We start from the raw sequence: 112,126 nt of genomic DNA on the forward strand, positions 1-112,126 counted from the left end.
GGCATGGCGGCCTGTCGTTCCCGATATTGCTCGACCCAACGACGCAGCGCCGTCGGGCCAATACCCATCATCCGGGCCGCTTCAGGCGGGGAATGCCCCGCCTCGACCACCAGTCGGACCGCTTCGGCCTTCAGAGCCGACGAAATCTTCTTGTATCCCATGGATCACCTCGCAGGAGATTTTGCTCCTACTCGGTGGTCCAGAAATACCCGGACACTACAGCCCTGCGCGCGACAGCTTTTCGCGAAGAGCATCAGGTCCTGACGCTCACGGCCTCAAAAGATGTCGCGCGCAGAGCGCGCTCCTACCGCGAGGGTTCAGCGTTTCTTCCGATCCCGCGCGTAGGCCACGCGCGCCGGCACCTTCGCCGTGACCGCCACACCGCGCTGCGGCAGCGATACCACCTCGAGTCGGCCGTTCAGTCGCGCGGCGCGTTCGCGCATGCCGACGATGCCGTAATGTCCGTCGCCGGGCATCATGCTCGGCGAACCGTCGAAGCCGTCGCCATCGTCGCGCACGGTCACCGTGAGCCATCGCCGCGCGTATTCGATGGTGATCCAGATCGACTTCGCGTGGCTGTGCTGGGTGGCGTTGAGCAACGCCTCGCGCACGATGCTGTGCAACTCGTCGGTCGCCACTTCGCTGACCGGACGGCGCATCCGCGGTGCGATCACCTCGAAATGCACCGGAATGCCGATGTCTTCCGACTGTGCCGCGATGCGCTCCTCCAGCGACCCGTGCACGGACGCCTGCGTGCGCAGGCCCTTGACGCGGTCACGGCCTTCCACGAGCAACGCCTCGGCGCGATCGATGGTGCGCTCCAGCGTCTTGCGCGAGCGGTCCTCGGGCGATAGTCCATCGACGAAGGCCTGGAAGCGCAGGATCAGCCCCTGCACGCCCTGCAGCAGCGTGTCGTGCAGATCGCGGGCGATGCGTTCGCGCTCGCGATGGCGTTCGTCGAGCCGCATGCGCAGGCGGCGCGTGAGCAGGCGGACGCGCCACCGGTGCGCCAGCCAGACGAGCAGTCCGACGAGGCCGAGGCAGGCGAGCTGGAACCAGCGCATTTCGAACAGCCGCGCGGGCACGCGTACGGCAAGCGGTTCGGAGCGACTCCAGTGCCGACCGTCGTACGACGCCTCGGCGACGAAGCGGTAGTCGCCCGGCGCGAGGTCCATGTAATGCGCATCGCGATGCACGGTGCCGTCCTGGTACGTGGCGTCGACGCCTTCCAGCCGGTAGCGGAACAGCACGCCTCGCGGTCGTCCGGGCGCTAGCGCGGTGTACGACACGTGCAGATCGCGGCTGCGCTTCAGCACGACGTCTTCGTTGCGGTGAATGGTCGTCGTGCCGGATTCGATCGCGCGGATGATGACCGGCGGCGGTGGCGGACGGGCGAGCGGCTTGGAGGTGTCGAGCCACGCGAGCCCTTGCGATCCGGAAAACCACAGGTAGCCGTTGCGCGCCGCGAACACGGTGGGCAGGGGCCGTACGAGCTGCGCCGGCCCCGGCACGCCGTCTTCCATCGTCAGCACCATGGCCTCGACCGGCGTCTCCGGCTTCGCCAGCGCGGCCCTCCACGCGTCATGCGTGAAGTGGATCAGGCCGTTCACACCGTACGCCCAGACCGCGCCGTCGCGCGTGCCGACGATGCCGGTGACCATATCGAGGCGGTCCCGGGGCAGGGAAGTGAGCATGCGGAAGCGGTCGCCGTCGAGGAACGACATGCCGTGTTCGGAACCGACCACCAGCGTGTCGCCGACCGATGCCACCGCCGACACCGGTCCCAGTCGCAGCCCCTCGGCCTCGGCGTAACGGCGCATCCTCGCGCCGTCGAAGACCGATACCGAGCCGTCCTGGTAGCCGAACCAGGGGCGGCCGCGCGGGTCGATGTGGATGACCCACGGGGCGACCTCCGACGGCGCGCCGAGCGGCGTCGCCGACTGCCACGCTCCGTCGCCATCCTGGTAGAACACGCCGCGCAGGCGCAGCGACAGCCACAACCGCCCCGTGCCGTCGCGCGCGATGGCCTGAACGATGGAACGTCGCTTCGCCGCGCCCTCCGGCAAGGGCACGGACACGGGCAGCGCGCCGGTGTTCTTGCGCCACATCTCGCCATAGCCGCCCATCAGGGTGCTTCCGTCGGGCTCGGTCCAGACGCTCGTGAGCGGGCCGGCGAATCCCGGAAGCGGAACGGGATCGGGCGTGAGGGTCCACAACCGGTCATCGTACGCGGCAAGCGTCGCCGTACCCGTCCACACCGTGCCGGCGGCGTCTTCGAACACGGAGAAGTACAGCGACATCTGCGGGAAGCGCACGGTCGCCAGCCAGCTGTCGCGGAAGCGGTCGAGGCCCGCCTTCGTCGCCACCCAGATGTCGCCGTCGCGGTCCTCCAGCATGGTCATCGTGCCTTGCGACGTCATGCCGAGCCGTTCGCTCATGGCCTGGACCTTCGGGTTTTCGCCGAGGTCGCCCGCTCGTTCCACCGAGCCCGCCGGAACGCGGCAGAGGTTCCGGTCGCAGGCGACCGTCCACAGCGTGCCATCGCGATCCAGCAGCGTCGTGCTGCCGTTGGCGCGGCGTGGCCGCGCGAAGGGATGCGGTTTGCCCCAGTCGCCGGGAAGCGGTGCCACGCCGGATTCGTGGCGGCGCCAGATGCTGCCGTCGTTGTCGAGCAGAAGCACCTGCGGCGATGGCGTCGGGAGTCCGGTGTCCTCGAAACGGCGGGCGCCCTTCGGCAGCACGAAGGTTCCCTGATCGGTCACCACCCAGAGCACGCCGTCCGGCGCTTCGAGGAACTGGTCGAATTCGCCTTTCAGTCCCCAGTCCGACACGTCGTTCCAGCGCGAACCGTCGAAACGGAAGATGCCCGCCTCGGACGCGACCCAGAGCGCGCCGTCGCCCGCGGTGGCGAACTCGTCGACCGCGACGTGATCCGGCAGGCCCTCGTTGGCGCCGTACGACGTGACGGTGTCGTGGCGCAGCCGCAGCAGACCGCCGCCGGCGCGGGCCACCCAGAGGTCGCCGCCGGGAGCCGCGTAAAGCGCCCACATCGCCTCGCTCTCGTTGCTCGCGGGCGGAAGCAGCGGGTATTTCTCGAACTCGAAACCGTCGTAACGGAACAGGCCGATCCGCGTGGCGAACCACAGCCAGCCGTCTTCGGTCTGCGCGATCGACGTCGCCCCGACCGGCGCGCCGTCCTGCGCACGCAAGGCGGTGTGATGCAGCTGTTCGAGCGTGCGTGTCGGATCCGTGGCGCGCGCGGCCGGCACGCCGGTGCACAGCGCGACCAGGCACAACAGGAAGCGGATCGCGCGACGCGCAGTGAAGATCATCGGCACAGGACGGGAGGGACGAACGCCCAGCGTACCGTATCGAGGCGGTGGCGCGGCCGGGCGGCCGATCCGCAACGTCCCGCTTTCATGCCAGACTCTCCCGAAGACAACGGACGTGGTCGGTGGGGGAGCAAGGGCATGTATGTGGTGTGGGCCATCGTGGGTGCGATCATCGGCGCCTTTGTGGGTGAGGGCGTTGCCGGCGCCGTTGCCGGATTCGCCATCGGATTTCTCTGGGCGCGCACCGCCCAGCTGCGTCGCGATCTCGACGACGCGCGTCGGCTGATCGACGGCCTGGCCGGCGGCAAGCGAGCGGAAGCCGCGGATACGACACCGCCCCCGATACCGTCGCCCCGGCGCGCGCCGGAGCCCGTATCCCCGGTCCCCCCGGTCGCGACACCCGCGACCCCCACGACGGCGGCCAGGCCGGCGGCTTCCGTGCACGCCGCCGCCGAGCCACCCAGCGGCCCGACCCTCGCCGACCGCCTCACCACCGCCATCAAACGCTGGTTCACAGAAGGCAACGTGCCGGTGAAGGTCGGCATGCTCGTGCTCTTCGCCGGCGTCGCCGCGTTCCTCAAGTACGCCGCCGACACCGGCCTGCTGCGCGTGCCCGTGTCGGTGCGCCTGTGCATCGTCGCGCTCGCCGCCATCGCGGGTGTCGTGTTCGGCTGGCTGCAACGCGACCGGCGCCGCGCGTTCGCCCTGTCGCTGCAGGGCGGCGCCATCGGCGTGCTGGTGATGACCGTCTTCGCCGCATACCGCATGTACGGGCTGCTTCCCGCCGGATGGACGTTCGCGCTGCTGATCGTCTTCGTCGGTGCCCTCGGCGTGCTCGCGGTGCTGCAGGATGCCCTCGCGCTCGCGGTGCTCGGCCTCGTCGCCGGTTTCGCCGCGCCGATCATCGCGTCCACCGGGCAGGGCAACCACGTCGCGCTGTTCTCGTACTACGCCGTGCTCAACCTGGGCATCCTCGGCATCGCCTGGGAACGCGCATGGCGCGTGCTCAACGTGCTGGGTTTCGTCGGCACGTTCGGCGTGGGCACGCTGTGGGGCGTGCTCAGCTATCGGCCCGGGCTGTTCGCCAGCACGGAGCCGTTCCTCGTGCTGCATTTCCTGCTCTACCTCGCCGTGCCCTGGCTGCACGTGCTGCGTTCGCCGCGGCGCGGGCGGGCGATCCTCGACGGCTGCCTGATGTTCGGCAATCCCATCGCCAGCCTGCTGCTGCAGGGCGCGCTGCTCGACTGGCGGCCCATGCCCCTGGCGATCTCCGCGCTGGTGGCCGCGGCGATCTACGTCGCGATCGCCTTCGCCATCCGCCGTCGCGACGACATGACGCTGCTGCGCGAGACGTGGGCCGTGCTCGCGGTCGCGTTCGCGACGATCGCCGTGCCGCTCGCGCTCAGCGCCAGCGTGACGGCGAGCGTGTTCGCGCTGGAGGGTGCTGGCCTGATCTGGCTCGGCTTCCGCCAGGGCCGCCGCCTGCCGCGCTGGGCCGGCGTGTTCCTGCAGTTCGCGGCGGGCGCGGCCTGGGTGGTCGCCGCGCTGTTCCGCCACGGCGTGGACGACGTGCCGTTCCTCAATGCCGCCTTCATCGGAAGCCTGCTGCTCGTGATCGGGGCCGTCGTGGGCATGTGGCAATTCGATCGCCATGGCGCGTCGCGCGGCGTCTCCGCGCTCGCGCGCATCGGCCTGCTGGTCTGGGCCACGCTGTGGTGGCTCGTCGGTTTCGCCGACCAGATCGATCGCTTCGTCGTCGACGGCGCACAGCAGGCCGCGAGCTGGCTCGCGCTGTCGTCCGTCACCGCCGCGTTGCTGGCGATCGCGTGCCCGCGTGCGCGCAAGCTCGACCTGGGCACCACGCTCGCCTTCGGCGTGCCGCTGTTCGTGCTCGTCGGCCTGGGCGTGATCCTCGATGCCGCCAACGCCGGGACGCAGTGGCTCAGCGGCTGGCCGCTCGTCGCGGTGGCGGTGATGGGTGTATCCGGCTGGTTCGCGCTGGCCGGCGAAGCGAAACACCCGATCGCCGCGGTCGCCACGTCCACGATCTGGTGGGTGCGCTGGCTCGCCGTGTTCACCGTCGCGATCGCCATCGCGCTCGACGGTGCGTCGGTGGGGCAGGGCTGGCGGCTGCTCGCGGTCTCGATGCCGACGCTGCTGCTCGCCGCGCTCGTGCTGTGGGGCGCGCGCTGGCTGGCGATGCCGCTGCACGCGCATGCCCGCGAGATCCGTCTCGCCGTGGGGGCGTGCACGACGCTGGGCATGATCGCGATCGGCATCGGCGCGCTCGGCGCCGCGGGCGATCCACGACCGCTGCCGTTCGTGCCGGTGCTCAACCCGGTCGACCTGCTGCTGGTCGCCGTGCTGCTCTTCGTGGCGCGTGCCATCTCCGACGACGCCATCCCCTCCGACGTGCGGCGACTGCGACCCGCGGTGCTCGCGGCCCTGTTCTTCGTGATCGCCACCAGCATGACGCTGCGTGCCGTGCACCACCTGGGCGGCGTGCCGTGGGACGGCGACATGCATCGCAGCAGCCTCGCCGAGCTGTCGCTCACGGTGGTGTGGAGCGTCATCGGCGTGGTGGCCTGGGTGCTGGGCTCGAAGCGAGGGCAGCGCATGCTCTGGCTGGCAGGCGCGGTGACCATGGCGCTGGTGCTGCTGAAGCTCCTGATCGTCGATCGCGGGCACCTCGGCAACCTGTTCGGCATCGCGTCGTTCATCGCGTACGGTCTGCTCTGCACCGTGATCGGTTATCTCGCGCCCGCGCCGCCACGGCAGGGTTCGGTTCCTCCTCCGGAGTCGTCGCATGCAGCGTGACTGGCGTCGTGTCCTTCCCCTCGCTGGCCTGCTCGCCACCCTGGCGCAGGCCGACGCACCGCCGCGCTTCGCGGTGAGCTATCCGCTGGCCGCTGCGCCCGGCGCGAAGGCGTACGTCGTGTCCATGCCCGAAGACGTCTACGCCTGGGCCGTGCGCGATGCGGGCCTCACCGACGTCGTCGTGGTGGATGCGAAAGGGCGCCAGGTGGCGGCGGGCATCTACCACGCCGCCGACCCGACGTCGCACCCGCTGAGGGTGGACGCGCCGATGCTCACCGTGCCGCCGAGCGCGAACGGTGCCGTGGGCCCGCGCATCCAGCGCAGCACCACGGGCGACATCCTGATCGAGCCCGGCGCCGCCGCCACGAGCGGCAAGCCCACCGAATGGCTCGTCGACGCGCGCCAGCCGCTGCGACCCGAGCGCATCGAGTTCGCGCCGCTGGGGCGCGACGCGAACCTGCGGATCGACGTCGACGCCAGCACCAACCTGCAGGACTGGACACCGCTCGTGCGTGGCGCGTCGGTCGTCTCGCTCGGCAGCGGCGATGGCGCGGTCGACGCGCGCGTCGTGAAGCTCGCCGGCGACACGGCACGCTATTACCGCGTGCGCGTGACGTCGGGCGACGCGCCCTGGGCCGACGGCCACCCCGGCAGCGTGACGCTGTCCGGCACGGTGACCGATGCCTCGGCGAAGGACGAATCCGCGCGCCGATGGCTCGACCTCGGCCCGACCGACACCGCGACCAAGGACCAGGGCGTCGACTACGACTACCGGCTACCTGCCGCGGTGCCCGTCGGCGCGCTCCGCGTGAAGCTGGGGCGGGGCGACAACGTCGCGCGCCTCGACGCCATCGCGGTGCAGGACACGATGCGCGGCGAGCAGCTCGGCACGCTGGTGGTGACCCCGGGTGCGCCGAACGGCGACGTCCATCCACTGGAGCTGACCCCGATCCGCCGCGATCTCATCCGCCTGCATTCGGTGACGCCGCTGCGCGAGCCGCCGCGCCTGCTGGTGGGCTGGCGACCCGATCGCATCGTCTTCCTGCCCGAGGGCGATGGCCCGTACCGCCTGTTCGTCGGCAGCCGTTCGGAGCGTCGCCCGGCCTGGCCGATCGACGAGGCCGTCGCGGCATTGCGCAAGGAGGGCGGCCCCGCGTGGCGTCCGGCGGAAGCCACGACGGGCAGGGCGCAGGAGCTGGCGGGCAAGAAGGCCGTCGACCCCGCCGACGCGCCGTTCGACTGGACGCGCCCGCTGCTGTGGGTGGTGCTGCTGCTTGGTGCGGCGGTGGTCGCCGCCATGGCCGCCAGCCTCCTGCGGAAGCCGAAGAACGGCGGCGAATGAGCCGTTGAGGCGCCATGCACGGGGAACGCGCGATAATGCGCGTTCACCGCACGTCATGAGCCCCATGTCCTTCCAGTCCCCCGGCCTGTTCGCCGAACCCGAAGCCCTGAAGCCGCTCGCCGAGCGCATGCGGCCGCGCGCCCTCGACGAGATCGTGGGCCAGCAGCGCGTGGTGGGCGAGGGCAAGCCGCTGCGCCGTGCGCTGGAGGCGGGCAGGGTGCATTCGATGATCCTCTGGGGCCCGCCGGGCTGCGGCAAGACCACGCTGGCCCTGCTGGTGGCGCGTTACGCCGACGCCGACTTCCGCGCGATTTCCGCGGTGATGAGCGGACTGCCCGACGTGCGCAAGGCGCTGGCCGAAGCGGAAGGCAACTTCGCGCGGGGCCGCCGCACCGTGCTGTTCGTGGACGAGGTGCACCGCTTCAACAAGGCGCAGCAGGACGCCTTCCTGCCGCACATCGAACGCGGCGTGATCATCTTCGTCGGCGCCACCACCGAGAACCCGTCGTTCGAGCTCAACTCCGCGTTGCTCTCGCGCTGCCGCGTGCACGTGCTCGACGCCGTCGGCGTCGACGACATTGTCGCCGCGCTGCACCGCGCGCTCGCCGATACCGAGCGCGGCCTCGGCGATCTCGGGCTGCATGTCGACGAAGGCTCGCTCCGGCTCATCGCCAGCGCGGCCGACGGCGACGTGCGCCGCGCGCTCACGCTGCTGGAAATCGCCGCGGAACTCGCGGAAGACGGCCGCATCGACGACACCACGCTGGAACAGGTGCTCGCCGACCGCACGCGCCGCTTCGACAAGAGCGGCGAGCAGTTCTACGACCAGATCTCGGCGCTGCACAAATCCGTGCGCTCGTCCGATCCCGACGCCGCCGTGTACTGGCTGACGCGCATGCTCGACGGCGGCTGCGATCCGCTCTACCTAGCGCGCCGCATGACGCGCATGGCGGTGGAAGACGTGGGCCTCGCCGAGCCGCGCGCATGGCGCATGGCGCTGGACGCGTGGGACACCTACGAGCGCCTCGGCAGCCCCGAAGGCGAACTCGGCCTCGCGCAGCTCGCCATCTGGCTCGCCATCGCACCGAAGAGCAACGCGGCGTACATGGCGTACAACAAGGCGAAGGCCACGGTGAAGCAGATGGGCACGCTCGACGTGCCCATGCACCTGCGCAACGCACCGACGAAGCTGATGAAAGGCCTCGGCTACGGCAAGGACTACCAGTACGACCACGACGCCGAAGGCGGCATCGCCCTCGATCAGCAATGCCTGCCCGACGAGCTCGAAGGCATGACGTTCTACGAGCCCGTCGACCGCGGCCTCGAACTCAAGCTCGGCGAGAAACTCAACGCCCTCCGCGCCGCACGAGCCGAAGCCCGTAAGAAGCGCTGAACGCGCGCCAACCTACCGAAGGGTGGGAGCCGATCGCATCGGCGATCCCGCGCCAGCGGGCAATCTCGCCAACGCCCGCACCCCTGCCAAAAGTCCGATACCCCCGACGCCACGCCGGACGTACCCTCGGCCCATCCAACCCGCGGGAGCACGGCCATGCGCATCGCCATCGCAACGCTGCTGGGCGGCATCGTGATGTTCCTCTGGGGCGCGTTCGCGCACATGGTGCTGCCGCTGGGCGAGATGTCCATGCGCGCACCGCTCGACGAAGACAAGGTGCTGGCCGCTCTGCACGACGGCCTCCCGGGCGAGCACGGCATCTACGTGCTCCCGCACTACGACCCCGCCACGCAGGGCGACGAAAAGTCCATCGCCATGTTCTCCGCCAAGGCCAAGGCCAACCCGTACGCCTTCATCGTCTACACGCCCTACGGCAAGGACCCCATGGCGTCGATGCCGTACAACCTGTTTCACCAGTGGCTCTCCGAGACCCTCGCCGCGTTGGTTGTCGCGCTGATCATGATCCGCGCAGGCACCGGCGCCGCCAGGGGCCTGCTCATCGGCCTGGGCTTCGGCATCTTCAGCTGGCTCTCGCTCAGCGTGCCGTACTGGAACTGGTACCGCTTCCCCGGCGCGTTCACCCTCGGCAGCCTCGTCGAACAGGCCTTCGGCTGGCTCGTCGCCGGCGCCGTCATGGGCTGGTGGCTAGGCCGCCACCGCACCCCCTGAGGCCCCTCACCGTCGTACCGGCGCACGCCGGTACCCACGGCGACCACGCCCGGTCAACACGACACGCTCTCCCCCCAAGCCTCGGCACGTTGCCACCACACCACAAACCCCCTCACCGTCGTACCGGCGCACGCCGGTACCCACGGCGACCACGCCAGGCAACACGACACGCTCTCCCCCGAGCCCCCGCACGTTGCCCACAACACCATCACCGTCGTACCGGCGCACGCCGGTACCCACGGCGACCACGCCCGAAAGAACGCCCACGCCCCGACGCCCCACCGTCCAGCCCCCAAACTTTGCGATAATCCCGAATCCACCCGCCCTCGGAACGCAAACATGCTGGATCCCGCCCTCCTGCGCGGCCGCCTCGCCGAAACGGCAGAACGCCTCCGCGCCGCCCGGAACTTCGACCTCGACGTAGCCACGGTCGAGCGCCTCGAATCCGAGCGCAAGTCGCTCTCCACGGAGACGCAGGAGCTGCAGAACCTCCGCAACACGCGTTCCAAGGCCATCGGCCAGGCCAAGGCCAAGGGCGAAGACGTCGCCCCCCTGATGGCGGAAGTCGCCGGCCTGGGCGAAAAGCTCAAAGCCAACGAAGACGCGCTCGCCGCCGTCCAGGCGAAGATCAACGAGATCGCCCTCGGCATCCCGAACCTGCCCGACGCCTCCGTGCCCATCGGCAAGGACGAGAACGACAACCGCGAGATCCTCCGCTGGGGCCACGCACGTCCTTTCGACTTCGAAGTGAAGGACCACGTCGACCTGGGCGCCCGTCACGGCTGGCTCGACGCCGACGCCGGCGCGAAGCTCAGCGGCGCGCGCTTCACCGTGCTCCGCGGCCAGCTCGCGCACCTGCACCGCGCGCTCGCGCAGTTCATGCTCGACCTGCACACGACCAAGCACGGCTACCTCGAACACAACGTCCCGCTCATCGTGAACAGCGCGGCGATGGAAGGCACCAGCCAGCTGCCGAAGTTCGAGGAAGACCTCTTCGCCACCGAAGTCGGCGAAGCGAAGCGCTACCTGATCCCCACGGCCGAAGTCACGCTGACCAACCTCGTGCGCGAAAGCATCACCGAAGCCGACGCGCTGCCCATGCGTCTCGCCGCGCACACCATGTGCTTCCGCGCCGAAGCCGGCAGCTACGGCCGCGACACGCGCGGCATGATCCGCCAGCACCAGTTCGAAAAGGTCGAAATGGTGCAGATCGTCGCGCCGGAAACGAGCATGCAGCAGCTCGAGGAGCTGGTCGGCCACGCCGAAGCCGTCCTCCAGGCCCTGAAGCTCCCGTACCGCAAGGTGCAGCTCTGCACCGGCGACATGGGCTTCGCCGCCGCCAAGACCTACGACCTCGAAGTCTGGCTTCCCAGCCAGAACACCTACCGCGAGATCAGCAGCTGCTCCAACTGCACCGACTTCCAGGCGCGCCGCATGCAGGCAAGGTGGCGCAACCCGGCCACGAACAAGCCGGAACTGGTGCACACCCTCAACGGCTCCGGCCTGGCCGTCGGCCGCACGCTGGTCGCCGTGATGGAGAACTACCAGCAGAAGGACGGCTCGATCAAGGTCCCCGACGTGCTCCGCCCCTACATGGCCGGCATCGAAGCCATCGCCTGAGGGTAAGGGCAGGGTACAATCGGCGCGCCGGCCGCCCAGCGCCCGGCGTGTCGACGCAAGGAGCCGCCACGTGCAACGCGTGGCGGTGAGGAACAAAACGGAGAGATGGCCGAGTGGTTTAAGGCAGCAGTCTTGAAAACTGCCGTAGGTGTAAGCCTACCGTGGGTTCGAATCCCACTCTCTCCGCCAGACTGATTTTATGTAATCAGTAACTTGCAAGAGTCGTGCGGAACCGCCATCGGGACACAAGAGTCCCTTATGCGCATCCCACACTATCTGGTCAGGTCCCCGAGCGGCGCTTACCGCTTCCGGCGGAGAATTCCCGCCGTGGTGGCCAGACTCTTCGAAAAGCAGGCCATCAAGAAACCCCTGCTGACCCGCGACGTCAACCTCGTGTATGACCTCGCCCTCGCACTTTGGCGGCAGATAGGGGCATTGTTGAATGCCTTGCGCAGGCTTCCGCGCTCCTCCGTGCCTGACGAGGTCACCTTTTACTGCCAGTGGTGAGATTGAGCTTTGCCCTGATTTCCCGTGATATCAGGCTACGCCCCGAGCCCGACGCATTGAACCTGTCCTCATTGAAATCGATGTCGCCAGCGGGACGAAGGCGATCTCTGAACCAGCTGGTTGCTATGGTCCCCTCTGCCAGGGCTTCCGGAATCAGCAGTCGGAGCACATCAAAGAGGGCCTGCACGCCGACCGTGCGCGTGATGAAGGAATCCGGCTGCTTCTTCCAGAACTCCTCCTTGCACGCCGACAGGAAGTTGAATGCGATGGTGTAGATGAGAAGGTCGTTTCCCTCGATGAACGCCGGTCGCAGGGGTGAGTTGTCCTTGCGGAAACGCTCAAGCGACGAACGCGGTTTGCGCTTGCCTGCGAGCATCTGAGTCGCGTCCCGGCCTGGATTGGACGAGTACAGGCGGGAGATGCCCTGGACCACGGTTGCGGTCGACACCCTCCACAGTTTCTCGTTCGTCAGGGCTTCAAGTGCCTTGTCTTTCTTCGGGGCAATGATGATGCGCTTAAACAGCGGGGAATCCTTCTCGACGGCCAGACGCCTGCTCAGGAACACTGCGAGCTTGTCAGGCGTCCACATCTCCGGTTCCTCGTCGAGGACGTTATAGCCGAACTGCTCATAGGTGAGGCTCTTGTCGACCGGCTTTTGCGTAGAATTGATGATGGCAAAGAGCTGCGCCTGAAACGGTTGTGGCAGGTCGAGGAAGATGGCGCAAACGAGCCCCATGTGGTCGACCGCATCGACAGGCGCACGTGCGAGGCCAAAGAGCCGATGCTGGCCGTCGATGATGTTGGCCATCTTCCTGTCGCTCGGAATCGTTAGCTGGAATTGCCCAGCAGGGCCTTCCACGATGGACCATTCATCGCCGTCATCGAGGTCCTCAGCGTCGTCGCTGGCATTGGCAACAGTATCGGCTCCTTCAGGAAGCTGTGGCGCGTTGCCGGCCAGGATGATGGCGTTGGGAAAGGCGGCATCGACCCGGCTCACGTATTTCGCAATGGCTTCCAGGCGGGGCATCTGTGCCGCTCGCTGGGTGCCCGTGATGGTGTACTCGTTTTTCTTGGACGAGTACCTGGCAGAGAGACGGTCACTGTAGGCCACATCAAGGACCACGGCCGCGGGAAGCGAGACGATGTAGAAGATGCCCAGGGGCTGGTCGACGCGCAGTGCGGTGGTGACGAAGGGGTAAGTCGGCCTTTTCATGGTCATTTCGTCTTCAAGCCGCTGAGGGTGCCCGGCAACTCGGCTGCAGCCGCGTCGGCCGGCCCGGTGGCCGGCGGGATTGGCTCGTCAAATATCTCAGTGTTCTCGGCGTTGGCAATCCACCAGACCCAGAGCGCCGCGTTCGACAGGACTATTTGCGCAACGATTGCACTGGTTGACGTGGCATTGCCAAACGCCACGCAACAGGCGGCAAAGATAATCGTCATCAAAAGGCCGAAACCCCGCAGAAATTTCGGGACGGTCTCGTTGAAGATGAGCTGGGCCGCAGCGGCACAACCCAGCGAGGGATAAAAGACGTTGACGGCCAAACGCAGGCTTTCTGTCTTCCATTCGGTCGCGTCCATGGCACGGTAGAGTTCGACCCAAATGCCAAGGCCGGCTGTTATGACGACGATGGCGGCGAACAGCAGAAAGCTCGGACTCTTGAGTGGCAGGAGGGTGCGGTCCCTGAACGTCCGCCGCAGGCGCTTCCAATGCCCGTCGTGGGGCCGCTCTTCACTCATCTGCACGACCTCATCACGGCGTCCCTCTCCAGAGTCGCGATGAAATCAGCAAATTCTCAGCCGGTCAATCGGCGCCCTCGGCCCACCTTGCCGCCTTGGCCGACCAGCGGGTTTGTGAGTGGTACAGCCGCTTGTAGTCCCGCTCGATGAGCAGGTCGAGGAGCCTTGGATAGACGGTCGAGTAGTTGGCAACCCAGGACGCGTCGGCGTTGCACTGGGCCCGCTCGAAGATCTCCTTCAGGACCCGCTGGTGGGCGAGGTAGACAGCGATGTGGGCGCCGAGCCAGGTGCTCCTCGGGTCAAGCAGTCCGCCGTTTTTGTGCAGGTGGTCCGCCAGGAGGTCGCCCGTCGACACCATCTCCCCGACGGTCGACATGAGGTCGGGATAGGTGTTCTTGACGAAGGCCATCTCGTCAATGAGCCGGAACCCACGCGCCGGCACGTCCCTTCGCTTGATGACCAGTCGTCGTTCGCGCCCGCCTCCTTCAAATTTCAGGGTCGCGCCGCCGTCCGCCTTCCAGCTTGCCAACAGCCGGTGGTCGAACTCATCGCGGAGCACACGGATTTGCGAGAGCAGTACGCGGAAGGGACCATAGAACTCGTTGAGCTGCCGGGTGCGGAACGCCTGAAGGTTGGCCATGGCCTCGAGCCCGAAGTCCCGCTCCGCCTTTCGCATCTCGCGCACAGCACGGCGCTTGTCGGCGTCCTTCTCGGCCTTGAGGCGCCAGCTCTGCAGGATGATGCCGAACAGTCCGGTGACACCGGCACCGGCGAGAACACCGAGGAACCCCATTTTTGCAGCGAGCCATTTGTCGTCGCCGGCCCCGGCCAGATGGTCGAGGCTTTTACTGATGCCCTCAAGCTCCTTGTGGAGGTCATGGGCGACGGCATTGAGCATGGCATCGCTTACCGGGCGGTCGCCGGGGAGTGCGGGTGTCGCCAGCAATGACGCCTTCGTCTGGGTCACCGGCATGGGCACCGGGGTTGGCGCAACCGGGGCGGCGGCCGCACTCGAGGCTTGGGCGGGAGCCGTGGTGTTGCCTCGGGATTGGCCGTCGGGGGCCTGCGCACAGGCCATCGTCGACCCGGCAAGACCGAGGATGAGGGCGGCCGTGCGTGCAGTGGGTAGGGTGCTCACAGGCTTCTCAGCGTCCCAATGCCGTCAATGAGGGCGGTGGCCGCCAAGTCGATGTCGGCTTGTGTGGTCAGTCGTCCTGGTGAGAGGCGGAAGGCCTGCCGGCTTCGCGGGGAGTCGCCCCACATGGCAAGCAGCACATGGGAGGTGACAAATGACTCTGTAGAACACGCGCTCGAGGCCGAGAAGGCGACCGTCTCCCGCAGGAGCCGCATGAGGGCCAAAGGTTCGACGCCGTCGATGGACAAAGAGAGGTTGCTGGCAAGGCGCCCGGTCGCGTGCCCGTTGACGGCCACGCCGGCAACGTCGGCGACAAGGCGATCCCGGAGACGGTCCCGGAAGGCGGTCACGCGCGCCTGGTCGGCCTTCCAATCTCTGGCGGCAATGGCCATTGCTTCGCCAAAGGCGACTACGAGGGGGGTATTGACCGTTCCGCTCCGCAGCCCCCTTTCCTGACCGCCGCCCCAGCTCAGGGCGGCGAGTGTCGGCGTCGCGCGGGCGGCGTTCTATCCCACCATCAGCCTGGGTGTTGCGTTGGGTTGGCAGGACGTGGGGCACGGCAATCTCCTGGCCGCCAGCAACGAGTTCTGGAGCCTTGGGCCCTTGGCCTCGCTCAATCTGTTGGATGGTGGCGTGCGTCGCGGGCGCGAGGCGGAAGCCAAGGCGGAATTTTCGGCAGCCTCAGCCCAGTACCGCGGATTGGTGCTGCATGCGTTTCAGCAAGTCGAAGACAACCTGTCCTTGATTCAGGAGTTGGGCCGGGAAGGCCAGCAGGAGATGGCAGCGGCCGACGCGGCCAAGCAGTCCGAGACCTTGGCGACCAACCGATACAACGAGGGCGTCGTCAGTTACCTCGAGGTGGTGACGGCGCAGACCGCGGCGCTAAAGGCGCAGCGTACGGCTGAGTTGGTGCGCACCCGGCAGCTCCAGGCAAGCGTCGATCTGATTCGTGCACTGGGCGGAGGATGGCGCGCCGCTGCGCAAGACCAACCGCAGGTCAGCGCACGCTGACCCGAGGCGCTTCCCACTGTTTAGCCTGGCGTTCTGACGGGCCAGCGCGTTTGCCGGCACGCTCGAAGCGGCCACCGCGTTGGGCAGCATTACGGGGCGAGATTCGCGGACGTTGGGCGATGGTGACGCGACAGCGACGCGCATGGGTCTTTCCCCTGCTCAGACGGTCGCGGCCGAAACGCCCGCGTGGCAGGTGCTCGACGCCACCGCCCCGAATTGACACAGGAATCATAGGCGGCATCTGATCCAAGGCTTTACCATCCGGGCTTTCACCGCCCGAGTGAATCTCGGGCGAGACGCCTCGGGTCCCGATCCATGGGCCGCAACACCGGTAACGCGATCGCTGAACTCGTTGCAGTTGAGCCCGCGAGCCGTGCCGCGAACCCAGAATACTGGGGATCATCGCATCTGTGATTGATACGTCCTGCGTATCGTAGAGGCGGACACTCGATATTGGACGAGTTCCGTCATGAGGGAGAAAATGCCTGGACATAACCGCAAGGCCTAAATCGATGCTCGACCATATCGATCACATTGTTCTGACCTGCACGGATGTCGCAAGAACCACGGCGTTTTTTACGGAGGTCCTCAAAATGCGGCACGAAACATTCAAGGGTGGACGTGTCGCATTTTCGTTCGGCTCGCAGAAGATCAACCTGCACGAGCGCGGAAATGAATTCGAACCGAAAGCTCACCTCCCCGTGCCCGGGGCGTTGGACCTCTGCTTTATCGCCGCGGTGCCCTTGTCGGAGGTTGTAGAGCACCTCAATCGGTGCGGATGGCCCATCGTTGAGGGGCCTGTGGAACGAACGGGCGCGACGGGTCCGATCCGCTCGGTGTATGTACGCGATCCCGACCTGAACCTGATTGAGATTTCTGAGCGGCTATCCCGCTAATTCCTTAGCCTGTGTAGGGATGCCGCGGCCCGAATCGACAGAGCAGCGCCAATGCCATGCCAACCGCAACGAAGGCGAACACGCTGCCCTCGGGACCTACCTGGCCGCCGGTAATGGACACAGCCCCCGTTGGCTGAAGATCCAGAAGGTGCCCGGCGTCGAGATAGCCACTACCCGCGGCGCCGAACAAGGGCGCGCTGGCCCAGTTCCATCCCGTGTGATAGCCGACCGACCACCAGAGCGATCCGGTCCGGTACACCGCGTATGCCAGAACCGCCCCTTGCAGCGCGAGCCGCGCAAGCCAGACGGGCGACGCCCCCGGGTTCTCGATGTGTACCACCGAGAACATAATCGCTGAAACGGCAATCGCGCCGCCGCGGGCCAAGAAGCGCTCACTGACCAGAAGAAGAGCCGCACGGCCGAAGAGTTCTTCACCTAGGGAGCCGATCCCGTCGAATAGGAGCCAACCGGTTCCATGAACCGCTGCCGAGGTGACGCTTTGATGATGAATACTGAGCTCGGCATCACCGCATGCAAGGATCGCAATGATCGCGAGGGACATCACCGAAATGCCGATCCCCAATCCGAGGACGGCATGCCGAAGCAGCCGGGGGTCTTTTATTGGGAAACCGTTTGTCTGATCGTTCAGGACGGACGATAACGCGGCAACGAGCGCCGCATTCCACACAAGGCGAACCACCATCAGAGCGCCGTACGCGCCTAGCGACATCTCGCCGTTCTCGAACATGTGGAGATTGGCCGCGTCCCTTAACGGGTCAAATATCCACGCTTCGACCGGCGCTTGCACCGCGTACATTCCCACGAGGACGCCCAGGGCAGCCCACGAGCGAACGCTGCGCAGGTTCTTCGTTACAGACGGCGGCACGAAAGAGCGCTCTCAGAGAAATGCCACAAGTGTCTGGATGATGACTTTCGCGAGGCTTTCCCGGCCTTCCCAAAGCGACCGGCCGATTGCCCTGGTTCCACCGGCAAACCAAAAAAAACCGGAAGAAAACGTCGATTTCACGATGCGCGGCGGTGTTTACCCTAACGTGACCCACGAGACCGCGCGGAGATGGCGCGCCCGCGACCCACGTCCGGGGAAGGCCAGCGATGAAGACGGGAAGGAGCGTGGGTGTGAACGTGTTCGAACGCCAGGACCGGATGGAGCAGCTGCGCTGGTTGCTGGACCGCGGATGGCTCGCCGCCCAGATGTTTCGGGGCGACGAATTGTTGCCCGTCGTCGCCTCCATCCAGGCTCAGCTCGTCCGTCCTCACGCCGCCTTCGAACGCGGATTGCGCGATGAAATGGTGGCTCTGGTCGTGGTCGGCGCCGTCTGGCGGGACGATATCGCCGAAGCGCGACGCTGGGCCCGCGAGACTCATGGCGCCCACAAGTTGTCCCGGTTCCGTTCCACGCTGCGGACGGCCATGCGCTACGTCGCCTGGCGCCTGCGCGACCCTTGCGCGTTCTATGCGCTGTCGACGCCACGACTTGGTCGGCTCTCGGAACCCGCGATCGCGGCGCGGATCGCCAATCTCGCCATGGAAGGCGCCGCGGAAGCCGAGCAACTTCGCTTCAAGGCCGCCGAGCGGCTGTCGAAAGACGCTCTCAAGCTGTTCGCGGAGCGGGGCGGTGTCCATGGAAACACCCTGCTGCTGCCCACGTGCGTCCTCGCGACGCTGGCGTTCGAGTCGGGCTCCGTCGATGAGGCCGATGTATTGATCCGCGGCAAGATCGCCGACTTGGAACGGTACGGCTCCATGGAGAGCACGCTCTGGGGCTTTGCCGTGGCCGGCCGGGTCGCCGTGGCGCGCGGCAAGATCAACGTCGTTTTGCTACTGCTGGAGCGAGGCGAGGGGCTGGGGGTTCGCCGGCGATGGCCGCGCCTGGCCACGCGTTGCGCGCTCGACCGCATCGCGCTCCAGTTGGGGCTGGGTGCGGGTGCGTCCGCTCATCGCACCCTCGAGCGCGCCGAGCAATGGCTCGGGACCCTTGGCCCCGACGTGCCGCATTTTCCATTCGACCGCTGGCCGCTCGAGCTCGCCCGCTGCCGCGTGCTCCTGTTCGATGGGTATCCCGATGCGGCCGCTCGACTGGCGCGCACGTGGCGCGATCAGGCCGTCCAATGCAACCATCCCTATGTCGTGGTTCGCTTCGCGTTGATCGTGGTGGGCGCGCTGTTCGCGATGGATGACATCGAGGCGGCGAAGAGGGAGCTGCTCGCCGCATTGCGCCAAGGCGCGGGCACCGGGCTTTTCCGGACCTTCTGCGATGACGCGTGGATGATCGAGCCGTGCCTGCGCCTCGTGCGCCGCGAGGATCGTGCGGCGCTGGGGCGCCTGACGGTCTTCATCGATAGCGTGCTGGATGCGGGGAGGAGCGGTGGCCTCTCGGTGCGGCGGCGGGTTCCCGCCAGAGGCATTGCCGAGCCGCTGACCGAGGGTGAAACCGTGGTGCTGCGGTTGATGAGCCTGGGGCTATCGCCGCCAAGGCGTTCGATCTCCTGCGCTACTTCGCCGAGCATCCCGGCCGGCTGTTGACGCATCGCGAATTGCTCGAGGCACTCTGGGCCGAGGTCGACGTGCAGCCAGGCAGTCGCTCGAGTAGTGCCAGGGTGGATTCCTGTTGAGCGTCGAGTCGCCCTGGGGCGTGAGCGGAACCGTGAAGCCTTTCAACATGGCGCGTTCTCCGATGCGAAGTGGGGAGGAGCGGCCAAAAGTCTGCGCGGGTGGCCACTTACGGCCATCCCCCGTTTGGGGCGCGGACTTGAACGGTTCATCCGCGTCGCACGCGCGAGGCGCGCGTAATGTTCCGACGCACGGTGCGGGCGGCGCCCGAGCTCACGAACCCGCGTGCAGTCGCCTGTACTGCGCGGGGCTCAATCCGAAGCTGCGTGAGAACGCGCGACTGAAGCTGTCCGGATCGGCGAAGCCGCATGCGGCGGCCACCTGCTTTGGCGTCCGGTTGGCATCGAGCATCAGCCGCGCGGCGGCGAGTCGCACGTCGGCCAACCACGCGCCCGGGGCCTTGCCCACCTCGTCCGTGAACATGCGCGCGAAGTGCCGTGGGCTCAGGTGCAATCGATCGGCGAGGCTTGCGACCGTGTGCGGCAGCTCGGGATGCGCAAGGACATAGCGCTGCAGCTCCTGCAGCGCGGCGCGGCCCGCGACGCGCGCCGTACCCGCTTTCGAAAAGGGCGCCTGGCCACCCGGACGGCGGAAGTACATCACCAGTTGCGAGGCGACCTCGTGGGCGGTGTCGGGCCCCAGGTCTTCCTCGACGAGCGAGAGGGCCAGGTCGAGCCCCGCCGTCACGCCGGCGGCGGTCCGCAGCTTCCCGTCCGCCACATGTATGGCATCCACGTCGACGACCACATCCGGAAAGCGCGAGGCGAACGCATCGGCATGCGCCCAATGCGTGGTGATGCGCCGACGCGCAAGAAGTCCCGTCTGAGCGAGAAGAAAAGCACCGGTACACACCGAGCCGAAGCGTCTCGCCGCTTTCGCATGCGCGGCAAGCGCGTCGATGGATCTCGCCGGGAGGAGGGTATCCGGGGCGTCCGGCGCGCCGGCGACCAGGAAGGTGTCGGCCGGGGCGGCGTCGCCAAGGACACCGTCCGGCATGAGTCGCACGCCGGCCGACGAAACGAGGGGGCCCTTCGTCAGCGCGTGGACGCGGGTCTGGTACTGCGTCCGGCCCGAGCCGCGGTTGGCTTCGGCGAAAACGTCGAGTGGTCCCGCCACATCGAGCAGCTGAAACCCCGGCATGGCGAGGACGACGACGGTACGGGATGGCTTCGGCATCGGATTTGGCAGGTTCTGCGGGACGGATGTCCGGATCGGACGGTTTCCGGTGATTGAGGACAGCATGCGCCGATCCTACGCTGGAAACCAACCCCTTCATCGAGGCATACCATGCATTCCTCCATCCACGGCATCGCCATCCCCGACAGCGCGATGGCCCGCCAGATAACCGAGCTCGTCCGGGACACGGCAGGCGAATTGCTCTTCAACCACTCGTCGCGCGTGTATTGCTGGGGAGCGCTCCAGGGCGGGAAGCGCGGTCTGAGTTTCGATCCCGAACTCCTCTATGCCAGCGCCATGTTCCACGACATGGGTCTCGTCGCCCCCTATAGCTCGGCGACCGAGCGCTTCGAGGTCGACGGCGCGAACGCGGCCCGGGCGTTCCTGCGCACCCACGGCATCAGCGAATCCGACATCGACCTCGTGTGGACCGGCATCGCGCTGCACACGACGCCCGGCATTCCGGTCCACATGCACCCGGTGGTGTCGCTGGTGACGGCCGGTGTCGAGATGGATGTGCTGGGGCTGACCTACCGTGAGTTCAGCGACACCGAGCGAGACGCCGTGACGCGGCTCTTCCCACGGTCGCAGACGTTCAAGGAAGACATAATCGACGCGTTCTACAACGGTATCAGGCACAAGCCGGAGACGACGTTCGGCAACGTGAAGGCCGACGTCATCGCCGACAAGGACCCGCATTTCCATCGAGGCAACTTCTGCGACGTCATTCGTCGTTCCGCCTGGCCGGCTTAGGAAAGCCTGCGTCGGAGGCGGGAAAAGGCAGCGCGGGCCAGCGCTGCCTTTGGGCCGGATGGGCGGGAGACCGGAGCCCATCCCACCGGCTCTATCGCCTGTCCGAAGTACGAAGACTCACGATGCATTGATCGGCTCGATTGTTGCGCATGACATCGCGTGTCGACACGACAATGGCTACATCGCCCTTCACGAACGATGCAGACGGTAACGGCTAGTCCGATGGCGTCGCGGTGCGTTTCGCGTTCCGGCATCGATCCGAGCAATAGCGCACCTGCTCCCAGTCACGCGCCCACTTGCGCCGCCAGGTGAAGGGGCGCCCACAGCTGGCGCAGGGCTTCTGCGGGAGCTCCGTCTTTTTCTTCATGCGGGGCATGTCGGAACCTTACCGCTTTTTTGCGCGATAACGTGGATTCGTTGTCGGCGCGACAACCGACCGTCCCGTCTCACCGATGGGCGTCGACGGTCCGGTCCCATGGGGTCGGGGCGACGAGCGTCTGTTCGAGGAAATCGACGAACGCCCGCACGGCCGGATTCTCGCGCCGGCTTTCCGGCCAGAGCGCGACGATCGGCGCGCGGTCCACGGTCAGTTCGGGGAGGACGGGGCGCAGGAGGCCGATCGATACGTACTGCGCGGCGACGTAAGTGGGCGATATGCCGATGCCACCGCCGGCGACGAGCGCGGCGGCGACGGCCTCGCTGGTATCGATGACCAGCGGCGCGAGCACGTCGAAGGGACGCTTGCCCCGGTCGCCCGGCCAGCGCAGGAGCTGGCCGGTGCTCTGGAAACGGAAATTGACGAGGTCGTGCTCTGCGAGATCGTCGATGCTCGACGGAATGCCGCGCTCGGCGAGGTAGCCCGGTGAAGCGAAGGCGCCGATACGGTGCATCGCGATCGGGCGCGAGATCAGTCGCGAGTCGGACTGATCGCCGACGCGCAGGGCGATGTCGATGCCCTCGCGCACCAGGTCGACGAAGCCATCACTGAGGCGAAGATCGATCGTCACCTTCGGGTAGCGGCGGCGGAAGGCGGGAAGGTAAGGCGCGAGCACATGCACGCCCACGGGCAGGGGCGCCGTGATCTTCAGCATGCCCGACGGCTCGGCTTTCGCGGCGAACGCGGTCTGTTCCAGCGCGTCGACTTCCTGCAGGAGGCGAACCGCTCGCTCGTACAGATCGCGGCCACCCGCGGTGAGCGTCAACGAGCGGGTGGTGCGCGCGAACAATGCGAGGCCGAGCTCGCGCTCGAGCCGGTTGATGCTCTTGCTCACGGCTGATGGTGACACGCCAAGTGCGCGCGCCGCCGAGGTATAGCTGCCGAGCGCCGCGACGCGCGCGAAGGCGATGAGCCCGGTGAGCCGGTGCAAGCCGATTTGTTCCGTCATGGAAAGAGTGAAACGACCTTCGGGTGAGTGGTGAGGGCGAATCGCGATGCATACAGTGTTTGCTCGTCACCACGAGATAGCAAGCAACACGTCCGCTGTTTCCCTGTTCCAGGAGAGCCACGCTTGAACGTTTCCTCGCTTCATTCGACGCCGACGAGCGGACGCCTCGACGGCAAGACCGTGCTCATCGTCGGTGGCACCTCCGGCATCGGTCTTTCGGCCGCGATCCAGGCCAGCGCGATCGGCGCGCGTGTGATCGTCACGGGCTTCAACAGCGAGCAGGCCAGGGACGTTGCCGCGACGCAAGGGTTCGCCGGCTGGCGAGCCTTCGACATCACCGACGAGGGTTCCGTCGCGGCATCGCTGGCCGACCTGGAGCGTGTCGATCATCTCGTGGTGCTCGCCGGCAGCTTCGTGGTCGGCAAGGTCCTGGAGGCCGAGCTTTCCTACCTTCGCCGCGCGTTCGACGAGCGCGTGTGGGGGGCGCTTCATGTGCTTCGTGCGCTCGGCGGCCGGCTCGCTCGCGATGGCTCAGTGACCTTCATCTCCGGTGTGCTGGCCGACAGGCCGAACGCCATGGGAACGGCCGTCATCGCCTCGGCGTCCGCCGCGATGGAAGCCCTCGCGCGAGGCCTCGCGGTGGAACTCGCGCCGCTGCGGGTCAATGCACTGTCGCCCGGAACGATCGACACGCCGCTGCTGGCGAAGGCGCTCGGCGAGCATCGCGCAGCCTATGTCGCCGGCGTCGCGGAGAAGCTGCCCGTCGGGCGCGTCGGCGCGGCGGAAGACGCCGGCGCCGCGATCCTCTTCCTCATCACCAACGGCTTCGTATCGGGCGAGACGCTGCACGTCGATGGTGGCGCGCGTCTCGTCTGACAACACCGTATCACTCAATCGCAGGCATACCATGAGCAAGCTCAAAGACAAGGTCGTACTCGTCACGGGTGCGTCGAAAGGCATCGGCGCCGGCATCGCGCGCGCGATGGCGGAGGAGGGCGCGGCCGTGGCCGTTCATTACGGATCGAGCGCGTCCGACGCGAAACGCGTGGTCGACGACATCGTCGCGGCGGGCGGACGCGCCCAGGCCTTCCAGGCCGACATGTCGCAGCCCGACGAGGTGCGCAAGCTGTTCGCCGAGGCCCGCGCGGCGCTCGGTACGATCGACGTGCTGGTGAACAACGCCGGCATCTACGAGTTCGCCGCGCTCGACGACATCACGGAGCAACACTTCCGCCGGCATTTCGATCTCAACACGCTCGGTCCCCTCATCGCGATGCAGGAGGCGGCGCGTCAGTTCCCCGCGTCGGGCGGGTCGATCATCAACGTCAGCACCATCGGCACGGTGTCGCCGACGCCGACCGCGTCGGTCTACTCGGCGTCCAAGGGCGCGCTGGACACCCTCACGCGCGTGCTCGCCAAGGAGCTCGGGCCGCGCCAGATCCGCGTCAACGCCATCAATCCCGGCCCGACGGAGACCGAAGGCCTGACGGCGGCCGGCATCAGGGGTAGCGACTTCGAGAAGGTCATGATCGACAGCACGGCGCTGGGACGGATCGGCACGCCGCGGGACATCGCTAAGGTCGCGGTATTCCTCGCCTCGGACGATGCGGGGTGGCTCACCGGCAACATCGTCATCGCGGCGGGAGGCATGACGTAATGGCGGTCGACGACAGGCGCGACGCGGTCGTCTCGCCCTACCTCAGAAAGCCCCTCTCGATCGCGATCGCCACCGCATGCGTGCGATTGTTGGCGTGCAGTTTGCTCATCGCGTGGGAGAGGTGTTCCTTGATGGTCTCCGGCGAAAGGCCGAGGCGCTCCGCGATCTGCTTGTTCTCCAGGCCCGCGGCGGCTCCGCGAAGGATCGATACCTCCCGTTCGCTGAGGACCTTCGTCGCCGGGTGGTCGGCGAGATCCCTGGCGACGGAGGCGGAGATGTGGTGCCGCCCCGCGTGCACGCCTCGGATCGCCGCGGCCAGATCGTTGCCGGCGGTCGTCTTCAGGAGGTAGGCCTGCGCGCCGGCGGCTAGCGCCCGGCGCGCCTGCGTATCGCCACCGTAGGTGGTCAGCACCACCACGCGGGCCGCGGGGTCGATCAGGCGGATGGCCTTGATGACGCCGACGCCGTCCGTGCCGGGCATGACGAGGTCGACCAGCGTCACGTCGGGGCGCGTCCGCTCGAAAGCGGCGATGCCCATGAGAGCGTCTTCGGCCTCCGCCACCACGGTCATGTCCGGCGTGCTGTCGATGAGCGCGACGATGCCGGCGCGGTAAACCGGATGATCGTCGACGACGAGGATGCGGATGGCGTGGGTCATCGGCGGAGCAGCTGCCATCCGTCGCTCGTGAGCAGGTCCTGCGTCTCGGGATGTTTCCGCATGTAGTCGACGACGAAGGCGCACGCGGGCTCCACGAGCAGGTTCTGCTCGCGCGCCTGCGCCAGCGCCACGCGCATGAGTTGGGTCCCCACGCCATCGGCTTCGAGGCTTCGGGAGATGTCGACGCGATGGAAGCGCAGCACGCGGCCGGTGCGCTCGTACCACGCGCTCGCTGTCTGCGAGCGCAGTTCGGCCACGAAGCGCCCCTCGTCGGGCGCGTCCCTGATGACGATATCCGCTGCCATGCTCGCGCCAGTGAAAGAGCCGGAAGCCCGGCGACCGCGAAATCCTAGCGCGTGCGTTCCGAACGAGCTTGCACGATCGGTGTCATGCGATCACACATGTTCAACGGATCCGGGGTGAGGGTCGGCAGGGTACGTCATGTAAGTCCTGACGACTGACATTCGTTCAATCCGTCGCGCGCCCGCTGTAGCAGCATGCCGGGTACATGGGGCGTGCGCCCGAAGAACCGGGACCGGAACGATGCGCTGGAGACGAACAGGATACGTGGCGGGTGCGGTACTTCTCGCAGGCGTCATCGTCTTCGCGGCGATCGCATGGCAGCCCGCGATCCCGCCGGTGAAGTCGCCCGACATCGCGATCACGCCGGAACTCGTTTCGAAAGGACGAACGGTGGTCGCGCTCGGCGACTGCGCCGTGTGCCATTCGCCGGAGGGCCACCCGGCGTTCTCGGGCGGCCTTGGCCTCCGGACACCGTTCGGCGTCATCTACACCACGAACATCACGCCCGACGTCGAGACGGGCATCGGGGCATGGTCGCTCGATGCCTTCATGCGTGCGATGCGCCATGGCGTGTCGCGCGACGGGCATCTTCTCTACCCCGCGTTTCCCTACATCCATTACACGAAGGTCACCGACGACGATCTTCGGGCCGCTTACGCGTACCTCATGACACAGCCGGCCGTGCACGCGCCCGCGCCGCGCAACGATCTGCCGCTTCCGTTGCGGTTTCGTCCCGCGCTCGCCGTGTGGAACCTGCTCTACCTGCGACCCGGCGCGGCACCGGCCCTGGATGCCTCGCCGCGCGAGCGCGGTCGATATCTCGTCGAGGGGCTGGGCCATTGCTCGTCGTGCCACACGGCCCTCGGGATCATCGGCGGCGAATCCGGCAGGTACCTGGGCGGCGGCGATGTCGACGGATGGCATGCGCCCGCGCTCGACGTGCTCGCGCACGCGCCGCGCCCGTGGACGGTGGAACAACTGTCGGCCTACCTGACCACCGGTCTGGCGAGCGAACACGGGGCGTCGGCGGGCCCGATGCGGCCGGTCACTGACAACCTCGGGGACGTGCCGCCGGAGGATGTGCACGCGATCGCTACCTACCTGATGACGATTCAGACCTCGCAGCCGCCGACGGCACCCAAGGCGGGCGCGGTGGCCGATGCCTCGCAGCTCGCACGGGGGCATGCCCTGTTCGATGGGGTCTGCGCGACGTGCCACGGCGATGGCGGTCCCATGGAAACCCAGCTGGGACGCCCCCCGCTGGCGGCCAGTTCCGCGCTCCAGGGCCCGACGCCACGCAACGCCATCATGATGGTGCTGCAGGGCATCCCGTGGCCATCGCACCCGAAGCCGACCGCGTACATGCCCGCTTTCGCGGACAACCTGACGGACGACCAGATCGCCGATCTCGTCGTCTATCTGCGGTCGACCACCAGCCAGCCGCCCTGGCCCGATGTGCGGGACGAGGTGCGTCGCGCACGCAAGGATCTGTCCCATGATTGAACTGACCGTCAACGGTGCGACGCATCGCGTGGACGTCGACCCCGCCACGCCGCTGCTTTATGTCTTGCGTAACGAACTGGCGCTCAACGGCGCCAAGTTCGGCTGCGGGATGGGGCAGTGCGGTGCGTGCACCGTGCTCGTCGACGATCGGCCGGTCTTTTCCTGCCTCTATCCCGTGTCGTCCACGGCCGGTCGTCGGGTCCGCACCGTCGAAGGCTTTGGAACACCCGAGAAGCCAGGACCCCTGCAGCAGGCCTTCATCGACCGGCAGGCCGTGCAGTGCGGCTACTGCATCGCGGGCATGATCGTGCGGGCCCAGGCGTTGCTGGAGCGCGTGGCGCATCCGACGGAACAGCAGATCCGCGAGCACATGAATCCCAATCTGTGCCGCTGTGGCACGCACATGCGCATCCTGGACGCGATACGGGCCGTCGCCGCCACGGGCGAACTGCACCGCGCCGGGGAGAAGGGGCCGGCATCATGACCACCGATAGGGACGAACCCGTCAGCAGGAGCCGTCGCGCTTTCCTGGCCGGTGGTGGTCTGATGGTCAGCTTCGCGCTGTTCGGCTCCCTGCGTGTGAGCGCGGGGCAGGAGAACACGCTGGGGGCCACCATCCTGAATCCGAAGCTGCCGGGCGACCTCAAGATCGAGCCGATGCTGGATGCGTGGATACGGATCGATGCTTCGGGCGTCACGGTATGCAGCGGGAAGGTCGAACTGGGCACAGGGGTGAGAACCGCCCTGTGGCAGGTGGCGGCGGACCAGCTGGCCTTGCCGCTGGAGCGTTTCCGCTTCGTCACGGCCGATACCGCGCTGACGCCCGACGAAGGCTACACCGCGGGGTCGCACACGATGGCCGACGGCGGTACCGCCATCTTCCACGCGGCGGCGCAGGTGCGGGCGATGCTCGTCGACGCGGCCGCGCGCAAGCTCGCCGTGCCGCCGGAACGGCTCGTGCTCGAGAATGGCGTCATCAAGGCCCCGGACGGGAGGCAACTCACCTACGAGGACGCCGCGGCCGGTCTCGACCTGCATCGCATGGCCACGGAGACGTCGCCTCCGTCCGATCCTTCGGCCTATCGCTACATCGGCAAGAGCGTTCCGCGCGTCGACATCCTCGCCAAGGTCACGGGCGGCGCGGCGTACGTGCAGGACATGCGACCCGACGGCATGCTCCATGCGCGCGTCGTGCGGCCGCCGAACCACGGAGCGACGCTTGTCTCGGCGGACGTCGATGCCGTGTCGCGAATGCCGGGCGTGGTGCGCGTCGTCCATGACGGCGACTACCTCGCCGTCGTCGCGCGTGGCGAATGGCAGGCGGTGCTCGCGATGCGCGCGCTGCAGGCGTCGGCGCGCTGGCGCCAGACGGAGACGTTTCCGGATAACGCCACCATCCATGACGTGCTGAAGACGCTTCCCCGGCTCGACTATGTCACGACGCGCCAGGGCGTTGACGGCGAGGTGCATCAGGCGGCGCCCGTGGCGAACGCCGCGCCGGCGGCGGCGTCGACCGGTGCGCGCGTCGAGCGTGTCGAAGCCACGAAGCAGTACGTGCTCCACGGGTCCATCGGTCCATCGTGCGCGCTGGCGGTCTGGCGGGACGGCATTCTCACCGTGTGGACGCACAGCCAGGGCGTGTTCCCGTTGCGGGCGGGCATCGCGGGCCTGCTCGGCCTGCCGAAGGAGCAGGTCCGCTGCGTGCACGTCGAGGGATCCGGCTGCTACGGTCACAACGGCGCCGACGACGTGGCCGCCGACGCGGCGTTGCTGGCGCATCGCATGCCGGGCGCGCCGATCCGGGTGCAGTGGATGCGCGACCAGGAGGCCGGCTGGGAACCGCTCGGGCCGGCCATGGAGACGAGCCTCGAGGTCGCGACAGACGCGGACGGCGCGCTCACGGCGTGGCGTCACGCGCTCTGGAGCACGCCGCACAACGAACGCATCACCAACCCCGGCCGCTTGCTTCCCGCCTGGCTCGTCAGCCAGTCGATCGCGCCGTCGCCTCCGTCGCCCATTCCGCAACCGGAGGGCGACGCGGACCGGAACGCCGTCCCGCTCTACCGCGTGCCGGATGTGCGGGTCGACATGCACTTCGTCACGCAGATGCCGTTCCGCACGTCGGCCATGCGTTCGCTGGGCGCGCATATCAACGTGGTCACCATCGAAGCGATGATGGACCGGCTCGCCGCCGCGCACGGGAAGGACCCCGTGGCCTACCGGCTCGCGCAGCTCGACGACCCGCGTGCGAAGGCGGTCATCCAGCGGGCGGCCGAGGCGTTCGGGTGGACGGCCAATCCGGCGCTGCCGCCGAACCGCGGCGTGGGTTTCGCCTTCGCCCGCTACAAGAACCTGATGGGCTATTGCGCGATCGCGCTGGAAGTCGAGGTCGATCCCGACCGGCGGGCCGTCCGCGTCGATCGCGTGGTGACGGCGGTCGACTGCGGCCAGATCGTCAATCCCGACGGCCTGACGAACCAGATCGAAGGCGGCATCGTGCAATCGTCGAGCTGGACGCTGTACGAACAGGTGCGCATCGGCGCCGTCGGCGTGGAGAGCGTCGACTGGCAGAGTTATCCCATCCTGCGTTTTCCGCAGGTGCCGGCGCGCATCGACGTGCACATGATCGACCAGCCAGGCATGCCGTTTCTCGGCGCGGCCGAGATCGCGCAGGGACCCACCGCGGCGGCCCTCGTGTCGGCCGTCGCACAGGCCACCGGCCGTCGTCTGCTCCGGTTGCCGCTCGTTCCCCACCTATGGCCATGATGTCGCGGTGTCACGCGTGGCCCGTCCAGCGCGTAGCATGCGTCCCCTGATTCGTTCCCTGGAAGTGCACCATGTCGTCATCCACCCAATCCGTCGGCGGCCCCGGTCGGGGCACGCTGTTCGCCATGGCGCTCGCCGCGGGTCTCGCGGTCGCGTCGATCTATTACAACCAGCCCATGCTCGGTGTGATGTCGGGCGCGTTCCACGACGCCCGCGTGGGCGGCTGGATCCCCACGCTCACCCAGCTCGGGTACGCCGCGGGTCTCCTGTTCCTGCTGCCACTGGGCGACATGCTCGAGCGGCGCAGGCTGATCGTCGTGCAGTTCGGCGTGCTCGCGCTCGCCCTGGTGATCATGGCGCTGGCGCCGGGACTCGCCGTGCTGGCCATCGCGTCGGTGCTGGTCGGCGCGGCCGCCACCGTCGCGCAGCAGATCGTGCCGTTCGCGGCCATCCTGTCCGCGCCCGAGAAACGGGGCGCCGCCATCGGCACGGTGATGAGCGGCCTGCTCACGGGCATCCTGCTCAGCCGCACGCTCGCCGGTCTCGTCTCGAGCCTCGCGGGCTGGCGCGCGATGTTCTGGCTGGCGGTGCCGCTGGCCGTCCTCGGTGCGGTGCTCATGGCGCGGACGCTTCCGGCACACCATCCGGTGAGGAAGGTTCGCTATCGCGAGCTGTTCGGTTCGCTGGTTCACCTCTGGCGTCACGAGCCCGTGCTGCGGCGCGCGGCGTTTACCCAGGCGCTGCTCTTCGCGTCGTTCTCGGCGTTCTGGACGACGCTCGCGCTTCGCCTCGCCCAGCCACCTCTCCATCTCGGTGCTGCGTCGGCGGGCTTGTTCGGCATCGTCGGCGCGGTCGGCGTGGCCATGGCGCCCGTGGCAGGGCGCATGGCGGACCGTCGCGGGCCGGCACCGGTGATCGCGCTGGGCGCGGCGTCCACGATCGTCGCCTGGCTCGTGTTCGGGTTCTGGCAGGGCATCGCCGGCCTCGTCGTCGGTGTGATCGTGCTCGACTTCGGCGTGCAGATTTCCCTCGTCTCCAACCAGCATCTCATCTACGGCCTGCACCCCGAGTACAAGAGCCGTCTCAACACGCTCTTCATGACCACGATGTTCGTGGGCGGCGCGCTCGGTTCGCTCGCGGCGTCCACGGCATGGGGTCATGGCGGCTGGGCCGCGGTGTGCGTTCTCGGCGGTGTGCTTCCCGTGGGCGCGCTGCTGCTCAACGTCGCACGGCGTCCCTCACCTCACTCGCTCAACCGAATCGACGGAAACTCACCATGACTCCCAGCTCGCTGATCCGATCCTGTTCCCTGCGTGCCGCGACCACCTTCTGCTTAGCAATGGCAACCGCGTCCGTGGCGCACGCGGGCGATGCCGCCTCCGCCGGCTTCCTGAAAATGCCGTTCGGAGAGATCACCGTCGTCGCGCTTTCCGACGGGAGCTTCACGCTCCCGGCGTCGAAGCTCATGATCGACGCCCACAAGGGCGAGGTCCGGGACGCCCTCGCGAAGGAGCACCTCGGCGACGACGTGCCGACCTCCGTCAACGCGTTCCTCATCGACACCGGCGACAAACGCATCCTCATCGATACGGGATCCGGCGTGCTGCTCGGGCCCACGCTCGGCCAGGTGAACCAGCATCTTCAGGCGGCGGGTTATCGCCCCGATCAGATCGACGAGATACTCATCACGCACCTGCATGCGGATCACGTCGGCGGACTCGTCGACCGTGGGCGGATGGTGTATCCGAACGCTACCGTGCGCGTGGACGCCCGTGAAAAGGCGTTCTGGGAGAACCGCGGCAACCTCGACAAGGTCGATGGCTCCGTGAAGAACACGTTCGAGGCGGTACCGATGGCGCTTGGGCCCTACGAAGCGGCGGGTCACGTCAGGACGTTCACCGCGGGCGAGCATGTCGGTCCGGGTATCACCGCGGTGAGCGAGCCCGGACATACCGAAGGCCACAGTGGCTTCCGTGTCGAGAACGGCGGCGAGGTGCTGCTCGTCTGGGGCGACGTCATCCATCTCGCGGTCGCGCAGTTTCCCGATCCGAAGGTCACGATCCACTTCGACAGCAAGCCCGCGGACGCGGTGAAAACGCGCGAGAAGGCGCTTTCGGCAGCTAGCGCCTCGCGGTACCGGGTCGCCGGAGCGCATATCGCGTTCCCCGGGATCGGCACGGTGGGCAAGGCGGCAAGCGGCTACACGTGGACGCCCATCGCACCGTAAGAGCAGCAGGAACAAGGGCGCCGTGGGCGCCCTTGTTCTTCCGTGCTTTCGCTCAGCCTCGCGTGGCCGCCTCGGCGGCGGCCACGATGGCATCGACGACCGCGTCGGCGTGGGACAGGAGCGACATGTGGCTCGACGGGACTTCCGTGATGGTCGAATTCATCAGCTTCGCCGCGTCGCGCTGGAGGTCCGGCGACACCGCGCGGTCGCTCGTCGAGAGGATGAACCACGACGGGCGGGTGCGCCATGCGGTTTTCGTCAACGCATCGGCGAACGTGCTCTTGGCGAGAGGCCCTTGCGTGGCGGCGAGAAGCCGCGCCGTGTCCGCCGGAAGGTCCTGTGCGACGTCGTCGACGAACGCCTGTTCGGAGAGATAGACGAAGCCGTTGCCGTCATCGCGGATCCCGCCGAGTGCCGGCGGCGACGGATACTTGCCGACCAGCTCTCCGGTCGTGTTACCGACATCGCCGGAAAAGGCCGAGACGTACACGAGCGATTTCACCTTCGCATCCTCACCGGCCTCGGTGACGACGAATCCCGCCCAGCTGTGACCGACGAGGACGACCGGCCCGTCGACGAAATCGATCACCCGCTTCGTCGCGGCGACGTCGTCCGCGAGTGAGGTGAGGGGATTCTGCACGGCGACGGCCTTCAGGCCCTTCGCGAGCAGCCGGGGAATCACGGCGCTCCAGCTGGAGCCGTCGGCCCAGGCGCCGTGGATGAGGACGATAGTGGGTGCGGGTTGTGACGTGGCGTTCATGATGGTTCCTTCGATGGAGCAGGCGACGGTGGGTCGGGAAGCGATCGCCACACGCTAGGCCAACCAGGGGCATCGGGCTTGCAGGAAGACGAGGCGGACGATCGTGCTACGCGCGTGCTCACGCCGGGCCAACGGGCGTTCCATTCGTGCTATTGCGGCTTCTCTCGTGTCGTTACGCTGAAACTCGTCCTGGTTTCCGTCGAAGCGCAATGAAACACCATACCGTCAAGGCCAACGGCATCCGCCAGCATTTCATCGAAGCGGGGGAGGGCGCGCCGGTCGTCCTCCTCCACGGCTTCCCCGAGACGAACTACGCCTGGCGTCACCAAATCCCGGTGCTGGCGAAGACGTACCGCGTCATCGCGCCGGACCTGCGCGGCTACGGCAAGACCGACAAGCCGGCGTCCGGCTACGACAAACGCACGATGGCGAACGACCTGATCGCGTTGCTCGACCATCTGGGCATCGATCGCATCGCGCTGGTGGGACACGACCGGGGCGCGCGTGTGGCGACGCGTTTCGCCAAGGATCATCCCGATCGTCTGGATCGTCTCGTGGTGATGGACAACGTGCCGACGCGGATCGTCGCGACATCGATGAACGCGAAGGTCGCGAAGGCCTACTGGTTCTTCACCTTCCACCAGGTGCCCGACCTGCCCGAGGCGCTCATCGCGGGGCGCGAGGACGTCTGGCTACGCCACTTCTTCAGCGACTGGTGCTACGACCCGCACACCATCGCGGGCGCGGACTTCGACGCCTACGTCGCGGCGTATCGCGAACCGGGCGCGGTGCGCGGCGCCATGGCCGACTATCGGGCGGCGCCCGAGGACGTGCTGCAGGACCAGGAAGACGCCGACCGCCTCATCGCGTGCCCGACGATGTCGATCTGGGGGGCCGACTTCGAAGCCGTCGGCGGCACGTTCGACATGGCGGCCGTCTGGCGCGGCATGGCGACGCACCTTCGCGCGGAGCCGATCGCCCAGTGCGGTCATCTGCCACAGGAGGAACAGCCGGAGATCGTCAATCGCCTGTTGCTCGATTTTCTCGGCGGATGGAAAGGGGGTGCGGCATGAAACGCGTCGCGCTCCTGGTCGCGCTCCTGCTCACGACGGCGGTCGCCGCCGCCGGCGACGTGCGCATCGGCCCGCAGGGGCCGGGTTTCTATCGTATGCGCGTCGGCGCGGACGAGGTCACCGCGCTGCTCGACGGCACGCATCCGTTCCCCGCCGACGAGCTCCTGACGCATGTGGATCGGGCGAAGGTCGACGGTCTGCTGAAGGCCGAGTACCTTGCCTCGCCTGTGCAGGGTTCGATCAATGCCTTCCTCGTGAAGACCGCGGATCGCCTGGTGCTCATCGACACCGGCGCCGGCCCCCTGTACGCGGGCGACGGCGGGTTCCTGCCCACGGCGCTGCTCGCCTCGGGCTATCGTCCGGAAGACGTCACCGACATCCTGCTGACGCATCTGCATCGCGACCATGTCGGCGGACTGATCCGCAACGGCACGATGCTGTTCCCCAACGCCACGGTCCACGTCAGCAAGGCCGATGCCGATTTCTGGCTCGACACGGCCAACGAGCGCAAGGTCAAGGACATCCTCCTGCCGATGTTTCCCGGCGCCATGGACTCCCTCGGGCCTTACCTGAAGGCCGGGCGCGTCGCGACGTTCCAGGGAGAAACCGACGTGCTGCCGGGATTCCATGCCATTCCGGCGCCCGGACATACGCCGGGGCATACCTGGTACCTCGTCACGAGCGGGTCGGAACACCTGCTCGCGTGGGGCGATACGGTGCACGTCGCCGCCGTGCAGCTCGCGGAGCCCGGCGCCTCGATCCGCTACGACGTGGACGAGGAAGCGGCGGCCACGTCGCGCAAGCGCGCGCTGGACGAGGCGGTGGCGAAGGGTTACTGGGTGGCCGCGGCGCACGTCTCGTTCCCCGGCCTCGGGCACATCCGGCGCACGGCATCCGGTTACGCGTGGGTGCCGGTCAACTACACGCGGACGCCGTGAATCAGGCGAGATAGCCTCGTTCCAGCGCGATGGAGAGCGCGTGGGCACGGTTGGTCGCGCGAAGCTTCGCCATGGCGTGGGAGAGGTGTTCTTTCACCGTGTCCGCCGCTATCCCGAGGTGCCGCGCGATCTGTTTGTTCTCCATCCCGGCGGCGACGCCGCGCAGCACGGACAGTTCGCGTTCGGTGAGGTCTTCGTCGCCGCGGTACTCGGAAAGACGCCTGGCGACTTCCGCGGAGACGCGATGCTGCCCGGCATGCACGTCGCGGACGACACCGATCAGATCGTTGGCGAGCGCCGTCTTCAGCAGGTAGGCCTGGGCTCCCGCCGCAAGCGTCCGCCGCGCCGCGGCATCGCCGCCATACGTGGTCAGGACGATCACGCGGGCCAGCGGCTCGATCCTGCGCATGGCGCCGACGACCTCGTCGCCGTCCATGTCGGGCAGCTTGAGGTCGACGACGGCGACGTCCGGCCGCATGGCGCGGAACAGCTCGATACCTTCCGCCGCCGTTCCGGCCTGCCCGACGATGAGGATGCCGGGCTCGCCGGCGAGCATGGCCACGACGCCGGCGCGGAACAGGGGATGGTCGTCGACGACGAGGATGCGGATCGCGGTGGACGTCATGACCGTGCCAGGGAACCAACTGGCCACGAGGATATCCGGGGGCGGGCCGTCTGGCTTGACGGCTTGCATGGCCGGATTCACCGATGCGCCCGGCCCTCAGAACGCATACGAGATCATCACGCGGTTGTACGAGAAGGGGCGGTTGCGGGGGTTGAGGTTGTTCGTTCCGCCCGTCGAGCGTTCCCAGCGGTTGCGTAGCTGCAGCCCCTTCAGGGCGCCGGTGAAACGGTAGATCACGTCGAGGTACACGTCGTGGCTGTCGCCACGGTAGAGCGTGCGGTACCGGGTGTACGCCGCCACCACCTGCAGCCGTTCACCGAAGACCTGCTGGGCGACCTTCGCCTTCCATGCGTACCCCGGGCCTTGTTCGACTAGTCCCCTGAGCATCGAGGTCGTGTAGAGCGGGTCGGTGGCGTACGTCGCCGTGAAGGGCGACACGAGCGCACCGCCGCCGATCGTTCCTCCGGCCTGACGGAGGATACGGTTCCAGGCCACATCGACACGCGTATGCCCGACGCGCACACCGGCATCGACGCCGAGCACTTCGCTTCGCACCCGTCGCCCGGGCACGCCCAGAAGCTTCGTTCCGGTGTCCACGAGGGTGTTGTCGCCCGTCGTCCATTCCTCGACGAGCTGCGCGGAGACGAAGGGCGTGGCACGGCCCACGGCCGGCAACGTCAACGTGCCGTCGGTGTAGGCCATGCGGGCGAAGCGCAGGAAATCGTAGAGCCAGGTCTGTCCGCTGAACCGGCCGTGCCGGTAGGTCGCGCCGACCAGCCAGGTGCCGTCGTACGCCCGCGCATCGGCAGGCAACGACGCGTTTCCGCCGTAGATCGGATCGCCATCGAAGCGGGTGGGGTAGTAGAGGTTGTCCGCGAAGAAGCGCTCCGACGTGCGGCTCTTCCAGCGGAACGTGCGCGCGAACTGGAACGAGAGGCCGGGGCTGGCGTCGAAGCGCGCGCTCAGGGCGCGGTAGGCCGCGGGAATCAGGCGTGAATCGCTCACGCCCTGCCAGGGGGTGTCGAGGTACTGATCTCCTCCGCGTAACGTCCAGCCTGCCGCGCGGTACTGCACGTAGGCCTGGCTGACCGTACCGATCGCGTTCTTCCTTCCCATGAGTGTCACGTCGACGCGATTGGCCGGCGTGTTACGTGTCCCGAGGGCGTTGGCATAAGCCAACGACATCGCACCGGAGAAGCCATCGGCCTCCCCGGTGCGCAGGTTGACGAGCAACGCGGTGGCGAAGGCGGCGGCGTCGGGCATGGCAGGCGCCGCGTATATGCGGTGGTAGTCGTAGAGGCGTAGCGACCCGTCGGCATGGCCGCCGGCAAGAAAATCATCCGCGACGCATACGCCTGGCAGCAGGGAAAGCGCGATCCGCACCCATCGGGCGGCACGTCGCGTGCACGTGTGAACGCGGGAGCGGGAAGCGAGTGACTTTACGACGGACATGGTGCGGCATTCGGCGGCGGCCGGTGCAGTATGCGAGCGTGCGCGCGCCGTCGATTGGCCGCGCCTGTGGCTGCGCAAGTGACATTCCGACTAAAACGTCGTTGCACCGGACGCCCTGCACGCATTCGGTTTCCGACGCTGCGAAAAGAGACCCCCCATACAGGGGGTCAGTGCATCGACGTGCGCGGTTAGCATCCGATCCGCAACCGTCCGGAGCCACCTTTCCATTTCATTCAGGCGTCATCGAACCCGATGTACCGCACACCTTCCTGCAGCGCCCGCCCGTTCCACCCATGACCGCTCCACCGTTCGACCCCGCACTGGACCCCGCATCCCCGGTTTCACCCACGCCGCCCATCCGCATCCTCGTCGTCGACGATCACCCGGTGTTCCGCGCGGGCCTCGTCGCCATTCTTTCCGGCGCCCCGGATCTGCACGTGCTGGGTGAAGCGGCGACCGGGCAGGAGGCGATCTCGCTGTTTCGCATGCATCGGCCGGACGTGACGCTCGTCGACATGATGCTGCCGGATTTTCCCGGCGACCGCGTGATTCTCGGGATCCGCCAACTGGATCCCGGTGCGCGCAGTGTCGTCGTCACCGCATTCGCCGGTGACTGCGTGGCGCGACGCGCGCTGAACGCCGGCGCGCAGGCGTATCTGCTGAAGAGCGCGACCGGCGCCGACCTCATCGACACCATCCGTGCGGTCCATCGCGGCGAGCAGCGCATCGACGCGGAGGTGGCGCAGCAGCTGGCGAACTTCCAGGGACAGGAGGTGCTCTCCGAACGCGAACTCGACGTTCTCAGAGGAGTGGCGATGGGTTTCGAGAACAAACAGATCGCGTCGCGCCTCGGTCTCTCGCCCGAGACCGTCAAGGAATACCTGTCCAATGCCATGGCCAAGCTGCGCGCGAACAATCGGGCGCACGCGGTATCGGTCGCGCAGCAGCGGGGTTTTTTTCGCCAGGCGTGATTTTTGCGAAACGTGCGGCGCGACGGATTCCAAAGCTTCTATTCGCACGTGGGTCCGCCTGCCTATCGTGCATGCACTCGCGGGAGTGTCCCGCGATACATCCACGAGGTCTCCTTCCATGCCATTCAACGAACTCATCACGCCGGACAGCTGCGCGCTCGCGCTCATCGACTTCCAGCCGGCGATGTTCCAGGGCGTCCAGAGTCACGACCGCAAGTCCATCATGGACAACGTGCAGATCCTCGCGCGCGCGGCGAAGCTCTTCAGGGTTCCGGTGATCCTGACGACGGTGGCCAAGGACAGCTTCTCCGGTCCGTTCATGCCCGAAGTCACCGAAGACGTCTTCCCGGGACAGGACGTGATCGACCGTACCTCCATCAATTCATGGCTGAATGAGGACTTTCGCAAGGCGGTCGCGGCGACGGGAAGGAAGCGCTTCGTGCTCGCCGGTCTGTGGACGGGGGCGTGTGTGAACTTCCCCACGCTGGACATGCTGCGCGAAGGGTACGAAGTCATCGTGGTAACCGACGCATGCGGCGACACCAGCGTCGAGGCGCACGAGCGCGCCGTGCAGCGGATGGTTCAGGCCGGCGCGGTACCGATGACCACGTTGCAATTCATGTTCGAGCTGCAGCAGGACTGGGCGCGCACGGGAACCTACGAAGGCGTCATGGACATCCTGCGTGCGCTCACGCCGTATGGCATCCAGGTCCGCTTCTCGAAATGGGCGCTGGGCGAGCACGCCTCGGAAGCAGGTTGAGGCCATGACGCCCTACCTCGTCTCTCTCGGCTTCGGTCTTGCGGTCGGCATCGCGTACGGCTGCTTCGGCGTCCGCTCCCCGGCGCCGCCGATGATCGCGTTGATCGGCCTCCTCGGCATGCTCGCAGGGGAGGCGGCCGTGTCGTGGGCGAAGGGCCACCCGGACGTCTGGGCCAACCTCTGGCACAGCAAGACCTTCGCCATCACCAAGCGTGAGCCAACCCGTTCCGACGACGACGCCGTCTGACCCCGCCGGAGTGTCACCATGTCGCATGTTCCCGTTCCGGACCTCATCCTGCATCGAGGCCTTTTCACCACGCTCGATCGCCGCCAGCCCACGGTGCCAGCCGTCGCCATCCATGGTGGGCGGTTCCTGAAAGTGGGTAGCGATCACGACGTGCTTGCGCTGGCCGGAGAGGGGACGCGCGTGGTGGATGTCGGCGGCCGCCGCGTGCTTCCCGGCCTCATCGACAATCATCTGCACCTCATCCGCGGCGGGCTGAACTACAACATGGAGCTCCGCTGGGACGGTGTGCCGAGCCTCGCCGACGCCATGAGGATGCTTCGCCGTCAGGTCGAGATCACGCCGCCGCCCCAGTGGGTCCGCGTGGTCGGCGGCTTCACCGAACACCAGTTCGTCGAGAAGCGGCTGCCGACCATCGACGAACTCAACGCGGTGGCACCGGACACGCCGGTGTTCATTCTTCATCTCTACGACCGGGCGCTTCTCAACGCCGCGGCGCTGCGTGTCTGCGGTTTCACGAAGGACACGCCGAACCCGCCAGGCGGTGAAATCCTGCGCGACGCCAGCGGCACCCCGACGGGACTGCTGCTCGCGAAGCCGAATGCGTCGATTCTCTATGCCACGCTGGCCAAGGGACCGAAGCTGCCGTTCGAATACCAGGTCAACTCCACCCGGCATTTCATGCGCGAGCTCAATCGCCTCGGCGTCACCGGGGCGATCGACGCCGGCGGTGGCTCGCAGAACTGGCCGGACGATTACGCGGTGGTGCGACAGCTGTCCGAGGCGGGGCAACTCACCATCCGTATCGCCTACAACCTGTTCACGCAGAAGCCGAAGCAGGAGAAGGAGGACTTCCTCGCCTGGACGAAGTCGGTGACCTATCAACAAGGCGACGACTATTTCCGGCATAACGGCGCGGGCGAGATGCTGGTGTTCTCGGCAGCCGACTTCGAGGATTTCCGACAGCCTCGGCCCGACATGGTGCCCGAGATGGAGGGCGAGCTCGAGGAGGTCGTCCGGATCCTTGCGCAGAACCGCTGGCCATGGCGGCTGCACGCGACGTACGACGAGACCATCAGTCGCGCGCTCGACGTCTTCGAAAAGGTCGCGCAGGACATTCCCCTCGATCGCATCCATTGGTTCTTCGATCACGCCGAAACGATTTCCGATGCGTCGATCGACCGTATCGCGGCCCTCGGGGGTGGCGTGGCCGTGCAGCACCGCATGGCCTACCAGGGCGAGTACTTCGTGGAGCGATACGGCATCGGTGCCGCGCAGTCGACGCCGCCGATCAGGAAAATGCTCGAGGCCGGCGTCAAGGTATCGGCCGGGACCGACGCGACGCGCGTCGCGTCGTATAACCCGTGGGTATCGCTTGCGTGGCTGACGACCGGCCGTACCGTGGGTGGCATGCGTCTGTATCCTCAGCGCAACTGCCTCGATCGCGAGGAGGCCCTGCGCATGTGGACGGAGAACGTCACCTGGTTTTCGAACGAGGAAGGCCGGAAGGGGCGCATCGCCGAAGGTCAGCTCGCCGATCTGATCATTCCCGACCGCGACTTCTTCGCGTGCGCCGAAGACGACATCGTCGGCACGACGTCGCTGCTCACCATGGTGGGCGGCAAGGTGGTCTATGCGGCTGGCCCGTTCGGTTCGCTGGACGAAGGCGACGTGCCTGCCGCGATGCCGGACTGGTCGCCCGTCAACGCCTACGGCGGCTATGCGGCATGGGCCGCACGGGCGTCACGGATGGAAGGGGCCGAACGCGGGCAGGCCGTGGCCTGCGGCTGCGCGAGCGGTTGCTCGGTGCATGGGCACGACCATGCCCGCGCACATGCGGCGCCACTGCCTGTGGACGATTTCAAGAGCTTCTGGGGCGCGCTCGGTTGCGCGTGCTGGGCCGTATGAGCCGGCCTGTCCCCGTGCGCATGGACCTCGTGCTGTGGATCGCGCTGCTGGCGCTGTGCTCGGCGTACCTGCAGGGCGCCTTCTGCAAGCTCGTCGACTTCGATGCGGCCGTCGCAGAGGTGCGGCACTTCGGTCTGTCGCCACCGCGCTTCGTCGCCGCAGGCCTCATCGTGTTCGAGGTGGCGTGCTCCGTCGCCATTCTCACCGGCCGGCTGCGCTGGCTCGGCGCCTTCGCGCTCGCGGCCTTCACCGTCGCGGCGAGCTTTCTCGCCAACGCCTGGTGGCACGAACCCCCGGGACCGGCACGGGATATGTCGATGAACGGTTTCTTCGAGCACGTCGGCCTTGCCGGCGCCTTCATCCATGTGGGTTGGCTCGATCTGCGGGGACGTCTCCATGGCCGTTGAGAAGGGTGGGCTTTCCGACAGTCTGGCGCCGCTCAGGCACGCCACGTTCGCGATCCTGTGGGTGGCGACGGTGCTGGGCAACACCGGCACGTTCATGCGCGACATCGCCAGTTCCTGGATGGTGACCGAACTGGGAGGCGGCCCCGCCGCCGTGTCGCTCATCCAGGCAGCCGGTTCCTTGCCGATCTTCCTGCTCGCCATTCCGGCCGGAGTGCTTTCCGACATCCTCGATCGTCGCCGCTTCCTGATCGCCGTGCAGGTCCTTCTCGCCTGTGTCAGCGCGACGCTCATGATGCTCGCGGCCACCGGCAACCTCAGCATCGCGGCGCTCATCGCCTTGACGTTCGTCGGCGGGATCGGGGCGGCACTGATCGGACCTACCTGGCAATCGATCGTGCCCGAGCTCGTCGAGCGCAAGGAACTGAAGGACGCCGTCGCGCTCAACTCGCTCGGCATCAACATCGCGCGCGCCATCGGGCCGGCAGCGGGTGGCCTGATCCTCGCCGGCATGGGCGCGGCCGTGACGTACGGCACGGATGTCTGCAGTTACTTCCTCGTGATCGCAGCGCTCGTCTGGTGGCGCCGGAAGACGGCGGCCGAGACCGCCCTGCCGGAGAACTTCCTGGGTGCTTTCCGTGCGGGGCTGCGCTATACCAAGGCGAGCCGTGAACTGCACGTCGTCCTCATTCGCGCGGCCGTGTTCTTCGCTTTCGCCTCCGCCGTCTGGGCACTGTTGCCGTTGGTCGCGCGCGGGACGCTTCATGGCGGCGCGGGCTTCTATGGTGTGCTGATGGGCGCCGTCGGCGCCGGTGCCATCGGCGGCGCGTTGCTGCTGCCGAAGATGCGCGCGAAGTGCAGCGCGGACGCCCTGTTGCTCGGTGCGTCGCTGCTCTCGGCGCTGGTCATGGCCGTTCTCGCACTCGTACCCGACAAGCTCGTGGCGCTGCTCGCGTTGCTCGTGCTGGGCGGCGCATGGATCATGTCGCTGACGACGTTCAATGGCGTGGCCCAAGGCATCCTGCCCAATTGGGTGCGGGGCAGGGCGCTCGCGGTGTACCTCACCGTCTTCAACGGGGCGATGGCCGCGGGAAGCATCGGCTGGGGTGCGCTCGCCGAAGCGATCGGCGTCGGTCCCGCGCTGCTGGCCAGCGCGCTGGGCCTCGTCGTCGCCGCGTGCATCATGCGCGCCATGCCCTTGCCCTCCGCGGAGCTCGACCTGACCTCGGCGCACCAATGGGCCGAACCGCTGGTCGCCGAGCCGGTAGCCAACGATCGCGGCCCGGTCCTCATCCTCGTGGAGTACGACATCGCGCGCGATCGTCTGCCCGCCTTCCTCGCCGTCCTCGAGCGCTTCTCCATGGAGCGCCTGCGTGACGGCGCCTATGCCTGGGGGGTGACCCAGGACTCGGGCAATCCCGAGCGGATCGTCGAGTGGTTCATGGTGGAATCGTGGGCGGAACACCTCCGACAGCACGAGCGCTTCAGCCATGCGGGCGCGGACCTCCAGACGGAGGCCCTGGCGTTCCACCGGGGCAGCAGCCCACCCTCGGTCACCCACCTCATCGGTGTCCACGCGCGAGCGATGGCCCACGGTCTGTCTTCTTCCTAATCACACGGACTCTTCCCATGCGCCTTCACTCCCTGTTCGCCTCCCTGGCGCTGCTGGCCTCTTCGGCAAGCCTGGCTTCGACGCCCGACTATGCCGTCGGTGCGCAGTACGATACGACCCACGTCTATGTGGCGCCGTCCGATGTCGACGCGTTCGTCCGGAGCTTCACGGCCACGTTCGGCGGCCAGTCCACCCGGCAAGTGGTGGTCACCGTCACGCCGACACCGTCGAGTACGTCCTCCCAGCTGGTGCAGACGCCGGTCGGCACGGTATCGGTATTCGGGTTCCGTACGCCGGTTCCGTATCCGTTCGGCCTCGAGCGCACGGGTTATCTCGTTACCGATCTCGACGCCGCGGTGAGGGCCGCGAACGCGGCCGGCGCGGCGACGCTCGTGGCACCGTTCGACGATCCGATCGGACGCGACGCCATCGTGACCTGGCCCGGCGGCGTCAACATGCAGCTCTACTGGCATACGAAGAAACCGGCCTACGCGGCGTTCGAGCACGTGCCCGAAAATCGCATCTACCTCCCCGCCGGATCGGCCGATGCGTTCGTCAATGCCTTCGTTCGATTCGCCCACGGCAAGGTCGTGTCGGATGTTCGTGACGCGCCGGCTGCCGAACTCGGCCGCAAGGACGGAACGTATCGGCGAATCCGCATCGCATCCGGTTACGGTAAGGCGACCGTGCTGGTCACCGACGGCCATCTGGATTGGCCCTATGGAACGGAACTGACGGGCTACGAGGTGTCCGATCTCGATGCCACGCTCGCGCGTGCGCGAGAGAGCGGTGCGAAGGTGGTGGTCGACGCGCATGCGGAAGGCGATCGTCGCGCCGCGATGGTGCAGTTCCCCGGCGGCCATGTCGCCGAGATTCACAGCGGGCAATGAAACGAGCCGGTGCATCGATCGTCGCGGCGTTGCTGTTCGCCGCGGCGGCCCCGGCGCAGGACGTGCCCGAGGAAAAGGCCACGACCAACGACGGCCTCGTGAGCACGCCGGACCGACCGGTCGTCCTGCCCAATCGCTGGCAGGAGGACTGGTCCGTGCTCGCCGACCCGGCGGTGCCCCGGAACCCGGGCGATGCGCTGAAATACGTGCCGGTCGGGCCCGGAGGCGATCATTACCTCACCTTCGGCGCGCTGCTGCGCGAACGGGTGGAGAGCAACGACGCGCCTGCGTTCGGCATCGGCCGGGACGACGATACGTATCTGCTACAGCGGCTCCAGGTACATGCAGGCTTGCACTGGGGCGCGCCGTGGCTCGCCTTCGTGCAGCTGGAGGATGCGCGTCCGTTCGCGAAGTCGAGCTGGGGTCCGACGGACCGGAACCACGCGGACGTCCGTCTGGCCTTCGTCGCCTGGCGCGGCGAGTGGCTCGATGGCACCGTTCGCGTGCGCGCGGGGCGCCAGGACTTCGCCCTCGACCTGCAGCGCTTCGTATCGCTGCGAGACGGACCGAACGTGCGTCAGTCGTTCGATGCGCTCTGGGCCAACTTCGAGCGCGGCCCGTGGCGTGTCATCGCGTTCGTGAGCCATCCGGTGCAGTACCGCGACGACCGCGGGTTCGACGACACGTCCGGTTCGGATCACCGGTTCCACATGATCCGCGTCGAACGGCACGTGCTCGGCACCAACGAACTGTCGTACTACCACGCCTGGTACGACGCCGATGGCGCGAGCTTCCTCGATGCGCGCGGAAACGAGCGCCGCCAGGTCGACGACGTGCGATTCGCCGGCAAGCACGGCTCGCTCGACTGGGATCTCGAGGGCATGCGGCAGCATGGCAGGGTGGGCGATGCCAGGGTTCGGGCATGGGCGCTTGGAACCCGCGCGGGGTGGACTCTGACGGAGACGGCTTGGACGCCACGGCTGGGCCTCCAGCTCGACACCGCGTCCGGAGACCGGCACGCGGGCGACGGTCGTCTGGGAACCTTCAACCCGCTCTTCCCGAATGGTTATTACTTTTCGCTCGCGGGTTATACCGGCTACGTCAACCTCGTCCATGTCAAACCGAGCCTCACCGTGAAACCCACGTCGACCCTCACCCTGCTCGGCGCGGTCGGACTTCAGTGGCGGCGCACCACTTCCGACGCCATCTACGTTCAGCCGAACCTCGCGCTGCCGGGAACCGCGGGCAGGGGATCGAAGTGGACGGGCATGTATGGACAGGTCCGTCTCGACTGGAAGTGGCGCCCGGGCGTCACGTTCTCGATCGAAGGCGATCACTTCCGCGCCGGTCGGACGATCCGCGAGGCCGGAGGGTCCCACGGCAACTACGGCAGCGTGCAGGTGCTTCTGGGCTGGTAGTCGGGAAGGGTGCGAGGCGCCGTTCGCACGGTCTATTGACGGGTCGAGGGAAGCACCCCGATAGTCGACCGCACGATTCGCGTCTGCGTGCTTGCGACGTTCAGGGGTGCGATGTGAGACATGGGATCGATCGGCGGATGAATGTTTTCCTGGCTGCGCTCGCGATCGTCGCGGTGGGCCTTTCGGCCTGGACCGAGGCGGCCGCCGAGGAAGTGAAGGTTCCGGGATACGTCGTCACCGTGTGGGGCGCGTCCGAGGGTGCGCCGCAGGATGTCGGCAACATCGCGCAGACGACCGACGGCACGCTCTGGCTGGGAACGAACAACGGTCTGTTCCGCTTCGACGGTCATCGCTTCACCGAATACGACGTGGCCCCCCGGCCGCTGCCGGCGTCGCGCCAGGTCCGCGACGTCGTTCCCGACCCGAAGGGCGGCCTATGGGTGCTCTACGGCGATGCGGTCGAGATCCATCTCGCGGCGGACGGGCGCACGGTCAGCGTGCCGACCGGGTTGCCGTCGAGCGGTATCGATGGCGCGTTCGTGCACGCCGACGGGCGCACCTTCGTCACCGCGAACGACCAGCTGTACGTCCTCGAGGGCGATCGCTGGAAGCGTTGCGAAGCGCCCGAATGGACGTTGCCCTCGGGCGAGATGGACACCCCGTCCAGCGACGCCGAGGGCGGCATGCTCACCGCCGCCGGGGACGCGATCTATCGCCTGCCGCGAGGCTCGCAGCATTTCGTCGAAGTCGCGAAGCTCGCCGAACCCGGCTTCGGCGGCCAGCTCGTGGGCGACCCGACCGGGAGGCTCTGGGTGACGTACCGGAAGTACACGGAGGTCCCCGGCATCCGCATGCCCACGCGGCCCGCGCCGGTGAATACCAACCACATCACGCTCTTCGATCCGCACGGCACGTTCTGGACGGTGCAGCAGGGATGCGACGGCCTTTGCATGGCGCCTTTCGACACCGCCGTCGCCGACATGCGCGAAGGACGCCGCCCGACGCGGATGTCCGTCATTCCGGCAGGGAACCTGACCGCCCTCACGCTGATGCGCGACGCGACCGGTGACATCTGGGTGGGCGCACGGCAGGGACTGATCCGCCTGCACAAGTCGGTCGCGCAACCCATCACGGCCTTCGAGAGGGGACTGGGCTGGTTCGGCGTGTCGCCGGGCGCGGACGGTACGACGCTGGTGACCACGTACACGCGCGGCGGATACAACAAGATCGGACGCATCGATGGTCAGGACGTCGAGCTGATCGGAGGGGAGAAGGCCATCTCGGCACTGACGCGTCTTCCGGACGGCAGCGCGGTCCTGGTGGGCGACGACGCGATGTACCGGGTGACGGGCAGCGCGATCGAGACGATGTCGCAACGGCCCGGCGTCGGCCCTGCCGCTCCCGTGCATCCCGCGCAGATCGTGTTGCCGCAGGCACCGGGTCGCTTCTGGGTGAGCATCCGGGACGAGGGACTCTATCTCGTGGACGGCACGAACTGGCGTCACGTCGGTGCGAAGGAGGGATTCCCGACCGTCTATCCGATGAGCGGTGCGCGAGGGCCCGATGGGACGACGTGGTTCGGTTACGCGGATGGCGCGCTGGCGGCGCTGTCGCCGGGTCCCACGTCGGCACCGCTGATGAGCCGCGTGCCGTCCATCGGCGCGATCAACGCGATCAGTCCGGGCGATCCGTTCCTCGTCGGTGGCGAAACGGGTGCCGGGATCGTGGAGAACGGAACATTCAGCCCGCTGCGGCTTCGTCGCGGTGGACTGCTCCGTGGCGTCACAGGCATCGTCCGCACGCCCGATGGAGACGCGTGGTTCAACACGGCCAGGGGCCTGATACGCGTGGCGGCGGGCGACCTGGCCACGTTGCGTGACGACCCGACGCGAGTCCTTCCGTACGCCATCCTCACCACCGCCGATGGCCTGCCGGGTGGCGCCCAGCAGGTCCGCCCACTGCCTACGTTGAACCTGGCGTCGGATGGTTTGCTCTGGGTCGCCGGCGTTTCGGGCCTCGCCACCGTGGATCCCCGACACGTTCCGACGGCGAGCGCGGCGGCCCCTGTTCTTCTGGACATGCGCGATGGAAAGGGCGCGTCGATCCTCGCCGGTGGCGTGTTGCAGCCGGGGTCGCGCGCGATCGACGCCGAGCTCGCGGGGGTGTCGCTCAGCGATCCGGGGTTCGTGGACCTTCGCTATCGGCTCGTCGGCGTCGACCCGGACTGGCGCCACGCCACGGACGAGGCGCGCATCAGCTACGCGGATCTCCCACCCGGTCGCTTCCGCCTCGAAGTGCAGGCGAGGGGGCCGACGGGGGATTGGTCGCCCAGTGTGTTGTCGGCGCCGGTCGATTCCATGCCCGCCTTCTTCGAGACGCGCTGGTTCGCGGCGCTGATGGTCGTGCTCGTGGTCGCCGCCGCGTTCGCGGGGCATCTCTTCCGGATGGCCGTCGTGCGTCGACGGCAGGAGGCGACCGCCAACGCGAAGCTTCGCGAGCGCGACCGCATCGCGCGCGAACTGCACGATTCCATGCTCCAGGGCATGGCGGGCGTCATGCTGAGGGTGATCGCCTGGGAACGCGACAAGCGGGCGCCCGATGAGTTGCGATCGGGTTTCCGCACCGTCGCCGACCAGCTGTCGTCGCTGATCATGGAGGCGCGGGCGCGCGTGATCGCGTTGCGGAGCGTCGCGTCGTACCGCATGCCGCTGTCCGAAGCCCTCGCGATGGTGGGCGAGGATTACGGCTCGGCGAGCGCGGCGAGCTTCCACCTGCGGGTCGAGGGGCAGGAGACGCCGCTCGACGACGTCGCGCACCTGGCCGTCATGGACATCGTGCGCGAGGCGCTCAACAACGCGTTCTCGCACGCGCAGGCCACGGCCATCGAAGTGACGCTCCGCTACGGCGACGCCGATCTCGTCGTCGCGGTGAAGGACAACGGCGTTGGCCTCCCGGAGCTCGTGACCGCCGAAGGACGGCGTCCGGGGCATTGGGGTATGGTGACGATGCGCGAGCGGGCGACCGAGATGGGCGGCGGCGTGTCGATCGACACGGACGGGAGCGGCACCACGGTGACGCTGGTGGTGCCGAAACCCCGCACGTGACGGCCACCGCGCGCGGTCAGCCCAGGTGCTTCCTCAGGAACGCCCACGTCCGGTCGTTCGCGGTCCGGGCGGCCTCCGCGTTGTAATGCGCGCCACCGTGACGCGAGAACGCGTGATTGCAACCCGCGTAGCTGTGAATGGTGACGTTGGGCTTGCCGTCCAGCGCCTTCTTGATCGCGTTCTGCGCGTCCTGGGAGATGAACTCGTCCTCGTCGGCCAGGTGCATGAGGAAGGGGGCGCGGATCGCGTCCGCCTCGTCGAGGTATCTGTCGGTGTCGCCACCGTGGAAGGCCACGGCGGCATCCACGGGATGCCGTGCGGCGGTAAGGAAGGTCATCAGGCCGCCAAGGCAATAACCCATGACGCCGACCTTGCCGCTCGCGCGCGGCAGGGACGCCGCCGCGGCCATGGTCGCGACGACGTCCCGGACGCCCGCGTCGCGGTCGTACGCCATGTAGAGCGCAAGGCCCTTCTTCCAGTCGGCCTCGGAGGTCACGCTCAGGTCGACGCCTCGCTCCTGCCGCCAGAACAACTCCGGCGCCACGGCGATGAAGCCTTGCCCGGCCAGCGCGTCGCACGTCTGACGGATGTCGTCGTTGACGCCGAACACTTCGTGGAGCACCACGACGGCGGGTGCGCGTTCGGCCTGGGGATACGACACGAAGGCGTCGAACTGCCCGTCGCCGGTCGTCACGGTGATGTTCTCGTGCATGGTGATGCTCCTTTCGTCGGGCGGAACGCCCCGCCCGGAAGATTACGATATCCGCGCTACCGTGACGCCTGTGGGCCGACGATCCGTGCCGAGCCTCAGGGCTGTACGAACGAGCCGACGACGGTGAAGTTCGCGCTCTGCGTTTCGCCCACGACACGCACGTACCAGCGACCCGACGCGGGCGAGCTCGACGCCACGACTTCCGCGTTGCCCGCATGCCGCGAGACGAGCGTCGCATCCGAACCGTCCGCGGCGGGTAGCTGGCCCAGGCGCGCGTAGAGGGTGACGTCTCCCGATCCGCCGGTCGTCCTCAGGGTGAGGGCGCGCGCGCCGGTCGGAACGTCGAGGGCGTACGCGCTCGAACCACCCGTCGGAAGCGCCGCGCCGGTCACGGGCACGTTGCGCGTGAGGATCGTCAGAGGCGGCGGCAGTGGCGTCCCGGCGGCCGCATGGATGGCGGCGTTGGCGTCGATGATCCCGGCGCCTAGCGAGGGATTCTGCGCGCTCGGGAACGGTCGCGACGTACTGACCAGGAGCGATTTGAGTTGGCCGGGCGTCAGCGCCGGTAGTTGGGCCGATCGCGCAGCGGCGATCATCAGGGCGAGGGTTCCGGCCACGTGCGGCGTGGCCTGCGAGGTGCCGGCCATGCCGCCATAGGCATAGCCGTCGGTGGACTCGTCCGGTTCGTGCGCACCCGTGTTGACCGCCGACCAGACGAAGCCCGCGTCGACGAGTTCGCCCGACGCCGCGTCGCCGGCATACGCACCGCCGCCGGGTGCCGCCACCGTGACGGTGCTGCCCCAGTTCGAGTAGAACGCGCGCCTGCCGCCGACACCCACCGCGCCCACCGTGATGACGCCGGGGCAGCTCGCCGGCGAGTAGCCGGCGGCGTTGTCGGCGCTGTTGCCGGCGGCGACGACCACCGTGATTCCGCGCGATACGGCGTTCTGGATCGCGATCGCTTCGGGCGAGTCCGGATAGCACTGGCCGGGGCCACCGAGGCTCATGCTGATGACGTCGGCCGGATGGGTGTTGTCCGGAACGCCGTCCACATGGCCGCCCGAGGCCCATTCGATCGCATCGGAGATGTCCGACTCGTATCCGCCACAGTGGCCCAGCGCGCGGATCGGGAGTACGCGTGCGCCGGGCGCCACACCCGCCATGCCGATGCCATTGTTCGTGAGTTCGGCGATGGTTCCGGACACGTGCGTGCCGTGCCACGAACTGTCCTCGGCGGCCTCCGGCGTCGTGCATCCGCCCGGCGCGTCGTACGGCGCGCCGCTGGTCCAGTCGCCGGTGTCCCATCCGCCCGGCGCACGGTCGTCGGTGTCGCGCCCGGAGATGAAGCCGCTGGAAATGAAATCGTAGCCGGCGTCGCCCAGTGTCAGGTCGATGTCGGGATGATGCGTCAGGCCGGTGTCGATGACCGCGACGGTCGTGCCGCTGCCGATGCCGACCTGCCATGCGTCGACGGCGTTGACGCCGCCGAGGTTGGCGACGGCGGACGCATCCCGCCCGATCGTTTCCATGCTGCCGTTGCCGGGACGGAGGTGCCATTGATACCGCGTGAAATACGGATCGTCCGGGGTCGCCGCGTTCGCGTACGCGTGGCGGAGGTGGTCGGGTCGCACGCTGGCGACCGCGGGGTCGGCCGCGATCGCGTTCACGAGATCGGCGAGCGCGGCGTCGGAAAGCTTCGCGTCGATCGCCACGACGTCGAAGCCGCTGGCGAGGGTGCGGACGGGTCGGACGGTCGCCCGCGCGGTGCCGCCACGGAGGCGCGACTGCGCCGCGCGGGAGACCACGGCGGCGGCGTTGGCGGCGGTCGACGCGACGCCGGGTTGCATCCGGACGATCAGACGGGTCTGGAAGGCGGGTGCGGCGAGCGTCGCCTGGCAGGCCGCGAGCGCGGCAACGAAGGTCAGTGAGCGAAGGATGGTCATGGAAGTCCTCAAAGATCGAAACCGAAGCCGACGCCGGCGGAGTTCTGCGATCCGCTGAACGCCCCGCCGACACTGACGTGCGCGCGTTCGCCGATGGAGCGCGCGTAACCCACGGCCATGGCCTGCTGTCCTCCCTGCGTGCCGATGCCGACGGCGATGCGACCTCCTTGCGTGGACGCACCGCCCGCGTTGATCGCCATCTGCGTCGACGCCTGCCCCATCGCACCCGTACGGTTGAGATCGCGATCGAGCGACCGGAAGCGGCGGTTCGTCTCGTCGCGGAACGCGTCGAATTCGTTCCGCCCGACGCCGAAGCTGCCGATGCGCGCATCGGTATATGCATTGGCTTTGGCCAGCGTCGTGGCGTCGCCCTGGTCCGCGTACGAGCGCGCCGTGGTCAACGCCTCGTCGACCTGCCCGACGTTCGCCGCGTCGGTGGCGTGCACGCCGGCGGCCACGTTGCTGACCCGACGCTCGCGACCCTGCGTGCCGACCGACACGGTGTCGGCCTCCGTCGCGACCGAACCGGCGCCGAGCGCGACGCTGTTGGCGGCTGGTGCGGAGGCTCCGGATCCGACGGCGACCGACGACGCCTCGCTCGCCGCGCTGCCCGTCCCGACGGCGAGGCCGGGACCGGTGCCGGCCGGCACGCCCGACGACGGTCCCTGCGACACGTCCGCCAGCGATGTCAGCGTCCGGTCGACCGCACCGAAGGCGTCCTGCAGGCTCGTGTAGACGGTGCCCTGGATGAGGTAACTCGCACCGGGGCCACCGATGGCGGACAGCGAACGGTTGAGCTGGCCGAGGTTGACCGCGTCGAAATCGTCCGTGCCGTCGGCGACGCCGGTGAGCTGCCGGCGGAGCACCGGCGATCCGTCGCTGCCGTCGCTGCCGAACGAGACCGTCCCGGCGCGGAAGTTGCGTGCGCCGGAGCCGAGCGCGACGCCGTCCTCGACGTCGACCTGCGAATACGCGCCGATGGCGATGGCGCCTTTCTGCTCGAGATTGGCCACGGCGAAGTTGCCGATCGCGATGCTGTCCTCGCCGGTCGCCTGCGCGGCGGAACCGAGCGCCGTCGCGGAAACGCCGGTCGCGACGGCGCCGCTGCCGAACGCCGACGCCCGGAATCCTATGGCGGAGGTGATCTGGTACGAGCCGAACCCGTAGTCGTGCGCACCGCCCACGGCGGTCGCCTCGTTGTCCACGGCGCGCGCGAACATGCCGATCGCGACACCCCGGTCGCCGGTCGCCGCCGAAAGGCGTCCCATGGAAATGCTGTCGGGCGACGCGGCGTATGCGGTATAGCCCGATGCGAACGCGTACATGCCCTCCGCGAACGACCCGGCGCCGATCGCGGTCGCGTAGTCGCCGCCTGCCTCGCTGCCCGACCCGATCGATGTCGACGCGAGTCCCGCGGCGTTCGGCGCGAGCAGTGGCGTTCCGGGGGAAAATTCGAGCAGCGCACCCGTGGCATCGCGGCCCGCGCTGCCGATGGCGATCGCGCTGGCGCCCGTCGCCTGGGCACCGGTGCCGATGGCGGTGCCGTTGGTGCTGGAGGCGCTCGCGCCGAATCCGGCGGCGATGGCGTAGTCGCCGCTGGCGTTCGCGCCGCCGCCGAGCGCCGTCGCCGCCTGCCCCGAGGCGGAGGTGAGGCGCGACACCGGCGAGCCATAGTCGTCGAAACCTTCCGCGTACCCGCCGATGGCCAGTGCCGACGTACCGGTCACCGAGCTTCCCGCGCCGAACGCCGACGCATAGTCAGCCGTGACCGTCGCGCCGTCGCCGATCGCGGTCGAGTGCGCGCCGGCGGCGAGGGAGTAACTGCCCAGCGAGAGCGCGCCGATGCCGTAGGCCTGCGCAAAGTAGCCGAGCGCCGTGCTCGCATCGCCCGCCGCGACGGACGAGGCGCCGCCCGCGACCGATCCCGCGCCCAGCGCCAGTGCATCGTCGCTGCCGTCCGCGGCACCGTCGCCCTGGAAATAGTTGCTTCCCGCCGCCTGCGTTGCGCGCGCGGTGGGCGCTTGCTGTTCGGGCGCGTTACCATCGACGTTTGCGGCGTTCGACGTGCCGGGCAGGGCAAGCGCGACGCAAAGCGCAAGGAACAGTGGTGCGTATCCGGCACGGGGGTGCCGGGAGGATGGCAGGCAGGACATGTGGTTTCCCCGGATGGTTCTGGTTTCGCCTGCGAAGCAGGGCCGTCTCGGTGACGGCGGCGTCTTTTATAGGCGTCATCTGCCTGCAATACACGCACGTACGCGCACGGAAACCTCACGGACGCTCACTTTTTCCGGAGCCCTGCCATGCCCGTCGTTCGTCCCGCCATCGCCTGGTTGAAGGCGGCGCCCGTCACCGATCCCATCGATGCACGGCACGCCCCCGCGATCCAGTTCCTGCTGCTCTTCATGATGGTGACGCTGCCGCTCAACTGGGCTTATCACCTGTTCCTCGTCAGGACGCCGGTGCGGCCGGACATGGTCGTCGACCTTGGCGTCGACGTGATGGTGTGGACGACGGCGTTACTCTGCGTGTGGCTCATTCGCCAGGGACGCCTGCGGCGTGCGGTGCAGTGGTTCGTCACGGCCATGCTCGTGGCGCTGGCCATCATGTACCTGTCGATCGGCCTGACGCGGCAGATGCTGGACCAGACCTATCCGGTGCTGACCATCGTGCTCGGCGGACTCATCCTCGGCCGGCGTTCGTTGTGGACGATCTACGCGCTCATCGTCCTCATGATGTGGGGCGGAGGCATCGTCGACGTGGTGCACCTGACCGCGCGGAACTATCCCCGTCCGTGGCTCGGCGCGGCCAATGCGCCGTCGATGTCGATGAGCTACTTCGTGATCACCCTCGTGCTCGATCGCTGCGTGTGGGCGATGCGCGGGGCGCTCGAGGAAGCGAGGAAATCCGGTGCCGAACTGCTGTCGGCGAACGCGGCGCTGCGCGCGGAGATGCAGGCCCGCGAACGCGCGCAGGAAATGACGCTCTATGCGCATCGCATGGAGACGGTGGGGCGTCTTTCGGGCGGGATCGCGCACGACGTCAACCACCTCGTCGCCATCGTCGAGGGCGCGGCGGAGCGAAGCCATGCCGTGAACGAGCCGCGCGAGCTGCGCGCGCTGATCCGCGACATCGGTTCGGCGGCGACGCGCGCCCGCGAGCTGGTCCGCCGCCTCACGGCGTTCGCACGGCGCGGCGGCGCCATGCCGGAAAGCTTCGACGCCACCCAGGCGATCGACGATATCCGGCCGGTGCTCCGGCAGATCTTCCCGTCCGCCGTGACGCTCGACGTCGATGCCTCGGCCGCCTCGATGGTCTGGATGGACCGCAGCCACTTCGACCTCGCGCTGATCAACGTCGCGACGAACGCACGCGACGCCATGGGTGCGTCGGGACGATTCGTCGTCCACGTCGGCCGACGCAGGCGCGACGACATCATGGGCGTCAGCGTCGCCCTGACGGATAGCGGACCCGGCATGACCGAGGCCATCCTGCGACGCGCGTGCGAGCCGTTCTTCACGACGAAAGCGCCGGGCAAGGGGACCGGGCTCGGGCTGGCGATGGTCAAGGACATGCTCGTGCGGAACGGCGGAGATCTCGCGATCAGGAGCGAGCCGGGATTGGGTACCACGGTCGAACTCTGGCTGCCCGAGCGCGTCGAGGACCGGCCGCTCGCGACGGTCCGCGTCATGGTGATCGAATCCGACGATGCGCGCCGCGACGCCATGTCGACGGCGCTCGAGGACATGGGTTGCATCGTCGTGGCCGTCGCCGGCGCCGGCGAAGCCTCGACGATCCTCGAACATATCGCCGACGATCTCGACGTGATCCTGGCGTCCGATATCCCCGAGGGAGCGGGTCACCTCGTCGTGATCGCACCTCGGCGCGACGTCGCCGCGGACGCGGCCGCACGCATGGCCATCAACGCCTTCCGGTCGCCGGGGCGTCCGGCGGCAGCATGACGTAACCGCGTGCGCGTACGGCACGGACGGGTAGCGTGCCGGCGTTTGCGCGCGACACCTTCGTGCGCAGCCGATGGATCGTCATCTCCAGCCGGTGCGGATCGAAATCGCCCGACCCGTCGGACAGCGCCGCGATCAGAGCGTCGCGCTCGACGGCGAAACCCCGCCGTTCATGCAGGAGTTGGAGCACGCAGCGCTCATGCGCCGTCAGCGCCACCGAGGTTCCGTCGGGCGAGCGGAGGACCCACCCGCCGTCGTGGAACGTCCAGTCCGCGCCGACACTCGCCGTGCTCGTCGACGGGCCGGATGCTAGACGACGCGCCACGCTGCGGATGGTCGCGGCGAGTACCGGTATGGCGACGGGTTTCGCCAGATACGCATCGGCGCCGTCTTCCAGGCCGCGCACGCGATCGGTGTTCTCGTCGCGTGCCGTCAGGAGGACGAGGCCCAGCGACGGCGTGCTACGCAGCCGCCGCACGATGCTGAACCCATCTTCATCGGGCAGGCCGACATCGAGAACGACCACGTCGACCGCCGCGGACGCGAGGATGGCGTCGAGTTCCGCGGGACGGCCGGCGGTGCGCACGTCGAAACCGTAGGTCTTCAGCTCCGGCGCGAGGACGCGTTCACGCAGTGCCTCGTCGTCCTCGAGCAAGGCGACGGACAACGCTGGAGGGGGCTGGGTCATGATCGGTCGGAGCGGCAGGACAGGCGTGCATCGTAGCCTCGCTTCCCCGATGGGTCACGGGCCATCGCTCGTCCGCCGCCCGACGCGTTCAGGGCCCGACGTTCTCGATCTTCAGCACGGCGGCGGTGGCCGCCCGGGTGGCATCGCACGCCGCCGCGTCCTTCGTGAGGTCGATGCCGTAGGTGGGGAAGATCGCCCGGAGCTTCGGCAGCCACGCGGAATCCGTGAGCCGGTCCGCGAAACAGGTCTGCAGCACTTCCACCGCGATCGCCGCGGCGGTGGACGCGCCAGGCGAGGCACCGAGCAAAGCCACGAGCGACTTGTCCGCCGCGGCCACGAGTTCGGTACCGAAGATCAGCCGGCCGCCAAGGTCGCCGTCGTCCGGCTTGATGATCTGCACCCGCTGGCCCGCCACGGCTTCCTTCCACTGAGGCCGCCGCGCGTTCGGGAAGAACGCCTGGAGCATCTCGAACTGGTGGTGCGCGCTCTGGAAGACCTGGCCGATCAGGTACTCCTCGAGCGAGGCGTTCTGTTTCGCCACGGACAGCAGCGGAAGGATGTTGTGCGCCGTGACGGATTCGAGAAGGTCGGCCGGCGAACCGTGCTTGAGGAACTTGGTCGAGAAGCCGGCATAGGGACCGAACAGCAACGACGTCTTGCCGTCGATCACGCGCGTGTCGAGATGCGGCACGGACATCGGCGGCGAGCCGGTGGACGCCTTGCCGTACACCTTCGCGTGATGCCGCGCCGAAACCTCGTCGACGTCGCAACGCAGCCAGATGCCGCTCACCGGGAAGCCACCGTAGCCCTTCGCCTCCGGAATGCCGGACTTCTGCAGCAGACGGATCGCGGCACCGCCGGCACCGATGAACACGAAGCGCGCGGACAGGCTCCGTGGCGTGCCGTCCGAGGTATTCCCGAAGGTCACGTTCCAGCGTCCATCACTTGCACGTTCGAGCGCGGTGACTTCGCTGTCGTAGTGCACGTCGACGCCATCGCCCTGCAGATGGTGGATCAGCAGATGGGTCAGGGCGCCGTAATCCACGTCGGTGCCCGTGACGATCCGGGTCGCCGCGACTTTCTGGTCCGGGTCGCGTCCTTCCATGATCAGCGGGGCCCACTCGGCGATCCGCGCATGGTCCTCCGTGTACTCCATACCGCGGTAGCAGTGGTGCGCGCTCATGGCGGCATGCCGAGCCTTGAGGAACGCGACGTTCTCCTCGCCCCAGACGAAGCTCATGTGCGGGCAGGGGTGCAGGAAAGCGCGCGGATCGGGAATGGCGCCGTTCTCGACGAGGTGTGCCCAGAGTTGCCGCGACACGTCGAACTGGGTGTTGACCTTCAGTGCGTCCGCGATGTCGACGCTCCCGTCGGCACGTTGCGGCGTGTAGTTGAGCTCGCAGTTCGCCGCATGCCCCGTGCCGGCGTTGTTCCAGGCCATGGAGCTCTCCAGCCCGCAGTCCTCGAGCCGCTCGACCACGGCGATCTTCAGTGTGGGATCCAGCGCGTGGAGCAGCGTGCCGGTGGTGGCGCTCATGATGCCCGCGCCGATGAGGAGCACGTCGACGCGCGCCGCGTTGTCCTGGCTCATGCCTCGTTCCTCTTCGCCGTGAAATGGAGTGGGGTGTTCGCGTCATAGACGGCGTACGCGCGCCGCCACGGTTCGCTTCCGATGAGGCGCCAGCGATGGCCGCTGCCCGAATCGTCCTGCGCGATCAGCACGTCGCCCGGATGGATCGTGAACGTCGCCCCGGACTTCACCTCGAATTCCACGGTGCCGGCGAGCGTGATGACGAACTGGGGTTGCGGGTCCTGGTGCCATTCGAAGGAACCGCCCGTCGCCGTCTCCTGGAACGAGAGCTCGCGGACCGCGATGGGCAGGCCGGACGCGCGGCCGTGCAGTCCCGCACCGATATCGAGCTCGCCTTCCTCGAAAAGGGAGTTCCCGTCGGGCCCCGTCCACATTCTTACGCATCGAATCATCGTCGTACTCCTTCAGGCGCCGGCCAGGCCATGGCCGACCATGTCCAGCGGGCGTATCGTCTTCTCGAACAGCGCTTCGTCGACCAGTCCGGAGGCAAGCGCGGCCTCTTTCAGGCTCGTTCCGTCGGCGATGGCCTTCTCGGCGATGTGCGCGGCGTTCTGGTAGCCGATGACGGGCGAGAGCGCCGTCACGAGCATCACGCTGCCCGCGACGTACTGCGCGATCTTCTCCGGGACGATCGCGGTGCCCTCCACGGAGAACTCGCGGAAGCGATCGCAGCCGTCGGCGAGGATGCGTATGGAATGCAGCACGTTGTTGATGATCACCGGCCGCATGGCGTTGAGTTCGAAATTGCCCTGGCTGCCCGCGATGGCGACGGCAGAGTCGTTCCCGAGCACCTGGATCGCGATCATGACGATCGCCTCGCACTGCGTGGGATTGACCTTGCCGGGCATGATCGACGAACCCGGCTCGTTGTCCGGCAACTTCAGTTCGCCCAGCCCGCAGCGCGGGCCGGATGCGAGCCAGCGCATGTCGTTGGCGATCTTCATCAACGCGACGGCAAGGCCCCTGAGGCCCGCGGACGCACGCACCATGGCGTCGAGCGATCCCTGCGCCGCGAACTTGTTGGGCGCGGTGACGAAGGGCTTGCCCGTCAATGTCGCCACGCTCGCGGCGACATCGCGCGAGAACCCGGGCGGCGCGTTCAGTCCCGTGCCGACGGCGGTGCCGCCCACGGCCAGTTCATAGAGTCCGCCTCGCGTCGCTTCGATCGCCTCCAGGCAGGCGCGCAGCTGACCGGCCCAGCCATGCCACTCCTGGCCGACGGTCAGCGGCACGGCGTCCTCGAGATGCGTCCTGCCGATCTTCACCACCGTCATCCATTCGTCGGCTTTGCGCTCGATGACCTCGACGAGGCGTGTCACCGCCGGGATGAGCTGCTCGTCGATGGCGAGCACCGTCGCGACGTGCATGGCGGTCGGGAACGTATCGTTGGACGACTGGCCCATGTTGACGTCGTCGTTCGGGCCGACGGGATGCTGCGTTCCGAGCGTGCCGCCGAGCAACTGGATCGCGCGGTTCGACAGCACCTCGTTGACGTTCATGTTCGACTGCGTGCCCGACCCCGTCTGCCACACGTACAGGGGAAAATGCGCGTCGAGTTTTCCGGCGATGGCTTCGTCGGCGGCCTGCACGATGGCGTCTCGCTTCCACGCCGGCAGCCGTCCCGCCGTCGCGTTCACCAGTGCGCAGGCCTTCTTCACGTACCCGTACGCGCGGTAGACCGCGACGGGCATGTGGTCGCCGCCGATGTCGAAATGATGCAACGAGCGTTCGGTCTGCGCACCCCAGTAGCGGTCGGCCGGCACGGAAACCTTTCCCATGCTGTCGAATTCTTCGCGGCGACCCGTGGCATCGATTCCGATCGGCACGGGACGCAGGCTCGGTGTGTCGTTCAAGGCGGTCTCCTCGGTCAGGCGGTGAGCGGGATTCCTCCCGGAGGCTAGGTCATGCCGCTCCGAAGCGGCTTGAAGGAAGCGGAAGCGGACGATTTTTCTATGCGACGCAAGGTTCGCCGATCGACGACGCGACCCCCCATACAGGGGGTCAAACGCGCGAGGCGCTTCGATAGCATCGGGTCCGTCTTCGACCACTGAAGATGGTGACCCTCATGCGAATCGACAGCTCACTTCCATCGGCGCCCGCGGGCGTTGGAAGTTCCCCGATACACGATGTGCAGCGGCTGCTCCAGCTCGCGCTGCGGCAGATCGCGGACACGGAGCGCGCCGACCGCCGCGCTTGCGCCTACTACATCGAACAGGCGCTCCGGCTCCACCGGCACGCCGCTTCGGTGCGGGCCCGGCCCGGCACCCACAACGGACTGGCGCCGTGGCAGGTCGCTACCGTGGAGAAGGTCGCGCTCGCTCGCCTGGACAACAACCTGTCGATCTCGGACCTCGCCTCCGCGTGCCGTCTCTCCCGGGGCTATTTCAGCCGCGCGTTCAAGGCGACGTTCGGTGAAAGCCCGCATCGCTGGCGCCACAAGAAGCGCATCGAGCATGCATGCCGGCAGATCGTCGGCACCACGGACACGCTGGCGCAGATCGCCGTGGCATGCGGCTTCAACGACCAGGCACACTTCACCCGGTCGTTCAAAGCCGCGGTCGGCACGACGCCGCACCTTTATCGGAAGGGTGCGGGCGAGCAGGGCGCCTCCTGCTGACATCCGGGACGACTCGCGGTGACCGCGCCGTGTGACCACCTGGGCGCTACCCGCTTTTCACGGTGTCCTGCCGTTTCGCATCGCAGTCTCCTCGTACCAAGGAGACCCTCATGACGATAAAGACGCTCGAAGACCTCTCGAAGAAAATGGCCGGCATCGATTTCGCGATGCTGCAGACCCATGCGGCGAACGGCGAGATCGCCGGACGCCCGATGAGCAACAACGGCGACGTCGAATACGACGGCGACAGCTGGTTCTTCTCGCTGGAAGAGACGCACGTCGTCGGCGAGATCGAGGCCAATCCCGCCGTGGCGCTGTCGTTCACCGGTTCCAAATCGCTGCTCGGCAAGCCGCCGCTGTTCGTGGCGGTCGAGGGGCGCGGGCAGATCGTTCGCGAGAAGGCCGAACTCGAGCGCCACTGGCAGAGCGATCTGGAACGCTGGTTCAAGGACGGCGTGGACACACCCGGGCTGGTGCTGATCAAGGTGAAGGCCGTCCGTATCACGTGGTGGGACGGCATGGACGAGGGAGAGATCATCCCCTGATCGTTCGCCTGTAGGAGCGCACCTGGGCACGATTGGGGCCTCTCGCGAGCGCCCTATCGCGCCCAGGTACGCTCCAACCTTCCCCTCGCAGCGTTCGTCGCCGTCCGGATCCGATCTTCACGCGGTTCCTCATCCGGGGGCTTTCGCCGCGCCGAAAATCTGCGGTAGGCTCTGACACGTTCCGAGGGGTGTCCTGCGTTGGCAGGGCTGAGATGGCGGCAGCCGGACCCTTTGAACCTGATCCGGGTCATGCCGGCGAAGGGACGGGAATGCAGCGCGCCGAGGGCGTGCGCCCTGACGATCGTCACCCGGATCTCCCATCCTCCAGGAGAAGAGATCCATGATTTCCAGCACGCCATCCAGCCACGCCGCACCGGCCGATGTCACCACCGGCCCGATCCGCGGCTCGCGCAAGATCCATCTTTCGCCGCCGGGCTACCCGGACATGCGCGTCCCGTTCCGCCAGGTGGTCCTGAGCGATCCGAAGGAAGCGCCGCTGAACCTGTACGACGCGTCGGGGCCGTACACCGATCCCGAGGTGGTCATCGATCTGGCGAAGGGCCTCCCGCACGTGCGACGAGCGTGGATCGAGCGCCGCGACTTCGAATGCATCGAGGGGCGGGCCGTGAGGCCCGAAGACAACGGCAACCAGAGCGCCGGCGCCGTCGTGGCGGCGTGTCCCGCCCGCGTGCCGTTGCATCGCGGACGCACCGGGCAGCCGGTCACCCAGTTCGAGTTCGCGGTGGCGGGCATCGTGACGGAGGAGATGGTCTACGCGGCGTTTCGCGAGAATCTCGGCCGGTCGATGGCGCTCGAGGACGCCGGTGCGCGCCGCGCGGACGGCGAGGACTTCGGAGCGGAGATTCCCGCGTTCGTCACACCGGAATTCGTGCGCAGCGAGATCGCCCGCGGACGCGCGATCCTGCCGGCGAACATCAACCATCCCGAGCTCGAGCCGATGGTGATCGGCCGGAACTTCCTCGTGAAGGTGAACGCCAACATCGGCAACTCCGCGGTCAGTTCGGGCGTGGCCGAGGAGGTCGAGAAACTCGTGTGGTCGACGCGCTGGGGCGCGGACACCGTGATGGATCTTTCCACGGGGCGGAACATCCACAACATCCGTTCGTGGATCATGCGCAATGCTTCGGTACCCATCGGAACCGTCCCCATCTACCAGGCCCTCGAGAAAGTCGGCGGCGACCCGCTGAAGCTGACCTGGGAGGTCTTCCGCGACACCCTGATCGAACAGGCGGAGCAGGGGGTGGACTATTTCACGATCCACGCGGGCGTCCGGCTCGCGCACGTGCCGCTGACGGCGCGCCGCGTCACCGGCATCGTCAGCCGCGGCGGCTCGATCATGGCCCGCTGGTGCCTCGCGGGTCATCGCGAGAGCTTTCTGTACGAACGTTTTCGCGAGATCTGCGAGATCTGCCGCCAGTACGACGTGTCGCTCTCGCTCGGCGACGGACTGCGGCCCGGCTCGATCGCCGACGCGAACGACGCGGCGCAGTTCGCGGAGCTCGAAACGCTGGGCGAACTCACGCGCATCGCCTGGGAGCACGGGTGTCAGGTGATGATCGAAGGACCGGGTCATGTGCCCATGCACAAGATCAAGGTGAACATGGAGAAACAGCTCGCGCTGTGCGGCGAGGCGCCGTTCTACACCCTCGGTCCCCTGACGACGGACGTGGCGCCGGGGTACGACCACATCACCTCCGGTATCGGCGCGGCCATGATCGGCTGGTTCGGCACGGCGATGCTGTGTTACGTCACGCCGAAGGAGCACCTCGGGCTGCCCGACCGCGACGACGTGAAGGTCGGGGTGATCACCTATCGCATCGCGGCGCATGCGGCCGACCTCGCCAAGGGTCATCCGGCCGCGAAGCTGCGTGACGACGCGCTTTCGCGCGCCCGCTTCGAGTTCCGCTGGGAAGATCAGTTCAATCTCGCGCTCGACCCCGACACGGCGCGCGCGTACCACGACGCCACGTTGCCGAAGGACGCGCACAAGGTCGCCCACTTCTGTTCGATGTGCGGTCCGAAGTTCTGTTCGATGAAGATCTCGCAGGATCTTCGCCAGGATGCCGAGGCGCTCGCCGGCATGGCGTCCAAGTCCGAGGAATTCCTCGCGGGCGGCGGAGCGTTGTATGTCCCGGCCGCTTGAAGGCATGCCCGTGGCGATCATCGGCGCGGGCGTCGCGGGTCTGTCCGCGGCGCTAGCGCTCTCGGCGCGCGGCGCACGGGTGAGCATCCACGAGCGATCCCGCTCGATCGGACGGAACGCCTGTTCGTGGATGGCCGGCGGGATGCTCGCACCGTTCTGCGAGAGGGACGGCGCCGAGCACGCCGTCTGTGAGCGCGGCCAGCTCGCGCTGACCTGGTGGCCCGCGAGGGTTCCTGGCGTCACGCAGGCGGGCACCCTGGTGCTCGCGCTTCCTCGCGATGGCGCGGAGCTCGAGCGCATGGCGATGCGGACCCACGATCACGCATGGGTCGACGGCGAGGGCATCGCCGCGCTCGAGCCGGATCTCGCGGGCCGCTTCCGTCGAGGGCTGTGGTTCGCCAACGAGGCGCACCTCGATCCGCGCAAGGCGCTTCTCGCGGCGGCCGCCGCGATCGAGCGTGACGGTGGGCACATCGAATACGACTGCGACGTTCGGCCGGGCGACTTCGACGGAGTGCCTGTCGTCGACTGCCGCGGCCTCGCGGCATGCGACGATCTGCCTGACCTGCGAGGCGTGCGTGGCGAGATGGTGATCCTGCGAAGCCGCGACGTACGCCTGTCGCGTCCCGTGCGGCTGTTGCATCCACGGACGCCCGTATACATCGTCCCACGCGACGATGGTCTGCTCATGGTCGGCGCCACCACGGTCGAGAGTCCGGACGGGCATCCGGTCACCGTGCGCTCCGCGGTGGAGCTGCTCAACGCCGCCTACGCGCTGCATCCCGCGTTGGCCGACGCTGAAATCGTCGAGCTCGGCTCGGGCGTTCGCCCCGCGTTTCCCGACAACCTTCCGCGACTGGTCGAGAGGGGCAGGGTGATCGCGTTCAACGGACTCTACCGGCACGGTTTCCTGCTTTCGCCGTGGTATGCGGAAAGGCTGGGCGACCGGTTGTCGGCACGCTACGCGGAGGCCGCATGACCATCTTCGTCAATGGCGAGGCGCAGGCGCATGCGGCGAACCTCGCCGCGTTGCTGGAGCGGATGGCGCTGTCGGGCGCCGCCGTGGCCACCGCCGTCAACGGTTGCTTCGTTCCTCGTAGCCAGCGCGAGCGGACGCGCCTCGACGACGGCGACCACGTCGAAGTGCTCGCCCCGATGCAGGGAGGATGACGATGGACGACCTCGACCTTTACGGGCGCAGGTTGTCCTCGCGACTCCTGCTCGGCACGGCCCAGTACCCGTCGCCGGCTTGTCTGGAGCATGCGGTCCGTGCCGCGCGAAGCGAGATCGTCACGGTGTCGCTGCGACGCGAGTCCGGTGGGCCCAGCGGCGGCCAGCCGTTCTGGAAGCTGGTCCAGGGGCTCGGCTGTCGCATCCTGCCGAACACGGCGGGTTGCCACACGGTGAAGGACGCGGTGACGACCGCCCACATGGCGCGCGAACTGTTCGATACGCCATGGATCAAGCTGGAGGTGATCGGCGACGACGACACGTTGCGTCCCGATGTGTTCGGGTTGGTGGAGGCGGCGCGGATCCTCTGCGTGGAGGGTTTCGAAGTCTTTCCGTACACGACCGACGATCTGGGCGTCGCGGGCCGCCTGCTGGATGCCGGCTGTCGCGTGCTGATGCCCTGGGCGGCGCCGATCGGTAGCGGCCGGGGCCTAACGGATCCGTATGCGCTGCGTACGCTGCGCGCGCATTTTCCTGACGTGCCGCTCATCGTGGACGCCGGGATCGGTCTTCCATCCCAGGCCGCGGCGGCCATGGAGATGGGCTACGACGCCGTGTTGCTCAATACCGCCGTCGCACGTGCCGGCGACCCGGTGCGAATGGCCGCCGCGTTCGCCGCGGCCGTCGGCGCGGGGCGCTCGGCGTGGCTTGCCGGTCCCATGGGCGAACGCGACATGGCCTCGCCATCGACGCCGGTCATGGGACTCGCGCAGTGGACGTGAGCGTGTCGGGAAGGCGATGGTGACCCAGGCGGCATTTCCGGCGACGGGTGTTCCCCCTTAGACCCACCGCACCGGCTGTCCTCCCGATGGCCACGCTCGTGCGGTTGTCGCATCTTGCGCACGAGGGACGCGTTGTCCAAATGCGCACCCCATGCGGGGGATAGGCCCAAGATATTCGTGCCGGGCAGACTTCAATCTGTGTCGTCGACGACGAGTGTCCATGCCGCTCCGGCGCGCTGCATGACGTGCCCGTGGCATGCCTGTCGGTTGGCGCAACCCACCCATCACAAGGTAAGACCATGACGAGAAAGGCTGCGGACTATATGGCGGAAGCGCTGGCGTCGGCCGGCGTCGAGAGAATCTACGGCGTGGTCGGCGATTCCCTGAACGGATTCACCGATTCCCTGCGGCGCATGGGTTCCATCGAATGGATCCACATGCGCCACGAGGAAAGCGCGGCCTTCGCGGCCGGCGCCGAGGCGCACCTGACTGGGAAACTCGCCGTCTGCGCCGGCAGCTGTGGACCCGGCAATCTCCACCTCATCAACGGCCTGTTCGACGCCCACCGGAACCGCGTCCCCGTCCTGGCGATCGCCGCGCACATCCCGAGCACCGAAATCGGCATCGATTACTTCCAGGCGACGCACCCGGAGCAGCTGTTCAAGGAATGCAGCCACTACGTCGAGCTGGTCAACCAGGCCGACCAGCTGCCGCAGGTCCTCCTGCGCGCCATGCGCACCGCCGTCGCGAAGAAGGGTGTCGCGGTCGTGGTGCTCTCGGGCGACATCGCGCTTCGCCCCTTGTCGGCACCCGTGCCCCGCTGGCTGGTGCCGTCGTCGCCCGTGCTCGTTCCCGCCGAGAGCGACCTGCGCCGGGTCGCCGACATCCTCAACGAGGGGACGAACGTCACGCTGTTCTGCGGCGCGGGGACGGCAGGCGCCCACGCCGAGATGGTCGAGCTCGCCGGCAAACTCAAGGCACCGGTCGTCCATTCACTGCGTGGCAAGGAGCATGTCGAATTCGACAACCCGCACGACGTGGGCATGACCGGCCTGCTCGGATTCGCGTCGGGCTACAAGGCGATCAAGGCATGCGACACGCTGCTGCTGCTCGGCACCGACTTCCCGTATCGGCAGTTCTATCCGGAACACGCGCGCATCGTGCAGATCGACGTGCGCCCCGAAGCGCTCGGCAATCGCTGCGGCCTCGAACTCGGCGTTCTGGGATCGGTAGGCGAGACCCTGAAGGCGTTGCTGCCGCTCATCCATGACAAGTCCGACAGCCGCCATCTCGACGCGGCCACCAAGGACTATAAGCAGGCGCGGGCGGACCTTGACGCGCTCGCCGAGAGCCGGCCGGGTGGCAGCATCATGCATCCGCAGTACGTGACGCGCGTCGTCAGCGAGCTGGCAAAGGAGGATGCGATCTTCTCCTGCGATGTCGGAACGCCGGTCGCCTGGGCGGCTCGCTACCTCAAGATGAACGGCAAACGGCGACTGCTCGGTTCGTTCAATCACGGCTCGATGGCGAACGCGATGCTCCAGGCCATCGGCGCGCAGGCGACCTATCCCGACCGCCAGGTCATCTCGCTGTCGGGCGATGGTGGCTTCACCATGATGATGGGCGAGTTCGTGACCCTCATCCAGCACGGCTTCCCCGTCAAGGTCATCGTGCTCAACAACGGCACGCTCGGTTTCGTCGAGATGGAAATGAAGGCGGGCGGGTTCGTCGACGTCGGCGTGGACCTGAAGAACCCGAACTTCGCGGCGATGGCGTCCGCGATGGGTATCAAGGGCGTCCGCGTGGAGAAGCCCGACGACCTCCAGGCGGCGTTGACCGAGGTGCTTCAGCACGACGGACCGGCGCTGCTGGACGTGGTCTCGGCGCGGCAGGAACTGGTGCTGCCTCCGGCGAAGACGTTCGAGGAGTCCTACAACTTCGGCATGTTCCTGCTCCGGGCTGTCATGGACGGCCGCGGCAAGGAACTCATCGATCTCGCCCGGGTGAACCTGGTGCGTTGACGGAACCTGCCGTCACGGCCGGGGGACTGCGTCGCGCGAAAGGGGGGACTGATGGTCGCTCGCGTCAGGAAAGACATCACGATTCCCTGTCGATGTCGATCCGGCGAGCGAGTCGGTCAGGCCCGAGGGGCTGGTAGCGATTGAGGCGATCCGAAGGTCATGAATAGAGGATATGTCCGAAACCGGCGATCTCGTGCTCCGATTCACGCAGCAGTTTTCGCATGGCGGAGGCGAGCTCGTCTTCCTTCACGCCGTCGCTGGCGATTTCCTCGATATGCCGGGCATGCCGGGCGACGCGCACGAAGCGTGTCGGTTCGGCGGTCCGCTGGATGCGTCGCGCCAGACGTCGCACGTCGGAGACGTTTCCCTCGGCGACGGCGTCGGACATGAGGAGGAGGTCGATGACGATGGAGGAAGCGGGACTCAGCGACACGGCAACACTCCGATATGCAATATCGGCAGCGTGACGTGCGTCACGTTTTCAGGAGCCGGTCAGTCCATGAAAGGGGTCTTCATTTCTGTGAAACGTTCAGCTTCGTCCGCGTCGAGTCAGGGGGGCTGTAGCGGGAGGTGCGGCCGCGACGCGGTGGCTGGCGGGAATGTCAGGACGTAGTCGAATCCCACCGCCGTCCCGTCGTTCAGTGTGAAAGGAGACGATGCACCGGTGAAGCCGGTCACTGGCCGGGCCTCACATGTCCCTACGCACATCCACGCCTGGCCGAGTCCCGATGAGTCGAGCAGGATGCTCTTGATGCCGGGTCCGGTATACGCACCCGCGGGCTTGAAGGTGAACGACGGAATGATCGCCTGTCTCCGCTGCGCATGCATCGATCCGCCGATCGCGATGATGCGACCCTTCGCGGAAAGCGCCTTGAGATGTTCGCCGACGAGTCGGTTGCTTGTCTCGTCGTCGTCACCGATCGCGACGAGCTGGTAGTCGATGACCAACTTGCCTTGCTTCTCGAGAACCTGAAGTTCGTCGACGAGCTTCGCATAGGCTTCCGAGGTCCGGCCGTCCATTCCCGACCAGACGCGGCCATGCGTGTCGGCGGCGACAGGCGGCAGCTCGAACGACACGTAGAGCGGCGATATATGTCTTCCGACCGCCGACCGGACGAGGCAGCCAACGAACGCCGGACTCTCGTTCGTACCGTGCGTCTCGCCGAAGTAGACGTTCCCGAGATCGAGGACCTCGTTCATGACCGCTTTGGTTGGACATATGCCCGAGACCGCCCGGCCAGTCGTCGCGTCGCTCCCGGAAACGCTCGTTCCGCATAGCCCCGCCGATACCGCGATGAGAAACGCCAGCCCGCCGATCCGCTTGCCGCGAGTCACGCCAGTCACGAAACCTCCTGTTCGGTGAAACATCCGGCGTAGCGCCCAAACGACGACGCAGGCGGCCGTCTTCATCCATGATGACGCAGGGCGGCACCGCTTGAACAGGTGGCAGTCACCAGGCCGCGAAGAGCTTTACACCTTCAACAGGTTGCACAGTCGCAGCAGGGCCCGGCCTATACCGCGGCTGGGAAGCCGGGCCTCGGGTGGCAGGAGGACGATGACGAGCAGGGCGGCGTGGGCCACGTCGTCGAGGCAGAGGTCCTGGGCTTGCTTGCGCACCAGGTGCGCGCGGAACCGGGCTTCGTCCATGTCGCCGTCGAGGATGGCGTTGCCCACGGCGGATGCCTCCAGGGCGAGGTGGGCGCGGGTCAGGACGATTTCGGTGTCGACGGTAGCCATGGGTCGAGATTAGGCCCATGGCTTGGCCGAGGACATCCGACGGGCGGCGTATGCCGGCCGGGTGGATCAATCCCAGACGGGCGCCAGGCCGGCCGGGCTGACTTCGCGGCCGTTCCGCTCGAGGCGCGCGATACGAGCCATGTCGTCGTCGTCGAGGCGCAGGTCGCGGGCCAGCAGGTTGCTGGCGAGGTTCTCGCGCTTCGTGGACGAGGGGATGACCGCGTAGCCGAGCCGCAGCGCCCAGGCGAGCGCGACCTGCGCCACCGTGGCGCGATGTTTCTCCGCGATCTGAGCGAGCACCGGATCCGCGAGGACCTTTCCGTAGGCGAGGGTCATGTACGACGTGACGCGAATGCCTTGCTCCGCGAGGAACGCGGTCAGTGGCGCGTTCTGCAGGTACGGGCTGAGTTCGATCTGGTTGGTGGCGATCGCGTCGGCGCCCACCGCGGCGATGGCCTGGCGCGTGAGGTCGATGTTGAAGTTCGAGATGCCGATCTGGCGCGTCAGGCCGAGCGATTTCGCCTCCGCCAGCGCCTCCATGTACTCCGGCAACTCGACGCCGTTGCCCGGCGCGGGCCAGTGGATCAGCGTGAGATCCGCATGGCCTATGCGCAGTTTCTCGAGACTTTCGCGCAGGCTCGGAACGAGCTTCCGGCGGCTGTAGTTGTCGGTCCAGATCTTGGTCGTGACGAAGAGGTCGTCACGGCGGACGCCGCTTTCGGCGATCGCCTTGCCGACATCGGCCTCGTTGCCGTAGATCTGCGCGGTATCCACGGCGCGATAGCCGAGTTCGAGCGCGGTGGAGACGGAATCGACGGCGGCCTGGCCGGTGAGGCGGAAGGTGCCGACGCCAAAGGCGGGAAGGGTCATGGGTATTCCTCGTTGCGAACCGGGGAACACTTTGCGCGCATCATCCTTGCGGAATAAGCAGGCAATGAAGGAAATACTTTTCCTCCGCGGTGGAAAATGCCGGCATGAGCTCACATAGTCTCGGCAGCGGCGAGCAGGCGAACGGCGGCGGTGACGCGCTTTCTCAGTTGCGCCTGGTGCCTTGCGGCCTCGGTACCGGTGGACATGCTGAACGCGTTCGCGGCCGTCCATGCCGTGGCGACGGTCATGATGACCGTGAGCAGGAACTCGGGAGGGAACGCGCCGCCGATGGCGCCGGCTTTTCGCGCGTCCGATAGCGCGCGGATCTTCGCCGCATGCGACGCGCCACGTTCAGATGGCGCCTCGGTGCTTTGCTCCAGGCTGTGCCAGGCCAGCAGGCGCATCAGTTTCGGGTTAGCCATCGAGAAATCGAAGACTCGGCCGGCATAGCCCGCCACGTCGTCCGGCGTGAAGGCCAGGTGCTCGTACGCAGGTACGAGGTAATGGCCGAGCACCGCGGTGAAGAGCGATTCCTTGTTTCCGAAGTAGATGTAGATCAGGTTCTTGTTACATCCGGCCTCGGCGGCGACGCGGTCGACACGCGCACCGGCGATGCCGTACGCCGAGAACTCGGTCATGGCGGCATCGAGGATCCGCTCTTTCGTCGCTTCGGCATTTCGCACAGGTTCGCTCCCGTTGCTGGCGTTCCGGATGCTAGCACTTGACTAACCGGTTAGATATGACCACATTACATCTAACCAGTTAGTTAGCAAATGCTCGACATCCAGGAAATTCCAATGACGCAACGTACGTGGTTCATCACCGGCATCAGCAGCGGCTTCGGGCGCGAGATGGCCATTCAGCTTCTCTCGCGCGGCGATCGCGTGTTCGGCACGGTCCGGCAATCCGGAGCCGCGGACGATCTGAGCGAAGCCCATGGCGACGTGCTCCGTATCGCCACGCTCGATGTCACCGATGTCGCGGCCATCCACCGTGTCGTGGCGGAGGCGTTCGCGTCGTTCGGCCGCATCGATGTGATCGTCAACAACGCCGGGTACGGTCTCTTCGGCGCGGTCGAGGGTCTCGATGGCGAACAGATCCGTCACCAGATCGATACCAATCTCGTCGGTCCCATCGAGGTGACACGCGCGGCGCTGCCATTCCTTCGCCGCCAGGGCGGTGGCCGGATCCTGGCGCTCTCCACCTACGGCGGCCAGGCGACCCATCCGGGCGCGTCGCTCTACCACGCGAGCAAATGGGGTCTCGAAGGGTTTTTCGACGCGCTCCACGCCGAGGTGGCATCGTTCGGGATCGGCGTGACGATCGTGGAGCCGGGTGGCGCGCGCACCGCGTTTCGTACGACGGCGGGTGCACGCATGGGCGGAGAACCCGAGGCGTACAAGGACACGCCCGTCGGCATGATCCGCAGCATCCTCCAGGACCCGACGCGCATGCCGAACGGCGATCCGTCGAAGATGGTGGCGCGGATGATCGATAGCTTGGACCGGACACCTGCGCCGAAGCGGCTGGTCCTCGGCAGCGACGCGTATGCGATGATCGCGAAGGCGTTGCGCGAGCGGCTCGCCGACGTGGAGGCGCAGGAAAAAGAAGCGAGCGCTACGGACTTCCCGGCCGCCCGCTGATCGAGGCCGGAGGGCCGCGTCGTCGCGGCCCTCCGGACCTGTGGACTACTTCAGCAATACCGGCCCCGCGCCGATCTTCACGCGGAGCAATTCGTAGGGCTGCTTGCGCTCGTCATTCCCCTCGTGGAACCCGGCCTGGCGATACAGCTGGTTGGCGGTGAAATACAGGTAGCCGTCCGTGCCGACCGAGAGCGTGTCCGGCCAGAGAATGCGCGGATCGGTGACCAGCGTGTCCCACTTGCCGCCAGCGTAGCGGCGGATGGCGTTGTGCTCGTAGTCGCCGCCATAGATGCGGCCCGCGTCGTCTTCGGCCAGACCGTCGGAAGCCCCCTTCATGCCGAGGTCCACGATCGATCTGGCGAGTTCGGCATCCGGGATCGTCTCGTCGCGCAGCAACGCCGTCGGCACGCTGAAGAGATGGCGGCTGGATAGGGCGCAGTAGTAGAGCGTGCTGCCGTCGGCGGAGATGGCGATACCGTCGCTGGCGACGAGCCACGGAGTCGGCTTGCCGCCCGCGGGACGGCTCATGAGCGGCTTGCCTTCGATGACCGGCACGAAGCCCTTGTCAGGGCTCGTACTCGGGTGACCACTCAGACGGCGGATGGCGTGGCCGGAATCGAGGTCCACGACGATGAGGCCACCGGGTCCCTTGATCGAGCTATCGGTGATGTAGGCGACGCCAGCCTTGCCGACGCGCAGATCGAAACGCACGTCGTTGACGTACGTGGTGGGCAGCACGACGTCCTGGTCGAGGACGATCGTCTTGACGACTTTGTCGGTCGCGAGGTCGACCGCGACCAGCTTCGCGCCACCCGGGATCGGCGCGGTGAACCCAGGGGCACCGGTGTCGAGGATCCACAGCCGGTTGGCGGCATCCGCGACCACGCTCTGCACGCTGATAAGCGTGGCGGTGGCATGGGCCGGATCGGCATCGTTGAGCGCCTGCGACGGGTAGGCGGCGACTTTCCCGTCCTTGAGTTCGCCGACGGTGAACGCCGGCTTGTCCCCCCACTGCGGAAAGTTGACGAAGATGCGGCCGCCCGGCGAGACGGTGACACCGGTCGGCATCGGGCCACGGAAGGTGGCGACGCGCTCGACGACCGGGGCCGGCGCATCGGCCGCCATCGCGCCGAACGGGGCGACCATCAGGGTGGCGAGCAGGAGGGTTTTCATCGCATGTGTCTCATCAGGCGGCAGGTGCACGTAGCGTGCGACCTGGCCGCGCTGGGAGAAACGCGGAGCGGGGCGAAACACTTTCGCGATTTCGGGGAAGATGGCCTCCGCTGGGCTGGATCAGCCCAGCGGTCCGAACTCGCCCCATATCTGGATGGGCGTGTCCCAGGTCACCTCTACGCGATCGATCAGCGGCCGGCTCGCCTCGAGGTACGCCTTGCGATACGGCCGCGTGCCCTGCGTCATGGCGAACTCCTCGCGCGTACCGCGCCAGAGTTCGTATAGCGTGAGTTCGAGCGGCCGTTCGGGCGAACGATGCAGGATCGCCGTGATGAAGTCGTCCTCGCGGGCACACAGGTTGAGGATGTCGCGTATGTGTCCGAGTAGCTCGTCGGTCCTGCCTTCCTTGATCACGTAGTGAAGATGCAGCGACGTGCTGGGAGCGTGGATCATGGGGTGCTCCTCGCCTTACCCTGCGGACCGGGGCCGAGGAAGACGATGGTGGACGCGATCTTCCCGTCCACCAGTGTCAGGATGTCTTCGCCGCTGATCTTCGCTGGCTGCGCGGCCGGCCCGAAGGTCCATTTCACGCGCACGCTGCCGTTCTGGATCGTGGCGGGGCCGACGACACGAAAACGGAAGCCCCGATTGGCGGCCTGCAGTTTGCCTACGAGGTCGTTCAGCCCGCGCTTGCCTTCGATCAGGCCTTCGGGGTCGTTGAACACGGTGTCGTCGGCGTAATAGCGGTCGATCGTCTTCGCCCGGCTGTCGGCATTCGTGTCGTTGAGCATCGCGACGTAGTGCGTCACGACCTCATCGACGACGGTGCGATCGAGCGACACCGGACCCGCCTTGACCGGGGCCCTCCACAGCTGCACGCCTGCGGTGGCTTCGCCCGCCTGGCCCTGCGGATAGCTCACAAGCTCCATCTTCGAACCCCACGGCGTGAGGAAGTACACCCAGGTATTGCCGGCCGCCGGCCCCTGCGTCATGCGGATGGGATCGGTCAGCACCTTGATGCCCTTCGCGCGCAAGGAGGCGACGGCCTTGTCGATGTCGTCGGTATACAGGGCGATGTGCGACGCGCCGATATCGTCGTAGAACGGCTGCTCACGCGAGGCGTGCGGCGAGTCGTACTGGAAGAGTTCGATGTTCGCGCCGTCGCCGGCGCGCAGCATGCGGATGCTCTTGACCTTCGCATCGTCGTGCATGTGGAAGGTGCGACGGAATCCCGCATCGACCGGAATGTCGCGCATCTCGGTCACGGGGACGAAGCCGAACGTGTCCGCGAAGAAGCGGCTCGCCGCTTCCACGTCGGGCACGTTGATGCCCACGTGATCGACGCCGCGCACGTCGACGGCGGGCGCGGGCGATGCGGTAGCGAAGCCGGACACGGGAGCGAGCGAAAGGAACGCGGTCGCGATTGCGACCGACAGGAGACGGTGGGTCATTGCAGGGCTCTTGAGGATGGGGCCCGGCGAGATGGCCGGTCGTGCCCCGATGGATCCATTGTTGCCAGATCCGTTCGCTGCTCAATGAACGTTCCTGCGGTTTGGGTCTGATCCTGCGGCGGCGAGGGTCTTACCCTGTTAGCGGGCCGGGAATGCCCGGCCACGGCGCAGGCGGATGGGGCCACGGCCTAAATCGTCCGGCTCGAGCTGCCGCTCGCCCCGGGTGATGACGATGCGCCCGTCACGCGCCAGGTCCGAAGCCTCGTCGCGGACCCGGGGCATGAGCGCGCGCCACGCCGTTTCGTCGTCGGCGAGGGCGCGTGCCACGTCCGACGGGCAGATGGAGGCCTCGGGAGTGCGTGCGTCGAGAAGGCGCACGATGGTCGCGGCGATGTCCATGCGCGGGAGGCTAGATGGCCTACCGTGAGGAACGCGTCGAACCGCGACCATCGGGTGCGTGCGCGGTCAGCCCACCGGGATCGGGTTGTCGACGAGCATCTGGTTGAACTCGGCGATCAGCTTGTATTCGCCCGTGCCAGGGTTGTCGCGAAGCGCCCGGATGCCGTCGACGATGATCTCCTGCTCGCCGGCGCCCAGCTGGCGGATGGTGTCCTCGATGTATGCGTCGAGGGGCATCGCGCGCGGGTCGCCGCTCTTGTGGATGAGGTCGGTGTCGACCCACGGCGGGGCGATCTCGATGACTTCGACCGAGGTGTCGCGCAGCGCGAAGCGTTGGGTCTGGGTGTACGAGTGCAGCGCCGCCTTGCCGGCCGAATAGACCGCGTTACCGGCGAGCGGCATGAACGACACCACCGACGTGTTGTGGATGATCGTCGCCGACGGCTGGGCCTTCAGGTGTTCGATCAAGGCGGACGTCATGCGGATCGGGCCGAGGAGATTCGTCGTCAGGATGTTGAGCGTGACGGCATCGTCGATGACCGAAGCCGGATCGTCGAACGGCATGAGGCCCGCGTTGTTGATCAGCACGTTGAGCGTGGGATGGTTCGTCTTCAGCCACGACGCGACGGAGGCGATGCTGTCCGGCGAGGTGATGTCGAGCTCGATGCCCTGCATGCCGGGGTTGGCCGCGGTGACTTCGTCGAGGAGGTGCTTGCGGCGGCCGCTGATGATGACCTGGTTACCGAGGCGATGAAGCGCTTCGGCGAGGCCGCGGCCGATGCCGGACGTCGCGCCGGTGATGAAAACGGTGTTTCCTGACAGCTTCATGGTGTGCTCCGGATGCGGGTAGAAGTGCGCGACGAATGCCGTCGCCGCCTCGCCCCGTTGTAAGGGCGGCGCGTCCGCGGCCAAGGACGAAAAAGCCTCGTTTCCGGACATGCGGCTGGTCGGCGCATGGCGGTGCAAGCGCCGCCGTGTTCCACCGACTAACGTGGCCGCGGTTCCCCTCACCGAGATACGCGATGAAGACGCTCGTCCAGGACATCCTCGCCGCCCATGGCGGACTCGATACGTGGCGCCGGTTTCGCCAGGCGAGCGCGACGCTCGATCAGGGCGGGGCGCTCTGGGGGCTGAAGGGCAAGGCGGGCGTGCTCGATCGCACGACGGTGACCGTGGCCACCGACGCGCAGTGGGCGGCCCATGCGCCGTTCGGCGAGGTCGCGGCGCGTAGCGACTTCACGACGCGGCGTATCGCCTTGCTCGACGCCGACGAGCGCGTGCTCGACTCGCTCGACGACCCGCGCCGGTCGTTCGCGGGACATACGCTCGAAACGCCGTGGAGCGACCTGCAACTGGCGTTCTTCGCGGGCTGCGCCATGTGGACGTACCTCAACACGCCGTTCCTGCTGGCGTGGGAGGGGGTCGAGTGGGAAGACGCCGGCGCGTGGGACGAGAACGGCGAGACGTGGCGGAAGCTCATCGTCCGCTACCCGGCGTCGCTGGAGGTCTTCAGCGAGGTCCAGGCGATCTATGTCGGCCCGGACCTGCTGGTGCGCCGACTCGATTACGACGTCGAGATCGCGGGCCATACGCCCGGTGCGCATTACGTTTCCGATTACACCACGGTGTCGGGCATCCGCATCCCGACGAAGCGCCGCATCTATCCGCGTCAGCCGGACGGCCAGCGCGTCGCCGACCTGCTCGTGGTGTCGATCGACCTTTCGGACATCAGGCTGAGCTGAGAGCCCGGCTGCGTCCCGCGATCAGGCGGCGAAGCCGCCATCGATCATCAGGCTCGCGCCGGTGATGTTGCCCGCTTCCGGGCCCGCGAGGTAGGCGACGAAGCTGGCGACCTCATCGGCATGGCCATAGCGGCCGGTGGCGAGCATCGGGATCAGCCCTGCGGCCATCGGGCCCTTGGCGGGATTCATGTCGGTGTCGATCGGACCGGGCTGCACCACGTTGACCGTGATGCCCCTCGGGCCGAGGTCGCGCGCGGTGCCCTGCGCCAGGCCCTGCAACGCCGACTTGCTCATGGCGTACACCGCGCCACCGGCGAACGGCATGCGCTCGGCGTTGGTGCTGCCGATGTGGATGATGCGACCGCCGTTGGCCATCACACGTGCCGCGGCACGGCTGGCGATGACGGCGGCGCGCACGTTCACGGCGATCGTGCGATCGATGTCCTCCGTCGTGAATTCGTCGATCGGGGCGATCGCGAGGACGCCCGCGTTGTTGACCAGGATGTCGAACGAACCGAAGGTTTCCTTCGTCGTCGCCACCGCGCGTTCGATGGCGTCGTCGTTCGCGCTGTCCGCCTGGATGGCGATGGCGCGCCCGCCGGCACGGGTGATGTCGTCGACGACGGCATTGGCCGCGTCGGCGCCCTGCACGTAGGTCAGTGCGACCGAGGCACCGCCGGCGGCGAGGCGACGGGCGATGGCGGCGCCGATGCCGCGCGAACCGCCGAGGACGAGGGCGCTCTTGCCCTGGATCGAATTGAGGTCGTTCATGGCTTTGCTCCTGTGGGTGAGTGGATGGCGGTGCAAAGTTAGTCCTCGGTCGCGCCAACCGGTAGTCGCGTTTCGGTCGTTTCATTCGATCCGATCGGTTTACTATCGGTGCCATGGACACCCTCAACGGCATCGCCAGTTTCGTCCGCAGCGCCGAATCGGGCAGCTTCGCCGCGGCGGCCCGCGCGCTCGGACTGACGCCCGCCGCCGTGGGCAAGAACGTGGCGCGGCTGGAAGCCGAACTGGGCGTCCGCCTGTTCCAGCGCACCACCCGCCGCCTGGCGCTGACCGAAGCCGGCGAGGCGTTCCTCGGGGAAGTGCAGGGCAGTCTCGACCAGCTGCGCGGCGCCATGGCGAACGCGCGGGGCATGACGACGGGACCGGCCGGCGTGCTCCGCGTGGCGCTGCCGAACGCCTTCGGGCGCGAATACATCGTCCCGATGCTCGACGGGTTCCTTCGCGCCCATCCGGCGGTGACGGCCGACTGGCGCTTCGACAACCGCCCGGTCGACCTGATCGCCGAGGGCTTCGACGTCGCGATCGGCGGCGGCTTCGATCTTCGGCCGGGCGTGGTCGCCAGGGCGATCGTGCCGGCGCATCGCATCCTCGTCGCCTCGGCTGGTTTCATTCGAGAGGGAAAGGCCATCGCGGTCCCCGACGATCTGACCGGCCGCGAGGGCATCCTCATCCGCTCGCCGCAGACGGGCCGCATCCGCGACTGGGTGCTTTCGAACCGTTACGGGGCGGAGGCCCCGGTATCGCTCGATCGCCGCATCGTCTTCGACGATCCGGATGCCGCCTGCCACGCGGCGGCGCTTGGCATGGGCATCGCGCTCGTGCCGGTTCAGTCGGCGCGCTCATGGATCGAGCGCGGCGCGCTTTCGCGCGTGCTTCCCGACTGGCGGGTGGATGGTGGTCACGTCTCGATTTACTACCCTGCGCAGAAGCTGCTCCCGGCGAAGACGCGACTCTTCATCGACCACGTCGTCGAATGCGTGCGCGAGAAGGACCTCGCCGCGCGGTTCTCCGCGTGGCATCCGGACGTCGTCTGATGGTGCGAGACAAGTACTTTCAATCCCGCGACGCACCATCGCTGCCATAAAGGATCGCCGGATCGATGGGTTCCCGATGGCGAGTGTCGCCTCGACGTCGATCCCATAGAGGATCGTCGTCATGGGGAACACGCGTATTCCAGGAATCAACCGCTACGACGCGCCGGCCGGCGGCTGGGGCGCGTTGCGCGCGACCGCGAAGGCGGTGGTGGAGCAGATGCGCGTGGCCGAGGCGCCGGGCCTGCTTCTGCGCCTGAACAAGCCGGATGGCTTCGACTGCCCGGGCTGCGCCTGGCCCGACAAGGACCACACCTCCACGTTCCAGTTCTGCGAGAACGGCGCGAAGGCGGTGACCTGGGAAGCGACGAAGAAGCGCGTGACGCCGGAGTTCTTCGCCGCGCACACGGTGACGGAACTCCTCACGCAGAGCGATTATGAGCTGGAGAACCACGGACGCCTCACCCACCCCATGGCATACGACGCGGCCAGCGATACGTACGTGCCCATCGCGTGGGACGACGCCTTCGCGCGCATCGGCGCGACGTTGCGCGGACTGGCCTCGCCGGACATGGCCGAGTTCTATACCTCGGGGCGCGCGTCGAACGAGGCGGCCTTCCTGTTCAACATCTTCGCCCGCGAGTACGGCACGAACAATTTTCCCGATTGCTCGAACATGTGCCACGAAGCCACGAGCGTCGGCCTCCCGCAGGCGATCGGCGTCGGTAAGGGCACCGTGTCGCTCGACGATTTCGACCACTGCGAGCTCATCATCGCGATCGGCCACAATCCGGGCACCAACCACCCGCGCATGATGGGCACCCTACACGAATGCGCGCGCCGTGGCGCGACGATCATCGTGCTCAATCCCCTGAAGGAACGCGCGCTCGAACGCTTCGCCGATCCGCAGAATCCCATCGAGATGATGAGCTTCAGCGCCACGCCGATCGCGTCGACGTACCACCAGCCCAAGGTGGGTGGCGACAGCGCGGCGCTGCGCGGGATCATGAAGGCGGTGCTCGAGCGCGCGGACGCCGGGGAGGACGTGCTCGACCGCGCGTTCATCGCCGAGCATACGCATGGCTTCGAGCCGTTCGCCGAGGAGCTGCGCCAGGCGTCATGGGACGAGATCGTCTTCGCGAGCGGGCTGACGCGCGAGGCCATGACGCAGATCGCCGATGCCTACGTCCGCTCCAGCGCGACGATCATCACCTACGGCATGGGCCTTACCCAGCACGACCGGGGCACGCACAACGTGCAGCAGGCGGCCGCCTTGCTGATGCTGCGAGGCAACTATGGCAAGCCCGGCGCCGGTATCTGCCCGTTGCGCGGGCATTCGAACGTGCAGGGCAATCGCACGGTGGGCATCACCGAGAAGATCGATCCGGTGATGTTCGACAACGTCGAGAAGGTGTTCGGATTCCGGCCACCCAACGTGCACGGGCACGACGCGGTCGCCACGATGAAGGCGATGGCGGAGGGCCGGGCCAAGGTGCTGATCTGCCTCGGGGGCAATTTCTCCGTGGCGCTCTCGGATAGCGACGTGAGCTTCAGGGGCATGCGCAACCTCGATCTCGCCGTGCACCTCGCCACGAAGCTCAACCGGTCGCACCTCCTGATCGGCAAGGACGCGCTGATCCTGCCCGTGCTCGGGAGGACCGAGTTCGACGTGCAGGCGGGCGGCGTGCAGTCCATCACGGTCGAGGATTCGATGTCGATGGTGCATGCCTCACGCGGCAAGCTGAAGCCCGCCTCGGAGCACCTGCGCTCGGAGCCGGCGATCGTCGCGGGCATGGCGATGGCGACGTTGCCGGAGAGCAAGGTCGACTGGGCGGGGTTGATCGCCGACTACGACGCGATCCGCGACAAGATCGAGGCCGTGTATCCGGCCTTCCACGATTACAACGCGCGCATCCGCAAGCCCGGCGGGTTCCGGTTGCCGTTGGGCCCGACCGAGCGGGTATGGCATACGCCCTCGGGGAAGGCCGAATTCATCACGGCGGCCGTGCCCGAGGATTCCGCGCTTCCCGCGCCGGACGCGCTGATGCTGACGACCCTGCGCAGCCACGACCAGTACAACACCACGATCTACGGCCTCGACGATCGCTATCGTGGCGTGTTCGGGCGGCGCGACGTGCTGTTCGTCAACGAGGACGACCTCGAGGCCCTGGGCGTGGCGCACGGCGACGTGGTGGAGGTGTCCACCGCCCTGCGCGGCGAGGAACACCGCTGCCTTCGCCTGACCGCCGTCGCGCACGACATCGCGCGTGGTTCGGTCGCGGCGTACTACCCGGAAGCGAACAATCTCTGCCCGCTGGATCACCACGACCGGCAAAGCGGCACGCCGTCGTACAAGTCCATTCCGGTGCGTATCGTCCGGGCGGGCTGACGCGCGGCGCGGTCAGGGCGCCGGTTCGCCCTGGCCGCCGGATGCCCATGCCGCGCCCAGCGTCGCGGCCTTCTCGCGAATGGCGGCGATCTGCGGATCGGAGAGCCGATCCAGCGAACGCCATTGCAGCGCCGCGCGCGGGTGGTGCCGGAAGCGTTCGCGATGGCGGTGGAGGAAATCCCAGTAGAGCGTCGTGAACGGACACGCCTCGTCGCCGGTGGCCTTCGAAGGATCGTAGCGACAGCCATCGCAGTAATTGCTCATGCGCTGGATGTAGCGACCCGAGGCGGCATACGGCTTGGAGACCATCCGGCCGCCGTCGGCGAACTGACTCATGCCCAGCGTGTTGGGTGCCTCCACCCATTCCACGGCGTCCACGTAGATGGCGAGGTACCACTCGTGCACGAGGCGCGGCTCGACGCCGAGAAGCATCGCGAAGTTGCCGGTGACCATCAGGCGCTGGATGTGGTGCGCGTAGCCCGTGCGCAGCGTCTGCCCGATCGCTTCCTTCAGGCAGGCCATGTCGGTATCGCCGGTCCAGTAGAAGTCGGGCAGGGGGGCGTCGGCCTTCAGCGCATTGGATGCGAGCAACTTTTTCGGGGCGAGCCAGTAGACGCCGCGTACGAATTCGCGCCAGCCGATGACCTGGCGCACGAATCCTTCCACCGAGGCGAGGCTCGCCTCGCCGCGCGCGAAGCGCTCCAGCGCGGCGTCGACCACTTCCCGGGGCGAGAGGAGGCGGAGATTCATCGACGATGAAAGACGTGCGTGGTAAAGCCAGGGCTCGCCGGTCCACATGGCATCCTGCCATTGGCCGAACGCGGCCAGGCGACGATCGAGGAAGTCGGCGAGCGCGAGCCGCGCGTCGTCCCGGGTGACCGGCCAGTCGAACGCGTCCAGGCTTCCGGGGTGGTCCGGAAAGCATCCCGCGACGTCGTCCAGCGCCTCCCGCGTCGTCGCATCGGGCGCGAAGGCCTGCGGAGGCGGCAACCATCCCGGGCCCTGCTTGCCGAAGCTCTTGCGGTTCTCGGCGTCGAAGTTCCAGCGGCCGCCGACCGGCTTGCCCGCGTCCATCAGAACGCCGAGGCGCTGGCGCATCCAGCGGTAGAAGTGTTCCATGCGCAGCTGCGACTTGCCCTTCGCCCAGGTCGCGAAGTCGTCCGTCGACACCAGGAAGTGCCGGTCGGGGCGCTCGACGTAGTCGACGCCGCAGTCGCCCGCGGCCGCGCGGATGCCTTCGCGAAGGCGTTCCTCGCCCGGTTTGACGAGGACGACGCGGCGCGGACGGAGCGTCCTCAGCGATTCGGCAAGATGCGCGACGAGGTCATCGGGGCCGGCGTCGGTGATACGGGTATAGGACAGCGGGATGCCGTCGTCGCGAAGCGACGCCGCGAAGTGCCGCATGGCGGAGAGAAACAACGCCGTGCGCGCCTTGTGCGACCACACGTGCTCCGACTCGCCGCGCCGTTCCGCCATCCAGACGCGGTCGGTCGTGGCGTCGAAATCGTCGAACGCCTGCGAATCCCGGTTGAGCTGGTCGCCCAGGATGACGACGAGGTGCCGGAGGCCCGAGGGCATGCGGAACCTAGAGCCGCACGAAAGGCTGCAGCGCGCGTGCCATCCAGCCCGAGAAGCGCAACGGCGCATCCGTCGCGGCGACGCAGATGCACGGCACGCCCGGCGCGGTCACCGGCTGGTGTTCGGTGTCCTCGTCGAGGTCGGCCACGTCGCCCGGCGCGAAGTGGCCGAGCGTATCGTCGTACGCCCCACGCAGGATCATCGTCAGTTCGCTGCCGCCATGCGTGTGCATGGGCAGGCTGCGCCCCGGTTTGACGCGCAGCAGCATCAGGTGCCCGTCGTCGGCGCCGTGGCTGCGGATGTGATGGATGCCCGGGCCGATCCACTTCCAGCGGAGGGCCTTGTAGGACGAGCCGAAATAAGGCCAGAGCGGTTCCGGCAGTTCGTCCGGATCGTGGCGCCACAACTCCGGCGGAGGCGTCGGCGTATCGGGTTCGGTGTGTTCGAGCTTCGCCAGCAGGCGCTCCGCGGCGCCCTCGGACAGTGCGAGCCCCTCCTGTTGCCCGAGCAGACCGCCGCCGATCGTGTCGGTGGCGCGCAGGCGATCGCGGCACAGATGGCAGACGCTCAGGTGCGCCGAGACCACGGCCGCGAAGGCGACCGATAGGCCGCCGGACGAATAGCCCATCAGCGTGACGATGTCGGGATGGTGGTGCGGGTTCATGGTCGGTTTCTCATGGCCGCCTGCAGCCGGGCGAAGGCGCGGCGCAGGTTCGATTTCACGGAGCCCAGGGGCTGGTGGAGCTCGCGTGCGATTTCGCTGTGGCTCTTGGCCTCGAAATAGGACATGCGGATCATGCGGGCCTGCTGGGGGGGCAGCCCGTCGATGGCGCGGTCCAGTCCGACACCGTCGGCATAGGCCTCCGTGCTGGTCGTGCCGTCCTCGCCAGGCAACTCGTCCAGCCGATCGAGGCCGTCCTGTATCGGCAGCCAGTGCGGTTCGCCGCGCACGCTGTCGATGTAAAGGTTGCGCGCGATCCGGAACATCCACGTCGACAGGTTGGCGCGCGAGGCGTCGAACATGGCGGCCCGCCGCCAGATCCGCAGCATCGTCTCCTGCACCAGCTCCTCGGCCTGCGGCGCCGGCACCGCGAGACCCACCAGGTAGCGCTGAAGCCGCGGGCCGTAATACGCGAAGATGCGCATGAACGCGTCCACGTCGCGGCGCGACGCGACCGCGGTGACCTGGGCCGACCAGTAGACCGGATCGTCGGTATGCGGGGAAGCCGTCTGGGTCATGCGCCGGGCAGCCTGGATCGGGGTGACGGGAACTAATGGATGCATGCGCATGATAGCGGTTCGGCGACGATCATCGCGCCTTCGGTTCCGGCCACTGCTGCGGCACCTTGCGCAGCTTGCCCACGTCGTAACCCATGGCCGCCACCTTCGCCACCAGCTGGGCGTACTCGGCATCGCCCATGGTGGGTGTCCGCGCCATGATCCACACGTAATCGCGCTTGTCCCGCGCGACCACGACGGAGCGGTAGTCCGGGTCCACCCAAGCTATGACGTACTGGGCGCGTATGGGCCAGATGAACTGCATGCCCCAGACGGCGTTCTTCGTCGACGCATCGGCATAACCGGTCGCATGGATCGTCTTCAGGTCGTTCTGGACGTTTTCCTTGCGGTAGCGGAACGTCGTCTCGATCTTCCCGCCGGGGCCCAGACGATAGGATTCCACCGCGTTGACGGCATCTTTCTCGGGACGCGAGGGGATCGAGGCGATGACGTACCAGTCGCCCATGTAGCGCGAGACGTCGACCTCGGCCGCCCGCGGCACGGGTGGCGCGCCCGAGGCGCAGGCGGTGAGGGGCCAGGCGACGAACAGCAGCTTGCCCAGGCGGGATGTGATCGATGCCATGGTGCTTCTCCTCAGGACTGACGGATGAACCGGTAGTGGGCCACGAGCCATTCCTGGCCACCGGCGTAGCCGAACAGTTCCGCGCACGACATCCAGAAGATGCGCCAGCGCTGAAACCATAGCCGGGCGAGGGCTCGCGTCGGATAGACGCGGGAAAACACGTCCATGATCGCGTCGCGGTGACGATCCTGGTTGGCGAGCCAGGCGTTGGCGGTGCGCTCGTAGTGCGTGCCATCCACGAGCCATTGGCCGTCGATCCGGAGGTCGTGCTGGAACCACAGCAGGGTGTCGATGGCCGGCATCATCCCGCCCGTGAAGAAGTGCCGGCCCATCCAGTTGTCGTCGCCTTCCGTATCGAACAGGTAGGCGGCGTGCCGGTGCGCGAAGATGTGGACGAACAGCGCGCCGCCCGGCCGGAGCCAGCGCGCAATGCGCTTGAACAGCGCCTGATGGTTGCGCACGTGCTCGAACATCTCGACCGACACGCAGCGGTCGAACTGGTCGTCTTCCAGATCCAGCGCGTTGATGTCGCAGGTGATGACGCGAATGTTCGCCAGGCCCTGGCGCAGTGCCTCCGCCTCGATGTGCATGCGCTGCGAGTGGGAATTGGACACGGCGGTGATGCGCGCGCGCGGATAACGCGCGGCCATCCAGAGCGTGAGCGAACCCCAGCCGCAACCCAGCTCGAGGATCGACTGTCCGTCCGCGAGGCCCGCGCGCTCCGCATAGAGCTGCAGCATCGCGTCCTCGGCCTCATCCAGCGACGTGGTCGCTTCGGGGAAGTAGCAGGACGAATACTTGAGCCGAGCGCCGAGGCATTGCTGGAAGAAGGCGGTGGGCACCTCGTAGTGCTGCGCGTTGGCTTCTTCCGTGTGGATCGCCAGGGGCGCCTGTGCGAGGGCATCCATCAGGGCGGCATGGCGCCGCTTTCGCTCCTGCGGATCACCCTGTTCGCATTCGCGCAGTCGCTGCTCGCACAGACGGCGTATGCCGAGTCGGATCAGGGAGTCGGGCAGCAGCCCGCGTTCGGCGAGGCCGAGCAGGCCGGGGCCGGCGCGGTCGGCGGCCAGTTCGCGGGATACGGCGGCGGCGTTCATCGGGACGCTCCTTTGGCGTGGGAGGGGAACCAGGGGATCAGCATCGGCGTGGTGCGCTGGTACTCGCGGTAGTCGTCGCCGCGCGACCGCACGGCCTGCGCCTCGGTAAAGGGAATGCCGCTGATCCAGCGCAGGAACGCGTACATGACGACGGGGCCGCTCCAGGCGAGCCATCCCATCGGCGAACCGACCGCGAGCGCGACGTAAGTGAACCAGTGCACCCACTCGAAGAAGTAATTCGGATGGCGCGAGTAGCGCCACAGTCCGCCGCGGAACGTCTTGCCGCGATGCGCCGACTGTGCGCGATGCCGCGCTAGCTGACGATCGGCTATCGCCTCGCCGGCGATGCTCACGATCCAGACGACGGTCGCGAGCACGATCCAGCCGATGGACACCCGCGGGTTCGCGGCGACGGCCAGGAACGGGAGCGCGAAGAGCACGACCAGTAACGCCTGTGCCTGGAAGAACAGGAACCATTTCGTCTGGTTGCCGTTCCAGTGTTCGCGAAGGTAGCGGTAGCGGCCGTCCTCGCCTTCGTGACGCACGCGTTTCCAGAGGTGCAACGCGAGTCGCGCGGACCACGCCGCGCCGAAGGCCGCGAGCAGGACGCGGTTGACTGCCGCGCCGTCGCCCATCAGCGCCAGGAGGATGGCGGCGATGCCCAGTCCGCTCGCCCACAGCACGTCGACGATGCCGGCGTTCCCGTGACGTCGCTGCCATACCCAGCCCGCGGTCATGATCGCGAACATCAGCACGGCAAGCAGGAGCAGGCTTCCGGCACTCATGGCGACACCGTGTCGGCGCCCCAACGGGCGGCGGCCGGGCGGGCTTCCGGTCGCGCGAGCAACAGGTGAGAGACGCCGATGGAACGTTCGAGGAACCCGCCTTCGCAATAGGCGAGATAGAACTCCCACAGGCGCACGAAGCGCTCGTCGAAGCCCTGCCGCTTCACCTCGTCCAGCCGGGCGAGGAAGCGCACGCGCCATTCGCGCAGCGTGCGCGCGTAGGAGAGGCCGAAATCCTCCAGCTGCACGAGCGCGAGGTCGCTCGACCGCGTCTTCGCGGCGAGCATCGCGCTGATCGAGGGAATGAAGCTGCCCGGGAAGACATGCCGCTTGATGAAGTCGACCGACGCGACCGCCTGGGCGTAACGGTGGTCCTCGATCGTGATGGCCTGGACGAGGGCCATCCCGTCGGGAGAGAGGAGGCTTCCGATCTTCGCGAAGTACGTCTCCATGTAGCGGGCGCCGATCGCCTCGATCATCTCGATCGAGACGACGCGGTCGTACGTCCCCTCGAGGTCGCGGTAGTCGTCCTGGCGTACCGTCACACGCTCGCCCAGTCCGGCGGCCTGGACGCGTTCGCAGGCGAGCTTGTACTGCTCCGCGGAGATCGTCGTCGTGGTGACGTGGCAGCCGTAATGCGTCGCGGCGTGCACCGCGAAGCCACCCCAGCCGGTGCCGATCTCGACGACGCGCAGACCGGGGCGCAGGCCGAGCCTGCGGCAGATCACGTCCAGTTTGCGCGTCGAGGCGGTCTCCAGCGTATCGCCGTCGTCGGTCCACAGAGCGGACGAATACATGAGGTCGTCGGAGAGGAACAGACGGAAGAACGCGTTGCCCAGGTCGTAATGCGCCGCGATGTTGCGCCGGCTGCCGGAACGCGTGTTCTCGCGCAGCGCGTGCCACGCGCGAAGGGCCGTCGCACCGAGGCGGGCCATGCCCGTCTCCATCCCGTCGAGGAGGTCGCGGTTGCGCACCAGCAGGCGGACGAGTCCGACCAGATCGTTGCATTGCCAGTAGCCGTCGATGAACGCCTCCGCGGCGCCCACGCTGCCATGCGTGGCGAGCTGGCGGTAGAAGCGCATGTCGTGCACGACGATCTCCACGGCCAGGGTGCCCGCGTGCTCGAGGCCGAGCACCTCCACGCCCAGCGGATCGCGCACGGTGAGCGGGCCGTCGCGCAGCGTGGCCAGCGTGTCCAGCAGGCGGCGTCGCAGGAAGCGGTCCATCGCGGAGACGACATCGGGCGATGCGTCCAGCGCTGAATCCTTGACGAGCTCGTTCACGTGAGGTCTCCGGAAAGGGGGTGGTCGTGCACGGGCACGCGCTTGAGCCACAGGCGAAGTGCCTGCCAGTGGATGGCGCCCATGACCTGCGCCGTCATCAGCGGGTAGCGCCACAGCACGCGGGCGAGCGAGCCGCCGTCGAGCGGTCGACGTTCCAGCGCCAGAGTGGCCGTGAATTCGCGCGCATCGCCCTGGCTTACCTGCATGTGCACGCGAAGGTCGTCGCTGGGTGCGGTGAAGCGCCAGTCGTAGCGGCGGGCCATGGCCATGAAGGGTGAGACGTGGAAACGCTTGTCGAACCGCCAGCCCATCGCGCGTCCGTTCACGGACGCGTCGTCGACGGGCAGTACATACGCATGGCGTTCGCCCCACGGCGTGTTCGTGATCTCTGCGACGATCGTCTCGAGCGTCACGCCATCGTCCGCGTAGCAGTAATAGAAGCTGACGGGATTGAAGACGTAGCCGCCGTAACGCAGGTGCGTCAGCAGCCGGATGGGCCCGGTCGGACGGCGGCCGGTGTGCGCGAGGACGCGGTCGCGCACGGCGTCGGCGAGCGGCACTTCGGCCGGCCCGAGGTAGTCCGCGCGGCGCCATTGGGCGAGATTGGGCCGGTTCACCGACCAGAACCATCGCGAGCGGAAGACCTCGTCGATCTCGTCGAGGTCGAGGTACAACTGCGCCATGCGGTAGGTGAACGCATGCGCACGGGGGCTGAAGCGACGATGCGTCACGCGGCCTTCGTACACGGCGCTCGCCAGGCCGCTCATGCGGGGACCCTCTCGACATCGTGCGCGGTGCGACGGCCCGACAGCGCCGACACGACCTCCACCGCGCTGCGCATGCCGTCCTCGTGGAAGCCCCAGCCCCAGTACGCACCGGCGAACCACGTGCGCCGCTGGCCCTGGATCTCCGCCTTCCGCGCCTGTGCGCGCACCGACGCGTGCGTGTAGACCGGGTGGGCATAGCTCATGCGGCGAAGCACGTGCGCCGGGTCGATGGCGGCCGTCTGGTTGAGGCTGACGATCAGGGGGCGCGGCGAGTCGATGCCCTGCAACTGGTTCATGTGATAGCTGACCGTGCACTGGTTGTCCGGCGTCGCGGGAATGACGGCGTTCCAGGCCGCCCAGGCCTTGCGCTGGCGCGGGAGCACGCTCGCGTCCGTGTGCAGCACGGTGTCGTTGCGCTGATACGGGATGGCACCGAGGATCTCGTGTTCGCGGTCGGAGGCGTCGCCGAGCAGCCGAAGCGCCTGGTCGCTGTGGCACGCGAGCACGACGTGGTCGAACGATTGGGTATCGGCGAAGCTCTGCACCTCGACGTGTCCCTCGTGGCGGGCCACGCGGAAGACCGCGCATTCCAGGCGCACATCCACGTTCCAGCGCCGGGCCATCGCCGCGACGTAGGTGTTCGAACCGCCTTCGACGACCTGCCACTGGGGACGACCGGCGATCTGCAGCATCTGGTGATTGGCCATGAAGCGCACCAGGTAGCGCACCGGGAACTCCATGATCGTCGCCGCGGGCGACGACCAGAGCGCGGAAGCCATCGGGATCAGGTGCTCGTCGCGGAAGGCCGCGCCGTAGCGATGTTCGTCGAGGTAATCCGCCAGGCTCGGACCGGGAGCGGGGCCGTCGAGCACGGACGGCGCCTCGCGGTAGAAACGCGTGAGGTCGCGGACCATGCCGAGGAAGCGCGGCGACAGCAGGTTCCGTCGCTGGCAGAACAGCGTGTCCAGCGTCGTGGCGTTGTACTCGAGCCCGGTGCCGGCGTTGCGCACCGAGAAGCTCATCGTCGTGGGCCGCGAGGTCACGCCGAGCTCGTCGAAAAGCGCATGGAGCAACGGGTAATGCACGGGATTGTGCACGATGAATCCCGTGTCCACCCGGTAGCCGCGGCCGTCGAGTTCGATGGCGTGCGTGTGCGTATGCCCCCCGAGGTAGTCGTTCGCCTCGTAGAGGGTGACCTCGTGCTCCTTGCTCAGGCGCCAGGCGCTGGCGAGGCCCGAGATGCCCGAGCCGATGATGGCGATCCGCATGTCAATGCCTCGCCTTGTCGTGGACCCACGCCGGGACCTGCTTCAGGTCCCAGACGAGGCCGAGGGCCTGCATCAGTTTCAGGCCGTACCAGGTGATGTCCACCTCCCACCAGCGGAAACCCTGCCGCGCGGAGCCTGGAAAGTAGTGGTGATTGTTGTGCCAGCCCTCTCCGAAGGTGAGCAGCGCGAGCCAGACGTTGTTGCGGCTGTCGTCGCGGGTGTCGAAGCGCCGCGAACCGAACCGGTGCGCGAGCGAGTTGATGGTGACCGTCGCGTGGAAGAGCACGATGGTGGAGACGAAGAATCCCCACACGAGCATCTGCGGGCCGGACGTTCCGAGGGAGGGGGCGTGGGTCTTCAGGACGCTGCCCAGCGCGAACAGGGCCGCGGCGAGCGCCACGGGAACGGCCAGGTCGTAGCGATCCAGCCAGCGCAGTTCGGGGTACTCGCGGAAATCCGGCAGGCGCTTCAGGTCCGTCGCGAACGCGGCAGGCGTCAGGAACCAGCCCGCATGGGCCCAGAGAAACCCATGGACGGAGGGCGAATGCGGATCGAGCGGCGTGTCGGCGTGCCGGTGGTGATGGCGGTGGTGCGCGGCCCACCAGAGCGGACCGCGCTGGACGCATGCCGCACCGATGAGCGCGAAAACGAATTGCGTCGCGCGCGAGGTGCGGAAGGCGCGATGGGAAAAATAACGGTGGTAGAAGCCGGTCAGCGCGAACATGCGCACGGCGTAGAGGGCGACGGCGACGGCCACGGCTATGGGCGACACGCCGACGACGAAGACGGCCAGACAGGCCAGGTGCATGCCGATGAAGGGCAGGGCGCGCACCCAGTCGATGCGTCGCGCGTCCACGCCCGCTACCGGGGCCGCCCCGCCATCGAACCATTGGCGGAGGCTCAGCCAGGGGCTGCGACCCGCGCCGGGCAGTGCTTCGTCGTGCGTGTCGCTGACTTTCATCGGTGGGTCCCTGACCGTTCTCAAGGACCTCTACGCAAATGGCGGCCGATCGGATGCACGTTGGAGCGGACCTGGCCGCGAGGGCTTCCCGCGAGGAGCCGCAGGACCTGTGACGCCCGGCTCAAAAGGCATCGCGGCCAGGTCCGCTCCAACAAGGGCAGTGGAACGGCCCCGGCTTCTTGTGGGAGCGGACCCGGCCGCGACAGCTTTTCGCGAGGAGCCGCAGGGCCTGTGGCGCCCGGCTCAAAAGCAACCCCGGCCAGGTCCGCTCCAACAACGGCAGCGGGAGCGGACCCGGCCGCGATGGCTTTTTCGCCTTATTCCACGATATTCGCGGTCACGTGATAAACGCGGCCGCCCCACCCATCGTTCGGGAACGAATCCGAGACCTTCAGGTACACCGGCTTCGTGCCATCGGCACCGGCGCGAAGGAACGGCGTCAGGTCGATCGTCTGCACGCCCTTGTTCGAGCCGTCCGTGATCGGGCGGGTCTCGTGCAGCACCGTCGTCCAGGTCTCGTTATCGGAGCTGGCCTGCACGAGGTATTCGGCATCGATGGTCAGCGTCACCTGGGCGGCGGTCGTGTCGGCCGGGAACGGGAAGCGATAGGTGAAGTGCGCATTGCCGTCGGCGAAACGGTTTTGCACGCCGTTGCTCTGCGAGCGGTCGGGATCGAACAGCCACGGGTTCTCGTTGACTGTACCGGTGTCGAAGTCGATCGTGTGCGCGACGAGCACATCGGCCTCCGTGCTGAAGCGCAGCAGTCCCGCGACGAGCTTCGCCGTCACCGTGTGATGCCCGTCGGTGGCCTGGCTCGGCACGGTGACCTGCAGGGGCAGCGTGCCGCTCACCGGGTTCGCATTGCCGCGCGGCTTGAGCGTCAGCAGCTTCGCGCGCGGCGTGGCGCTCCACCCGGCGGGCGCGTCGACCGACACGAGCGTCAGCAGCGGCAGGTAGCCGGTGGCCGAGGCGCGCAGTTCGAGGGGGATGGCGGTCGCACCCGAGGCGGCGGGAATCACCACCGGCTGGGCCGGCGAGAGCGTGGCGGCGAGCGACTCGATCGGGGTGAAGGCGGGCACGTCGCCGATCAGCGCGCTGAGCGCACTGGCCTGCGTACGCCAGTCGAACACGTTCGGATGATCGTCGTTGGTGATACCCGACCAGCGCGTGCCGAGGCGACCGGCCGCATCGCGATCGTTGGCCCAGATGCCCTCGGCCTGCCGATCGAGGAACGCCGCGTAGCCGCCGTCATGCGTCGTGTCGACCAGATCGGTCCAGTAACGCATGAAGATGCCCTTGAACTGCTTCGCGTTGTCGTCGCAACGCTGGTCCGAAGCGTCGCAGCTTTCCGTCAGCACGCCGTCGGTGGCGAGGCCCTTCGGCCCGATCGCGGCGTCCGCGAGGCGGCGCACGGTGGTCAGGACCGACGGATCGCGGGTAGCGCGCCACAGCTCCAGGCCCGCACCGATCGCGAGGCCCTGGTTGTAGCTCCACACGGTCTGGCCGTTGTTGGTGCACGCCTGGGTGATGCCGTCGTTGACGAGGCCATCGGCGTTGATCATGCCGCTGCCCTGGAACCAGGCCCACGCAGTGCGCGACCGGCCCAGCCAGAGCGTGTCGCCGGGAATCCGGTTGTGCAGCTCGGCGGTGAGGCGGATCCACAGGCCATTGGTGACGGCGTTCTTGTACGTGCGCTCGCCATCCCACCACACGCCGCCACCGCAGGTGCCGGTGTCCCAGTAGCCGTTGACGTAGTTCGCGATGGTCACCGCCATGTCGAGGTACTTGGGATCGCGGGTCAGGTCGTAGGCCTGGATCCAGGTGAGTCCCCACCATTCGGAATCGTCGATCGCGCGACTGGTGAAATTGCCCAGCAGCGGATCGCCGGAGAGGACGCCCGCGGGAAACACGCCCTTGTCCTTCTCGAAGGTGTTGTCGAGCTGGCCGAGGTAGCGGCGGTCGCCGGTACGCTGCATGTAGTCGCCGATGGTCTGCAGGGCGACGGCGGAATTCCACCAGCTGGATGGGAACCACGCCTTCTCGGGGTCGTAGGAACTCATCAGCACGTCCGCGGCCACGCGTGCCCGCGCCATGGCGACGGGGCCTTCGGTCAATCTGTCGAGGCCGCGCTCCTGCTCGGCGGCCATGGAAGGAAAGGCGACGGTGAGTACCGTCAGGCTGGCGACGGCCAGCACCGTCTGGACACGCGAGCGTAATGCGCGGAACTTCATGATCTGGAGCGCTCCCTCTGAATACCCACAACGGGATGGAGTCGTCACCGGACCGTGGGCGAAGGTCCGGTTGCCCTGTCATCGCATTGCGCCGTCTGGACGGCCGGAAGAGGCAACGGCTCGCGCGAGTCCACGGAGTGTTGCAGAGGATTTCTTGCGAAAGTGAGAACCCGGTCAAAGCAAGCGATGCCTGCGGGTGTTCTCGTGACGGATCGCTTTCATCGTACGCTGACAAATCCAGGGCTACCTTCACACGAATGATCGACGCTTCCACACGCGCGCGGCTCGACGCATTGCTCGGGCACGGCGGCCGCATCATCCTTGGCATCGCTGGCTTACCGGGATCGGGCAAGTCCACGCTCGCATCGCAAGTTCTCGCGACCTATCCGGGCATCGCGGTGAACGTGCCCATGGACGGTTTCCATCTGGCCAACGCGGAATTGCGGCGCCTGGGGCGCGCATCGCGCAAGGGCGCTCCCGATACCTTCGACGCCAGCGGTTACGTGGCCCTGCTGCGGCGGCTGCGCGAGCCCATCGAGGGCGAAACCGTCTACGCGCCCGCCTTCCATCGCGAGATCGAGGAGCCCATCGCCGGCGAGATCGCCGTGTCATCGGACGTGAGGCTGGTCGTCACCGAAGGAAACTACCTGCTGATGGAAGAGGGCGCATGGGCCGACGTGCGTCCGCTGCTTGACGAAACGTGGTTCGTGGACGTCGACGACGCCCGACGCCACGCGCAGTTGCTGGAGCGCCACATGCGCTTCGGTCGGTCGCGACAGGCCGCCCTGGACTGGATCGAGACCACCGACGAACCGAACGCCCGGCGCATCGCCGCCACGGCGCATCGCGCGGATTTCCGCGCACGAACCCTTCCCCTGGAGTCTGCATGAACGCGGTAACGTCTTCTGCGTCGGTGGCGAGCGACGCCACCCCACGCAACGGTGTGGTCATCGGCATTGCGGTGATCGCGGCGCTCGGTGGCCTGTTGTTCGGCTACGACACGGGCGTCATCGGTGTCGCTCTGCTCGGTCTCGGCCGGCAGTTCGCGTTGGACGACACCACGAAACAGCTCGTCACGGGCGCCATCATCTTCGGCGCGCTGTTCGGCTGCCTGCTCACGGGGCCGCTGTCGGACCGGCTCGGACGCCGGCGCATGGTGATCTTCGTCGGCGTGCTCTTCGCGCTGGGCTCCATCGCCTCGGCGCTCGCGCCGTCGGTGGGCTGGCTGATCGCGGCGCGCTTCCTGCTCGGCCTCTCGGCGGGCAGTTCGACGCAGATCATTCCCGTGTACATCGCCGAGGTCGCGCCGCCGAAGCACCGCGGCAAGATGGTGGTGCTGTTCCAGTTCATGGTGGTGTTCGGCATCACCGTGGCGTACTTCACGGGCTTCGCGCTCGGCGAGCACTGGCGCTGGATGTTCGGCCTGGGGCTGATTCCCGCGTTGATCCTGCTCGCCGGCATGGCATTCCTGCCGGAGAGCCCGCGCTGGCTCATGGCCGAACATCGCAAGGACGAGGCGATGAAGGTGCTCGAGCGCGTTCGCGGCAGCACTGCGGCGGCGCGTGCCGAGATCGCCGAGATCGAGACGGTGTCGCAGACCGAGCCGACCGGCCGGTGGAAGGATCTGGCGAAGCCGTGGATCCGTCCCGCCGTCATCGTTGGCGCCGGCATCTCCATGTTCTCGCAGATCACGGGCAACAACGCGTTGATCTACTACGCCCCGACGATCCTGACCAAGGCCGGCTTCTCCGAACAGGCCGCGGTGCTGGGCACGGGCGCCAGCACGGTGCTGGTCGTCATCATGACGGTCATCGGCAGCTTCCTCGTCGACCGGATCGGCCGGCGCAAGTACCTGCTGTGGCTGATTCCCGGTTCGATCGTGGCGTTGCTGCTGATGGGTTACCTGTTCCAGGGCGCGGGTCCGCAGACCGACTTCAGCCGCTGGCTCACCGTCGGCTGTCTCGCGGCCTACATGATGCTCAACTGCGGCGGCTTCGGCGTGTGCATCTGGCTGATCAACGCCGAGGTGTATCCCTTGTTCGTTCGCGGCAAGGGCGCGAGCCTCGGCTCCTTCAGCCACTGGATCTTCGACCTGATCGTAACGCTCACCACGCTCTCGCTGGTCACCTGGCTGGGCGCTACCCACACGTTCTGGCTGTACGCGGCCATCTCGGTCGTGGCCCTGGTCTTCATCTACTACCTGCTGCCCGAAACCATGGGCAAGAGCCTCGAGGAGATCGAACACGAACTGCGCGAGGATCGCTTCTACCCGTACCAGCAGAAGCGCCTGGCCCGGGCGGCGCGGCAGTCGTGATCGCTTCGCCGTAGGCACCGGCGAACGCCGGTGCGACGATGAGGCACGGATCCTCCTCATCGTCCCCGCATCGTCACCCCGGCGTACGCCGGGGTCCACGGCCCCGGTCCGTGATCGGGCGGCGGCGCGTGCGATACGGGCTCTGGCGCATCCGTATCAGGACATCTAAGGAAGCGCGCGGTGCCCATAACTGAGCACACGCGTCGCCTGCCAGCCCGCGGGAAGCTTGTGCCAGACGATCACGAACTTCGCGATCCCCGAGCACGTGGAGGCGCCCACATCGCAGAACATGTGCTCGCCTTCCTCGATCGCGCCGAAATCCTTGATCGGATAGACATGGACGCTGCCTTCGACCAGCTTCCGGTAGAAGTGGCCGCACACGTTCTTCCGTGTCTTCTCCAGATACTCGTCCCTCGTCCAGCTCACGCCCCCGTTGTCGTGATAGAACTCGATCTTCGGATCCAGAAGCGCCGCGTGCTTCTCCAGTTGCCCCGGCTGGTCGCACCGGTTGAAGCTGCCGAAGAACGACGTGTCGAGCCCGACGACCGTGGTCGTGAGCACGCCCGCCGCGTCGGCGTGAGCGCCCGGAAGCCAGATCAGAGCCGCCACCGCGGCCGCAAGCCATTTCGTCCCCATGACGCACCCATCCCCCTGTCGATGTCTCTTGCCGAGTATGGACGGGCGCAGACGACGATAGCCAGTTCGCCGAGGCCGCGCGGCTAGAGCAGCTTCGGGATCAGGGCCCTGGTGCGAGCGCGGTAGTCGAGGTACGTGCTCCCGAAGCGATCACCGAGCCACCGTTCCTCCAGCCGTAGCTTTCGCCAGAAGGATGCGAAGACGATCGCCACGGCCAGCAATCCACGCCAGTCGCCCACCATGATGGCGTTGCCGAGGAAAAGGAGCAGGAAGCCCGTATAGATGGGGTGCCTGATCAGGGCGTACGGGCCGGCGGTGACCAACTCGTGCTCGCGCTTGAGGTCCACCGTCGCGCTCCAGTTCCATCCAAGCAGAATCCGCGAGACGATCGCGAGCGTGGCACCGGCCACGCAGCACGCGAGGCCGACGGAATACACCAGCGGGGTGTGAGGGACGAATTGCTCCCGTAGCGGTGAACCTTCGAACCACTCGCTGGGGCCAAGGAGCAGGCCGCCGACGATCAGCGGCAGCCAGTAGACGGCGACGCGCCGCGCAAGCGGTTCCGTTTGTATCGCGGGCCTGGCGGTGCGCGCGGCCCAGAGCCAGTAGGCGAGAACCGAAAACCAGCTCATGCGGAGCCCGTGTTCGAAAAGAGGAGGCATGCGTCGTCCTTGTTCTGGCTGGGGATGATGAGGTGTCTCACGCCAAGCTTGGCGTGCCGGCGGCGTGCAGGCATCCTTGCCGGGACGGTCCACCCCCTGCGAGGGACGAACCGCGGGTACACGGGGCCGGAGCGCCGCCTCGTCACATGGTCGGGATGGCGAATGTCGAGGGATGCGATGCCGGACGGGCTCCATTCCAGTGGCCCGCGGCATCCGGAAAGGCCGTATCACACCCATGTAACACCCTGTGTGTCATAGCGGGTCTCCATCAGAGACCAAGCACATGACCGACGCCGTATTTGTCGCGCGACCCGACGACCTGACCCGGGTCAACACCTGCCTGCGGTCCGACATGCGCTACTGGACCCGGGTCCTCGGCGTCAGCGACAAGGTGTTGCTGAAGGCCGTCATGTCCGTGGGGGTCGATTCCTGGGCCGTGCGCGCGGAGATCCGCAGGCTGCGTCGCAAGTGAACGACGACAACAAGCAGCGCCGTATCTTCATTTTCTTTCCCGGCATGAACGAACGTTTCTGGCGTGTCCTGGTGCCAGGCGGCGTCGTGCGGACGTTCGGGACGGAAGGCACCGCCGTCGAGTACGCGCTCGAGCGGGCGACGCAGTCCCGCGAGAACGATCGTCGTCTCGTCGAGGTGCTGAAGGAAACCGCGTCGGGCGGATGGATGCCGATCACCGTGCCTTACTAGGGACGCCGTGGCGGCGATTCCATGCTCGCCAGTCAAAGGCATTGTTCTCGACGATGCAATAGTCTTGGCGACTCATGCCTCCAAGTGAAGCAATAGCTGGCCCATGTCGGGCTGGCGTCACTTTGAGGATTCGAGCATGGGCAAGCTTCAGGACAAGGTCGCCATCGTCACCGGCGCATCGAAGGGTATCGGCGCCGGCATCGCGCGCCGGCTCGCGGGCGATGGTGCCAGCGTCGTCGTCAACTACGCCTCCAGCAAGGCGGGCGCGGACAAGGTGGTCGCGGACATCGAGGCGGCAGGCGGCAAGGCCGTCGCGGTCGGCGCCGACGTGAGCAACAAGGCCGAGGTCGATGCGCTGATCAAGACGGCCATCGATACGTATGGCCGTCTGGACATCGTCGTGAACAATTCCGGCGTGTACCAGTTCGCCAAGATCGAAGAGACGACCGAAGAGCTCTATCGCAAGATCTTCGACATCAACGTGCTCGGCCTGCTGCTCGTGGCCGGCGCGGCGGCTCCGCACCTGGGCAAGGGCGGAAGCATCATCAACATCGGTTCGGCCGTCACCCGCGTCGTTCCGGCGGAAAGCGCGATCTATTCGGGCACGAAGGGCGCCGTTGACGCGATCACCGGCGTGCTGTCGCGCGAGCTTGGCCCGCGCGGCATCCGCGTGAACTCGGTGAACCCGGGCATGATCGAGACGGAAGGTACGCACACCGCCGGCTTCATCGGCTCGGAACTGCAGACGGCCATGGAGAGCCAGACGCCGCTGGGCCGCATCGGCAAGGCGGAAGACATCGCTCCGATCGTCGCCTTCCTGGCGTCGGACGACGCGGGCTGGGTCACCGGTGAACTGATCCTCTCGACGGGCGGCCTGCGCTAAACCGTCCGCGCGGATGGCGTGCCGCGAGGCGCGCCATCCGCGCAGCGCGCGCGTCAACCGCCGCGCAGCTGTCTTATGCTTTTCCCACCCACGGCCCAGTTCGCGGCCTCGCTCTCCTGCAGCACGATGGTCACCGCCTGGTCGGCCACGCCAAGATGGCGCACGACCGCGTCGTGCAGGTCGGCGATCAGCGCCTCCTTCTGGGCGTCGCTGCGGCCTTCGAGCATCTGTACGGTGACGATGGGCATATCGGTCTCGCTGTCAGGTGATGGGTGAGGCGCCGGCCCGCGCCGGGAGTGCCTGGGCGACCCATTCGACGAAGGCGCGAAGCCGGGGATTATGCCGCCGCGTCGGCAGGTAGACGAGATAGACGGGCAGGGGCGGCGGCTGCCAGGTCGGCATGACATCGACCAGACGCCCGTCGTCGAGCGCATCCGCGACCTGGAAGCGAAGGGTCTGCACGAGGCCGAGCCCCGCGAGCGCGGCCGCCGAATGCGCATTGCTTTCGTTGACCTCGAGCGCGCGCGCGATGTCGACCGTGTGCAGCGCGCCTGACGGATCGCTGAGCCGCAATGGCTGCGAGCGCCCGGTGCGCGCGGAGAAATACCCGACCATCGCGTGGTCTTTCAGGTCGCTCAACGTCTCGGGTATACCTTGCCGGGCGAGGTAGCCGGGCGTGGCGGTGAGCGCCCACGGCAGTTCGGCGATCTGCCGCGCGACGACCGCCGGATCGTCCCCCGTGCTCCGGATCGCGCAGTCCACGCCTTCGCTCAGGAGATCGACGGTCCGATCGCTCACGCCGATCTGCAGTTCGATGCCGGGGAACCGTTCGCGGAATTCGCCCAGTGCCGGAATCAGCAATCGCGCGGCCACCGATCCACCCGTCTCGACCCGCAAGGGGCCGATCGGGCTGTTGCCGCCTCCCGCGAGGTCGGACTCGAAGTCGTCGAGGTCCGCCAGCATCCGCCGCGTGTGTTCGTAATAAGCGGCGCCCTCGGCGGTGACGGAGATCCGGCGCGTGGTGCGCTCCAGCAGGCGCACGCCGAGTTCCGACTCGAGCGTCTGGATCATCTTGGTGACCGTCGACTTGGGCAGCCGCAGCGCATCGGCGGCCTTACCGAAACCGCCGGTGTCGACGAGGCGGGTGAACACGCGCATGGCCAGGAGACGATCCACGGATTATTCCTGCAAAGAAATAAAGTAATCGCAATATGCCAGTTTATTGGCCGAGGCTAAATAGCGAAACTGTCGCCATCAGCCGCGACGCGGCTTCACTCACCGGAGTTTCGCCATGTATACGCTCGCCAACAGCAACGTCCATACGACCCGCCATGCCGGCAAGATCGTCCTCGTCACGGGCGGCAGTTCCGGCCTCGGCGAGGCCACCGCCGAGCGGTTCATCCGCGAAGGCGCCACCGTCTACATCACCGGCCGTCGCGAAGGCGAGCTGGCCCAGGTGGCGGCGCGCATCGGCGCCACGGCGATCCAGGGCGACATCGCGGTCGCCGCCGACCTCGACCGCATCTTCGACACGATCCGCGAGCGCAGCGGCCGGCTGGACATCCTCTTCGCGAACGCCGGCGGTGGCGAGTTCACGGCACTCGACCAGGTCACCGAGCCGCAGTTCGACAAGTACTTCGGCATCAACGTGAAGGGCACGCTGTTCACCGTGCAGAAGGCGCTGCAGCTGATGGGCCCCGGCTCGGCGATCGTGCTCAACGGCTCGATGGTGTCGGTGAAAGGCCCCGCGACGTTCGGCGTCTACGCGGCCACGAAGGCGGCCGTCCGCTCGCTGGCGCGCAGTTTCGCCAGCGACCTCAAGGGCCGCGACATCCGCATCAACGTCGTGGCGCCGGGCGTCGTCGTCACCCCGGGTTACAAGACCGAGCTCGGCATGAACGACGAGCAGATCGCGGGCTACGTCGCCGCCATGGAGGCCATCACGCCGCTCGGCCGCACCGGCACGCCGGACGAGGTCGCCAAGGCCGTCTCGTTCCTGGCCTCCGATGAAGCCAGCTTCATCACCGGCATCGAGCTCTTCGTCGACGGTGGCCAGGCGCAGGTCTGAAGACGGGACGGCGCAAGGTCCGTCACCAGATACGGACCCGTTCGGAGGGCGGCAGGTAAAGCCTGTCGCCCGGTTCGACGTCGAACGCGCGGTACCAGGCATCGACGTTGCGTACCTCGAACGTCCGCTGATGGCCCGGGGCGTGCTCGTTCGTGAGTAGGACATGCCGCAGACCATCTGCGGTGTACTTTCCATGGTTGTTCTGCGCGAAGGACAGGAAGAACCGCTGGTCGCCGGTGAAACCGTCGACGACCGGCGGTTCCTTGCCATCGAGCGTCGCGCGATACGCGTCGTAGGCGATGTTGAGGCCGCCGAGGTCAGCGGTGTTCTCGCCCAGCGTGCGCTTGCCGTCGACGTGCATGCCCGGCGCGGCTTCGTACGCGTCGTACTGTTTCACCAGGGCGTCCTCGCGCGCCAGGAATCGCTCGCGGACGGCGGCCGGCCACCAGGGCGCGCGAAGGCCGTCCTCGTCGAACGTGCTGCCGGCCCTGTCGAACTGATGCGTGAGCTCATGGCCCACCGTCTCGCCAAGACGCCCGTAATTCTGCGCGGGGTCGGCATCGGGATCGAACGTGGGTGCCTGCAGGAAGCCGGCTGGCAGGAACAGGGCGAGGCGGGTGTCGTCGGAGCACGCGTTGACCGTCGACGGATACAGACAGCGCCATTCGTGGCGATCGACCGGCACGTCCAGCTGCGCCACGTTCCAGTCGTGCTGCCATGCCTCGCCTCGGACGACGTTGCCGAACAGATCGTCGTCCTCGAACCGCAGCCCTTTGTATGCGTGCCAGGTATCCGGGTAGCCAACCTCGATGATGACGTTGTCGAGTTTGCCGAGTGCGCGCTTCCTGGTCGCGTCGTCCATCCACGCGACGTTGGCCAGCCGCCTGGCGAACGCATCGCGTAGGTGTCGCGTCAACGCCTTCACCTCGGCACGCGCGGCGGGCGAGAAGTACCGGGCGGCGTAGATCGACTCGACATCGTCCGGGATGAACCGGCGAATCAGGTCGGCTCCGCGCTCCTTGCGCGGTTTCGGCGCGGTCACGCCCTTCAGCACACCCTGATCGAAGGCGAACGCCAGATCGGCGACGTCATGCGAGAGGTACGGAGCATAGGCGTCGAGGAAGCGTACGATGAGGTAGGCGCGCAGCGTCTCCACGGACGCCTTTCGGAATGCCGCGGCTCGCACCGCGAGCACCTCGGGTTCGTCGATGAGCATGGCGCGGCCTTCCGGCCAACCGAACGCGCGCGTCACCGCGTGCCAGGGAACGCCGGGCATGCGCCGCTCCATGTCGCGCAGACTGACCTTGTCGTAGACCGGTGCGCCGCCCTCGGGCGGTTTCGGCGTGGCGAGCTGCCGTTCGAACGCCAGCACCTCGGCCGCCAGACGCGGTGCATCCGGTACGCCGGCGCGCGCGAGCAACCGCCTCGCATAGGACTGGTAGGCCTGCGCCACCTTCGCCGCATCGGCGGTGCCGGGCTGGTAGTAGGCACGGTCGCCCATGCCGAGGCCGTCACTTGTCCAGTGCAGCGCGCGGTGGCCGGGACGGCGGTCGTCGTCGTCGACGGTGCCGGCCAGGAATGTCGAGACGCCGAGGTTCCCGTAGCGGCCCATCGCTTCGGCGACCGCCTCCTTGCTGCGCAGGCCCGTCAGCTCCCGCAACATGGGTCCGGCCGGCCCGAGGCCGAGCGCATCCAGGCGGGCCTCGTCCATGAAGCTGCGGTACAGCGCTCCCGCGCGCGAGGCCGGATCGGCCGCCAGTTCGTCGACGATCGAACCGAGCCGCTCGATGGAGGTCCTTCGCGCGTTGACGGTTCCAAATACGAACGGGGCGCCGGCCGGTATGACGGTGTCCCTGTCCCATTGGCCGTTGGCGTAGAGATAGAAGTCGTCGCCGGGCCGGACCGAGCGATCCATGCCGCGGATGTCGAAAGAAGCGGCGGAGGCCGTGGCGCTAGCGATGGCCAGGACGGCGAAAACGGATCTGAGCATGAGTGCGAAGACGCGCAGGGAAGAGAATACGTATTGTTGGTGGGCGTCGTCCCGCCGCAAGGAACGTTCCTGCTGTTTGTTGTCCTCGTTGGCGGTACCTCCACCGCGACCGGGCCTCTCCATGGCGTCGCACCGGCGCTCACCGGTGCCTACGGCGAGGTGGTCGGTAGTCGCGCGTGGTGCCAATGGCGAAATTCGTTAAAGATTCCCGGTCGATCGCCGATAGCTCCGGCTACAGCCGTGCCTGAGGGATTCGAAAGGTTTCTCGGAGCGCCGTGACCGTGTTGGACCGGATACTTCAGGGGAACTTACGCATGCTCTTTTTCTATCGCACCGCGATGGTCTGCTCAGCGCTCATGCTTTCGGCATGTGTCGCTCCGAAATACAATTACGCGCCAAAAGCAACGCGCCTGAGTGAGCCTGCCGTAGGACAGATCGTTACCGCGTCGGTGGGCGATGAAATGCTGAAGCAAGGCGTGCTCTTCGAGCGTGAGGCCCTTCTTCTTCAGAAGGATGTCAACATCGGGCTGTTCAGCCCATATACGCTTCACCACGGCTACTTCGTAAAGCAGGGTGAGAACAAGAACTCGGACTTCTATGTGCCGAGCCCTACAGCCGATGGCGGCCGAATCGAGAAGGCTGCTCTTGCTGACCCATTTCAGGCCGTGCAGGCATACAAAGGCGACAACCGAATTTGCGTCGTGACAGTCTTCAATGCATCCGTCTGCAAGAAGAGCGATGACTTTCGCCGGGTCGTGAAGGCTATCGCTACCGATGAGTCATTCCAGCAGACATTGATCTACAGTGGAAAAATAGGTCAGAAGGTTAATGTCGGTTATCGCGAGTTTTCGGGAAACGTGGCGCGACCAGCTTTCAGTAATGACGTCGAGTACGATTTATCGGAATCCGCGACCATAGGCTACAAGGGTGCGCGACTCGAAATTCTGGAGGCGACTAACGATCACATCAAGTATCGGGTGATCTCGAACTTCAACGCGAACTAGCCTCGGAATCCTCATCCGATCGGCGCCTGGTTCTTCGTGATGTGACGGCCGGTGGATCGTTCTGCCGCCGCGGTTCGTATATGTATGTTGCCCTATCGGTCCGTGCGGCTTCCGGCTTGGAAAGAGTTTGCATTCTCTAGCCTGCGGGACTGGTAGTGAAGGCGAATTGCGGTCGAGAGTGGCGAATCGATGCGTTTCGTTGCGTTCTCAGAATCATCACCGGCCGGAGCGTCGTCTCAGCGCGTTGCCGATACTACGGGCTTACCGTCCCGGAGCTCGAAGCGGAACGCGTAATCGAGGCTGAAAGGAGACGTGCTCCGGGTGGTGCTGAAGTTGCCCCTGGCATCCTCGTGATCCTGCACGACCGTCATCGGGGTGTAGGTCCAGTGCATCGCCGCCTCGCGCGTCGCCGCGAAGAAGGCGACGTGCTGTGGGTCTCCGAGGTCGTCGAGGTCGCGTACCTCGGTGACCTTGCCCTCACCGTCGACGATGACCTTGGCTCGGATCGTCACGGGCGGCAGGTTCGCCGCGATCCACCCCGCTGGGTACGCCGGGGGATCGTTGGCGACCGGCTGCGCACCCGATGCGTGCTGCTGGGTTGTCATGTGATATCGGGCGTCGCTCGCGGCGGGAAGCGCTTCGTAGCTGGAAGCGGCAAAGCGCGCTGGTGGCTGTGCGGCCGGCATCGACGCCCGCGGCCGTGCGCACCCTCCGAGCAAGGTGAGCGAAACGACCAGAGATTGACCGAGTACAAAGGTCATGTAGTGAACGCGGGGACGGTAAATGGACACGCTCGACATACCTCGTTACGACCTCGCTTGTGACTACCGATAAGGCAGACTGACCACGGCGATGATGTTCGTACTCTGGTCGACATGCAATCGGGTCGGCCCTAAGCAGTCGTGGCCGCCAGGCAGCACGACACTGACCGATCTGTCGCGTCAGGCCTGCGATGACGCGCGCAGGAGCATGGCCGGCGCCCAGCTGTAATCGTGCACGTGCTCGACGTCGATGCGCACGAAACCGCAGTCGCGCAGTTCGTCCATCCATGCGGCGATGGGCTGCTCCCAGTTGGAGGGTCGGGCGGCGCGGATCTGGCCCAGCAGCATCGGTGCGAGGAATCCGCCGGCGACGAGTTCCGCGTCCGCGCCGTACTCGCTCGCCGCGCGCTCGTAGCGGCGGGCCAAGGAGGCGCTCATCTCGTCGCTGGCCCAGGCCAGATCGGGTACGTCGAACTCGACGATCGCGAGTTCGCCCACGTGCGGGCGGAGACGCCGAAGCGCCTCGCGCCGCGCCTCCGGAGCGACCGATTGCAGTGCGAAGGTGGACTGGGCGAGATCCCAGCGATCGTTCCCGGTCAGGCTCGCGGCGAACGCCTCGAGCGTCGCCGCGATCGCGCGAACGTCCGGCCGCCGGGCGGTCAGCGACGCCAGAAGACCGGGATGCGGTTCGACGACGGTGACATCGGCCGGCGGTTGCGATGCGTTCGCCAGCGCGGGAAGCAGGGCCATGCCGTCGCCCGTGCCGATGTCCAGCAGCGTGGCGGGTCGCCGTTCGTCGTACACGGCCGCCAGCGTCTCGCCGACCGACGCGTAGAGCGGCACGTTGCCCCCAGCCCGGATGAAGGTCTGGAAGGCGGCCGCCTCGTCGTACGCGCCATTCGTGGCACCGTCGTTCAGCGCGTGGAGCAATGCGCGCGCCATGATCGATCCGTCACCGGACACGCGCCGCAAGGCGTGGGTCGCGTCGTCGTCGCGTCCGGCGACGATGGCGGCGAGGGCGGCGGAAAGATCGTTCAACGACATCGCATAGGTTTCCTTGGCTGTCCGCAGACATTATGTCGACCCCGGCGATGTTTGAGTACGCGGACCTGAGCACGGGATATCGCCATGAGCATCGACGACGAACGCGCGAGCATCATCAAGGACTTCCACGCATCGGTGAACATGACCGCGAAGCGCCTCGAGACGTGGCTCGCGACGGACGAATCGAAAGCGGTGGGCGCGAAAGAGGGTGGACGCGAGTCGGTCGGCCATGCGTCGGGACGGCGTATCGTGCGACTGCTCGGCAAAGCGCAGCGCGATCTCACCGAAGGCGACCTCAGGCACATGCGCAAGGTGAATGGTTACGTGGCACGTCACCTCGCGCAGCGACCGGCCGGGAACGTGAAGGACACGCCGTGGCGTTATTCGTTGATGAACTGGGGTCACGATCCGCTGCGGCGATAGCGCCGGTCGCCGGAGACTTCGCGTCGCGCACACAAAACGGTACGCTCCGCATCCCTGATGCATCCTGACCGAATCATGTCGACCATCCGCCTTTCGCGATCCGGCGACGCCGGGCTCCTGTTGTCCCTCTGGCTGCGCTCGGTACGGGCGACGCACGACTTTCTATCGGAAGCCGATATCGAGGCGCTCATTCCCGCGGTGCGCGATGGCGCGCTCGCGCAGCTGGAGGTATGGGTGCTGACCGGCGAGGATGACGAGCCCATCGGCTTCATGGGCCTCGATGGCGCGAAGCTCGAGGCGCTGTTCGTCGATCCGTCGCACGCCGGCATGGGCGTGGGATCGACGCTGCTCGCGCATGCGCGCATGCTGAAGGGGGCGTTGACCGTCGACGTCAACGAACAGAATCCGGCGGCCCTCGCGTTCTATCGCGCGCGCGGCTTCGTGGTGGTCTCCCGCTCGGAGACGGACGGCGAGGGCCGACCGTTCCCGCTGTTGCATCTGGCGGAGCCGACATCGAACCCGGCGTAGCTTCGTCGGTGTGGCGCGCGCCGCGTCAGGCGCGGCTGCGACGCCAGGCCGACGGCGAGCACCCGGCGAATCGCCTGAACGTGCGCGCGAAATGGGCGTTGTCCGCGAAGCCGCAGGATTCCGCGATGTCCTCGAGCGTATCGGTGGTCGTCACCATCAACTCCTGCGCGCGCTTGATGCGCATGTCGAGCTGCCACTGGTACGGGGCGAGGCCGGTCGAGAGCCTGAAGGCGCGGCTGAAATGCGCGAGCGACAATCCGGCCACGCCGGCCAGTTCCTCGAGGTCGACGCGCAGCGGTAGCCGGTCGTGCAGGTAGTTCGTGACCCTTCGCACCTGCCAGGGCGCCAGCCCGCCTTTCGGTGTCTCGACCGGCCGACCGGGCCGCATCAGGCACGCGACGAGGCTGGCGATGAGGCTGTCGCCGTAGAGCTGCACGGAGGGGTCGTCGTTCTCGACGACATCGCCGAGCAGCCGGAGGATCGAGGCGATGCGCGGGTCCACCATGCGCACCCGTGGCGCCAGCAACGCCGATCGCTGGAAGATGCCCTCGAAGCGTCGTTCGAGCACGTCGAGATCGAACGCCACCGTCGCGTCCTTCATGTAGACGATGTCGTCGCTGTGGCCGTAGAGGTCCATGCCCGCCGGGACCAGCGTCATGTGCCCGGGCTGGTATTCCACCTCGCAGCGCCTGTCGGCCTTGATCCGCGGTTCGGCCCGGCCCGTGCCGACTTCCTCGAGCAGGGCGGAAAGGCGCGTCTCGTTCTCGTAGCAAAGGTGGTGACACACCCGGCCCCGGCTACGTTGTTCGTGGATGTCGACGCGCGCACCCGCCCAGTGATGGTGGCGCCCCGTGATCGAGAGGACGTTCTCCGGCAACGGCTGGAGCCGCTCGGTACGTGAGAAGGGTGTCGCGGTCGTCATGGGTACGGTGCGGGGGTTCGGCGATGGCAGGGTAGGCGATGCGTTCGCGCATGCAAAGCCACTTTCGTGCGAATCGCCCGCACGTCGGGGGCAAACCGTCGCGATCGCGGTCAGGCCGCCGCGCGCGCTTCGCGACGCAGCGCCTGGGGACTGATGCCGTACCCACGCACGAAGGCGTCGCGCAGGTGCTTGCGATCGCGGAAGCCGGTCTCGCGCGCGATGGTGTCGAGGGCATGCCGGCCGCGCTCGACCATCGTACGCGCGGCCTCGAGGCGCAGGCGCTCGATCGCTTTCGCGGGCGACGTGCCCGTTTCCGCCTGGAAGACGCGGCTGAACTGCCGCGCGCTCAGGTGCACGGCAGCGGCCAGTTCGTCCACCGACAGCGGCCGCGAGAGATTGCTTCGCGCGAAGTCGAGCGCCGCCTGCACGCGATCGGAACGTGGCGCCATGCGCAGCAGCTCGGAATGCTGGGACTGGCCACCCCCGCGCCGATGGTGCATCACGAGGACGCGCGCGACCTGGTTCGCCACCTCCCGGCCCAGATCGTCCTCGACCATGGCGAGCGAGAGGTCCATGGCCGCGGTCAGCCCTGCCGAGGTCCAGATGGCGCCATCGGCGATGAAGATGCGATCGGCCTCGACCCGGGCGTCGGGGTGGCGCGCGCGCAGGGCATCGGCGAACGCCCAGTGCGTGGTGGCGCGGCGGCCGGCGAGGAGCCCGGCGGCGCCGAGCGCGAAAGCGCCGGTGCACAGTCCCGCGACGCGGCGGCTGCTCGTCGATGCCGCGCGGAGGAAGGCGAGTTCGTCGTCGGCGACGACCTGAAGCGTCGGATCGACGACGCCGCAGATCATCCACGTGTCCGCGTCCGTGCCATCGGTGACGGCATCCGTGCTCACGCGGCCACCCAGCGACGACGTCACGCTACCGCCGGCCAGCGAGTGGTTCGTGACACGGTAGACCGGCTCCCGCGCGACGACGTTGGCCATCTCGAACACCGTCTGGGTGCCGAAGGCCATCACCTGGAAACCTTCGGTGAGCAGATAGCCGATCCGATGCATCGCGTGGTCCTGTGCCGTGTCCTGATTCGTGGTCGTTATTGTCGTTTATCCGCACCATAGCGACTTGCATAATGCAACCTTCTGTTCACGAAAGGTAGCGCCATGAAAGCCATCGTCTACGACCGCGCCGGGCTTCCGGCCAGCGATCCCGCCGCTCTGTACGACATCGACGTGCCCCTTCCCGAGCCGGGCGAGCGCGATCTGCGGGTGAGGATCGAGGCCATCGCGGTCAATCCCGTGGACACCAAGCTGCGCGCGGCCGTGCAGCCGCCGGCGCCGCGCATCCTCGGCTGGGATGGCGTGGGCGTGGTCGAGAAGGCCGGCGCGGGCGTCGACGGCTTCCGCGAAGGCGACCGGGTGTGGTTCTCCGGCGACATCACGCGTCCCGGCTCGTACGCCGAGTACACCCTCGTCGACGAACGGATCGCGGGACACGCGCCGCGCTCGATTTCCTCCGCCGACGCGGCCGCGCTGCCGCTGACGGCGATCACGGCGTGGGAGCTGTTGTTCGACCGTCTGCGCATTCCGGAGGGCGGCGGTGAAGGGCAGAGCCTGCTGGTGATCGGCGCCGCGGGAGGCGTGGGATCGATCCTCGTGCAGCTCGCGCGGAAGCTGACCGGCGTGTCGATCATCGGCACGGCGTCCCGTCCCGCGACGCAGGCGTGGGTGCGGGAGCTTGGCGCGCATCACGTGATCGACCACACGAAGCCGCTCGGTCCGCAACTGGTCGAGGCGGGTCATCCGCAGGTGGATCACGTGATCGGCCTGACGCATACGGGCGACTACTACGCGCAGATCGTCGAGGTCCTGAAGCCGCAGGGCCAGCTGGCGCTGATCGACGACCCGGCCACGCTCGATGCGATGCCGCTGAAGCGAAAGTCGATCTCGTTGCACTGGGAGTTCATGTTCACCCGCTCCATGTACCGCACGCCGGACATGGGCAAGCAGCGCGAGCTGCTGGATCGCGTGGCGACACTGATCGATCAGGGTGTCGTGCGCACCACCGTCGGTGAGCACCTCGGTCGCATCGACGCCGCGAATCTGCGTCGGGCGCATGCGTTGCTGGAAAGCCATCGCGTGCAGGGGAAGCTGGTCCTCGAGGGGTTCTGAGGCGGGTCGGGCGTCCCTCGCCGCGCCGCTAGCGGAAGCCGAGCAGGCTCGCCAGCGTGCCGGCGAGGACGCCGAATGCCACGACCGTCAGGGCGATGGTGACGAGGAGCTTCATCGGCAGCGAACGCACCAGCATCGCGAGCGACGGAAGGCTCACGGGCGGCAGGGTCATGAGCAGGGCGGCCGCGGGCGCGGCGCCCACGCCCAGCGCGAGCATGGCCTGCACGATCGGCACTTCGCCGGCCGTCGGGATGACGAAGAGCATGCCGGCCAGCGCGAGACCCAGCACCCAGAACCACTGATCGCCCACGTCGGGTCCGACGTGCGGAAACATCCACGCGCGTGCCGCGCCGAGCAGCAGCACGATGACGAGGTACTCGGGGATCAGGCGCACGGTCATGCGCAGGAAGATCTGCCCCCAGCGGACGAGGACGTCGCCGAACGTGCGCGTTTCCGGTTCCGCCGGAGGCGTCGCGACGATGGGTTCCCCCGGACCGGCGAGGCGATTGGCAAGCCAGCCCAGGCCGAAGACCAGCGGAATGCTCAGCGCCAGGCGGAGGCCGGTCCAGTGCCAGCCGAGCACGAAGCCGGTGAACACGAGCGTGGCGGGATTGAGCATGGTGTTGGAGAGCCAGAAGGCGACCGACGCTCCCGGCGCGGCGTTCTGTTTGCGCAGGCCGACCACGACCGGCGCGGCACAGCAGGTACACATCATCCCGGGAATGCCCATCAGCCCGCCCATCAGCGTGCTGCCGAGGCCGCGTCCGCCGAGCGCGCGATGCACGGCGCTCGCGGGGATCAGCGCCTGCAACGCCGAGCCGAGCAGCAGACCGAGCAGCATCGCCTTCCAGATCGCCTTGCCATAGGCCATCGCGTAACCGAGCGCCGCGTCCCACGACGCCGCCGGCGCGCTCGCCGCGTCGCCCATCAGGATCGACTTGCCGATGGAATGATTCGCGGCCGCCTCGAACGCGCGCCCGTAATACGGATACCACTTCACGTAGAAGAGGCCCGCCACGGCAAGCAGGAGGAAGACGGACCAGCGCATGGTGCGCGCGGAGCGCATGGTGGCGACGGACATGGGGACCCCTGGATTTGGCTCTGCGTTATGCTGCCGCACAAACATACCGGCGCGCTATCACGCACTTGTTGGAATCTGTCATGACTTTTCCACGTTTGACCGAACTTGCCCACGGCGGCGGCTGTGGCTGCAAGCTGGCACCGTCCGTGCTGCGCGACCTGCTCGCCGACAAGCCTTCCGCGATGCCCTTCGCTCAGTTGCTGGTCGGCACCGAATCCAGCGACGATGCCGCCGTCTGGCAGGTCGACGACCGAACCTGCGTCATTGCCACCACCGACTTCTTCATGCCCGTGGTCGACGATCCGTTCGACTTCGGGCGCATCGCGGCCACGAACGCCTTGTCGGACGTGTACGCCATGGGCGGCAAGCCGATCATGGCCCTCGCCATCCTCGGCATGCCGCTGGGCAAGATAGACACGGAAACGGTGCGCGCCATTCTCGCGGGTGGCGAAGCGGTCTGCGCCGAGGCCGGTATTCCGATCGCGGGCGGGCATTCCATCGATTCCGCCGAGCCGATCTACGGCCTCGCGGCCATCGGGCTGTGCGCACCCGGCGAAGTGCGCCGGAACACCGGTGCGCGGCGCGGCGACGCGCTGATCCTGACCAAGGGCATCGGCGTGGGCGTGTACTCGGCGGCCTTCAAGAAGGAAGCGCTGCCGAAGGACGCGTACGACGAGATGATCGCCTCCACGACGTTGCTCAACCGCATCGGGCACGAGCTCGCGAAGGATGACGACGTGCATGGCATCACGGATGTCACCGGCTTTGGCCTGCTCGGCCACGCGCTGGAAATGGCCCGAGGGAGCGGCGTCCGTATCGCTATCGACCCTAAGGCCGTGCCGTGGCTCGCGCAGGCGGAGGCGCTGGCGCAGGCCGGTTTCATCACCGGCGCGTCGAATCGCAACTGGGCCAGCTATGGCGACGGCATCGCGCTCGCGGACGATCTGCCGCCGTGGCGTCGTGACCTGCTGACCGATCCGCAGACGTCGGGTGGACTGCTGGTCGCGTGCGACGCCGCGCATGCCGAGGCGATCCTCCGTCGCATCGTCGATGCCGGCTATCCGCGGGCGAGCATCGTCGGCTCGGTCGTCGAAGGCGAGCCCGGTGTCGATGTCGTCTAGACGTCTCCGGCCTTCTCCTTGACCAGATCGATGAAAGCGCGAAGGCCGGCCGTCATGTGGCGGTGCGCGGGGTAGTACACGCACAGGCCATCGAAGCGTGGCGACCAGTCTTCGAGCACCGCGACCAGCCGGCCCGTGGCCAGGTGTGGGGCGACCGACCATTCGTTGGTCCAGATCAGGCCCATGCCGTCGAGCGCGGCGGCGATCATGAGGTGGTGGTTGTCGAACCCGAGGGGTCCGTCGATGTCCACGGTGCGCTCCTCGCCATGGCGCGCGAAATCCCAGCGGTACCAGGCGCCACTCGGCAGACGGCTCCGGATACAGACGTGCGACAGCAGGTCTTCCGGAGCCCTCGGCCTTGACCGGCCCTCGAAGTAACTGGGGGAGCCCACGACAACGAAGCGCAGCGAACCGCTGCAGGGAACGGCCACCATGTCCTGCGGCACGGCATCGATCGTGCGGATGCCCGCGTCGAAACCCTCGGCCACGATGTCGACGAAACGGCCCTCGGTCACGACATCGAGCCGCATCGCCGGGTGACGACGGACGTACTCGAGCAGGATCGGTCGCAGCACCATTGCCGCCGCGCCCTCCGAGGTGTTGATCCTCAACGTTCCCGCCGGGCTGTCGCGGAAATCGTTGGCTTCGTCCATCGCCGCGGCGATTTCCTCCAGGGCAGGGCGTATCCGTGCGACGAACGCCTCGCCCGCCTCGGACAGGGAGACGCTGCGGGTGGTGCGATGGAAGAGCAGTACCCCCATGCGGCGCTCGAGCGTGGCGATCGCGTGGCTGAGCGCGGACGCCGACATGCCCAGCGCCAGCGCGGCGCGGCGGAAGCTGCGATGCGTCGCCACGGCGAGTACCGCGTGGAGTTCTGGCAGGCCCGTCTTCTGCATTGTGCGGAATCCTTCATCGAGGCGTCCCGGATAAACCCGATTGTGAGCACAGTGACGTGCATCCAGCTTGTAGATGTCACTCAACGGAGACCGCTCATGAACCCCACTGTCCTCATCACCGGCGCCTCGACCGGTTTCGGCCGTGCCACTGCGACCCTGTTCGCCGCCCGCGGGTGGAACGTGGTCGCGACCATGCGCGACCCTGGCGCTGGCGCCGCTCTGGCCACGCTGCCCAACGTGCTCGTGGTGCGCCTCGACGTGCAGGATCGCGCGAGCATCGACGCCGCCGTCGCCACGGGGATCGAACGATTCGGCGCGATCGACGCGGTCGTGAACAATGCCGGTTTCGGCCTGTTCGGGATATTCGAGGCGGCCAGCCGCGAGAAGATCCAGGAGCAGTTCGACGTGAATGTCTTCGGCGTGATGGACGTCACGCGGGCCGTGCTGCCGCATTTCCGGGCGCGGCGACGGGGCACCTTCGTCAACGTCAGTTCCGGCGCGGGGGTGTTCGGGCTGCCGATGATCTCGCTATACAACGCGAGCAAATTCGCTCTCGAGGGCTTCTCGGAATCGCTGTCGTACGAACTGGCCTCGCAGGGCATCGTAGTGAAGATCGTGGAGCCGGGTGGCGTGCTGGACACCGGATTCAGCGCGCGCTCGACGGACGAGTTCGGTCAGGCGACGATTCCCGAGGGATACGAGACCTTCGTGGCGAACGCGGCGAAGATCTTCGAAGGCCTGCGCGCGAACCGCCTCGCGACGTCCGACGACGTGGCAGGCGTGATCTACGAAGCGGTCACCGACGGCACGAATCGCCTCCGCTACGTGGCGACCGAAGACATCAAGCCGCTCGTCAAGGCTCGCCGGGAAACCTCGGAAGACGAGTACATGGCCTTCATGCGGCGGCAGTTCGGCGGCTGAAATGGCGGAAGAGCATGGGAGTCGAACCCACCCGAAACAGTCTGGCTGCCTCACCCGGATTTGAAGTCCGGACGCCCCACCGGGGACGTTGCTCTTCCAGTGACGATTACGGCGAGGGACCGCCGTAGAGGTCGACGTAACGCGGCTGGATCCGGCGCAACGTACCTTGATTGAGCATAACACCCTGCCGGTCGAGGAACTCCAGGATCTGGATCGCGACCTTGCGGCCGCAGTCGAGGCGGTCGCGGAATTGCGCGGCGGTGAAGCGGCCATCCGCGGCGTGCGCCGCGATGTCGACGGCGATCTGCACCATCTCGTGCATCGTGGCGCGCAGGAAGAAGTGATCGTGCGCCACTTCGTCGACATGGCCCAGCCGGCCGGCGAACTTCAGCATCCGGCGGATGTGGTCTTCCGGCGTGCCGAGTTCGCCCGCGATGTCGCGCACCCGGGGCGGCTTGAACCGCGCCTCGCCGCCGAGCAGTGGTGCCACCTTGTTCCAAAGCGCCTCGCGCTCGGGGCTGATCTGCAGCGAGTGGGAGGCCAGGCGTACGAAGGCACCGTCGCGAACGACGGTGCCGGCGACGTCGGGGTGTTGCAGCGCCAGCGCGAACGCGCCGGCCGTCAGGCGCGGCAGCACGGCGAGGCGGAGTTTCTCGCGCGCCATGCCCTGGACGTCCGGTTGGGCCGCGTGGAACGTTTCGAGGTGTTCGTTCACCGCCGCCACGAAGCGCCGCCACGCGGGCATGGCGATGGCGGCGCGCTCGTCGCCGCTGTCGAAGCGCACGAGATCCATGTCCGCGACGAGGGCGGCGAGCGTCGACGGCGTGAGCGCGCGATCGCGGGCGAACACGTCGAGGTCTCGCGCGTACGGTGCGATGTCGAGCAGGGCTGCGAGGCTCTCTCGTGGATCGGCGATCGCCATCGCCTCGCGCTCGGCGATGCGCTCGGGCTTGCGCCGCTGGCGTTCGGGGGCCCGCAGGTCGATGAACGTCCCGCCGCCGATGGTGCGTCGCGCGGA

At 67.4% G+C, this 112,126-nt stretch carries 106 protein-coding genes, 2 tRNA genes, 1 pseudogene and 1 riboswitch (1 of these 110 cut by a window edge); of the genes and pseudogenes, 53 read left to right on the forward strand and 56 right to left on the reverse strand.

The window, feature by feature from the left end:
• Window positions 1–317: 317 nt before the first annotated feature.
• A complete protein-coding gene (locus BMY69_RS12135) occupies window positions 318–3,332 on the reverse strand; it encodes a sensor histidine kinase (protein ID WP_090178498.1) in 3,015 nt (1,004 codons plus the stop codon).
• A gap of 138 nt (window positions 3,333–3,470) precedes the next feature.
• Between BMY69_RS12135 and BMY69_RS12140 the strand changes: the two genes are divergently transcribed.
• The 7 genes from BMY69_RS12140 (at window position 3,471) to BMY69_RS12170 (ending at window position 11,740) form a co-directional block, all read left to right on the forward strand.
• Window positions 3,471–6,149, forward strand: coding sequence for a DUF2339 domain-containing protein (locus tag BMY69_RS12140; RefSeq protein ID WP_255364539.1), 2,679 nt, complete (start codon window positions 3,471–3,473; stop codon window positions 6,147–6,149).
• Window positions 6,139–7,491, forward strand: a complete 1,353-nt coding sequence (locus BMY69_RS12145) for a DUF3999 family protein (RefSeq protein ID WP_090178504.1) — start codon at window positions 6,139–6,141, stop codon at window positions 7,489–7,491. Before BMY69_RS12140 ends, BMY69_RS12145 begins: the two co-directional genes overlap by 11 nt.
• Before the next feature lie 64 nt (window positions 7,492–7,555).
• Window positions 7,556–8,884 (forward strand): replication-associated recombination protein A, encoded by a 1,329-nt coding sequence (locus BMY69_RS12150; RefSeq protein WP_177191156.1) that lies wholly within the window; start codon window positions 7,556–7,558, stop codon window positions 8,882–8,884.
• Between the two features lie 156 nt (window positions 8,885–9,040).
• Window positions 9,041–9,613 (forward strand): hypothetical protein, encoded by a 573-nt coding sequence (locus BMY69_RS12155; RefSeq protein ID WP_090178509.1) that lies wholly within the window; start codon window positions 9,041–9,043, stop codon window positions 9,611–9,613.
• Between the two features lie 339 nt (window positions 9,614–9,952).
• Window positions 9,953–11,233, forward strand: a complete 1,281-nt coding sequence (gene serS / locus BMY69_RS12160; protein WP_090178512.1) for a serine--tRNA ligase — start codon at window positions 9,953–9,955, stop codon at window positions 11,231–11,233.
• A 99-nt stretch (window positions 11,234–11,332) separates the two neighbouring features.
• Window positions 11,333–11,422 (forward strand) — tRNA-Ser (locus BMY69_RS12165).
• Window positions 11,423–11,491: 69 nt separating this feature from the next.
• Complete coding sequence (locus BMY69_RS12170; protein WP_090178515.1) at window positions 11,492–11,740, forward strand: DUF6538 domain-containing protein; 249 nt, start codon at window positions 11,492–11,494, stop codon at window positions 11,738–11,740.
• Here BMY69_RS12170 and BMY69_RS12175 read toward each other — a convergent pair.
• The 4 genes from BMY69_RS12175 to BMY69_RS12190 all read right to left on the reverse strand — a co-directional run bounded on the left by BMY69_RS12175 (window position 11,718) and on the right by BMY69_RS12190 (window position 15,085).
• Window positions 11,718–12,953 carry a DGQHR domain-containing protein gene (locus BMY69_RS12175; RefSeq protein ID WP_090178517.1) on the reverse strand — a complete coding sequence of 412 codons (1,236 nt, stop codon included), beginning with the start codon at window positions 12,951–12,953 and terminating at the stop codon, window positions 11,718–11,720. The two genes, BMY69_RS12170 and BMY69_RS12175, sit on opposite strands and share 23 nt — an antisense overlap.
• Window positions 12,954–12,955: 2 nt before the next feature.
• Window positions 12,956–13,477 carry a hypothetical protein gene (locus BMY69_RS12180; protein WP_090178520.1) on the reverse strand — a complete coding sequence of 174 codons (522 nt, stop codon included), beginning with the start codon at window positions 13,475–13,477 and terminating at the stop codon, window positions 12,956–12,958.
• A gap of 64 nt (window positions 13,478–13,541) precedes the next feature.
• Window positions 13,542–14,444 (reverse strand): hypothetical protein, encoded by a 903-nt coding sequence (locus BMY69_RS12185; protein ID WP_143070466.1) that lies wholly within the window; start codon window positions 14,442–14,444, stop codon window positions 13,542–13,544.
• Between the two features lie 167 nt (window positions 14,445–14,611).
• Window positions 14,612–15,085: an aminotransferase class V-fold PLP-dependent enzyme gene (locus BMY69_RS12190; RefSeq protein WP_143070467.1), complete on the reverse strand. Its 474-nt coding sequence runs from the start codon at window positions 15,083–15,085 to the stop codon at window positions 14,612–14,614.
• A 13-nt stretch (window positions 15,086–15,098) separates the two neighbouring features.
• Between BMY69_RS12190 and BMY69_RS12195 the strand changes: the two are divergent.
• Window positions 15,099–15,623: pseudogene (locus tag BMY69_RS12195) on the forward strand (TolC family protein); the annotation flags it as partial.
• Window positions 15,624–16,135: 512 nt separating this feature from the next.
• Entirely contained in the window at window positions 16,136–16,519 is a 384-nt protein-coding gene (locus BMY69_RS12200) for a VOC family protein (RefSeq protein WP_090178531.1), read from the forward strand.
• 4 nt (window positions 16,520–16,523) lie between these two features.
• Here the strand turns inward: BMY69_RS12200 and BMY69_RS12205 are convergent, their stop codons facing one another.
• Window positions 16,524–17,267 (reverse strand): CPBP family intramembrane glutamic endopeptidase, encoded by a 744-nt coding sequence (locus BMY69_RS12205; RefSeq protein ID WP_177191157.1) that lies wholly within the window; start codon window positions 17,265–17,267, stop codon window positions 16,524–16,526.
• A 389-nt stretch (window positions 17,268–17,656) separates the two neighbouring features.
• Between BMY69_RS12205 and BMY69_RS12210 the strand changes: the two genes are divergently transcribed.
• The gene (locus tag BMY69_RS12210) at window positions 17,657–19,063 is read left to right on the forward strand and encodes a tetratricopeptide repeat protein (protein WP_090178536.1); all 1,407 of its coding nucleotides are present in this window, start codon (window positions 17,657–17,659) and stop codon (window positions 19,061–19,063) included.
• 300 nt (window positions 19,064–19,363) lie between these two features.
• Here BMY69_RS12210 and BMY69_RS12220 read toward each other — a convergent pair whose 3' ends face one another.
• Window positions 19,364–20,326, reverse strand: coding sequence for a GlxA family transcriptional regulator (locus BMY69_RS12220; RefSeq protein WP_090179398.1), 963 nt, complete (start codon window positions 20,324–20,326; stop codon window positions 19,364–19,366).
• A gap of 111 nt (window positions 20,327–20,437) precedes the next feature.
• Between BMY69_RS12220 and BMY69_RS12225 the strand changes: the two genes are divergently transcribed.
• Window positions 20,438–21,079: an HD domain-containing protein gene (locus tag BMY69_RS12225; RefSeq protein WP_090178541.1), complete on the forward strand. Its 642-nt coding sequence runs from the start codon at window positions 20,438–20,440 to the stop codon at window positions 21,077–21,079.
• Between the two features lie 214 nt (window positions 21,080–21,293).
• On the opposite strand, the gene BMY69_RS12230 is transcribed toward BMY69_RS12225, so the two are convergent.
• Both BMY69_RS12230 and BMY69_RS12235 read right to left on the reverse strand, forming a co-directional pair.
• Window positions 21,294–21,446, reverse strand: a complete 153-nt coding sequence (locus tag BMY69_RS12230) for a DUF2256 domain-containing protein (protein WP_218143187.1) — start codon at window positions 21,444–21,446, stop codon at window positions 21,294–21,296.
• Window positions 21,447–21,525: 79 nt separating this feature from the next.
• The gene (locus BMY69_RS12235) at window positions 21,526–22,446 is read right to left on the reverse strand and encodes a LysR family transcriptional regulator (RefSeq protein WP_218143165.1); all 921 of its coding nucleotides are present in this window, start codon (window positions 22,444–22,446) and stop codon (window positions 21,526–21,528) included.
• Between the two features lie 141 nt (window positions 22,447–22,587).
• Here BMY69_RS12235 and BMY69_RS12240 point away from each other — a divergent pair, with 141 nt between their 5' ends.
• Complete coding sequence (locus BMY69_RS12240; protein WP_090178547.1) at window positions 22,588–23,340, forward strand: SDR family oxidoreductase; 753 nt, start codon at window positions 22,588–22,590, stop codon at window positions 23,338–23,340.
• Between the two features lie 31 nt (window positions 23,341–23,371).
• Window positions 23,372–24,121: an SDR family NAD(P)-dependent oxidoreductase gene (locus BMY69_RS12245; protein WP_090178550.1), complete on the forward strand. Its 750-nt coding sequence runs from the start codon at window positions 23,372–23,374 to the stop codon at window positions 24,119–24,121.
• A gap of 37 nt (window positions 24,122–24,158) precedes the next feature.
• On the opposite strand, the gene BMY69_RS12250 is transcribed toward BMY69_RS12245, so the two are convergent.
• Window positions 24,159–24,797, reverse strand: a complete 639-nt coding sequence (locus BMY69_RS12250) for a response regulator (RefSeq protein ID WP_090178552.1) — start codon at window positions 24,795–24,797, stop codon at window positions 24,159–24,161.
• Window positions 24,776–25,084, reverse strand: coding sequence for a GNAT family N-acetyltransferase (locus BMY69_RS12255; RefSeq protein ID WP_090178554.1), 309 nt, complete (start codon window positions 25,082–25,084; stop codon window positions 24,776–24,778). Before BMY69_RS12255 ends, BMY69_RS12250 begins: the two co-directional genes overlap by 22 nt.
• A 238-nt stretch (window positions 25,085–25,322) precedes the next feature.
• Between BMY69_RS12255 and BMY69_RS12260 the strand changes: the two genes are divergently transcribed.
• From BMY69_RS12260 to BMY69_RS12280, 5 genes are all read left to right on the forward strand, one after another.
• Entirely contained in the window at window positions 25,323–26,585 is a 1,263-nt protein-coding gene (locus BMY69_RS12260) for a c-type cytochrome (protein WP_090178557.1), read from the forward strand.
• Window positions 26,578–27,069 carry a (2Fe-2S)-binding protein gene (locus BMY69_RS12265; RefSeq protein WP_090178559.1) on the forward strand — a complete coding sequence of 164 codons (492 nt, stop codon included), beginning with the start codon at window positions 26,578–26,580 and terminating at the stop codon, window positions 27,067–27,069. The genes BMY69_RS12260 and BMY69_RS12265 overlap by 8 nt, the downstream gene beginning before the upstream one ends.
• Entirely contained in the window at window positions 27,066–29,351 is a 2,286-nt protein-coding gene (locus BMY69_RS12270) for a xanthine dehydrogenase family protein molybdopterin-binding subunit (RefSeq protein WP_090178561.1), read from the forward strand. Before BMY69_RS12265 ends, BMY69_RS12270 begins: the two co-directional genes overlap by 4 nt.
• A gap of 71 nt (window positions 29,352–29,422) precedes the next feature.
• Entirely contained in the window at window positions 29,423–30,631 is a 1,209-nt protein-coding gene (locus BMY69_RS12275; protein WP_090178563.1) for an MFS transporter, read from the forward strand.
• On the forward strand, window positions 30,628–31,578 hold the full coding sequence (locus BMY69_RS12280) for an MBL fold metallo-hydrolase (RefSeq protein ID WP_177191158.1): 951 nt from the start codon (window positions 30,628–30,630) through the stop codon (window positions 31,576–31,578). The genes BMY69_RS12275 and BMY69_RS12280 overlap by 4 nt, the downstream gene beginning before the upstream one ends.
• Before the next feature lie 52 nt (window positions 31,579–31,630).
• Here the strand turns inward: BMY69_RS12280 and BMY69_RS12285 are convergent, their stop codons facing one another.
• A complete protein-coding gene (locus tag BMY69_RS12285) occupies window positions 31,631–32,338 on the reverse strand; it encodes an alpha/beta fold hydrolase (RefSeq protein WP_090178567.1) in 708 nt (235 codons plus the stop codon).
• A 209-nt stretch (window positions 32,339–32,547) separates the two neighbouring features.
• Between BMY69_RS12285 and BMY69_RS12290 the strand changes: the two genes are divergently transcribed.
• Window positions 32,548–33,411 carry an alpha/beta fold hydrolase gene (locus BMY69_RS12290; protein ID WP_090178569.1) on the forward strand — a complete coding sequence of 288 codons (864 nt, stop codon included), beginning with the start codon at window positions 32,548–32,550 and terminating at the stop codon, window positions 33,409–33,411.
• The gene (locus BMY69_RS12295; RefSeq protein ID WP_218143166.1) at window positions 33,408–34,349 is read left to right on the forward strand and encodes an MBL fold metallo-hydrolase; all 942 of its coding nucleotides are present in this window, start codon (window positions 33,408–33,410) and stop codon (window positions 34,347–34,349) included. The genes BMY69_RS12290 and BMY69_RS12295 overlap by 4 nt, the downstream gene beginning before the upstream one ends.
• Before the next feature lies 1 nt (window position 34,350).
• On the opposite strand, the gene BMY69_RS12300 is transcribed toward BMY69_RS12295, so the two are convergent.
• Both BMY69_RS12300 and BMY69_RS12305 read right to left on the reverse strand, forming a co-directional pair.
• Window positions 34,351–35,001, reverse strand: coding sequence for a response regulator (locus tag BMY69_RS12300; RefSeq protein WP_177191159.1), 651 nt, complete (start codon window positions 34,999–35,001; stop codon window positions 34,351–34,353).
• Between the two features lie 69 nt (window positions 35,002–35,070).
• Entirely contained in the window at window positions 35,071–36,237 is a 1,167-nt protein-coding gene (locus BMY69_RS12305) for a TraB/TrbI/VirB10 family type IV secretion system protein (RefSeq protein WP_090178575.1), read from the reverse strand.
• Between the two features lie 359 nt (window positions 36,238–36,596).
• On the opposite strand from BMY69_RS12305, the gene BMY69_RS12310 reads away from it, so the two are divergent.
• The 9 genes from BMY69_RS12310 (at window position 36,597) to BMY69_RS12350 (ending at window position 47,737) form a co-directional block, all read left to right on the forward strand.
• Entirely contained in the window at window positions 36,597–37,397 is an 801-nt protein-coding gene (locus BMY69_RS12310; protein ID WP_255364541.1) for a response regulator transcription factor, read from the forward strand.
• Between the two features lie 118 nt (window positions 37,398–37,515).
• Complete coding sequence (locus BMY69_RS12315) at window positions 37,516–38,157, forward strand: hydrolase (RefSeq protein WP_090178580.1); 642 nt, start codon at window positions 37,516–37,518, stop codon at window positions 38,155–38,157.
• 4 nt (window positions 38,158–38,161) lie between these two features.
• Window positions 38,162–38,404 (forward strand): DUF1427 family protein, encoded by a 243-nt coding sequence (locus BMY69_RS12320; protein ID WP_090178583.1) that lies wholly within the window; start codon window positions 38,162–38,164, stop codon window positions 38,402–38,404.
• 18 nt (window positions 38,405–38,422) lie between these two features.
• Window positions 38,423–40,309 carry an amidohydrolase gene (locus tag BMY69_RS12325; RefSeq protein WP_090178586.1) on the forward strand — a complete coding sequence of 629 codons (1,887 nt, stop codon included), beginning with the start codon at window positions 38,423–38,425 and terminating at the stop codon, window positions 40,307–40,309.
• Window positions 40,306–40,716, forward strand: a complete 411-nt coding sequence (locus tag BMY69_RS12330) for a DoxX family protein (protein ID WP_090179400.1) — start codon at window positions 40,306–40,308, stop codon at window positions 40,714–40,716. The genes BMY69_RS12325 and BMY69_RS12330 overlap by 4 nt, the downstream gene beginning before the upstream one ends.
• On the forward strand, window positions 40,706–42,325 hold the full coding sequence (locus BMY69_RS12335) for an MFS transporter (RefSeq protein ID WP_090178589.1): 1,620 nt from the start codon (window positions 40,706–40,708) through the stop codon (window positions 42,323–42,325). The genes BMY69_RS12330 and BMY69_RS12335 overlap by 11 nt, the downstream gene beginning before the upstream one ends.
• Window positions 42,326–42,342: 17 nt before the next feature.
• Window positions 42,343–43,215, forward strand: coding sequence for a VOC family protein (locus BMY69_RS12340; protein WP_090178592.1), 873 nt, complete (start codon window positions 42,343–42,345; stop codon window positions 43,213–43,215).
• The gene (locus BMY69_RS12345) at window positions 43,212–44,633 is read left to right on the forward strand and encodes an alginate export family protein (RefSeq protein ID WP_090178595.1); all 1,422 of its coding nucleotides are present in this window, start codon (window positions 43,212–43,214) and stop codon (window positions 44,631–44,633) included. Before BMY69_RS12340 ends, BMY69_RS12345 begins: the two co-directional genes overlap by 4 nt.
• A gap of 137 nt (window positions 44,634–44,770) precedes the next feature.
• Window positions 44,771–47,737, forward strand: coding sequence for a sensor histidine kinase (locus BMY69_RS12350; protein WP_090178597.1), 2,967 nt, complete (start codon window positions 44,771–44,773; stop codon window positions 47,735–47,737).
• 16 nt (window positions 47,738–47,753) lie between these two features.
• Here BMY69_RS12350 and BMY69_RS12355 read toward each other — a convergent pair whose 3' ends face one another.
• The 3 genes from BMY69_RS12355 to BMY69_RS12365 form a co-directional block, all read right to left on the reverse strand.
• Entirely contained in the window at window positions 47,754–48,449 is a 696-nt protein-coding gene (locus BMY69_RS12355) for a dienelactone hydrolase family protein (protein WP_090178599.1), read from the reverse strand.
• Window positions 48,450–48,544: 95 nt separating this feature from the next.
• On the reverse strand, window positions 48,545–50,392 hold the full coding sequence (locus BMY69_RS12360; protein ID WP_090178602.1) for a S8 family serine peptidase: 1,848 nt from the start codon (window positions 50,390–50,392) through the stop codon (window positions 48,545–48,547).
• Between the two features lie 8 nt (window positions 50,393–50,400).
• Window positions 50,401–52,545, reverse strand: a complete 2,145-nt coding sequence (locus tag BMY69_RS12365) for a YadA-like family protein (RefSeq protein WP_090178605.1) — start codon at window positions 52,543–52,545, stop codon at window positions 50,401–50,403.
• Window positions 52,546–52,692: 147 nt separating this feature from the next.
• Here BMY69_RS12365 and BMY69_RS12370 point away from each other — a divergent pair, with 147 nt between their 5' ends.
• Complete coding sequence (locus BMY69_RS12370; protein WP_090178607.1) at window positions 52,693–54,351, forward strand: sensor histidine kinase; 1,659 nt, start codon at window positions 52,693–52,695, stop codon at window positions 54,349–54,351.
• On the opposite strand, the gene BMY69_RS12375 is transcribed toward BMY69_RS12370, so the two are convergent.
• From BMY69_RS12375 to fumC, 4 genes are all read right to left on the reverse strand, one after another.
• Window positions 54,311–55,039, reverse strand: a complete 729-nt coding sequence (locus BMY69_RS12375) for a response regulator transcription factor (RefSeq protein WP_090178609.1) — start codon at window positions 55,037–55,039, stop codon at window positions 54,311–54,313. The genes BMY69_RS12370 and BMY69_RS12375 overlap by 41 nt on opposite strands.
• 88 nt (window positions 55,040–55,127) lie before the next feature.
• Window positions 55,128–56,630, reverse strand: coding sequence for a malate dehydrogenase (quinone) (gene mqo, locus BMY69_RS12380; RefSeq protein WP_090178612.1), 1,503 nt, complete (start codon window positions 56,628–56,630; stop codon window positions 55,128–55,130).
• The gene (locus BMY69_RS12385) at window positions 56,627–57,022 is read right to left on the reverse strand and encodes a cupin domain-containing protein (protein ID WP_090053126.1); all 396 of its coding nucleotides are present in this window, start codon (window positions 57,020–57,022) and stop codon (window positions 56,627–56,629) included. Before BMY69_RS12385 ends, mqo begins: the two co-directional genes overlap by 4 nt.
• A gap of 12 nt (window positions 57,023–57,034) precedes the next feature.
• Window positions 57,035–58,483, reverse strand: coding sequence for a class II fumarate hydratase (gene fumC / locus BMY69_RS12390; protein WP_090178614.1), 1,449 nt, complete (start codon window positions 58,481–58,483; stop codon window positions 57,035–57,037).
• Between the two features lie 212 nt (window positions 58,484–58,695).
• On the opposite strand from fumC, the gene BMY69_RS12395 reads away from it, so the two are divergent.
• The 7 genes from BMY69_RS12395 (at window position 58,696) to poxB (ending at window position 65,929) form a co-directional block, all read left to right on the forward strand.
• Window positions 58,696–59,247 (forward strand): helix-turn-helix domain-containing protein, encoded by a 552-nt coding sequence (locus tag BMY69_RS12395; RefSeq protein WP_177191160.1) that lies wholly within the window; start codon window positions 58,696–58,698, stop codon window positions 59,245–59,247.
• 110 nt (window positions 59,248–59,357) lie between these two features.
• Window positions 59,358–59,792 carry a pyridoxamine 5'-phosphate oxidase family protein gene (locus BMY69_RS12400; protein ID WP_090178620.1) on the forward strand — a complete coding sequence of 145 codons (435 nt, stop codon included), beginning with the start codon at window positions 59,358–59,360 and terminating at the stop codon, window positions 59,790–59,792.
• 174 nt (window positions 59,793–59,966) lie between these two features.
• A riboswitch (TPP riboswitch) is annotated at window positions 59,967–60,073 on the forward strand.
• Window positions 60,074–60,132: 59 nt separating this feature from the next.
• Window positions 60,133–61,956, forward strand: coding sequence for a phosphomethylpyrimidine synthase ThiC (gene thiC / locus BMY69_RS12405; RefSeq protein WP_090178622.1), 1,824 nt, complete (start codon window positions 60,133–60,135; stop codon window positions 61,954–61,956).
• Window positions 61,940–62,935: an FAD-dependent oxidoreductase gene (locus BMY69_RS12410; protein ID WP_255364542.1), complete on the forward strand. Its 996-nt coding sequence runs from the start codon at window positions 61,940–61,942 to the stop codon at window positions 62,933–62,935. The genes thiC and BMY69_RS12410 overlap by 17 nt, the downstream gene beginning before the upstream one ends.
• On the forward strand, window positions 62,932–63,126 hold the full coding sequence (gene thiS, locus BMY69_RS12415) for a sulfur carrier protein ThiS (RefSeq protein WP_090178625.1): 195 nt from the start codon (window positions 62,932–62,934) through the stop codon (window positions 63,124–63,126). The genes BMY69_RS12410 and thiS overlap by 4 nt, the downstream gene beginning before the upstream one ends.
• A gap of 2 nt (window positions 63,127–63,128) precedes the next feature.
• The gene (locus BMY69_RS12420; RefSeq protein ID WP_090178627.1) at window positions 63,129–63,908 is read left to right on the forward strand and encodes a thiazole synthase; all 780 of its coding nucleotides are present in this window, start codon (window positions 63,129–63,131) and stop codon (window positions 63,906–63,908) included.
• Between the two features lie 299 nt (window positions 63,909–64,207).
• Window positions 64,208–65,929, forward strand: coding sequence for a ubiquinone-dependent pyruvate dehydrogenase (gene poxB / locus BMY69_RS12425; RefSeq protein WP_090178630.1), 1,722 nt, complete (start codon window positions 64,208–64,210; stop codon window positions 65,927–65,929).
• A 157-nt stretch (window positions 65,930–66,086) separates the two neighbouring features.
• Here the strand turns inward: poxB and BMY69_RS12430 are convergent, their stop codons facing one another.
• From BMY69_RS12430 to BMY69_RS12450, 5 genes are all read right to left on the reverse strand, one after another.
• The gene (locus BMY69_RS12430) at window positions 66,087–66,362 is read right to left on the reverse strand and encodes a hypothetical protein (RefSeq protein WP_090178631.1); all 276 of its coding nucleotides are present in this window, start codon (window positions 66,360–66,362) and stop codon (window positions 66,087–66,089) included.
• Between the two features lie 116 nt (window positions 66,363–66,478).
• Window positions 66,479–67,339, reverse strand: a complete 861-nt coding sequence (locus BMY69_RS12435) for a hypothetical protein (RefSeq protein ID WP_143070470.1) — start codon at window positions 67,337–67,339, stop codon at window positions 66,479–66,481.
• Between the two features lie 60 nt (window positions 67,340–67,399).
• Window positions 67,400–67,666, reverse strand: coding sequence for a hypothetical protein (locus BMY69_RS12440; protein WP_090178635.1), 267 nt, complete (start codon window positions 67,664–67,666; stop codon window positions 67,400–67,402).
• A gap of 66 nt (window positions 67,667–67,732) precedes the next feature.
• Window positions 67,733–68,536 carry a 2,5-didehydrogluconate reductase DkgB gene (gene dkgB, locus BMY69_RS12445; RefSeq protein ID WP_090178637.1) on the reverse strand — a complete coding sequence of 268 codons (804 nt, stop codon included), beginning with the start codon at window positions 68,534–68,536 and terminating at the stop codon, window positions 67,733–67,735.
• A 110-nt stretch (window positions 68,537–68,646) separates the two neighbouring features.
• On the reverse strand, window positions 68,647–69,219 hold the full coding sequence (locus tag BMY69_RS12450; protein WP_090178639.1) for a TetR family transcriptional regulator: 573 nt from the start codon (window positions 69,217–69,219) through the stop codon (window positions 68,647–68,649).
• A gap of 114 nt (window positions 69,220–69,333) precedes the next feature.
• Between BMY69_RS12450 and BMY69_RS12455 the strand changes: the two genes are divergently transcribed.
• Complete coding sequence (locus BMY69_RS12455) at window positions 69,334–70,179, forward strand: SDR family oxidoreductase (protein WP_090178640.1); 846 nt, start codon at window positions 69,334–69,336, stop codon at window positions 70,177–70,179.
• A 45-nt stretch (window positions 70,180–70,224) separates the two neighbouring features.
• Here the strand turns inward: BMY69_RS12455 and BMY69_RS12460 are convergent, their stop codons facing one another.
• From BMY69_RS12460 to BMY69_RS12480, 5 genes are all read right to left on the reverse strand, one after another.
• On the reverse strand, window positions 70,225–71,352 hold the full coding sequence (locus BMY69_RS12460) for an L-dopachrome tautomerase-related protein (protein WP_090178643.1): 1,128 nt from the start codon (window positions 71,350–71,352) through the stop codon (window positions 70,225–70,227).
• 120 nt (window positions 71,353–71,472) lie between these two features.
• Entirely contained in the window at window positions 71,473–71,805 is a 333-nt protein-coding gene (locus BMY69_RS12465; protein ID WP_090178645.1) for a putative quinol monooxygenase, read from the reverse strand.
• Entirely contained in the window at window positions 71,802–72,803 is a 1,002-nt protein-coding gene (locus tag BMY69_RS12470; protein ID WP_090178647.1) for a VOC family protein, read from the reverse strand. Before BMY69_RS12470 ends, BMY69_RS12465 begins: the two co-directional genes overlap by 4 nt.
• A 138-nt stretch (window positions 72,804–72,941) precedes the next feature.
• A complete protein-coding gene (locus tag BMY69_RS12475) occupies window positions 72,942–73,202 on the reverse strand; it encodes a DUF3253 domain-containing protein (RefSeq protein WP_090178650.1) in 261 nt (86 codons plus the stop codon).
• Window positions 73,203–73,268: 66 nt separating this feature from the next.
• Window positions 73,269–74,030, reverse strand: a complete 762-nt coding sequence (locus tag BMY69_RS12480) for an SDR family oxidoreductase (RefSeq protein ID WP_090053153.1) — start codon at window positions 74,028–74,030, stop codon at window positions 73,269–73,271.
• A gap of 194 nt (window positions 74,031–74,224) precedes the next feature.
• On the opposite strand from BMY69_RS12480, the gene BMY69_RS12485 reads away from it, so the two are divergent.
• On the forward strand, window positions 74,225–74,944 hold the full coding sequence (locus tag BMY69_RS12485) for a hypothetical protein (RefSeq protein ID WP_090178652.1): 720 nt from the start codon (window positions 74,225–74,227) through the stop codon (window positions 74,942–74,944).
• A 21-nt stretch (window positions 74,945–74,965) separates the two neighbouring features.
• Here BMY69_RS12485 and BMY69_RS12490 read toward each other — a convergent pair whose 3' ends face one another.
• The gene (locus tag BMY69_RS12490) at window positions 74,966–75,715 is read right to left on the reverse strand and encodes an SDR family oxidoreductase (protein WP_090178655.1); all 750 of its coding nucleotides are present in this window, start codon (window positions 75,713–75,715) and stop codon (window positions 74,966–74,968) included.
• A 113-nt stretch (window positions 75,716–75,828) separates the two neighbouring features.
• On the opposite strand from BMY69_RS12490, the gene BMY69_RS12495 reads away from it, so the two are divergent.
• Window positions 75,829–76,767, forward strand: a complete 939-nt coding sequence (locus BMY69_RS12495; protein ID WP_090178658.1) for a LysR family transcriptional regulator — start codon at window positions 75,829–75,831, stop codon at window positions 76,765–76,767.
• A gap of 121 nt (window positions 76,768–76,888) precedes the next feature.
• Window positions 76,889–79,153: an FdhF/YdeP family oxidoreductase gene (locus tag BMY69_RS12500; RefSeq protein ID WP_090178661.1), complete on the forward strand. Its 2,265-nt coding sequence runs from the start codon at window positions 76,889–76,891 to the stop codon at window positions 79,151–79,153.
• Window positions 79,154–79,165: 12 nt separating this feature from the next.
• Here the strand turns inward: BMY69_RS12500 and BMY69_RS12505 are convergent, their stop codons facing one another.
• The 11 genes from BMY69_RS12505 to BMY69_RS12555 form a co-directional block, all read right to left on the reverse strand.
• Window positions 79,166–80,731 (reverse strand): cryptochrome/photolyase family protein, encoded by a 1,566-nt coding sequence (locus tag BMY69_RS12505; RefSeq protein WP_090178664.1) that lies wholly within the window; start codon window positions 80,729–80,731, stop codon window positions 79,166–79,168.
• Window positions 80,732–80,738: 7 nt separating this feature from the next.
• The gene (locus BMY69_RS12510) at window positions 80,739–81,395 is read right to left on the reverse strand and encodes a ChrR family anti-sigma-E factor (protein ID WP_090178667.1); all 657 of its coding nucleotides are present in this window, start codon (window positions 81,393–81,395) and stop codon (window positions 80,739–80,741) included.
• Window positions 81,392–81,970, reverse strand: a complete 579-nt coding sequence (locus BMY69_RS12515; RefSeq protein ID WP_090178670.1) for a sigma-70 family RNA polymerase sigma factor — start codon at window positions 81,968–81,970, stop codon at window positions 81,392–81,394. Before BMY69_RS12515 ends, BMY69_RS12510 begins: the two co-directional genes overlap by 4 nt.
• A 70-nt stretch (window positions 81,971–82,040) precedes the next feature.
• Entirely contained in the window at window positions 82,041–82,592 is a 552-nt protein-coding gene (locus tag BMY69_RS12520) for a lipocalin family protein (RefSeq protein WP_090178673.1), read from the reverse strand.
• Window positions 82,593–82,603: 11 nt separating this feature from the next.
• Window positions 82,604–83,689, reverse strand: a complete 1,086-nt coding sequence (locus BMY69_RS12525) for an SAM-dependent methyltransferase (RefSeq protein WP_090178675.1) — start codon at window positions 83,687–83,689, stop codon at window positions 82,604–82,606.
• A complete protein-coding gene (locus tag BMY69_RS12530) occupies window positions 83,686–84,474 on the reverse strand; it encodes a DUF1295 domain-containing protein (protein ID WP_090178678.1) in 789 nt (262 codons plus the stop codon). Before BMY69_RS12530 ends, BMY69_RS12525 begins: the two co-directional genes overlap by 4 nt.
• Window positions 84,471–85,700: an SAM-dependent methyltransferase gene (locus BMY69_RS12535; protein ID WP_090179406.1), complete on the reverse strand. Its 1,230-nt coding sequence runs from the start codon at window positions 85,698–85,700 to the stop codon at window positions 84,471–84,473. Before BMY69_RS12535 ends, BMY69_RS12530 begins: the two co-directional genes overlap by 4 nt.
• Window positions 85,701–85,753: 53 nt before the next feature.
• Window positions 85,754–86,524, reverse strand: a complete 771-nt coding sequence (locus BMY69_RS12540; RefSeq protein ID WP_090178681.1) for a DUF1365 domain-containing protein — start codon at window positions 86,522–86,524, stop codon at window positions 85,754–85,756.
• Window positions 86,521–87,792 carry an NAD(P)/FAD-dependent oxidoreductase gene (locus BMY69_RS12545; RefSeq protein WP_090178683.1) on the reverse strand — a complete coding sequence of 424 codons (1,272 nt, stop codon included), beginning with the start codon at window positions 87,790–87,792 and terminating at the stop codon, window positions 86,521–86,523. The genes BMY69_RS12540 and BMY69_RS12545 overlap by 4 nt, the downstream gene beginning before the upstream one ends.
• Window position 87,793: 1 nt before the next feature.
• Window positions 87,794–88,753: an acyl-CoA desaturase gene (locus tag BMY69_RS12550; protein ID WP_090178686.1), complete on the reverse strand. Its 960-nt coding sequence runs from the start codon at window positions 88,751–88,753 to the stop codon at window positions 87,794–87,796.
• Window positions 88,754–89,070: 317 nt separating this feature from the next.
• Entirely contained in the window at window positions 89,071–90,984 is a 1,914-nt protein-coding gene (locus BMY69_RS12555; protein ID WP_255364543.1) for a glycoside hydrolase family 76 protein, read from the reverse strand.
• 137 nt (window positions 90,985–91,121) lie between these two features.
• On the opposite strand from BMY69_RS12555, the gene BMY69_RS12560 reads away from it, so the two are divergent.
• Together BMY69_RS12560 and BMY69_RS12565 are read left to right on the forward strand one after the other, a co-directional pair.
• Complete coding sequence (locus BMY69_RS12560) at window positions 91,122–91,874, forward strand: nucleoside/nucleotide kinase family protein (protein WP_255364544.1); 753 nt, start codon at window positions 91,122–91,124, stop codon at window positions 91,872–91,874.
• Window positions 91,871–93,298, forward strand: coding sequence for a sugar porter family MFS transporter (locus BMY69_RS12565; RefSeq protein WP_090178691.1), 1,428 nt, complete (start codon window positions 91,871–91,873; stop codon window positions 93,296–93,298). The genes BMY69_RS12560 and BMY69_RS12565 overlap by 4 nt, the downstream gene beginning before the upstream one ends.
• Before the next feature lie 165 nt (window positions 93,299–93,463).
• Here the strand turns inward: BMY69_RS12565 and BMY69_RS12570 are convergent, their stop codons facing one another.
• Together BMY69_RS12570 and BMY69_RS12575 are read right to left on the reverse strand one after the other, a co-directional pair.
• The gene (locus BMY69_RS12570; protein WP_090178694.1) at window positions 93,464–93,934 is read right to left on the reverse strand and encodes a nuclear transport factor 2 family protein; all 471 of its coding nucleotides are present in this window, start codon (window positions 93,932–93,934) and stop codon (window positions 93,464–93,466) included.
• Between the two features lie 83 nt (window positions 93,935–94,017).
• Window positions 94,018–94,596, reverse strand: a complete 579-nt coding sequence (locus tag BMY69_RS12575) for a methyltransferase family protein (RefSeq protein ID WP_177191161.1) — start codon at window positions 94,594–94,596, stop codon at window positions 94,018–94,020.
• Between the two features lie 283 nt (window positions 94,597–94,879).
• Here BMY69_RS12575 and BMY69_RS12580 point away from each other — a divergent pair, with 283 nt between their 5' ends.
• The 3 genes from BMY69_RS12580 (at window position 94,880) to BMY69_RS12590 (ending at window position 96,181) form a co-directional block, all read left to right on the forward strand.
• A complete protein-coding gene (locus BMY69_RS12580) occupies window positions 94,880–95,068 on the forward strand; it encodes a DUF3606 domain-containing protein (protein WP_090053183.1) in 189 nt (62 codons plus the stop codon).
• Window positions 95,065–95,298, forward strand: coding sequence for a hypothetical protein (locus BMY69_RS12585; RefSeq protein WP_090053185.1), 234 nt, complete (start codon window positions 95,065–95,067; stop codon window positions 95,296–95,298). The genes BMY69_RS12580 and BMY69_RS12585 overlap by 4 nt, the downstream gene beginning before the upstream one ends.
• 136 nt (window positions 95,299–95,434) lie before the next feature.
• Window positions 95,435–96,181 carry a glucose 1-dehydrogenase gene (locus tag BMY69_RS12590; RefSeq protein ID WP_090178699.1) on the forward strand — a complete coding sequence of 249 codons (747 nt, stop codon included), beginning with the start codon at window positions 95,435–95,437 and terminating at the stop codon, window positions 96,179–96,181.
• A 53-nt stretch (window positions 96,182–96,234) separates the two neighbouring features.
• Here BMY69_RS12590 and BMY69_RS12595 read toward each other — a convergent pair whose 3' ends face one another.
• Together BMY69_RS12595 and BMY69_RS12600 are read right to left on the reverse strand one after the other, a co-directional pair.
• On the reverse strand, window positions 96,235–96,429 hold the full coding sequence (locus BMY69_RS12595; protein ID WP_090178702.1) for a 2-hydroxymuconate tautomerase: 195 nt from the start codon (window positions 96,427–96,429) through the stop codon (window positions 96,235–96,237).
• Between the two features lie 13 nt (window positions 96,430–96,442).
• Window positions 96,443–97,357, reverse strand: coding sequence for a LysR family transcriptional regulator (locus tag BMY69_RS12600; protein ID WP_090178704.1), 915 nt, complete (start codon window positions 97,355–97,357; stop codon window positions 96,443–96,445).
• A 115-nt stretch (window positions 97,358–97,472) separates the two neighbouring features.
• Here BMY69_RS12600 and BMY69_RS12605 point away from each other — a divergent pair, with 115 nt between their 5' ends.
• Window positions 97,473–98,249 (forward strand): SDR family NAD(P)-dependent oxidoreductase, encoded by a 777-nt coding sequence (locus BMY69_RS12605; protein ID WP_090053191.1) that lies wholly within the window; start codon window positions 97,473–97,475, stop codon window positions 98,247–98,249.
• 22 nt (window positions 98,250–98,271) lie between these two features.
• Here the strand turns inward: BMY69_RS12605 and BMY69_RS12610 are convergent, their stop codons facing one another.
• The gene (locus BMY69_RS12610) at window positions 98,272–100,239 is read right to left on the reverse strand and encodes a M13 family metallopeptidase (protein WP_177191162.1); all 1,968 of its coding nucleotides are present in this window, start codon (window positions 100,237–100,239) and stop codon (window positions 98,272–98,274) included.
• A gap of 314 nt (window positions 100,240–100,553) precedes the next feature.
• Here BMY69_RS12610 and BMY69_RS12615 point away from each other — a divergent pair, with 314 nt between their 5' ends.
• Entirely contained in the window at window positions 100,554–101,243 is a 690-nt protein-coding gene (locus BMY69_RS12615) for a hypothetical protein (RefSeq protein ID WP_217642596.1), read from the forward strand.
• 236 nt (window positions 101,244–101,479) lie between these two features.
• On the opposite strand, the gene BMY69_RS12620 is transcribed toward BMY69_RS12615, so the two are convergent.
• Window positions 101,480–101,848 (reverse strand): hypothetical protein, encoded by a 369-nt coding sequence (locus BMY69_RS12620; RefSeq protein WP_090178710.1) that lies wholly within the window; start codon window positions 101,846–101,848, stop codon window positions 101,480–101,482.
• 336 nt (window positions 101,849–102,184) lie between these two features.
• The gene (locus BMY69_RS12625; protein WP_090178713.1) at window positions 102,185–103,048 is read right to left on the reverse strand and encodes a class I SAM-dependent methyltransferase; all 864 of its coding nucleotides are present in this window, start codon (window positions 103,046–103,048) and stop codon (window positions 102,185–102,187) included.
• An 84-nt stretch (window positions 103,049–103,132) separates the two neighbouring features.
• Between BMY69_RS12625 and BMY69_RS12630 the strand changes: the two genes are divergently transcribed.
• Both BMY69_RS12630 and BMY69_RS12635 read left to right on the forward strand, forming a co-directional pair.
• Entirely contained in the window at window positions 103,133–103,471 is a 339-nt protein-coding gene (locus BMY69_RS12630) for a DUF3140 domain-containing protein (protein WP_090178714.1), read from the forward strand.
• A gap of 75 nt (window positions 103,472–103,546) precedes the next feature.
• On the forward strand, window positions 103,547–103,999 hold the full coding sequence (locus BMY69_RS12635; RefSeq protein ID WP_090178717.1) for an acetyltransferase: 453 nt from the start codon (window positions 103,547–103,549) through the stop codon (window positions 103,997–103,999).
• A 25-nt stretch (window positions 104,000–104,024) separates the two neighbouring features.
• Here the strand turns inward: BMY69_RS12635 and BMY69_RS12640 are convergent, their stop codons facing one another.
• Window positions 104,025–104,921, reverse strand: coding sequence for an AraC family transcriptional regulator (locus tag BMY69_RS12640; protein WP_090178721.1), 897 nt, complete (start codon window positions 104,919–104,921; stop codon window positions 104,025–104,027).
• Between the two features lie 110 nt (window positions 104,922–105,031).
• Complete coding sequence (locus BMY69_RS12645) at window positions 105,032–105,979, reverse strand: GlxA family transcriptional regulator (protein ID WP_090178722.1); 948 nt, start codon at window positions 105,977–105,979, stop codon at window positions 105,032–105,034.
• A gap of 102 nt (window positions 105,980–106,081) precedes the next feature.
• Between BMY69_RS12645 and BMY69_RS12650 the strand changes: the two genes are divergently transcribed.
• Window positions 106,082–107,089, forward strand: a complete 1,008-nt coding sequence (locus BMY69_RS12650) for a zinc-binding alcohol dehydrogenase family protein (RefSeq protein WP_090178725.1) — start codon at window positions 106,082–106,084, stop codon at window positions 107,087–107,089.
• A gap of 28 nt (window positions 107,090–107,117) precedes the next feature.
• On the opposite strand, the gene BMY69_RS12655 is transcribed toward BMY69_RS12650, so the two are convergent.
• Window positions 107,118–108,170: a permease gene (locus tag BMY69_RS12655; protein ID WP_218143168.1), complete on the reverse strand. Its 1,053-nt coding sequence runs from the start codon at window positions 108,168–108,170 to the stop codon at window positions 107,118–107,120.
• An 80-nt stretch (window positions 108,171–108,250) separates the two neighbouring features.
• Here BMY69_RS12655 and selD point away from each other — a divergent pair, with 80 nt between their 5' ends.
• The gene (gene selD, locus BMY69_RS12660; protein ID WP_090178727.1) at window positions 108,251–109,291 is read left to right on the forward strand and encodes a selenide, water dikinase SelD; all 1,041 of its coding nucleotides are present in this window, start codon (window positions 108,251–108,253) and stop codon (window positions 109,289–109,291) included.
• On the opposite strand, the gene BMY69_RS12665 is transcribed toward selD, so the two are convergent.
• Complete coding sequence (locus tag BMY69_RS12665; protein WP_090178730.1) at window positions 109,288–110,187, reverse strand: LysR family transcriptional regulator; 900 nt, start codon at window positions 110,185–110,187, stop codon at window positions 109,288–109,290. The genes selD and BMY69_RS12665 overlap by 4 nt on opposite strands.
• A gap of 96 nt (window positions 110,188–110,283) precedes the next feature.
• Between BMY69_RS12665 and BMY69_RS12670 the strand changes: the two genes are divergently transcribed.
• Window positions 110,284–111,108: an SDR family oxidoreductase gene (locus tag BMY69_RS12670; protein ID WP_090178734.1), complete on the forward strand. Its 825-nt coding sequence runs from the start codon at window positions 110,284–110,286 to the stop codon at window positions 111,106–111,108.
• A gap of 2 nt (window positions 111,109–111,110) precedes the next feature.
• Here BMY69_RS12670 and BMY69_RS19675 read toward each other — a convergent pair.
• Window positions 111,111–111,206, reverse strand: a tRNA-Sec gene (locus BMY69_RS19675).
• Window positions 111,207–111,214: 8 nt separating this feature from the next.
• Window positions 111,215–112,126, reverse strand: partial view of a selenocysteine-specific translation elongation factor gene (gene selB, locus BMY69_RS12675; RefSeq protein WP_177191163.1) — the end only. 1,023 nt of this gene lie beyond the right edge of the window; 912 of the gene's 1,935 nt are visible here — the last part of the coding sequence; the start codon falls outside the window, past its right edge; the stop codon is at window positions 111,215–111,217.

The organism is Luteibacter sp. UNC138MFCol5.1, from assembly GCF_900110505.1.
Lineage (GTDB): Bacteria > Pseudomonadota > Gammaproteobacteria > Xanthomonadales > Rhodanobacteraceae > Luteibacter.

Bases quoted from the DNA above. Each gene is read 5' to 3' on its own strand.
- BMY69_RS12135 (WP_090178498.1), bottom strand. From the start codon at position 3,332: ATGATCTTCACTGCGCGTCGCGCGATCCGCTTCCTGTTGTGCCTGGTC.
- BMY69_RS12140 (WP_255364539.1), top strand. From the start codon at position 3,471: ATGTATGTGGTGTGGGCCATCGTGGGTGCGATCATCGGCGCCTTTGTG.
- BMY69_RS12145 (WP_090178504.1), top strand. From the start codon at position 6,139: ATGCAGCGTGACTGGCGTCGTGTCCTTCCCCTCGCTGGCCTGCTCGCC.
- BMY69_RS12150 (WP_177191156.1), top strand. From the start codon at position 7,556: ATGTCCTTCCAGTCCCCCGGCCTGTTCGCCGAACCCGAAGCCCTGAAG.
- BMY69_RS12155 (WP_090178509.1), top strand. From the start codon at position 9,041: ATGCGCATCGCCATCGCAACGCTGCTGGGCGGCATCGTGATGTTCCTC.
- serS (WP_090178512.1), top strand. From the start codon at position 9,953: ATGCTGGATCCCGCCCTCCTGCGCGGCCGCCTCGCCGAAACGGCAGAA.
- BMY69_RS12170 (WP_090178515.1), top strand. From the start codon at position 11,492: ATGCGCATCCCACACTATCTGGTCAGGTCCCCGAGCGGCGCTTACCGC.
- BMY69_RS12175 (WP_090178517.1), bottom strand. From the start codon at position 12,953: ATGAAAAGGCCGACTTACCCCTTCGTCACCACCGCACTGCGCGTCGAC.
- BMY69_RS12180 (WP_090178520.1), bottom strand. From the start codon at position 13,477: ATGAGTGAAGAGCGGCCCCACGACGGGCATTGGAAGCGCCTGCGGCGG.
- BMY69_RS12200 (WP_090178531.1), top strand. From the start codon at position 16,136: ATGCTCGACCATATCGATCACATTGTTCTGACCTGCACGGATGTCGCA.
- BMY69_RS12205 (WP_177191157.1), bottom strand. From the start codon at position 17,267: ATGTTCGAGAACGGCGAGATGTCGCTAGGCGCGTACGGCGCTCTGATG.
- BMY69_RS12220 (WP_090179398.1), bottom strand. From the start codon at position 20,326: ATGCCGAAGCCATCCCGTACCGTCGTCGTCCTCGCCATGCCGGGGTTT.
- BMY69_RS12225 (WP_090178541.1), top strand. From the start codon at position 20,438: ATGCATTCCTCCATCCACGGCATCGCCATCCCCGACAGCGCGATGGCC.
- BMY69_RS12230 (WP_218143187.1), bottom strand. From the start codon at position 21,446: ATGAAGAAAAAGACGGAGCTCCCGCAGAAGCCCTGCGCCAGCTGTGGG.
- BMY69_RS12245 (WP_090178550.1), top strand. From the start codon at position 23,372: ATGAGCAAGCTCAAAGACAAGGTCGTACTCGTCACGGGTGCGTCGAAA.
- BMY69_RS12250 (WP_090178552.1), bottom strand. From the start codon at position 24,797: ATGGCAGCTGCTCCGCCGATGACCCACGCCATCCGCATCCTCGTCGTC.
- BMY69_RS12255 (WP_090178554.1), bottom strand. From the start codon at position 25,084: ATGGCAGCGGATATCGTCATCAGGGACGCGCCCGACGAGGGGCGCTTC.
- BMY69_RS12260 (WP_090178557.1), top strand. From the start codon at position 25,323: ATGCGCTGGAGACGAACAGGATACGTGGCGGGTGCGGTACTTCTCGCA.
- BMY69_RS12265 (WP_090178559.1), top strand. From the start codon at position 26,578: ATGATTGAACTGACCGTCAACGGTGCGACGCATCGCGTGGACGTCGAC.
- BMY69_RS12270 (WP_090178561.1), top strand. From the start codon at position 27,066: ATGACCACCGATAGGGACGAACCCGTCAGCAGGAGCCGTCGCGCTTTC.
- BMY69_RS12275 (WP_090178563.1), top strand. From the start codon at position 29,423: ATGTCGTCATCCACCCAATCCGTCGGCGGCCCCGGTCGGGGCACGCTG.
- BMY69_RS12280 (WP_177191158.1), top strand. From the start codon at position 30,628: ATGACTCCCAGCTCGCTGATCCGATCCTGTTCCCTGCGTGCCGCGACC.
- BMY69_RS12285 (WP_090178567.1), bottom strand. From the start codon at position 32,338: ATGAACGCCACGTCACAACCCGCACCCACTATCGTCCTCATCCACGGC.
- BMY69_RS12290 (WP_090178569.1), top strand. From the start codon at position 32,548: ATGAAACACCATACCGTCAAGGCCAACGGCATCCGCCAGCATTTCATC.
- BMY69_RS12295 (WP_218143166.1), top strand. From the start codon at position 33,408: ATGAAACGCGTCGCGCTCCTGGTCGCGCTCCTGCTCACGACGGCGGTC.
- BMY69_RS12305 (WP_090178575.1), bottom strand. From the start codon at position 36,237: ATGCCCGACGCCGCCGCCTTCGCCACCGCGTTGCTCGTCAACCTGCGC.
- BMY69_RS12315 (WP_090178580.1), top strand. From the start codon at position 37,516: ATGCCATTCAACGAACTCATCACGCCGGACAGCTGCGCGCTCGCGCTC.
- BMY69_RS12320 (WP_090178583.1), top strand. From the start codon at position 38,162: ATGACGCCCTACCTCGTCTCTCTCGGCTTCGGTCTTGCGGTCGGCATC.
- BMY69_RS12325 (WP_090178586.1), top strand. From the start codon at position 38,423: ATGTCGCATGTTCCCGTTCCGGACCTCATCCTGCATCGAGGCCTTTTC.
- BMY69_RS12330 (WP_090179400.1), top strand. From the start codon at position 40,306: ATGAGCCGGCCTGTCCCCGTGCGCATGGACCTCGTGCTGTGGATCGCG.
- BMY69_RS12335 (WP_090178589.1), top strand. From the start codon at position 40,706: ATGGCCGTTGAGAAGGGTGGGCTTTCCGACAGTCTGGCGCCGCTCAGG.
- BMY69_RS12340 (WP_090178592.1), top strand. From the start codon at position 42,343: ATGCGCCTTCACTCCCTGTTCGCCTCCCTGGCGCTGCTGGCCTCTTCG.
- BMY69_RS12345 (WP_090178595.1), top strand. From the start codon at position 43,212: ATGAAACGAGCCGGTGCATCGATCGTCGCGGCGTTGCTGTTCGCCGCG.
- BMY69_RS12350 (WP_090178597.1), top strand. From the start codon at position 44,771: ATGAATGTTTTCCTGGCTGCGCTCGCGATCGTCGCGGTGGGCCTTTCG.
- BMY69_RS12355 (WP_090178599.1), bottom strand. From the start codon at position 48,449: ATGCACGAGAACATCACCGTGACGACCGGCGACGGGCAGTTCGACGCC.
- BMY69_RS12360 (WP_090178602.1), bottom strand. From the start codon at position 50,392: ATGACCATCCTTCGCTCACTGACCTTCGTTGCCGCGCTCGCGGCCTGC.
- BMY69_RS12365 (WP_090178605.1), bottom strand. From the start codon at position 52,545: ATGTCCTGCCTGCCATCCTCCCGGCACCCCCGTGCCGGATACGCACCA.
- BMY69_RS12370 (WP_090178607.1), top strand. From the start codon at position 52,693: ATGCCCGTCGTTCGTCCCGCCATCGCCTGGTTGAAGGCGGCGCCCGTC.
- BMY69_RS12375 (WP_090178609.1), bottom strand. From the start codon at position 55,039: ATGACCCAGCCCCCTCCAGCGTTGTCCGTCGCCTTGCTCGAGGACGAC.
- mqo (WP_090178612.1), bottom strand. From the start codon at position 56,630: ATGAGCCAGGACAACGCGGCGCGCGTCGACGTGCTCCTCATCGGCGCG.
- BMY69_RS12385 (WP_090053126.1), bottom strand. From the start codon at position 57,022: ATGATTCGATGCGTAAGAATGTGGACGGGGCCCGACGGGAACTCCCTT.
- BMY69_RS12395 (WP_177191160.1), top strand. From the start codon at position 58,696: ATGCGAATCGACAGCTCACTTCCATCGGCGCCCGCGGGCGTTGGAAGT.
- BMY69_RS12400 (WP_090178620.1), top strand. From the start codon at position 59,358: ATGACGATAAAGACGCTCGAAGACCTCTCGAAGAAAATGGCCGGCATC.
- thiC (WP_090178622.1), top strand. From the start codon at position 60,133: ATGATTTCCAGCACGCCATCCAGCCACGCCGCACCGGCCGATGTCACC.
- BMY69_RS12410 (WP_255364542.1), top strand. From the start codon at position 61,940: ATGTCCCGGCCGCTTGAAGGCATGCCCGTGGCGATCATCGGCGCGGGC.
- thiS (WP_090178625.1), top strand. From the start codon at position 62,932: ATGACCATCTTCGTCAATGGCGAGGCGCAGGCGCATGCGGCGAACCTC.
- BMY69_RS12420 (WP_090178627.1), top strand. From the start codon at position 63,129: ATGGACGACCTCGACCTTTACGGGCGCAGGTTGTCCTCGCGACTCCTG.
- poxB (WP_090178630.1), top strand. From the start codon at position 64,208: ATGACGAGAAAGGCTGCGGACTATATGGCGGAAGCGCTGGCGTCGGCC.
- BMY69_RS12435 (WP_143070470.1), bottom strand. From the start codon at position 67,339: ATGAAGACGGCCGCCTGCGTCGTCGTTTGGGCGCTACGCCGGATGTTT.
- BMY69_RS12440 (WP_090178635.1), bottom strand. From the start codon at position 67,666: ATGGCTACCGTCGACACCGAAATCGTCCTGACCCGCGCCCACCTCGCC.
- dkgB (WP_090178637.1), bottom strand. From the start codon at position 68,536: ATGACCCTTCCCGCCTTTGGCGTCGGCACCTTCCGCCTCACCGGCCAG.
- BMY69_RS12455 (WP_090178640.1), top strand. From the start codon at position 69,334: ATGACGCAACGTACGTGGTTCATCACCGGCATCAGCAGCGGCTTCGGG.
- BMY69_RS12460 (WP_090178643.1), bottom strand. From the start codon at position 71,352: ATGAAAACCCTCCTGCTCGCCACCCTGATGGTCGCCCCGTTCGGCGCG.
- BMY69_RS12465 (WP_090178645.1), bottom strand. From the start codon at position 71,805: ATGATCCACGCTCCCAGCACGTCGCTGCATCTTCACTACGTGATCAAG.
- BMY69_RS12470 (WP_090178647.1), bottom strand. From the start codon at position 72,803: ATGACCCACCGTCTCCTGTCGGTCGCAATCGCGACCGCGTTCCTTTCG.
- BMY69_RS12475 (WP_090178650.1), bottom strand. From the start codon at position 73,202: ATGGACATCGCCGCGACCATCGTGCGCCTTCTCGACGCACGCACTCCC.
- BMY69_RS12480 (WP_090053153.1), bottom strand. From the start codon at position 74,030: ATGAAGCTGTCAGGAAACACCGTTTTCATCACCGGCGCGACGTCCGGC.
- BMY69_RS12485 (WP_090178652.1), top strand. From the start codon at position 74,225: ATGAAGACGCTCGTCCAGGACATCCTCGCCGCCCATGGCGGACTCGAT.
- BMY69_RS12490 (WP_090178655.1), bottom strand. From the start codon at position 75,715: ATGAACGACCTCAATTCGATCCAGGGCAAGAGCGCCCTCGTCCTCGGC.
- BMY69_RS12495 (WP_090178658.1), top strand. From the start codon at position 75,829: ATGGACACCCTCAACGGCATCGCCAGTTTCGTCCGCAGCGCCGAATCG.
- BMY69_RS12500 (WP_090178661.1), top strand. From the start codon at position 76,889: ATGGGGAACACGCGTATTCCAGGAATCAACCGCTACGACGCGCCGGCC.
- BMY69_RS12505 (WP_090178664.1), bottom strand. From the start codon at position 80,731: ATGCCCTCGGGCCTCCGGCACCTCGTCGTCATCCTGGGCGACCAGCTC.
- BMY69_RS12510 (WP_090178667.1), bottom strand. From the start codon at position 81,395: ATGAACCCGCACCACCATCCCGACATCGTCACGCTGATGGGCTATTCG.
- BMY69_RS12515 (WP_090178670.1), bottom strand. From the start codon at position 81,970: ATGACCCAGACGGCTTCCCCGCATACCGACGATCCGGTCTACTGGTCG.
- BMY69_RS12520 (WP_090178673.1), bottom strand. From the start codon at position 82,592: ATGGCATCGATCACATCCCGCCTGGGCAAGCTGCTGTTCGTCGCCTGG.
- BMY69_RS12525 (WP_090178675.1), bottom strand. From the start codon at position 83,689: ATGAACGCCGCCGCCGTATCCCGCGAACTGGCCGCCGACCGCGCCGGC.
- BMY69_RS12530 (WP_090178678.1), bottom strand. From the start codon at position 84,474: ATGAGTGCCGGAAGCCTGCTCCTGCTTGCCGTGCTGATGTTCGCGATC.
- BMY69_RS12535 (WP_090179406.1), bottom strand. From the start codon at position 85,700: ATGGACCGCTTCCTGCGACGCCGCCTGCTGGACACGCTGGCCACGCTG.
- BMY69_RS12540 (WP_090178681.1), bottom strand. From the start codon at position 86,524: ATGAGCGGCCTGGCGAGCGCCGTGTACGAAGGCCGCGTGACGCATCGT.
- BMY69_RS12545 (WP_090178683.1), bottom strand. From the start codon at position 87,792: ATGCGGATCGCCATCATCGGCTCGGGCATCTCGGGCCTCGCCAGCGCC.
- BMY69_RS12550 (WP_090178686.1), bottom strand. From the start codon at position 88,753: ATGAAAGTCAGCGACACGCACGACGAAGCACTGCCCGGCGCGGGTCGC.
- BMY69_RS12555 (WP_255364543.1), bottom strand. From the start codon at position 90,984: ATGAAGTTCCGCGCATTACGCTCGCGTGTCCAGACGGTGCTGGCCGTC.
- BMY69_RS12565 (WP_090178691.1), top strand. From the start codon at position 91,871: ATGAACGCGGTAACGTCTTCTGCGTCGGTGGCGAGCGACGCCACCCCA.
- BMY69_RS12570 (WP_090178694.1), bottom strand. From the start codon at position 93,934: ATGGGGACGAAATGGCTTGCGGCCGCGGTGGCGGCTCTGATCTGGCTT.
- BMY69_RS12575 (WP_177191161.1), bottom strand. From the start codon at position 94,596: ATGCCTCCTCTTTTCGAACACGGGCTCCGCATGAGCTGGTTTTCGGTT.
- BMY69_RS12580 (WP_090053183.1), top strand. From the start codon at position 94,880: ATGACCGACGCCGTATTTGTCGCGCGACCCGACGACCTGACCCGGGTC.
- BMY69_RS12590 (WP_090178699.1), top strand. From the start codon at position 95,435: ATGGGCAAGCTTCAGGACAAGGTCGCCATCGTCACCGGCGCATCGAAG.
- BMY69_RS12595 (WP_090178702.1), bottom strand. From the start codon at position 96,429: ATGCCCATCGTCACCGTACAGATGCTCGAAGGCCGCAGCGACGCCCAG.
- BMY69_RS12605 (WP_090053191.1), top strand. From the start codon at position 97,473: ATGTATACGCTCGCCAACAGCAACGTCCATACGACCCGCCATGCCGGC.
- BMY69_RS12610 (WP_177191162.1), bottom strand. From the start codon at position 100,239: ATGCTCAGATCCGTTTTCGCCGTCCTGGCCATCGCTAGCGCCACGGCC.
- BMY69_RS12615 (WP_217642596.1), top strand. From the start codon at position 100,554: ATGCTCTTTTTCTATCGCACCGCGATGGTCTGCTCAGCGCTCATGCTT.
- BMY69_RS12620 (WP_090178710.1), bottom strand. From the start codon at position 101,848: ATGACAACCCAGCAGCACGCATCGGGTGCGCAGCCGGTCGCCAACGAT.
- BMY69_RS12625 (WP_090178713.1), bottom strand. From the start codon at position 103,048: ATGTCGTTGAACGATCTTTCCGCCGCCCTCGCCGCCATCGTCGCCGGA.
- BMY69_RS12630 (WP_090178714.1), top strand. From the start codon at position 103,133: ATGAGCATCGACGACGAACGCGCGAGCATCATCAAGGACTTCCACGCA.
- BMY69_RS12635 (WP_090178717.1), top strand. From the start codon at position 103,547: ATGTCGACCATCCGCCTTTCGCGATCCGGCGACGCCGGGCTCCTGTTG.
- BMY69_RS12640 (WP_090178721.1), bottom strand. From the start codon at position 104,921: ATGACGACCGCGACACCCTTCTCACGTACCGAGCGGCTCCAGCCGTTG.
- BMY69_RS12645 (WP_090178722.1), bottom strand. From the start codon at position 105,979: ATGCATCGGATCGGCTATCTGCTCACCGAAGGTTTCCAGGTGATGGCC.
- BMY69_RS12650 (WP_090178725.1), top strand. From the start codon at position 106,082: ATGAAAGCCATCGTCTACGACCGCGCCGGGCTTCCGGCCAGCGATCCC.
- BMY69_RS12655 (WP_218143168.1), bottom strand. From the start codon at position 108,170: ATGTCCGTCGCCACCATGCGCTCCGCGCGCACCATGCGCTGGTCCGTC.
- selD (WP_090178727.1), top strand. From the start codon at position 108,251: ATGACTTTTCCACGTTTGACCGAACTTGCCCACGGCGGCGGCTGTGGC.
- BMY69_RS12665 (WP_090178730.1), bottom strand. From the start codon at position 110,187: ATGCAGAAGACGGGCCTGCCAGAACTCCACGCGGTACTCGCCGTGGCG.
- BMY69_RS12670 (WP_090178734.1), top strand. From the start codon at position 110,284: ATGAACCCCACTGTCCTCATCACCGGCGCCTCGACCGGTTTCGGCCGT.